The 112,782-nt window shown below is 69.1% G+C and carries 107 protein-coding genes and 4 pseudogenes (2 of these 111 running past the window's edge); 54 read left to right on the top strand and 57 right to left on the bottom strand.

Features of this window, described 5'->3' with window-relative positions:
* Positions 1-1,262 carry the 3' portion of a TIGR01777 family oxidoreductase gene (locus G6N48_RS11930; protein ID WP_085267967.1) on the top strand. The gene continues 91 nt to the left of window position 1, outside the view, so 1,262 of the gene's 1,353 nt are visible here — the last part of the coding sequence; the start codon falls outside the window, past its left edge; its stop codon occupies positions 1,260-1,262.
* 105 nt (positions 1,263-1,367) lie between these two features.
* Here the strand turns inward: G6N48_RS11930 and G6N48_RS11935 are convergent, their stop codons facing one another.
* A complete protein-coding gene (locus G6N48_RS11935; RefSeq protein ID WP_085267966.1) occupies positions 1,368-1,862 on the bottom strand; it encodes a MarR family winged helix-turn-helix transcriptional regulator in 495 nt (164 codons plus the stop codon).
* 275 nt (positions 1,863-2,137) lie between these two features.
* On the opposite strand from G6N48_RS11935, the gene G6N48_RS11940 reads away from it, so the two are divergent.
* From G6N48_RS11940 to G6N48_RS11980, 9 genes are read left to right on the top strand one after another with little or no spacing between them, the layout of a single operon-like run.
* The gene (locus G6N48_RS11940; RefSeq protein WP_085267965.1) at positions 2,138-3,259 is read left to right on the top strand and encodes a polyprenyl synthetase family protein; all 1,122 of its coding nucleotides are present in this window, start codon (positions 2,138-2,140) and stop codon (positions 3,257-3,259) included.
* A 28-nt stretch (positions 3,260-3,287) separates the two neighbouring features.
* The gene (gene crtI / locus G6N48_RS11945) at positions 3,288-4,805 is read left to right on the top strand and encodes a phytoene desaturase family protein (RefSeq protein WP_085267964.1); all 1,518 of its coding nucleotides are present in this window, start codon (positions 3,288-3,290) and stop codon (positions 4,803-4,805) included.
* Entirely contained in the window at positions 4,802-5,749 is a 948-nt protein-coding gene (locus G6N48_RS11950) for a phytoene/squalene synthase family protein (RefSeq protein WP_085267963.1), read from the top strand. Before crtI ends, G6N48_RS11950 begins: the two co-directional genes overlap by 4 nt.
* A complete protein-coding gene (locus G6N48_RS11955; RefSeq protein ID WP_085267962.1) occupies positions 5,746-6,069 on the top strand; it encodes a lycopene cyclase domain-containing protein in 324 nt (107 codons plus the stop codon). The genes G6N48_RS11950 and G6N48_RS11955 overlap by 4 nt, the downstream gene beginning before the upstream one ends.
* Entirely contained in the window at positions 6,066-6,377 is a 312-nt protein-coding gene (locus tag G6N48_RS11960; RefSeq protein WP_085267961.1) for a lycopene cyclase domain-containing protein, read from the top strand. Before G6N48_RS11955 ends, G6N48_RS11960 begins: the two co-directional genes overlap by 4 nt.
* Positions 6,364-7,089, top strand: a complete 726-nt coding sequence (locus G6N48_RS11965) for a class I SAM-dependent methyltransferase (RefSeq protein WP_085267960.1) — start codon at positions 6,364-6,366, stop codon at positions 7,087-7,089. Before G6N48_RS11960 ends, G6N48_RS11965 begins: the two co-directional genes overlap by 14 nt.
* Positions 7,086-8,606, top strand: a complete 1,521-nt coding sequence (locus G6N48_RS11970) for an NAD(P)/FAD-dependent oxidoreductase (protein WP_085267959.1) — start codon at positions 7,086-7,088, stop codon at positions 8,604-8,606. Before G6N48_RS11965 ends, G6N48_RS11970 begins: the two co-directional genes overlap by 4 nt.
* Positions 8,603-9,622 (top strand): DUF5914 domain-containing protein, encoded by a 1,020-nt coding sequence (locus G6N48_RS11975; RefSeq protein WP_085267958.1) that lies wholly within the window; start codon positions 8,603-8,605, stop codon positions 9,620-9,622. The genes G6N48_RS11970 and G6N48_RS11975 overlap by 4 nt, the downstream gene beginning before the upstream one ends.
* A complete protein-coding gene (locus tag G6N48_RS11980; protein WP_085267957.1) occupies positions 9,619-10,005 on the top strand; it encodes a DUF2784 domain-containing protein in 387 nt (128 codons plus the stop codon). Before G6N48_RS11975 ends, G6N48_RS11980 begins: the two co-directional genes overlap by 4 nt.
* Here G6N48_RS11980 and G6N48_RS11985 read toward each other — a convergent pair.
* Together G6N48_RS11985 and G6N48_RS11990 are read right to left on the bottom strand one after the other, a co-directional pair.
* A complete protein-coding gene (locus tag G6N48_RS11985) occupies positions 9,987-10,193 on the bottom strand; it encodes a hypothetical protein (RefSeq protein ID WP_085267956.1) in 207 nt (68 codons plus the stop codon). The genes G6N48_RS11980 and G6N48_RS11985 overlap by 19 nt on opposite strands.
* Before the next feature lie 55 nt (positions 10,194-10,248).
* Complete coding sequence (locus G6N48_RS11990) at positions 10,249-11,031, bottom strand: spirocyclase AveC family protein (RefSeq protein ID WP_085267955.1); 783 nt, start codon at positions 11,029-11,031, stop codon at positions 10,249-10,251.
* Positions 11,032-11,319: 288 nt separating this feature from the next.
* Here G6N48_RS11990 and G6N48_RS11995 point away from each other — a divergent pair, with 288 nt between their 5' ends.
* Positions 11,320-12,594: a TetR/AcrR family transcriptional regulator gene (locus G6N48_RS11995; RefSeq protein WP_232066604.1), complete on the top strand. Its 1,275-nt coding sequence runs from the start codon at positions 11,320-11,322 to the stop codon at positions 12,592-12,594.
* Here the strand turns inward: G6N48_RS11995 and G6N48_RS12000 are convergent.
* Positions 12,591-13,787 (bottom strand): cytochrome P450, encoded by a 1,197-nt coding sequence (locus G6N48_RS12000; protein ID WP_085268073.1) that lies wholly within the window; start codon positions 13,785-13,787, stop codon positions 12,591-12,593. The two genes, G6N48_RS11995 and G6N48_RS12000, sit on opposite strands and share 4 nt — an antisense overlap.
* Positions 13,788-14,089: 302 nt before the next feature.
* Here G6N48_RS12000 and G6N48_RS12005 point away from each other — a divergent pair, with 302 nt between their 5' ends.
* The 4 genes from G6N48_RS12005 (at position 14,090) to G6N48_RS12020 (ending at position 17,002) form a co-directional block, all read left to right on the top strand.
* Positions 14,090-14,395: a LapA family protein gene (locus G6N48_RS12005; protein ID WP_085267953.1), complete on the top strand. Its 306-nt coding sequence runs from the start codon at positions 14,090-14,092 to the stop codon at positions 14,393-14,395.
* Between the two features lie 172 nt (positions 14,396-14,567).
* Positions 14,568-16,055 (top strand): DUF2867 domain-containing protein, encoded by a 1,488-nt coding sequence (locus G6N48_RS12010; RefSeq protein ID WP_085267952.1) that lies wholly within the window; start codon positions 14,568-14,570, stop codon positions 16,053-16,055.
* Positions 16,052-16,267: a hypervirulence associated TUDOR domain-containing protein gene (locus G6N48_RS12015; RefSeq protein ID WP_085267951.1), complete on the top strand. Its 216-nt coding sequence runs from the start codon at positions 16,052-16,054 to the stop codon at positions 16,265-16,267. Before G6N48_RS12010 ends, G6N48_RS12015 begins: the two co-directional genes overlap by 4 nt.
* A 159-nt stretch (positions 16,268-16,426) precedes the next feature.
* Entirely contained in the window at positions 16,427-17,002 is a 576-nt protein-coding gene (locus tag G6N48_RS12020; RefSeq protein ID WP_085267950.1) for a MarR family winged helix-turn-helix transcriptional regulator, read from the top strand.
* Here the strand turns inward: G6N48_RS12020 and G6N48_RS12025 are convergent.
* Entirely contained in the window at positions 16,999-18,249 is a 1,251-nt protein-coding gene (locus tag G6N48_RS12025) for a glycosyltransferase (protein WP_085267949.1), read from the bottom strand. The genes G6N48_RS12020 and G6N48_RS12025 overlap by 4 nt on opposite strands.
* Before the next feature lie 11 nt (positions 18,250-18,260).
* Positions 18,261-19,307, bottom strand: a complete 1,047-nt coding sequence (fni, locus tag G6N48_RS12030) for a type 2 isopentenyl-diphosphate Delta-isomerase (RefSeq protein ID WP_085267948.1) — start codon at positions 19,305-19,307, stop codon at positions 18,261-18,263.
* A 115-nt stretch (positions 19,308-19,422) separates the two neighbouring features.
* On the opposite strand from fni, the gene G6N48_RS12035 reads away from it, so the two are divergent.
* From G6N48_RS12035 to G6N48_RS12045, 3 genes are read left to right on the top strand one after another with little or no spacing between them, the layout of a single operon-like run.
* Complete coding sequence (locus G6N48_RS12035; protein ID WP_085267947.1) at positions 19,423-21,522, top strand: MMPL family transporter; 2,100 nt, start codon at positions 19,423-19,425, stop codon at positions 21,520-21,522.
* A complete protein-coding gene (locus G6N48_RS12040) occupies positions 21,519-21,998 on the top strand; it encodes a TspO/MBR family protein (RefSeq protein ID WP_085267946.1) in 480 nt (159 codons plus the stop codon). The genes G6N48_RS12035 and G6N48_RS12040 overlap by 4 nt, the downstream gene beginning before the upstream one ends.
* Positions 21,999-22,013: 15 nt before the next feature.
* Positions 22,014-23,348 carry a cryptochrome/photolyase family protein gene (locus tag G6N48_RS12045; protein ID WP_085267945.1) on the top strand — a complete coding sequence of 445 codons (1,335 nt, stop codon included), beginning with the start codon at positions 22,014-22,016 and terminating at the stop codon, positions 23,346-23,348.
* Here the strand turns inward: G6N48_RS12045 and G6N48_RS12050 are convergent.
* Positions 23,345-24,082, bottom strand: a complete 738-nt coding sequence (locus G6N48_RS12050; RefSeq protein WP_085267944.1) for an acyltransferase — start codon at positions 24,080-24,082, stop codon at positions 23,345-23,347. The genes G6N48_RS12045 and G6N48_RS12050 overlap by 4 nt on opposite strands.
* A gap of 68 nt (positions 24,083-24,150) precedes the next feature.
* Here G6N48_RS12050 and G6N48_RS12055 point away from each other — a divergent pair, with 68 nt between their 5' ends.
* Positions 24,151-25,473, top strand: a complete 1,323-nt coding sequence (locus G6N48_RS12055; RefSeq protein ID WP_085267943.1) for an outer membrane protein assembly factor BamB family protein — start codon at positions 24,151-24,153, stop codon at positions 25,471-25,473.
* Between the two features lie 5 nt (positions 25,474-25,478).
* On the opposite strand, the gene G6N48_RS12060 is transcribed toward G6N48_RS12055, so the two are convergent.
* From G6N48_RS12060 to ctaD, 8 genes and pseudogenes are all read right to left on the bottom strand, one after another.
* A complete protein-coding gene (locus G6N48_RS12060; protein WP_085267942.1) occupies positions 25,479-26,162 on the bottom strand; it encodes an esterase in 684 nt (227 codons plus the stop codon).
* A gap of 68 nt (positions 26,163-26,230) precedes the next feature.
* A complete protein-coding gene (locus tag G6N48_RS12065) occupies positions 26,231-27,463 on the bottom strand; it encodes a THUMP-like domain-containing protein (protein WP_372511316.1) in 1,233 nt (410 codons plus the stop codon).
* Positions 27,421-28,383: a class I SAM-dependent methyltransferase gene (locus G6N48_RS12070; protein WP_085267941.1), complete on the bottom strand. Its 963-nt coding sequence runs from the start codon at positions 28,381-28,383 to the stop codon at positions 27,421-27,423. Before G6N48_RS12070 ends, G6N48_RS12065 begins: the two co-directional genes overlap by 43 nt.
* A 22-nt stretch (positions 28,384-28,405) precedes the next feature.
* Positions 28,406-29,077, bottom strand: a pseudogene (locus G6N48_RS12075) (enoyl-CoA hydratase); the annotation flags it as partial.
* 8 nt (positions 29,078-29,085) lie between these two features.
* Complete coding sequence (locus tag G6N48_RS12080) at positions 29,086-29,916, bottom strand: NUDIX hydrolase (protein ID WP_085267940.1); 831 nt, start codon at positions 29,914-29,916, stop codon at positions 29,086-29,088.
* Positions 29,913-30,758, bottom strand: a complete 846-nt coding sequence (locus G6N48_RS12085) for an ABC transporter ATP-binding protein (protein WP_085267939.1) — start codon at positions 30,756-30,758, stop codon at positions 29,913-29,915. The genes G6N48_RS12080 and G6N48_RS12085 overlap by 4 nt, the downstream gene beginning before the upstream one ends.
* Positions 30,759-30,835: 77 nt before the next feature.
* A complete protein-coding gene (gene serB, locus G6N48_RS12090; protein WP_085267938.1) occupies positions 30,836-32,074 on the bottom strand; it encodes a phosphoserine phosphatase SerB in 1,239 nt (412 codons plus the stop codon).
* 25 nt (positions 32,075-32,099) lie between these two features.
* Positions 32,100-33,845 (bottom strand): aa3-type cytochrome oxidase subunit I, encoded by a 1,746-nt coding sequence (gene ctaD / locus G6N48_RS12095; protein ID WP_085268070.1) that lies wholly within the window; start codon positions 33,843-33,845, stop codon positions 32,100-32,102.
* Positions 33,846-34,068: 223 nt separating this feature from the next.
* Between ctaD and G6N48_RS12100 the strand changes: the two genes are divergently transcribed.
* Positions 34,069-35,136 (top strand): ABC transporter substrate-binding protein, encoded by a 1,068-nt coding sequence (locus tag G6N48_RS12100; RefSeq protein WP_139825667.1) that lies wholly within the window; start codon positions 34,069-34,071, stop codon positions 35,134-35,136.
* An 86-nt stretch (positions 35,137-35,222) separates the two neighbouring features.
* Positions 35,223-36,263 (top strand): NAD(P)-dependent alcohol dehydrogenase, encoded by a 1,041-nt coding sequence (locus G6N48_RS12105; RefSeq protein ID WP_085267936.1) that lies wholly within the window; start codon positions 35,223-35,225, stop codon positions 36,261-36,263.
* Here the strand turns inward: G6N48_RS12105 and G6N48_RS12110 are convergent.
* Together G6N48_RS12110 and G6N48_RS12115 are read right to left on the bottom strand one after the other, a co-directional pair.
* Positions 36,258-36,680 carry a DUF3349 domain-containing protein gene (locus tag G6N48_RS12110; RefSeq protein ID WP_085267935.1) on the bottom strand — a complete coding sequence of 141 codons (423 nt, stop codon included), beginning with the start codon at positions 36,678-36,680 and terminating at the stop codon, positions 36,258-36,260. The genes G6N48_RS12105 and G6N48_RS12110 overlap by 6 nt on opposite strands.
* 62 nt (positions 36,681-36,742) lie before the next feature.
* Positions 36,743-37,132 carry a DUF732 domain-containing protein gene (locus tag G6N48_RS12115; protein WP_085267934.1) on the bottom strand — a complete coding sequence of 130 codons (390 nt, stop codon included), beginning with the start codon at positions 37,130-37,132 and terminating at the stop codon, positions 36,743-36,745.
* A 107-nt stretch (positions 37,133-37,239) separates the two neighbouring features.
* Between G6N48_RS12115 and G6N48_RS12120 the strand changes: the two genes are divergently transcribed.
* Positions 37,240-38,649, top strand: a complete 1,410-nt coding sequence (locus G6N48_RS12120) for an adenylate/guanylate cyclase domain-containing protein (RefSeq protein ID WP_085267933.1) — start codon at positions 37,240-37,242, stop codon at positions 38,647-38,649.
* Positions 38,650-38,653: 4 nt separating this feature from the next.
* On the opposite strand, the gene nrdF is transcribed toward G6N48_RS12120, so the two are convergent.
* The 3 genes from nrdF to G6N48_RS12135 all read right to left on the bottom strand — a co-directional run bounded on the left by nrdF (position 38,654) and on the right by G6N48_RS12135 (position 40,975).
* Positions 38,654-39,616 (bottom strand): class 1b ribonucleoside-diphosphate reductase subunit beta, encoded by a 963-nt coding sequence (gene nrdF / locus G6N48_RS12125; protein WP_085267932.1) that lies wholly within the window; start codon positions 39,614-39,616, stop codon positions 38,654-38,656.
* A gap of 144 nt (positions 39,617-39,760) precedes the next feature.
* Complete coding sequence (locus G6N48_RS12130) at positions 39,761-40,405, bottom strand: TIGR03085 family metal-binding protein (RefSeq protein WP_085267931.1); 645 nt, start codon at positions 40,403-40,405, stop codon at positions 39,761-39,763.
* A 3-nt stretch (positions 40,406-40,408) separates the two neighbouring features.
* The gene (locus tag G6N48_RS12135) at positions 40,409-40,975 is read right to left on the bottom strand and encodes a TetR/AcrR family transcriptional regulator (protein ID WP_085267930.1); all 567 of its coding nucleotides are present in this window, start codon (positions 40,973-40,975) and stop codon (positions 40,409-40,411) included.
* A 141-nt stretch (positions 40,976-41,116) separates the two neighbouring features.
* Here G6N48_RS12135 and G6N48_RS12140 point away from each other — a divergent pair, with 141 nt between their 5' ends.
* The 3 genes from G6N48_RS12140 to G6N48_RS12150 are packed head-to-tail and all read left to right on the top strand — an operon-like array spanning position 41,117 to position 43,723.
* Positions 41,117-42,691 carry a phytoene desaturase family protein gene (locus G6N48_RS12140; protein WP_139825650.1) on the top strand — a complete coding sequence of 525 codons (1,575 nt, stop codon included), beginning with the start codon at positions 41,117-41,119 and terminating at the stop codon, positions 42,689-42,691.
* Between the two features lie 41 nt (positions 42,692-42,732).
* Entirely contained in the window at positions 42,733-43,179 is a 447-nt protein-coding gene (locus G6N48_RS12145; protein WP_085267928.1) for an SRPBCC family protein, read from the top strand.
* The gene (locus G6N48_RS12150) at positions 43,163-43,723 is read left to right on the top strand and encodes a TetR/AcrR family transcriptional regulator (protein ID WP_085267927.1); all 561 of its coding nucleotides are present in this window, start codon (positions 43,163-43,165) and stop codon (positions 43,721-43,723) included. Before G6N48_RS12145 ends, G6N48_RS12150 begins: the two co-directional genes overlap by 17 nt.
* A gap of 30 nt (positions 43,724-43,753) precedes the next feature.
* Here the strand turns inward: G6N48_RS12150 and G6N48_RS12155 are convergent, their stop codons facing one another.
* From G6N48_RS12155 to G6N48_RS12185, 7 genes are all read right to left on the bottom strand, one after another.
* Entirely contained in the window at positions 43,754-44,212 is a 459-nt protein-coding gene (locus G6N48_RS12155) for a universal stress protein (RefSeq protein ID WP_085267926.1), read from the bottom strand.
* Positions 44,213-44,264: 52 nt separating this feature from the next.
* The gene (locus G6N48_RS12160; RefSeq protein WP_139825649.1) at positions 44,265-45,800 is read right to left on the bottom strand and encodes a flavin-containing monooxygenase; all 1,536 of its coding nucleotides are present in this window, start codon (positions 45,798-45,800) and stop codon (positions 44,265-44,267) included.
* Between the two features lie 117 nt (positions 45,801-45,917).
* Complete coding sequence (locus G6N48_RS12165) at positions 45,918-46,649, bottom strand: TetR/AcrR family transcriptional regulator (protein ID WP_139825648.1); 732 nt, start codon at positions 46,647-46,649, stop codon at positions 45,918-45,920.
* A gap of 144 nt (positions 46,650-46,793) precedes the next feature.
* A complete protein-coding gene (gene nrdE, locus G6N48_RS12170; RefSeq protein WP_085267924.1) occupies positions 46,794-48,959 on the bottom strand; it encodes a class 1b ribonucleoside-diphosphate reductase subunit alpha in 2,166 nt (721 codons plus the stop codon).
* Positions 48,929-49,393: a class Ib ribonucleoside-diphosphate reductase assembly flavoprotein NrdI gene (gene nrdI, locus G6N48_RS12175; RefSeq protein WP_085267923.1), complete on the bottom strand. Its 465-nt coding sequence runs from the start codon at positions 49,391-49,393 to the stop codon at positions 48,929-48,931. The genes nrdE and nrdI overlap by 31 nt, the downstream gene beginning before the upstream one ends.
* A gap of 44 nt (positions 49,394-49,437) precedes the next feature.
* Positions 49,438-49,677, bottom strand: coding sequence for a redoxin NrdH (locus G6N48_RS12180; protein WP_085267922.1), 240 nt, complete (start codon positions 49,675-49,677; stop codon positions 49,438-49,440).
* 499 nt (positions 49,678-50,176) lie between these two features.
* A complete protein-coding gene (locus tag G6N48_RS12185; RefSeq protein ID WP_085267921.1) occupies positions 50,177-50,731 on the bottom strand; it encodes an NAD(P)H-dependent oxidoreductase in 555 nt (184 codons plus the stop codon).
* A gap of 91 nt (positions 50,732-50,822) precedes the next feature.
* On the opposite strand from G6N48_RS12185, the gene G6N48_RS12190 reads away from it, so the two are divergent.
* Positions 50,823-51,431: a TetR/AcrR family transcriptional regulator gene (locus tag G6N48_RS12190; protein ID WP_085267920.1), complete on the top strand. Its 609-nt coding sequence runs from the start codon at positions 50,823-50,825 to the stop codon at positions 51,429-51,431.
* Positions 51,431-52,480, top strand: coding sequence for a DNA polymerase IV (locus G6N48_RS12195; RefSeq protein WP_085267919.1), 1,050 nt, complete (start codon positions 51,431-51,433; stop codon positions 52,478-52,480). The genes G6N48_RS12190 and G6N48_RS12195 overlap by 1 nt, the downstream gene beginning before the upstream one ends.
* 158 nt (positions 52,481-52,638) lie before the next feature.
* Here the strand turns inward: G6N48_RS12195 and G6N48_RS12200 are convergent, their stop codons facing one another.
* Positions 52,639-53,547, bottom strand: a complete 909-nt coding sequence (locus G6N48_RS12200; RefSeq protein ID WP_085268068.1) for an SDR family oxidoreductase — start codon at positions 53,545-53,547, stop codon at positions 52,639-52,641.
* A gap of 20 nt (positions 53,548-53,567) precedes the next feature.
* A complete protein-coding gene (locus G6N48_RS12205) occupies positions 53,568-54,212 on the bottom strand; it encodes a TetR/AcrR family transcriptional regulator (RefSeq protein ID WP_085267918.1) in 645 nt (214 codons plus the stop codon).
* 115 nt (positions 54,213-54,327) lie between these two features.
* Here G6N48_RS12205 and G6N48_RS12210 point away from each other — a divergent pair, with 115 nt between their 5' ends.
* A complete protein-coding gene (locus tag G6N48_RS12210; RefSeq protein WP_085267917.1) occupies positions 54,328-55,809 on the top strand; it encodes a cytochrome P450 in 1,482 nt (493 codons plus the stop codon).
* 5 nt (positions 55,810-55,814) lie between these two features.
* On the opposite strand, the gene G6N48_RS12215 is transcribed toward G6N48_RS12210, so the two are convergent.
* Complete coding sequence (locus G6N48_RS12215; RefSeq protein ID WP_085267916.1) at positions 55,815-56,330, bottom strand: 2-isopropylmalate synthase; 516 nt, start codon at positions 56,328-56,330, stop codon at positions 55,815-55,817.
* Between the two features lie 274 nt (positions 56,331-56,604).
* Between G6N48_RS12215 and G6N48_RS12220 the strand changes: the two genes are divergently transcribed.
* The gene (locus G6N48_RS12220; RefSeq protein ID WP_161494179.1) at positions 56,605-56,754 is read left to right on the top strand and encodes a hypothetical protein; all 150 of its coding nucleotides are present in this window, start codon (positions 56,605-56,607) and stop codon (positions 56,752-56,754) included.
* Between the two features lie 10 nt (positions 56,755-56,764).
* Here the strand turns inward: G6N48_RS12220 and G6N48_RS12225 are convergent, their stop codons facing one another.
* The 3 genes from G6N48_RS12225 to G6N48_RS12235 form a co-directional block, all read right to left on the bottom strand.
* Positions 56,765-57,757 carry a sensor histidine kinase gene (locus tag G6N48_RS12225; protein WP_139825647.1) on the bottom strand — a complete coding sequence of 331 codons (993 nt, stop codon included), beginning with the start codon at positions 57,755-57,757 and terminating at the stop codon, positions 56,765-56,767.
* 95 nt (positions 57,758-57,852) lie between these two features.
* Positions 57,853-59,298 (bottom strand): FadR/GntR family transcriptional regulator, encoded by a 1,446-nt coding sequence (locus tag G6N48_RS12230; protein WP_085267914.1) that lies wholly within the window; start codon positions 59,296-59,298, stop codon positions 57,853-57,855.
* A 22-nt stretch (positions 59,299-59,320) separates the two neighbouring features.
* Entirely contained in the window at positions 59,321-60,514 is a 1,194-nt protein-coding gene (locus G6N48_RS12235) for a thiolase family protein (RefSeq protein ID WP_085267913.1), read from the bottom strand.
* 51 nt (positions 60,515-60,565) lie between these two features.
* On the opposite strand from G6N48_RS12235, the gene G6N48_RS12240 reads away from it, so the two are divergent.
* On the top strand, positions 60,566-60,901 hold the full coding sequence (locus G6N48_RS12240; protein WP_085267912.1) for a Zn-ribbon domain-containing OB-fold protein: 336 nt from the start codon (positions 60,566-60,568) through the stop codon (positions 60,899-60,901).
* Here G6N48_RS12240 and G6N48_RS12245 read toward each other — a convergent pair.
* A complete protein-coding gene (locus tag G6N48_RS12245) occupies positions 60,898-63,075 on the bottom strand; it encodes an acyl-CoA dehydrogenase (protein WP_085267911.1) in 2,178 nt (725 codons plus the stop codon). The two genes, G6N48_RS12240 and G6N48_RS12245, sit on opposite strands and share 4 nt — an antisense overlap.
* A gap of 113 nt (positions 63,076-63,188) precedes the next feature.
* Positions 63,189-63,947 (bottom strand): SDR family NAD(P)-dependent oxidoreductase, encoded by a 759-nt coding sequence (locus G6N48_RS12250; protein WP_085267910.1) that lies wholly within the window; start codon positions 63,945-63,947, stop codon positions 63,189-63,191.
* 110 nt (positions 63,948-64,057) lie between these two features.
* On the opposite strand from G6N48_RS12250, the gene G6N48_RS12255 reads away from it, so the two are divergent.
* From G6N48_RS12255 to G6N48_RS12270, 4 genes are all read left to right on the top strand, one after another.
* Complete coding sequence (locus tag G6N48_RS12255; protein ID WP_085267909.1) at positions 64,058-65,587, top strand: ATP-dependent DNA ligase; 1,530 nt, start codon at positions 64,058-64,060, stop codon at positions 65,585-65,587.
* A gap of 84 nt (positions 65,588-65,671) precedes the next feature.
* Complete coding sequence (locus tag G6N48_RS12260; RefSeq protein ID WP_085267908.1) at positions 65,672-67,924, top strand: carbon starvation CstA family protein; 2,253 nt, start codon at positions 65,672-65,674, stop codon at positions 67,922-67,924.
* 374 nt (positions 67,925-68,298) lie between these two features.
* Positions 68,299-69,822, top strand: coding sequence for an Hsp70 family protein (locus G6N48_RS12265; RefSeq protein ID WP_085267907.1), 1,524 nt, complete (start codon positions 68,299-68,301; stop codon positions 69,820-69,822).
* A 9-nt stretch (positions 69,823-69,831) separates the two neighbouring features.
* On the top strand, positions 69,832-70,497 hold the full coding sequence (locus G6N48_RS12270; protein ID WP_085267906.1) for a nitroreductase family protein: 666 nt from the start codon (positions 69,832-69,834) through the stop codon (positions 70,495-70,497).
* Between the two features lie 45 nt (positions 70,498-70,542).
* Here G6N48_RS12270 and G6N48_RS28790 read toward each other — a convergent pair.
* The 5 genes and pseudogenes from G6N48_RS28790 to G6N48_RS12295 form a co-directional block, all read right to left on the bottom strand.
* A pseudogene (locus G6N48_RS28790) lies at positions 70,543-70,703 on the bottom strand (LLM class F420-dependent oxidoreductase); the annotation flags it as partial.
* A gap of 8 nt (positions 70,704-70,711) precedes the next feature.
* Complete coding sequence (locus G6N48_RS12280; RefSeq protein WP_139825646.1) at positions 70,712-72,751, bottom strand: FAD-dependent oxidoreductase; 2,040 nt, start codon at positions 72,749-72,751, stop codon at positions 70,712-70,714.
* Complete coding sequence (locus tag G6N48_RS12285; protein WP_085267905.1) at positions 72,748-75,945, bottom strand: ATP-binding protein; 3,198 nt, start codon at positions 75,943-75,945, stop codon at positions 72,748-72,750. Before G6N48_RS12285 ends, G6N48_RS12280 begins: the two co-directional genes overlap by 4 nt.
* Positions 75,942-76,475 (bottom strand): hypothetical protein, encoded by a 534-nt coding sequence (locus G6N48_RS12290; protein ID WP_085267904.1) that lies wholly within the window; start codon positions 76,473-76,475, stop codon positions 75,942-75,944. Before G6N48_RS12290 ends, G6N48_RS12285 begins: the two co-directional genes overlap by 4 nt.
* Positions 76,472-77,962 (bottom strand): hypothetical protein, encoded by a 1,491-nt coding sequence (locus G6N48_RS12295; protein ID WP_139825645.1) that lies wholly within the window; start codon positions 77,960-77,962, stop codon positions 76,472-76,474. The genes G6N48_RS12290 and G6N48_RS12295 overlap by 4 nt, the downstream gene beginning before the upstream one ends.
* Before the next feature lie 81 nt (positions 77,963-78,043).
* Here G6N48_RS12295 and G6N48_RS12300 point away from each other — a divergent pair, with 81 nt between their 5' ends.
* The 6 genes from G6N48_RS12300 to G6N48_RS12325 all read left to right on the top strand — a co-directional run bounded on the left by G6N48_RS12300 (position 78,044) and on the right by G6N48_RS12325 (position 84,310).
* Positions 78,044-78,721, top strand: coding sequence for a hypothetical protein (locus tag G6N48_RS12300; RefSeq protein ID WP_085267902.1), 678 nt, complete (start codon positions 78,044-78,046; stop codon positions 78,719-78,721).
* The gene (locus tag G6N48_RS12305) at positions 78,679-79,770 is read left to right on the top strand and encodes a polyprenyl synthetase family protein (protein WP_232066606.1); all 1,092 of its coding nucleotides are present in this window, start codon (positions 78,679-78,681) and stop codon (positions 79,768-79,770) included. Before G6N48_RS12300 ends, G6N48_RS12305 begins: the two co-directional genes overlap by 43 nt.
* Positions 79,771-79,884: 114 nt before the next feature.
* On the top strand, positions 79,885-81,093 hold the full coding sequence (locus G6N48_RS12310) for an acetyl-CoA C-acetyltransferase (RefSeq protein WP_264050431.1): 1,209 nt from the start codon (positions 79,885-79,887) through the stop codon (positions 81,091-81,093).
* Entirely contained in the window at positions 81,090-81,872 is a 783-nt protein-coding gene (locus tag G6N48_RS12315; protein ID WP_085267900.1) for an enoyl-CoA hydratase/isomerase family protein, read from the top strand. Before G6N48_RS12310 ends, G6N48_RS12315 begins: the two co-directional genes overlap by 4 nt.
* Positions 81,869-83,011, top strand: coding sequence for a CaiB/BaiF CoA transferase family protein (locus G6N48_RS12320; RefSeq protein ID WP_085268066.1), 1,143 nt, complete (start codon positions 81,869-81,871; stop codon positions 83,009-83,011). The genes G6N48_RS12315 and G6N48_RS12320 overlap by 4 nt, the downstream gene beginning before the upstream one ends.
* Positions 83,012-83,014: 3 nt before the next feature.
* A complete protein-coding gene (locus tag G6N48_RS12325) occupies positions 83,015-84,310 on the top strand; it encodes an acyl-CoA dehydrogenase family protein (RefSeq protein ID WP_085267899.1) in 1,296 nt (431 codons plus the stop codon).
* A gap of 82 nt (positions 84,311-84,392) precedes the next feature.
* Here G6N48_RS12325 and G6N48_RS12330 read toward each other — a convergent pair whose 3' ends face one another.
* Genes G6N48_RS12330 through G6N48_RS12340 form a run of 3 tightly spaced genes read right to left on the bottom strand, consistent with a single transcriptional unit; the run spans position 84,393 to position 86,618 of the window.
* A complete protein-coding gene (locus G6N48_RS12330; RefSeq protein WP_085267898.1) occupies positions 84,393-85,340 on the bottom strand; it encodes a phosphotransferase family protein in 948 nt (315 codons plus the stop codon).
* Positions 85,341-86,141, bottom strand: a complete 801-nt coding sequence (locus G6N48_RS12335) for an SDR family NAD(P)-dependent oxidoreductase (protein ID WP_085267897.1) — start codon at positions 86,139-86,141, stop codon at positions 85,341-85,343.
* A gap of 51 nt (positions 86,142-86,192) precedes the next feature.
* A complete protein-coding gene (locus G6N48_RS12340; protein WP_139825644.1) occupies positions 86,193-86,618 on the bottom strand; it encodes a DoxX family protein in 426 nt (141 codons plus the stop codon).
* A gap of 207 nt (positions 86,619-86,825) precedes the next feature.
* Between G6N48_RS12340 and G6N48_RS12345 the strand changes: the two genes are divergently transcribed.
* Positions 86,826-87,149, top strand: coding sequence for a DMT family transporter (locus G6N48_RS12345; RefSeq protein ID WP_085267896.1), 324 nt, complete (start codon positions 86,826-86,828; stop codon positions 87,147-87,149).
* 36 nt (positions 87,150-87,185) lie between these two features.
* Positions 87,186-87,878 carry a cysteine peptidase family C39 domain-containing protein gene (locus G6N48_RS12350; protein ID WP_372511315.1) on the top strand — a complete coding sequence of 231 codons (693 nt, stop codon included), beginning with the start codon at positions 87,186-87,188 and terminating at the stop codon, positions 87,876-87,878.
* Here the strand turns inward: G6N48_RS12350 and G6N48_RS12355 are convergent.
* Together G6N48_RS12355 and G6N48_RS12360 are read right to left on the bottom strand one after the other, a co-directional pair.
* Positions 87,868-88,443 (bottom strand): TetR/AcrR family transcriptional regulator, encoded by a 576-nt coding sequence (locus G6N48_RS12355; RefSeq protein WP_085267894.1) that lies wholly within the window; start codon positions 88,441-88,443, stop codon positions 87,868-87,870. The genes G6N48_RS12350 and G6N48_RS12355 overlap by 11 nt on opposite strands.
* The gene (locus G6N48_RS12360) at positions 88,443-89,006 is read right to left on the bottom strand and encodes a TetR/AcrR family transcriptional regulator (protein WP_085267893.1); all 564 of its coding nucleotides are present in this window, start codon (positions 89,004-89,006) and stop codon (positions 88,443-88,445) included. The genes G6N48_RS12355 and G6N48_RS12360 overlap by 1 nt, the downstream gene beginning before the upstream one ends.
* A gap of 178 nt (positions 89,007-89,184) precedes the next feature.
* Between G6N48_RS12360 and G6N48_RS12365 the strand changes: the two genes are divergently transcribed.
* The 6 genes from G6N48_RS12365 (at position 89,185) to G6N48_RS12390 (ending at position 95,173) form a co-directional block, all read left to right on the top strand.
* Positions 89,185-89,502: a hypothetical protein gene (locus G6N48_RS12365; protein ID WP_139825643.1), complete on the top strand. Its 318-nt coding sequence runs from the start codon at positions 89,185-89,187 to the stop codon at positions 89,500-89,502.
* Between the two features lie 5 nt (positions 89,503-89,507).
* Positions 89,508-90,602 carry a type III polyketide synthase gene (locus tag G6N48_RS12370; protein ID WP_085267891.1) on the top strand — a complete coding sequence of 365 codons (1,095 nt, stop codon included), beginning with the start codon at positions 89,508-89,510 and terminating at the stop codon, positions 90,600-90,602.
* 7 nt (positions 90,603-90,609) lie between these two features.
* Entirely contained in the window at positions 90,610-91,119 is a 510-nt protein-coding gene (locus G6N48_RS12375; RefSeq protein ID WP_085267890.1) for an isoprenylcysteine carboxyl methyltransferase family protein, read from the top strand.
* Complete coding sequence (locus G6N48_RS12380) at positions 91,116-92,132, top strand: NAD(P)/FAD-dependent oxidoreductase (protein ID WP_085267889.1); 1,017 nt, start codon at positions 91,116-91,118, stop codon at positions 92,130-92,132. Before G6N48_RS12375 ends, G6N48_RS12380 begins: the two co-directional genes overlap by 4 nt.
* Positions 92,133-92,343: 211 nt before the next feature.
* Positions 92,344-94,833 carry a glycogen/starch/alpha-glucan phosphorylase gene (locus G6N48_RS12385; RefSeq protein ID WP_085268063.1) on the top strand — a complete coding sequence of 830 codons (2,490 nt, stop codon included), beginning with the start codon at positions 92,344-92,346 and terminating at the stop codon, positions 94,831-94,833.
* 70 nt (positions 94,834-94,903) lie between these two features.
* Positions 94,904-95,173: a hypothetical protein gene (locus G6N48_RS12390; RefSeq protein ID WP_085267888.1), complete on the top strand. Its 270-nt coding sequence runs from the start codon at positions 94,904-94,906 to the stop codon at positions 95,171-95,173.
* A 19-nt stretch (positions 95,174-95,192) separates the two neighbouring features.
* Here G6N48_RS12390 and G6N48_RS12395 read toward each other — a convergent pair whose 3' ends face one another.
* The 3 genes from G6N48_RS12395 to G6N48_RS12405 all read right to left on the bottom strand — a co-directional run bounded on the left by G6N48_RS12395 (position 95,193) and on the right by G6N48_RS12405 (position 96,716).
* Positions 95,193-95,399, bottom strand: coding sequence for a long chain fatty acid-CoA synthetase Faa4p (locus G6N48_RS12395; RefSeq protein ID WP_085268062.1), 207 nt, complete (start codon positions 95,397-95,399; stop codon positions 95,193-95,195).
* Positions 95,400-95,696: 297 nt separating this feature from the next.
* Positions 95,697-96,437, bottom strand: a complete 741-nt coding sequence (locus G6N48_RS12400) for an SDR family NAD(P)-dependent oxidoreductase (protein ID WP_085267887.1) — start codon at positions 96,435-96,437, stop codon at positions 95,697-95,699.
* 9 nt (positions 96,438-96,446) lie between these two features.
* Positions 96,447-96,716 carry a hypothetical protein gene (locus G6N48_RS12405; protein WP_085267886.1) on the bottom strand — a complete coding sequence of 90 codons (270 nt, stop codon included), beginning with the start codon at positions 96,714-96,716 and terminating at the stop codon, positions 96,447-96,449.
* A 140-nt stretch (positions 96,717-96,856) separates the two neighbouring features.
* Here G6N48_RS12405 and G6N48_RS12410 point away from each other — a divergent pair, with 140 nt between their 5' ends.
* Together G6N48_RS12410 and G6N48_RS12415 are read left to right on the top strand one after the other, a co-directional pair.
* The gene (locus tag G6N48_RS12410) at positions 96,857-97,255 is read left to right on the top strand and encodes a Zn-ribbon domain-containing OB-fold protein (protein WP_085267885.1); all 399 of its coding nucleotides are present in this window, start codon (positions 96,857-96,859) and stop codon (positions 97,253-97,255) included.
* 26 nt (positions 97,256-97,281) lie between these two features.
* A complete protein-coding gene (locus G6N48_RS12415; RefSeq protein WP_085267884.1) occupies positions 97,282-98,493 on the top strand; it encodes a thiolase family protein in 1,212 nt (403 codons plus the stop codon).
* A gap of 34 nt (positions 98,494-98,527) precedes the next feature.
* Here G6N48_RS12415 and G6N48_RS12420 read toward each other — a convergent pair whose 3' ends face one another.
* Positions 98,528-99,586, bottom strand: coding sequence for a GGDEF domain-containing protein (locus G6N48_RS12420; protein WP_085267883.1), 1,059 nt, complete (start codon positions 99,584-99,586; stop codon positions 98,528-98,530).
* Positions 99,587-99,735: 149 nt separating this feature from the next.
* On the opposite strand from G6N48_RS12420, the gene G6N48_RS12425 reads away from it, so the two are divergent.
* Positions 99,736-100,740, top strand: coding sequence for a patatin-like phospholipase family protein (locus G6N48_RS12425; RefSeq protein WP_085267882.1), 1,005 nt, complete (start codon positions 99,736-99,738; stop codon positions 100,738-100,740).
* Between the two features lie 28 nt (positions 100,741-100,768).
* On the opposite strand, the gene G6N48_RS12430 is transcribed toward G6N48_RS12425, so the two are convergent.
* The 6 genes from G6N48_RS12430 to G6N48_RS12455 form a co-directional block, all read right to left on the bottom strand.
* The gene (locus tag G6N48_RS12430) at positions 100,769-103,666 is read right to left on the bottom strand and encodes an AAA family ATPase (protein ID WP_139825642.1); all 2,898 of its coding nucleotides are present in this window, start codon (positions 103,664-103,666) and stop codon (positions 100,769-100,771) included.
* Complete coding sequence (locus tag G6N48_RS12435) at positions 103,623-105,062, bottom strand: flavin monoamine oxidase family protein (RefSeq protein ID WP_163670826.1); 1,440 nt, start codon at positions 105,060-105,062, stop codon at positions 103,623-103,625. Before G6N48_RS12435 ends, G6N48_RS12430 begins: the two co-directional genes overlap by 44 nt.
* Positions 105,063-105,168: 106 nt before the next feature.
* A complete protein-coding gene (locus tag G6N48_RS12440) occupies positions 105,169-105,864 on the bottom strand; it encodes a GNAT family N-acetyltransferase (RefSeq protein WP_161494177.1) in 696 nt (231 codons plus the stop codon).
* 19 nt (positions 105,865-105,883) lie between these two features.
* Entirely contained in the window at positions 105,884-108,427 is a 2,544-nt protein-coding gene (locus tag G6N48_RS12445; RefSeq protein ID WP_085267878.1) for a hypothetical protein, read from the bottom strand.
* A complete protein-coding gene (locus G6N48_RS12450) occupies positions 108,424-109,806 on the bottom strand; it encodes a flavin monoamine oxidase family protein (protein ID WP_085267877.1) in 1,383 nt (460 codons plus the stop codon). Before G6N48_RS12450 ends, G6N48_RS12445 begins: the two co-directional genes overlap by 4 nt.
* Before the next feature lie 252 nt (positions 109,807-110,058).
* Positions 110,059-110,325 carry a hypothetical protein gene (locus tag G6N48_RS12455; protein ID WP_085267876.1) on the bottom strand — a complete coding sequence of 89 codons (267 nt, stop codon included), beginning with the start codon at positions 110,323-110,325 and terminating at the stop codon, positions 110,059-110,061.
* 279 nt (positions 110,326-110,604) lie between these two features.
* Here G6N48_RS12455 and G6N48_RS28215 point away from each other — a divergent pair.
* Positions 110,605-110,728: pseudogene (locus tag G6N48_RS28215) on the top strand (DUF2510 domain-containing protein); the annotation flags it as partial.
* Between the two features lie 271 nt (positions 110,729-110,999).
* On the opposite strand, the gene G6N48_RS28220 reads toward G6N48_RS28215, so the two are convergent.
* The gene (locus G6N48_RS28220; protein ID WP_211282025.1) at positions 111,000-111,221 is read right to left on the bottom strand and encodes a hypothetical protein; all 222 of its coding nucleotides are present in this window, start codon (positions 111,219-111,221) and stop codon (positions 111,000-111,002) included.
* Between the two features lie 157 nt (positions 111,222-111,378).
* Here G6N48_RS28220 and G6N48_RS28225 point away from each other — a divergent pair.
* Positions 111,379-111,756, top strand: a pseudogene (locus G6N48_RS28225) (DUF4352 domain-containing protein); the annotation flags it as partial.
* Here the strand turns inward: G6N48_RS28225 and G6N48_RS12465 are convergent.
* Positions 111,753-112,097 (bottom strand): antibiotic biosynthesis monooxygenase family protein, encoded by a 345-nt coding sequence (locus G6N48_RS12465; protein ID WP_085267875.1) that lies wholly within the window; start codon positions 112,095-112,097, stop codon positions 111,753-111,755. The pseudogene G6N48_RS28225 and the gene G6N48_RS12465 overlap by 4 nt on opposite strands.
* Before the next feature lie 305 nt (positions 112,098-112,402).
* Between G6N48_RS12465 and G6N48_RS28655 the strand changes: the two genes are divergently transcribed.
* Positions 112,403-112,782: the beginning of a PPE family protein, SVP subgroup gene (locus G6N48_RS28655; protein WP_085267874.1), read on the top strand. It continues 1,021 nt past the right edge of the window; the window shows 380 of its 1,401 coding nt (coding positions 1-380); the start codon lies at positions 112,403-112,405; the stop codon falls past the right edge of the window.

Genomic DNA, 112,782 nt, shown 5'->3' on the forward strand with positions numbered 1-112,782 from the left:
CGCCCTGGCAGCCCATGCACCTGGTGTCCGAGGCGACCTCGCTGCGCGATGGGCGCGCCACGCTCGCGCTGCCCGGCGGCCTGCGTTGGGTCGCCGTGCACCAGCCCGACGGCTACGACCCGCCCCGGCGCTTCGTCGACGCCGTCGGCCGCGACGGGCCGGCCTCGTTGCCCGCACGGATCGCCATGCGGTGGACGCACGTTCACGACTTCGAGGACGCCGGCGACAACCGGACCAGGGTGATCGACCGGGTCGACACGCCGGTGCCCGGCTCGCTGTTGCGGCCCATGTTCGTCTACCGGCACCGCCAGCTCGCCGACGACCTTGCCGGCCACCGACTGGCGGCCGAGCATGGATTGACGCCCAGGACGATCGCCGTGACGGGCTCGTCGGGGCTGGTGGGTTCGGCGCTGGCCGCGTTCCTGAGTACCGGCGGCCATCGGGTGATCCACCTGGTCCGCCGCGCGGCGCAAGGCGACGACGAACGGCAGTGGGACCCGGGGGCCCCCGACCCCGAATTGCTGGCCGGCGTCGACGCGGTGATCCACCTGGCCGGCGCCTCGATCGCGGGCCGGTTCACGCGGGCCCATCGGGATGCCTTGCGCGACAGCAGGATCGGGCCGACGCGCCGGCTGGCCGAGCTGCTGGCCCGCGGGCCGCGGCCGGCCGTCCTGATCTCGGCTTCGGCGATCGGGTTCTACGGTTACGACCGCGGCGACGAGGTCCTCATCGAGGACAGCGACCGCGGCGACGGTTTCCTGGCCGAGGTCGTCGCCGACTGGGAGGCCGCCACCGCACCGGCCGAGCAGGCCGGCGTGCGGGTGGTGCGGGTGCGCACCGGCATCGTGCAGTCGCCGGCCGGGGGCACCCTGAAATTAATGCGGCCGCTTTTCAGTGCCGGGCTGGGCGGTCGCCTCGGCGACGGCCGGCAGTGGTTGTCCTGGGTGGGGATCGACGACCTGGTCGACATCTACCACCGCGCGCTGTGGGACACCGAGCTGTCGGGGCCGGTGAATGCCGTTGCACCGCAACCTGTCCGCAACAGCGACTACACGCACACGCTGGCCCGGGTGGTGCACCGGCCCGCGGTGTTGCCGGTGCCGTCGCTGGGCCCCCGGCTGCTGCTCGGCAAGCAGGGTGCCCGCGAGCTGGCGTTCGCCAATCAGCGCGTGCTGCCCCAAAAGCTCACGGCGGCCGGCCACCGGTTTCGTCAACCCGCCCTCGATGAGGCGCTGCGCCACGTGCTCGGCCGGTCGGAGTAGCCGCTACGGCGCCCGTCCGTGGCGGCAGCGCGCGTAGGCGCGGGCCCGCAGATCGGCGGGCCGGCGCGCGACCAAACCCGTGGGCGCTCGATCAAGCGCTTGCGGTCATGGCGTCAGGCTGCCGCGATCGGCCTGGAAGTGCCGCATGGCGGCGATCAGTGCGGCGAGCACGCGGTGCGCCGAAGTGAGCTCGGCGTCGGAGATGTGCGACAGGGCTAGCCTGGTCTGCGCGCCGAGCGGACCGAAGAACGACCGGGCGGATGCGAGGCCCGATTCGTCGTGGCGCAGTATGACTTTTCGCCGGTCCGCCGGGTGTGAGTCGCGGCGAATGTGCCCGGCGTGGATCAACCTGTCCACCAGGTAGGTGATGGCCGAGCCCGAGAGGCCCATGCGCTGACTGAGGTCACCCGAGGTCATGGGCTGGCCCGCGGTTTCGGCGATCATGATGTGCTGCAATGCGCGAAAGTCGTTGGCACGCAAGCTGTGTGAGATCGCAAACAGCCGGCCGATCTGGTCGGACTCGGTTGAAATCTCCCGAAGATCGGCCGAGATCAGCGACTCCAGCTCTTCCCGGCCGGAGGACCGCTCGTCTGCGTCCATAACACAGCGAGCATATCGTGCGAGTGAGATTAATTTCAGTTCGTTAACGTTTAATCTACTGAAGATGCCGCGGAAATGGCCGGACTGTCGATCACCCTTGGCGCCTGCACTGGCGTAACGCGATCACTTTCACTAAATTAATGTTTAAGATATTGAAACTAGGTTGGCGACGCGGGCAGGAGTTTCGGCCCGCGTCACAGCCGGGTAAGTCCGCGTGTGCCTGAACCGTTCGCGCCTGCGGCTGCCAAGTCGTTGGGGAGGAGCCCTTGGGCACGATGCGCGCTTTGCCGTTCACGCCGGCGTGCGGCACACCGACGGCGTTGGATTCCCCGCGCGCCGAAGAGTTCGGTGTCTGGCGATCGACCGTGCGCGACGCGATGCTCGCCGACGTCGCGGAGTTCGTCGCCGCCCGGTGCGCCGACCAACTCGACGGCACGGGAATCGACGTGACCGGCGAGATCCTCCTCGAATTCGTCTCGGGCGGTAAGTGTCTGCGGTCCACCTTCGCGTACCTGGGCTGGCTGTGCGGGTCGGCGCCAAGCGGGGCGGCGGTGCGCGCCGCCGCCAGTTTCGAACTGCTGCACGCCTTCGCGCTGCTGCAGGACGACGTCATGGATTCCTCGACCGAACGGCGCGGCCGGCCGGCGGCCCACCTGCAGTTCGCCCGCTGGCACCGCGCGCGCGGGTTGTCCGGCTCCGCGGGCCGGTTCGGCGAATCGTCCGCCATTCTGCTCGGCGACCTCTGCCTGATCTGGGCCGAGCAGATGCTGCGCGAGAGCGGCCTCGACGCCCGCCGCCTGTGGCGAGCGTGGCCGCGCTACGACGAGATGCGCATCGAGCTGGCGATAGGTCAGTTCGCCGACCTGACAAGCGATGTCCGGCGCATGCCGACCCTGGAAGCGGTGCTGGACGTGGCGCGTCGCAAGTCGGGCAATTACACCGTGCGCCGGCCGCTCGAGATCGGCGCGGCGATGTCGGATTGTGACGACCGGACGCTGTGCCGCCTCGGCCGCTACGGCGCCGAGGTCGGCGAGGCATTCCAGCTGCGCGACGACATGCTCGGCGTGTTCGGTTCACCGGCGACGACGGGCAAACCCTGCGCCAACGACCTGCGCGAACGCAAGGCGACCAGCGTCGTGGTGGCCGCCTGCCAGCTGGCCGACGCACCCACCAGAAAAGAGCTCACCGCCCTTCTGACCGGCGACGAACTCGACGACGGCGGGCTCGAGCGGTGCAAGTCGCTGATCGTCGCGACAGGGGCGGTGGAGCTGATCGAGGAGATGATCGGCGACCGCGTCGTATCGGCCTGCCGGCAGTTGGCCGATCTGGCGGTGCCCGACGCCGTGCGCACGGCGCTGGCCGACATGGCGGCCGTTTGCACGAACCGCGCCGAATGACCGACACAGATCTGGGAGCCTATTGAGTATGCGAACCATTGTGGGCCGCACCGATCACGTGGTGGTCGTCGGTGCCGGGCTGGCGGGCCTTGCCGCGGCGCTGCATCTGGCCGGGCGGGGACGGGCGGTCACGGTGGTCGAGCGCCACCCGTGGCCCGGGGGCCGGACCGGCCGGCTCGACGTCGACGGCTACCGCATAGACACCGGACCGACCGTGATCACCATGCCGGAGATCATCGACGAGACCTTGGCGGCCGTGGGCAAGACCCGCGCGGGCCGCCTGGAGCTGCTGCCGGTCGACCCGGCCTACCGGGCAGTCTTCGCCGATGGCAGCGCACTCGACGTGCACAGCGACCCCGACGAGATGGCCGCGGCCGTCGAACGATTTGCCGGCCCCGCGCAGGCGGCCGGCTACCGGCGGCTGCGGGAATGGCTGCAGCAGCTGTACCGCACCGAGTTCGACGGCTTCATCGGTGCCAACTTCGACTCTCCGCTCTCGCTGCTCACACCCCAGCTGGCGCGGTTGGCCGCGCTGGGCGGGTTCCGCAAGTGGGACCGCGTGATCGAGCGCTACATCAGTGACCCGCGGCTGCGGCGCGTGTTCACCTTCCAGTCGCTCTATGCCGGCGTGGCACCCAAGGACGCCCTGGCGGTGTACGCGGTCATCGCTTACATGGACACCATCGCCGGTGTGGTCTTCCCCCGTGGGGGCGTGCGGGCGCTGCCCGACGCGCTGGCCGGCGCGGCGGCCGAGGCCGGCGTCCGGTTCTGCTACGGCCAGACGGTCACGGCGCTGGAGCGAAGCGGCGACCGGGTCAGCGCCGTGCGCACGGACCACTCCGAGCGGATCGGGTGCGACGCGGTGGTCCTGACCACCGAGCTGCCCCAGACCTACGCGCTGCTGGGCCGCACACCGCGGCGCATCCTGCCGCTGCGGGCCTCCCCTTCGGCGGTGGTGGCGCACATCGGGTGCCCGGCGGTGGCGCCCGAGACGGCGCACCACACCATACTGTTCGGGGAGGCCTGGAATCAGACCTTCACCGACATCATCCGCGACGGGCGAGTCATGCGAGATCCGTCATTGTTGGTCACCCGGCCCACCGCCGGTGATCCGTCGCTGGCTCCCGCCGGGCGGGACCTGCTCTACGTGCTCGCGCCTGCGCCGAACCTCGACCGCGGCACCGTCGACTGGGACGGCGACGGCCGGGCCTACGTGGACCGGATGATCGACGACGTCACGAAACGGCTGCTGCCCGGCCTGCGCGAGGACGCGACGGTGCTCGGCGTCGTCACCCCCGCCGACTGGGCGCGCCAGGGCATGGCCGGCGGCAGCCCGTTCGCGCTCGCCCACACCTTCGCCCAGACCGGGCCGTTCCGGCCCGCGAACATGGTGCGAGGCATCGGCAACGCCGTGCTCGCGGGCTCGTCCACCGTGCCGGGCGTCGGGGTGCCGACCGCGCTGATCTCCGGGCGACTGGCCGCCGACCGCATCACCGGCGCCGTGCCATCGACGGTGCGTCCCGACACGAAAGCGCAGTTGCCATGATCCGCAGCGAGTTGGACGCGGCCGGAATCGACGATCCCCGGCTGCGTGGCTCCTACCGGCGTTGCCGCGAACTCAATGCGGCGCATGGCCGCACGTTCTTCCTGGCGACCCGGCTGCTGGCGCCGGACCAGCGGCCGGCGGTGCACGCGCTGTACGGCTTCGCGCGCTATGCCGACGACATCCTCGACGACCTCGACGCGCAGGAAGGCATCGAGTCCCGGGCGCGGCGCCTGCAGGAACTGTCGGACCGGTTCTTCGCCGGCGAGCACCTCGGCGACCCGGTGCTCGCCGCGGTCCTGCACACCGCGCAGCGGTACGCGATCGCCACCGAGCTGTTCGACGACTTCCTGGCGTCGATGCGGATGGACCTCACGATCACCGACTATCCCGACCGCGAGTCGCTCAACTCCTACATGCGCGGCTCCGCGGAGGCGATCGGGCTGCAGGTGCTCCCGGTCCTGGGCACCGTGACCGCCGTCGAGGACGCCGCACCCTACGCGGCGGCGCTGGGCAGGGCGTTTCAGCTCACCAATTTCCTGCGCGACGTCGACGAGGACCTGCTGCGCGGGCGGGTCTACCTGCCGGCCGACGAATTGGCCGCCCACGGTGTCGATCGCGACCTGCTGACGTGGTGCCACACGAAGCGCCGGATCGTGCCGCGGGTGCGCGAAGCGCTGGCCGAGCAGCACGAGATCACCAGGCAGACATACCGATTCGCCGCCGCGGGCATCGACATGCTGGCGCCGCGGTCACGCCCGTGCGTCGCGGCGGCCGCCGCGCTGTACTCGGAGATACTCGACCGCATCGAGGCCGGCGACTTCGAGGTCTTCTCCCACCGCGCCACCGTCGGCCGGGCCCGACGACTCCAGGTCGCCGGGCTGGGGTTGATACGGTCGTGGCGCGCGCGCAACGGTGGCTCTGATACCCGGTCGGGGGCCGCATGAGCGATCGCTGGCAGTATCTCCTGGTGCTCGCCGCGTGCCTGCTGATCACCGCGCCCCTGGAGACGTTCGGCGCCGGCGTCTACCGCCGCTGGCGGCGGCTCGCCAAGTCCGTTCTTCCGGTGGCAGCGGTTTTCCTGGTCTGGGACGAGGTCGCGGTGGCCGGGCACGTGTGGACCTACAACCGCGCCTACGTCACCGGATGGCAGATCCCGTTCGAGGTGCCGATCGAGGAACTCCTGTTCTTCATCGTCATCCCGATCTGCGCGCTGCTGACCTACAACGCCGTGGGCACCATCCTCGAGCGGGTCAACCGCCGATGACCGGCCTGGGCTACACCGTGCCGGCCGTGGTCGCCGTATTCGCCGTTTGGGCAATGGAATTGGCGCTGTTGCGGACCGGACTGTTCCGCCGGCCGGCGTATTGGCTGTCGATGCTGATCGTGCTGGGCTTCCAGATTCCGGTCGACGGGTGGCTGACCAAGCGCAGCTCCCCCATCGTCATCTACGACGACCGCCAGACCACGGGCCTTCGCTTCCCGTTCGACATCCCGGTCGAGGACTTCCTGTTCGGTTTCGCCCTGGCCACCGCCGTGCTGCTGCTGTGGGAATTCCAACGTGCGCGGCGGTGACCTGCGGCCCGCGCCCGCCGAGCTGTCGGCGGCGTTCGACGCCGGCGCCGCGGCCTACGACAGGCTGGTGGGCTCCAGCCCCGGCTACCACGCGCACCTGCTGCTGTCCGCCCGCCGGATGCGAATCCCCAACCGCGGCAGGGGCTTGAGGCTGCTGGACGCCGGGTGCGGCACCGGCGCGTCGACGGCGGCGCTGCTGAGCGTCGCGCCCGAAGCCGAGATCGTCGCGATCGACGCGTCGCGCGGCATGCTCGACGCGGCGGCCGGCAAGGGCTGGCCCCCCTCGGTGCGATTCGTGCACACGCCCGTCGAGCAGTTGGCCGAGCACGGCATCACCGGTCCGTTCGACGGCATCCTGGCCGCCTACCTGATTCGCAACCTCGCCGAACCCGACGGCCAGCTGCACACCTTCCGCACGCTGCTGCGCCCCGGCGCCACCCTGGCGGTGCACGAGTACTCGGTGCGCGACTCCCGGGCCGCGACCCGGATCTGGCATGCGGTCTGCTGGGGCGTCATCATCCCCTCCGGGTGGTTGCGGACCCGCGACACCGCGCTGTACCGGTACCTGTGGCGCAGCGTGCTGGCGTTCGACGGGGCGGCGCAATTCCGGGCGCGCCTGGCCGACGCCGGCTTCACCGCCGTGCACAGCGAGACGATGCCCGGCTGGGAGGCCAACATCGTGCACACGTTCCTGGCGGACGCGCCGCTATGACGGGCGACCGCCGACGCCGAACATTCCCCGCCGCGCCGGGATTGCCCCATGCCGCCGCGCTGGAAGCCCGTCCCCGGGTGGTCGTGGTGGGCGGCGGCATCGCGGGTCTGACCGCCGCCACCGGCCTGGCCGAGCGCGGCGTCGACGTCGAGGTTGTCGAACGCGAGCGCTACCTGGGCGGCCGGGTGGGCGGTTGGACCGAGCAGCACGACGGCACCGACCTGGCGATGAACCGCGGATTCCACGCGTTCTTCCGGCAGTACTACAACCTGCGGGCCCTGCTGCGGCGCGTCGACCCGCAACTGCGCATGCTCACCGCCGTCGAGGACTATCCGCTGATCGACGCCGACGGCCGGCGAGACAGCTTCCGCGGGCTGCCGCGCACCCCACCGTGGAACGCGGTGGCGTTTGCGGCGCGCAGCCCGACGTTTCGGCTGCGCGACTTCCTGCACATCGACGCTCGCGCCGCGGCGCCCCTGGCCGCGGTGTCGGTACCGGACATCTACCGGCGCCTCGACCACACCGACGCCGCGACCTTCCTCAAAGACATCCGTTTCCCGCCGGCCGCAAGGCATCTGGCCTTCGAGGTGTTCTCCCGCAGCTTCTTCGCCGACCCGGCGCAGCTGTCCGCCGCCGAGCTGGCCACCATGTTCCACATCTACTTCCTGGGGTCCAGCGAGGGACTCATCTTCGACGTCCCCACCGCGAACTACGACGTTGCGCTCTGGCAGCCGCTGCAGCACTACCTCGAGGGGCACGGCGCGCGGTTCCGGCTCGGCACCGGCGTACAGCGTGTCGACACCGCCGGTGCCGGGTTCGCGGTGCGGACCGATTCCGGCGAGGCCCTCGATGCCGACGCCGTGGTGCTGGCGACCGATGTCGCCGGCCTGCAGCGCATCGTTGCCGCCTCCGACGGCCTGGGCAGGAACGAGTGGCGCGCGCAGATCGCGCGGATGCGTATCGCGCCGCCGTTCGCCGTGCACCGGTTGTGGCTCGACAAGCCGGTCGCGGCCAGCCGCTCGGCATTCCTCGGCACCGCCGGCCACGAACCGCTGGACAACATCAGCGTGCTGGACCGCTACGAACGCGAAGCCGGCGAATGGGCCCGCAGTAACCATGGTTCGGTAGTCGAATTGCATTCCTACGCATTGGAATCCAAGCCATCTCGCTCGGCGGGGCTGCGCCGGCTGCACAAGCTGTACCCGGAAACCGCGGCAGCGCGTGTGGTGTGCGAACGGCTGCTGGAACGGGGCGACTGCCCCCTGTTCGCGCCCGGGTCATACGAGCAGCGACCCAGGGTGGTCACGCCCGCGCCCGGCCTGTTGCTGGCCGGCGACGCCATCCGCATCGACCTGCCGGTGGCGCTGATGGAACGCGCGGCAACCACCGGTTGGTGCGCCGCGAACGAATTGTTGAGACAATGGGGACTCGCCGGACACGCGTTGCACTCCGTACCCACCCAGGGCCGGTCGCCACTGTTGCGATGGCTCGCCGGCCGCGAGAGATCCACACGATGAGCAAGATCCGCGATCAGCTGCACCACCTGCGGCCCTCCGCAGGCCCCAAAGACTGGCCGCTGCAAGTCGTTGCGCGCACGTCGTGGTCGCGGCAGCGGCCCACCTATCGCGACGCGCAACCCGCCATCATCGAGGGCGCGCTGCGGCGTTCCCAGCGCAAACCCACCGGCAACTGGTACGCCTTCGCCGCCAGCCGCGAAGTGCGCCCCGGGCGGCCCTTCGGTGCCACCGTCGCGGGCGTCGAGGTGGTCGCCTGGCGCGACGAACAGGGCCGGCTGTGCGTCGGCCCGCGTACCTGCCCGCATCTGGGCGCCGACCTCGCCACCGGTGCCGTGCGCCGCGGCACGCTGATCTGCCGGTGGCACGGGCTGGCCCTCGACGGTCGCTGCCGCGAGTTCGGATGGAGCCCACTGCCCGGCCACGACGACGGCACCCTGGCGTGGGTGCGGCTCGACGACGTGGGCGGCGAGGCGCCGCTGCCCGAACCGGTGATCCCCGACCGGCCCGCCGGCGACACGCTGGCCGCCGTGGCCCGCGTGGAGGGTGTGTGCGAACCCGCCGACGTCATCGCCAACCGGCTCGATCCCTGGCACGGCGCCTGGTTTCACCCCTACTCGTTCACCCGGCTGGACGTGATCACCACGCCCACCGAGGAAGCCGATCATTTCCTGGTGGCGGTCACGTTCCGGATGGGGCGCCTGGGCGTGCCTGTGATCGCGGAGTTCTCTTGCCCGCAGGCCCGCACCATCGTGATGCGGATCGTCGACGGCGAGGGTACCGGCAGCGTCGTCGAGACCCACGCCACCCCAGTCGGTTCCGGCGCCGACGGCCGTCCCCGCACCGCGGTCTTGGAGGCCACCGTCGCCCACTCGGACCGTCCCGGTTTCCAGCGGGCCACGCGGGTGGCGCCGCTGATCGCACCGCTGATGCGCCACGCGGCCGCCCGGCTCTGGCGCGACGACATCGCCTACGCCGAGCGCCGCTACCAGCTGCGCGCCGGCGGCGCCCGACCGTGAGGCGACCCTACTCCGGCGTGGTCGCCGCGGTCGCGGGGCTGCACTTCGCGTACCTGTGCTACGTGCCGGCGGGGGGATTCGTCGCGCTGCGCTGGCCGCGGACCATCGTTCTGCATGTTCCCGCTGTCGCGTGGGGTGTGGCCGTCGTGGGTTTCAACCTGCGGTGCCCACTGACGGCGCTGGAATCGTGGGCCCGCGGGCGCGCGGAGATGGAGCCCTTACCCGCAGCGGGATTCGTCGACCGCTACGTCGAAGGGCGTCTCATCCCGCGCGGGCGTACCGGCGGCGCCCAGGCACTGGCGTTCATCGCGGCGGCGCTCTCGTGGATTATACTGGCGCAGAGGCGTTTTCGCGTCCGGCCGGGTCAGTCCGACGCCGGCTGATACGACGGGAGCGGGCTTGCCGCACGCGACCTGCGCCGCCACGCGGCCCAGGCAGCGGCCGAGGCCACGACGCCGATCAGGACGACGCCCGGCCAGAAGGCCAGCTGCGCCAACCACAACCGTCGCTGCAGCCGAAGCACCTCGCGCTGCCCGCGCCGAACCCGTCGGGCCGTATCCTCGATGGTCATTCCGGGAGCATTTACCCTGAGTCGATTTCTCAAACCAGCGCCCGTGCCGGGAAAGCTATCGGGGCTGATTGGGCACACCGTCGAACAGCTCGCCGGCGGGGGCGACGGTCACCAGGCCGGCCAGCTTGGTCACCAGGTGCGGCGCGAAGACGGCACCGTACACGACGTGCCCGACGACCACGGCGGCGGCGATCGACAGCAACGCGGACTGCACGCGCCCGGCGGAGTGCGAGTCAGCCCACACGTCGATGACGGTGCGTCCCTGCGCGTCCGTACGCCCGAGGAGGTAGGCGAACACCATCACCAGCACCCCCATCGCCAGCGCATCGTAGAGCGGATACTGGTGTTTTGTGCCCTCCCGGATAGCCAGCCCGCTGATCACGCGGCCGTAGTAGAAGACACCGAGCTCGGCCCCGACGAAGCCGTTGAACAGCAGCGCCCACAGGAATCCGATCGTCAGACCCGCGCCCAGCAGGGTCTGCGGGCGGCGCCAGCCCAACCTCGCGCTCACCCGGCGTCCGGCGGACGCCGCAATGACCGCGGGCAGCACGAAGTAGGAGATGTATCCGGGCGGGACCGGGGCGGGCAACCCGCCCCAGGTCATGTTCATGGGCCACCACGGCGGCATGCGCGGCAGGGCCGGGGGGAACTGGGCGTACATCGCCCAGTCGTACGGCGCCTCGATCCAGGAGAACGAGATCGCCGAAATGCACACCAGTAGGAGCGGATCCACACGGCCCCTACGAAGGCTGCGGTAGACGCCGAACGCCACGAACGCCAACCCGCCGAGGTAGGCGAACGCGATGCCCAGCTTCATCACCGGCGTCAGCCCGGTCATGACTCACCGCCGCGCGCCGGCTCACGGGCCTCGGGGTCGAATCGCCACACCAGGGCGGCGACGATCGCGATCAGGCCGAACAGCGTCCCCAGCATGATTGCAATTGCCATGAGTCGAGGGTCGCCTCCATAAACCTAACGTTTGGTCTAACGTAGTGAGCATTGGCCGCCCCTGTCAATGTCGTTGGGCACCAATGGGGTGGATGCGCGCCGGGTTCTGCTAGCGTTTGACCGAACGCTGGTTCAATCGCGCGTCAGGAGCGGCCTCGGTGTTGTGGAGCGTCCCCCGGTGACCCCGCGGGCGCGGACGACGTCGGAGAACGCTTCCATCGATTCCACTCGGCGCTCGGCGGTTCTCGAGACCGCCGCCTCGCTGATCGCAACGTCGGGGCTGCGCACCTCGATGCACGAGATCGCCGACGCGGCCGGCATCCAGCCGGGCAGCCTCTATCACCACTTCGACTCCAAGGAAGCGCTCCTGGTGGAGCTGCTCCGGCGCTACCACCGCGACCTGGACCGCATCGCCGAGCAAGCGCTGGCGGCGCTCGACGACCCCGACGCCCGCCCCGGGGTCGGGCAGATCACCGCGCTGGGGGCGGCGGTGGCCCGGTGCGCCGTCGCCAATCGCGCCGCAATCCAGATCTCGATGTATGAAACCCCCAGCGCCAACGCCGAACTCATCGAGTGGACCCGCCGGCGTCCGACGGCGGTGCTCGACGCCGTGTACCAGACGCTGCGGGCGGCGCGATGGGCGGGATCGATCGGATCGGAGATCGACCTGCGCGTGCTGGCGGACCGCATCTGCCAGAGCATGCTGCAGGTCGGCCTCGACGTCGTCCGGCACAACGCACCGGCCGAGGATGTCGCGACGCTGTTCTGCCGGATCATCTTCGAAGGGCTCGCCGCCGGCCGGCCCTCCGACGCCGATCTCGACCGGTCCGCCGCGTTCCTGGCCGCCAACGACGCCATCGCCGGCTGGACCGACGACACCGAACCCGACGACCGGGTCGCCCACATCCGCGCGGTGGCACGCAGCGAGTTCGGGCGCCGGGGATACGAGGGCACGACGATCCGCGACATCGCGGCCGCGGCGGGAATGGGCCACGGCACCGTCTTTCGTCACATCGGCTCCAAGGAGGAGCTGCTGGCCTCGATCATGGGCGGCTTCGGGGAGAAGGTGGAGGCCTGTGCGAAACGCGTCCTGCGCGCGCAGTCGACGCCGGTCGAAAAGCTCGACGCGCTCGGCTGGGTCAACATCAACGCGCTGCAACGCTTCGGCGACGAGTTCCGCATCCAGCTCGCGTGGATGCGCCAGATCCCCCCGGACGCCGCAAACCCCAGTGTCGAGTTCCCCACCCGGCTCAAGCAGACCAAAGCCCTTCTCGCTCAAGGCATCAAGTCGGGTGAGATAAAGATCGACGACGCCCCCCGGGAGATGCTCGCGCGCTGCATCATCAGCCTGCAATGGATGCCGGAGAACATCGTGGCCGATATCGGCGCCACGGCCGCGCAGGTGCATCTTCGCGACACGCTGCTGCGCGGCGTCGCCTCGGCGTCGGGTTAGCCCAGGACCACAGGCAGCCTGCCCCACCCCCGCACGCTGGCGGTGTGCGCCTTCGCGGCGTGAGAATAGTCGACCTCCCAGTCCGGCCACCGCCTGATGACCTCCTCGAAAACCACGCGCGCCTGCATGCGCGCGAGCGCGGAGCCCATGCAGAAGTGCAGGCCCTGCCCGAAGCTGAGATGCCCGCCGCCGCGGTGGATGTCGAAGCGCTCGCCGTCGGGGAACCGGCTCTCGTCGCGATTGGCCGAGCCATTGAGCAGCAGCATGATCGAGCCCTCGGCGATCGGCTGGCCCCGGCATTCGGTGTCGTGGGCGACGTAGCGCGCCTGCACGGGCGAGGGCGCCTCGTAACGCAGCACCTCTTCGATGGCGCCCGGCAGCAGCGAGCGATCCGCGACGAGCTCCCGGCGCTGGTCGGGATGGTCGGCCAGCAGTTGCGCGGTGAACCCGATCAGCCGCGTGGTGGTCTCGTTGCCGGCCCCGGCGATCATGCTCGTGTAGGTGAGCACCTCGGTGCGGGTCAGCCGCCGGACCCCGCCGCCGTCCTCGATCTCGGCGTTGAGCAGCTGCGTCATCAGGTCATCGGAGGGGTGTTCGGCCCGCCAGTCGATGTAGTCGGCGAACACCTGGTAGGCCTGTTCGAACGCGTCGTCGGACACAACGTAGGAAGCCTCGTCCTCCTTGAGGCCGATCGCGTGATCGGTGTTGTCGCGGATCGACGCCTGGTTCTGCTCGGGAATGCCGAGCAGGTAACCGATGGTCCGCATCGGGATCAAGGCGCCGAGGTCCGCGATGAAGTCGAAGCGCTCCGGGTCGACCGCCTCGAGCGCGCGCTCGCAGAACTGCCGGGTCAGCGGCTCGATCGCTTCCATCCGCCGCGGTGTGAAGACCCGTGACAGCAGGCGGCGGTGCAGGTCGTGCAGCGGCGGATCCTCGAAGAGGATCACCCCCGGAGGCACCTCGAGCCCGCTCCTGATGACATCCATGGTCGTGCCGCGGCCCGATCGGTAGGTCTGCCAGTTGGGCAGCTCCCGGGCGACGTCGTCGTAGCGGCTCAGCGCGTAGAAGCCGAACTTCTCGTTGTAATAGAGCGGGGCTTCCTCCCGCATCCTCTTGAACACCGGGTAGGGGTTGTCGTCGATGTCGAAGTCGAAGGGGTCGTAGTAGAGGTCGACGGCCTGGGCGCCGGTCATGGTGGGGTCCTCACTTGTCTCGGTGTCCACGGATCAACCAAATATTTGTGCCGGATACGCTAACACGATGCGTCGGGCCTCGGACCGGCCGCACCGGTCCGGCGGGGTTGCGGTGCAACATCGGCGGAACTGCTCCCCGAGGTTGCCGGGCGGACCATCCGGAGGTCCGCCGCACAACATCACCTAATATTTGTTCTTCCGGTGTCCTCACCCGTGGCGCAACCGAGCCTCACATCGGGTTTGGGCGCCCGCGATGCGGGCAAAACGGGTTTGGGCGCCCGCAATGCGGGCAAGACCTCATCATGAGCACTCACTCGTCCGGGCGGCGCGCCCTTTCGCGTTCCGCGCCCCCTTCCCCGTTCACCCGGCTCGCGGCCGCCTGGTGGGCACTCGTCGTCGGCTCGATCATCCTGGTCGTGCTGCTCGTCTTCGTCGCGCAGAACACCGACACCGTCGCCCTGCACTTTTTGGTCTTCGATTGGACCCTGCCGGTCGGGGTCGGATACCTGCTGTCCGCGGTTGCCGGCGCGACCATCGCCGTGCTGGTCGGCGCCGCGCGGATGATTCAGGTGAGGCGCGCGGCCAAGAGGGACGTCAGACACGACTGACCTCGCCGCCAGCCCTGGCGATCGCCCGGTCTGGGCATTAGCTTAACTATTAAGAAATTTAACCTCCGAAGTGGCCGCAGCGAGGTTCGGGGCGCCCCGCGGCGGGAATGCACAGCACACAGGCACGCATAACAGGGCGGGGAGAAGCCATGAGGCACAGGACAGTGATTTGATGCGCTGCGTGGTGTTCGGTGCCACGGGTTACCTCGGCACGCGCCTGGCCCCGGAATTGCTGGCGGCCGGTCACCAGGTCCGGGTGATGGCGCGCGATCCCAAGAAGCTCGACAACGTCGCGTGGCGCGACCAGGTGGAGATCGTGCAGGGCGACGTCATCGACGCAAGCGCCGTCTCCGCGGCGCTCGAGGGCCAGGATGTCCTGTACTACCTGGTGCATTCCCTGTTGCGTTCGGACTTCGTGGACTTCGACGACCGCGCCGCCCGCATCGTCGCGGACTGCGCCGCGGGGGCGGGGGTGTCCCGCATCGTCTACGTGGGCGGCATCATCCCCGACGGCCAGAAGTTGTCCGACCACCTCGCCTCGCGGGCGCAGGTGGGCGAGCTGCTCATGGAATCCGGGGTGCCGACGGTCGAGCTGCGCGCCGCCGCGATCATCGGGGCGGGGTCGGCCAGCTTCGAGATGCTGCGCTATCTCACCGAGCGCCTGCCGCTCATCGTGGCCCCGCGCTGGCTGCGGACCCGCGTGCAGCCGATCGCGGTCCGCGACGTGCTGTACTACCTGGTCGAGTCGGCGCGGCTACCCTCCGGGGTAAACCGGCCCTTCGACATCGGCGGCCCCGACCGTTTCAGCTATACCGAGATGATCCGCAAGTATGCGGCGGTGGCCGGCCTGCCACGCCGGCCCGAGGTGCCGATACCCCTACTCACGCCGGGACTTTCGGCACCCTGGGTCGATTTGCTGACTCCCCTGCCCCGCCAGCTCGCCGTGTCGTTGATGGAGTCCCTGGAGAACGACGTGGTGTGCGCCGACCACGACATCGCCCGCTACATCCCCGATCCCGAGAACGGGCTGACCCACTACGAGGAGGCCGTCGAACTCGCGCTCGGCCACGTCCGTCACAGCGAGCTGCGCACCAAGTGGTCGCGCGCCGACACCGATGGCTCCCCCTCCCAGCCGTTGCCCACCGACCCGCAATGGTCCGGCGGGCCACTTTACGACGACGTCCGCCGCCGGCACAGCCACGTCGATCCCGCGACGCTCTGGCGGGCCATCGAAACTGCTGTGACGCAACGGAACTGGTCGGTGGTGCCGTGGGGATGGCCGTTGCGCGGGTGGGTCAACGGGCTGCTGGGCGCCGTGGGAGTGCGCCGGCGGCTCGACGGCCACCAGCCGCACGACGGCGAGGCGCTGGACTGGTGGCGGGTGGAGCACACCGACCCGCCCCGGCTGCTGCGGCTGCGTGCCGATATCCCGCTGCCGGGCCGGCTCTGGCTGGAGCTGTCCGCGGGCCCCGACGGCAACGGCGGCTCGGAATACCGGCAGCGCGCGCTGTTCCAGCCTTATGGCCTTGCGGGGCAACTGTTTTGGACCGCGTCCGCGCCATATCGTGACGCCGTATTCGGCGGCATCGCGCGTGACGTCACCGCCACCGCGCACCGGGGGCGCAGCGACCGGGCGGTCGCGGGGAAGGAGAACGCATGAGCGACAAAGAATTCCACAAGGGCGACAGGGTCACGTGGCGCAGCCACGGCGGCACCGCCGAGGGCGTGGTCGAGGCCAAGCTCACCTCAGACACCAAGGCGGCCGGCCGGACCGTGCGCGCCTCCGAAGACGATCCGCAGTACAAGGTTCGCAGCGAGAAAAGCGGCGGGGACGCCGTGCACAGGCCGGATGCGCTGAAGCGCGTGGACTGACGTCGTGCGGGGATGGCCCGTGGCGGCCGACCCCGACTAGTCCTGACCCGACACGGCCACCAGCGGCGTTGCCGTGCCGGCGCGGCGGTGCCGTAGGCTGTAGCCGCCGGCCGTCCCATCGTCGACCGGTCGGCGTGTCTCGTGAGAAGGACCGGGTAGGTGACCAAGCGCGGCGCTGCCGATCGGCAGCCAGACCGAGCCGAACTGGAAAAGATGATGTCGGCCGACATGCGGGCCGTCACCGCGCAATCTGACCGAATCGGCCGGCACTTCGCGCGTCAAAACTCGGTCAGCGGCAGCGACTTCCACGCGCTGCTGCACATCATGGTCGCCGAGACGGCCGGATCGCCACTGACCCTGGCCCAATTGCGGCAGCGCATGGACGTCTCGTCGGCCGCCATCACCTATCTCGTGGACCGGATGATCGACGCGGGTCACATCCGGCGCGAGCCCGATCCGTCGGACCGCCGCAAGTCGCATCTGCGCTACGAGAAGCCCGGCATGGAGCTGGCCCGCTCCTTCTTCACCCCCCTGGGCGCCGAACTGCACACGGCCATGGCCGATCTGCCGGACAGCGACCTGCTCGCGGCGCACCGGGTGCTCACCGCCATGATCGACGCGATGGCCACATTCGAGGCTCGACTCGCCGCGCACAAACCGTCGGACGCCGGGCCGGAGCGCACCCGGGCCCGCGGGCGCCGCGCGCTCCGCTCAGGCGCCGGCGACTCTGCCTAGCGAACCCGTCGCCGGGCCGCGGGGCCGAGCACCCGCTGCTCGATCAGGTCCGCCCCCCGGGCCACTCCCCCGGTGGCGGCGAAACCGGCGGCCACACGGCGCGCGCCGTCGGCCATCGACATCGCCTGCTGCACCTTCGCCCTCAGCCGCGCCGGGGTGAGCCGCTTGGCCGCCAGGCGGGTGCCGCAGCGGGCCACCTCCACCCGCCGGGCCACCTCTGCCTGGTCGCGGGCGAAAGGCACCGCGCAGACCGGCACGCCGCGATCGAGCGCTTTGAGCGTCGTACCCATCCCCCCGTGCGTGATCGCGCAGCTGGCCCGCTCGAGTAGCGCCGAGTGCGAGACGAACCGGCACACCGTCGCGTTGGCCGGCCGCGGCAGGCCGGGCGGAATCCCCGCCGGGAAGGTGGCCACCACGTGCACCTGCTCACCGGCGAGAGCCTGCAACGCGATCCGGCCCAGGGCGGCGTCGGGCTGCCTCAGCGAGGACGTGTTCACCAGGACCAGCGGCCGGTCGATGGCGGCGATCCAGTCCGGCGGTGCCGACGGCGCGGGCTCGAACACGCATGCTCCGATGTGATGCACCAGGTCACCCCAACCCGGATGCCGATACTCGAACGGCTCACCGCCGGTGGCCAACAGCAGGGGGGCCCGCCGCATGAGGTCGTCCACCGAGGCGACCGGCGACACGCCGAGCCGGGCGCGAATCGCGTTGACGCGCGGCAGTATCGGCCGGTCGAAGAGATGCCTGACCAGCGGCCGCACCGAGCCGTCCCGCAGCTCACCGACGACGCCCGGCAGCGGTCGCAGCCCAGGGCCGAACGGCGGCACCCCGCGCGACCGCAGATAGGGGGTGAACGGTGAGAACACCAACCACGGCAGATCCCCCGCCTCGGCCGCGGACATCGCTCCCCAGCAGTTCGCGTCGACGATGACCGCGTCGGGGCGCACCGCGTCCACCGCCCGGCGCAGATCGTCCACCTCGGGCGCCGCCCGACGGCATAGGGTGTCGATAGATATCTTCAGCACTCCCAGCGCATTTCGCGCCTGCCAGTCCCGTCCCGCGATCGCCTCGATGCCCGGGGCGACGGGCTCTGCGTGCACGCCGACCGCGCGCATCATCTCCACGCCGTCGGACATCGTGCGCAGGTGAACCTGGTGGCCGCGCCGCACGAGCTCGCAAAGCAGCGCGCCGACCGGCAGCAGATGCCCCAGCGCCGGCGAGCCGTATGCCAGGATCACCGCCACGTCGAAGGCATCTACCGGGCGGGGGTCATGTCGACGCCGCGCAAGCCGGACAGGCTGGCCGCGCCGCAGCCGTGCAGGCAGACCCGCAGTTCGTCGATGAACGGCTGCAGCCAGTCCACCACCGCCGCAGCCGATTCGATCGCTGCGGGCAGCAGCGGCCGGGCCACCGCCACGACGTCGGCGCCGAGCGCGATCGCCTTCGCGGCGTCCATCCCCGTCCGAATGCCACCGGACGCAACCAGCGGCACGTCGGGCAATGCCGCGCGCACCTCCACGATCGCCTGGGCGGTGGGGATACCCCAGTCCGCCAGGTGCGGATAGCGCAGTTCGCCGTAGCGGACGAACTGCTCGACTCGCGACCACGAGGTGCCGCCCGCACCCGCCACGTCGATGCCCGTCACCGGCAGATCGCCGTCAGCGCCGAGCAGTTCGGTGATCGCCGCGGCGCCGATGCCGTGGCCGACCTCCTTGAGCAGCACCGGGAAGCCCACCGCCCCCGCCGCCTCACGCAGCCGGTCGAGCGAGCCGGAGAAATCGGTGTCGCCGTCGTCCTGGATCGCCTCCTGCAACGGATTGGTGTGCACCGCAAGGGCATCGGCGCCCACCCGGTCAAGCGCCTTGGCGAGGTCTGCGACCGTCGACCGGGCCAGCTGCGAGAGCCCGATGTTGCCGAACAGCAGCACATCCGGGGCCAGGTCCCGGACGGTGAAGCTGGCAGCAGCGCGCTCGCCCAGCGCGCTGTCGAGCATGATCCGCTGCGATCCGAGCATCATGCCGATGCCCAGCTGCTGCGCGGCGACGGCCAGGTTCCGGTTGATCGTCCGCGACAACTCCGCGCCGCCCGTCATCGCGCCGATCAGCACCGGCGCCCGCAGCCGCGCGCCGAAGAACTCCACGGACACGTCGACGTCGCGCAGGCTGGTCTGCGTCAAGGCGTTGTAGGGCAACGCATAACGCTCCAGCCCCGTGCTCACCCCGTCGTAGCCGACCGGCTCGCTGAGGCATACGTCGATGTGGCGCCGCTTGCGATCGGTGATCCTGGCCGGTTCAGCCCTCATCAGCGACGCTCCGGCGCGACGATCTCGGGTCCATACTGTCCATACTGCCCCCTCGGGATGCCGACACTCCATAATTTCAGTTGATTAACGTTTAACAAAATGAAATGGTTGTGTCGTGTGGGATATTGTGGCGGCCGCGGTGACCGGACGCCGATCCTGGCTGATCGGGTTGACCGCCGCGGCGCTGGGCATCGCGTTCGCGGTGCTCATCGGCGGTAACGCCGCGGCCGGTCAGGCGCCGAGGTCGGTGCCCACGCGCTCGGACTCCGCGCGCGTCGACGCGCTGGCCGGCCAATTTCCCGGCGCGCACCGCGCACCCCTGCTGCTCGCGGTCGACCGCGCGGACGGCGCGGCGCTGGAGCCCGCCGACGTCGCGGCGGCGCGGTCGGCCCGCGACCAGATGGAGGCGACCGCGCAGGTCGGCGGGCCCGATCAGCCGGTGGTGGTCTCGCACGACGGCAAAGTCGCCATCGCTGTGGTCCCCGTCAGCACCGACCTGTCGGGGCTCGAGCTCACCCACGCGGTGGCCGCGCTGCGCACCGCCGCCCACGAGGGCCTGCCGTCCAACCTGCGGGCCCACGTCACCGGCGGCCCCGCTTTCGGCGCCGACATCGCCAACGCGTTCACCGGCGCCAACGTCACGCTGCTGGCCGTGACCGCGTCGGTGGTGGCGCTGCTGCTGATCGCGACCTACCGGTCGCCGGTGCTGTGGCTGGTGCCGTTGCTGGTGGTCGGGTTCGCCGACCGGGTGGCAGCGGCCGTGGGGACCGCGGTGGCGTCGCAGACCAGCCTGAGCTTCGACGGCGCCACCTCCGGCATCACCAGCGTGCTGGTCTTCGGTGCCGGCACCAACTACGCGCTGCTGCTGATCTCCCGCTACCGGCAGGAACTGCGCGGGTATCCCGAACACAGAACGGCCCTGCGGCGCGCCGTGCGGATGGCCGGACCCGCGATCCTGGCCAGCAACGCCACCGTGGTCCTGGCCCTGCTGACGCTCCTGTTCGCCGCCACCCCGAGCACGCGCAGCCTAGGTGCCCTGGCGGCGTGCGGGCTGGTCGTCGCCGCGCTGTCGGTCCTGGTGGTGCTGGGGCCCCTGCTGGCGGTGTGCGGGCGGCGGTTGTTCTGGCCGTTCATCCCCCGCCCTGGCGACGACGCGTCCGCGGAGTCCGGTGGCTGGCACCGCGTCGCGCAGTGGGTGGGCCGGCACCCCGGTCCGGTCGCGGCGGCCGCGGTTGCGGCGCTGGCGGTCCTGGCCACCGGGCTGCTGGGCACCCGGATCGGCCTGTCGCAGACCGAGCAGTTCCGGGTTCGCGCGGATTCGGTGTCCGGGTACGACATCGTCGCCGCGCACTTTCCCGCCGGGACGACCAGCCCGGTGCTGGTCGTGGCATCCACCGCGCAAGCGCCGCAGGTGCAATCGGCGATAGCGGCGAGCGCCGGCGTCGTCTCGGTCACCGAAGCCGGCCGGTCGGCGGCGGGTCTGACGAAGTGGTCGGTGGTGATCGACGCCCCCCCGGCCTCCGACCCGGCATTCACCGACGTTGCGGCGCTTCGCGATTCGACCCGGGCCGTCGATCCCACCGCGCTGGTGGGCGGCGCCGACGCGCAGGCCCTCGACGTCCGCGACGCCGCGACGCACGACCGGCGGGTCCTGATCCCGGCGATCCTGGCCGTCATCCTGGCGGTCCTCTTCGCGCTGTTACGGTCGCTGCCCGCGCCGCCGACCCTGTTGGCCGCAACGATTCTCGGCGCGCTGGCCGCACTGGGCGTCGGCGGCTGGTCCTGCCTGCACGTCTTCGGGTTCTCCGCGCTGGACAACAGCACGCCGCTGTTCGCGTTCCTGTTCTTGGCCGCCCTGGGCGTCGACTACACCATCTTCCTGGTCACCCGCGCCCGCGAGGAGGCCGCCCAGCGCGGCGCGCGCGACGGCATGGTCCGCGCCGTGTCGGCCACCGGTGGCGTCATCACCAGCGCGGGAATCGTTCTGGCAGCGGTGTTCTGCGTGCTGGGGGTGTTGCCGCTCATCGTGCTGACCCAACTCGGGATCATCGTGGGACTGGGCATCCTGCTCGACACCTTCGTCGTACGCACGCTGGTGATTCCGGCGCTGTTCGCCCTCATCGGCGACCGCATCTGGTGGCCCGCCGATCCGTCCCGTGCCAATCCTGTTGAACAGCAAGACAATTCAATTCCAGAAGAACGGAGCATACCGTGAACAGGTCGATCCTAGCCGTCACCGCGGCCGCTGTCGCCGCCGCGGCCGGCACCGGAAGCATCGCGAGCCCCAAGCGGGTGCCGATGTGGTACTCGCGGCTTGAAAAGCCGGCCTACCAGCCGCCCAGCGTCGCGTTCCCCCTCGTGTGGACCGCCCTCTACGCCGACATCGCCACCGCCTCCGCCGTGGCCATCGAGCGGTTGCGCGCCGCGGGACGGCACGACGAGGCCCGCCGCTATGCCGCCGCACTCGGCCTGAACCTGGCGATGAACGCCGGATGGAGCTGGCTGTTCTTCCGTTACCACAAACTGGGCGCCTCCGCGCTCGGCGCCGCCGCGCTGACGGCGAGCAGCGCGGATCTGGCCCGGCGGGCCGCGCGGGCCGACCGCCGCGCCGGCCTGGCGCTGGCGCCCTATCCGGCGTGGTGCGCCTTCGCGACCGTTTTGGCCACGCATGTTTGGCGCCTCAACGATTAAGGAAATCCACGAATCATGCCGACGCTGTTGTGGTTCCGTCGCGACCTGCGGTTAGCCGATCACCCGGCGCTGGCGGCCGCGGCCGCCGACGGCGACACGCTGGCCTGCTTCGTGCTCGACCCGCGGCTGGAAGCCAGCGCGGGCAACCGGCGCATGCAGTTCCTGGGTGACGCGCTGCGCGGGCTGCGCGACGACCTCGACGGCCGGCTGCTGGTGACCCGCGGCCGGCCGGACGAGCAGATCCCCCGCATCGCCAAGGAGATCGGCGCCTCCGCGGTGCACATCACGCAGGACTTTGCGCCGTTCGGGAAGCGCCGCGACGACGCGGTGCGCGCGGCGCTGGGGTCGGTGCCGCTGGTGGCCACGGGCTCGCCGTATCTCGTCTCACCCGGTCGCATCACCAAGAAGGACGGCACGCCCTACAAGGTGTTCACACCCTTCCTGTCCGCCTGGCGCCAGACCGGGTGGCGCAAGCCCGCGCGGTCGGGTCCCGGCTCCGCGCGCTGGCTGGACCCCGCGCAGGCCGGTGTCCGGCAGATCAACATCCCGGACCCCGGTGCCGGCCTCGACCTCGAAGCCGGCGAACGGGCGGCGCACCGGGCGTGGAGGGCGTTCGTCGACGACGGGCTGCGGCGCTACGCCGACGACCGCAACCGGCCCGACCTCGCGGGCACCAGCCGGATGTCGGCGCATCTGAAGTTCGGCACGATCCACCCGCGCACCCTGGTCGCCGACCTCGACCTGCGCAGCAGCGGGGCGCTGGCGTACCTGCGCGAGTTGGCCTTCCGCGACTTCTACGCCGACGTGCTGCATCACTGGCCGGCCAGCGTGTGGCGCAACTGGAACAGCGACTTCGATTCCATTGCGACCGACACCGGCGCCGAGGCGAGACGCCGCTTCGAGTCGTGGAAATCCGGCCGGACCGGCTTCCCGCTGGTCGACGCCGGGATGCGCCAACTGCACGACACCGGCTTCCTGCACAACCGGGTGCGGATGGTAGTCGCCTCGTTTCTGGTCAAGGACCTGCACCTGCCGTGGCAGTGGGGCGCCGAATGGTTCCTCGATCAGCTCGTCGACGGCGACATGGCCAACAACCAACACGGCTGGCAGTGGTGCGCCGGGTCGGGCACCGACGCGGCGCCGTACTTCCGGGTGTTCAATCCGATCACGCAGGGCGCCAAGTTCGATCCGCAGGGGGATTACATCCGGCGCTGGGTTCCCGAGCTGCGGGAGGCCGACGATGCGCATCTGCGCAAAGGCGACCGGCCGAAGGGTTACCCGCAAGCCATCGTCGACCACGGCGCCGAGCGGACCGAGGCGCTGCGCCGCTACCAGGGCATCTCCGGCTAACGCGCCGCCTTCTTGCGCTCGATATCGGCCAGGGCGGCGGCCAGTTCGGCGCGCTGCGCGGCCGAGCTCTCCCAGGACAGCTGCCGGTTCTTGACCACCTTCGCCGGCGCGCCGACCGCGATGGAGTAGTCGGGGACGACGCCGCGCACCACCGCGTGCGAGCCCAGGACGCAGCCGCGCCCGACGGAGGTGCCGCGCAGCACGGTGACCTTCACCCCGACCCAGGTGTCCGGCCCGATGCGCACCGGTGACTTGACGATGCCCTGGTCCTTGATCGGCAGGTTGATGTCGTCCATGCGGTGGTCGAAATCGCAGACGTAGCACCAGTCGGCCATCAGGACCGAGTCACCGAGCTCGATGTCGAGGTAGGTGTTGATGACGTTGTCGCGGCCGAGCACCACCTTGTCGCCGAACCGCAGCGAGCCCTCGTGCGCGCGGATGGTGTTCTTGTCGCCGATGTGCACCCAGCGACCGATCTCGAGCTGGGCGAGCTCCGGGGTCGCGTGGATCTCCACGCCCTTGCCGATGAACACCATGCCCCGGGTGATGATGTGCGGGTTGGCCAGCTTGAACTTCAGCAGGCGCCAGTACCGCACCAGGTACCAGGGCGTGTAGGCGCGGTGGGCGATCACCCACTTCAGCGAGGCCAGCGTGAGGAACTTGGCCTGGCGGGGATCCCGCAGCCGCTGCCCGCGCCAGCGGCGATGGAACGGGGCGTTCCACATGCTCGTCATGGCCGCACAGCCTATCGAAGTCGGCACCGGTTACCCTCACCCCTGTACTCGATCGCCGCCGAGCCGAAATGTGGAAAATCCAGGTGCCTGCCCGACATCTCCAGCGTCGGATTCGGCGTTGGTCGGCCGCGTCGCTTGCGGCCGTCCTCGCGATCGGGATCGCCGGCTGCGGCAACACCGACTCCTGGGTGGAGGCCTCGGCCGCGCAGGGCTGGCCCGCCCAGTACGGCGACGCCGCCAACAGCGGCTACACGGCAACCGGCGGGGCCACCGGCCTGTCGCTGCGCTGGACCCGGTCGGTGAAGGGGAGCCTGGCGGCCGGCCCGGCGCTCAGCGCGCGCGGCTACCTGGCGCTCAACGCGCAGACGCCCGGCGGCTGTTCGCTCATGGAATGGGAGAACGACGACAACGGCCGGCAGCGCTGGTGTGTCCGGCTGGTCCAGGGCGGCGGCTTCGCCGGGCCCTTGTTCGACGGCTTCGACAATCTCTACGTCGGACAACCGGGCGCGTTCGTGTCCTTCCCGGTGACCCAGTGGACGCGGTGGCGGCAACCGGTGATCGGGATGCCCACCACCCCGCGGTTTCTCGGGCACGGTCAGTTGCTGGTCGCCACCCACCTGGGCCAGGTGCTCGTCTTCGACGCCCACCGCGGGCAGGTGGTCGGCAGTCCGGTGGACCTCGTCGACGGCGTCGACCCGACCGACGCGACGCGGGGGCTGGCGGACTGCGCGCCGGCGCGGCAGGGCTGCCCCGTCGCGGCCGCCCCCGCGTTCACGGCGGCCGGTGAAACGGCGGTGCTGGGGGTGTGGCAGCCGGGCGCCCCGGCCGCGAGCCTGATCGGGCTGAGGTACCACCCTGGACAGACCCCCCAGCTCTCGCGGGAGTGGACCAGTGACGCCGTGGGCGCCGGCGTCATCGCCAGCCCGGTGCTGTCCGCCGACGGGTCGACCGTCTACGTCAACGGCCGCGACCAGCGACTGTGGGCCCTGCGCAGCGCCGACGGGACGGTGAAGTGGTCGGCTCCGCTGGGTTTTCTGGCGCAGACGCCGCCCGCGGTCACCCCGCAGGGCCTGATCGTGTCCGGTGGCGGGCCCGACACCCGGCTCGCGGCGTTCAAGGATGCCGGCGACCACGCCGACGCGGCCTGGCGCCGCGACGACGTCGTTCCCCTGTCGTCGTCGAGCCTGGCCGGCGCCCGCGTCGGCTACGTGGTCACCGACGCCGCCCCCGGGATGTCGCTGCTCGTCTTCGATCCCGGCAGCGGGCGCACGCTCAACAGCTACCCGCTGCCGGCGGCCACCGGATACCCGATCGGGGTCGCGGTGGGCAGCGATCGCCGGCTGGTGGCCACCACGAGCGACGGTCAGGTCTACGGCTTCGATCCGGCCTGAAACTGCTAGACCGCCAGCGGCGGGATGGCGTTGCGCGGCACCTGGGCCTGGGCCGGGCCGGAAAACGCCGGCAACATCTCGCCCGGGGCGAAGTAGAAGATCAGCTGGTCGTCGGTGATCGCGAAGTTCTGGTAGTGCGTCGGGTCCAGCCCGGCCGACGGCAGGATCGCGACACCCAGGGGATTTTGGCGCTCCAGGTCGCGCTGCACGATCGGGAAGATGCTGTCCAGCGCGGACGTGCCGGGGGCGAAGAGGGTGTCGAACGTGATGGGCGCCTTGGTGCCCAGGTTGTAGTTGAACGCCTTGTACCAGATGGACGGGTGCGTGCCGCCCAGGTCCTGGAAGAACTTCAGCACCACGCTGCGGGTGTTGTGCGGCGGCTGGCCCGCGCTGTGCTGGTCGGTGGTGGCCTCGAGCTGGTAGGGCTGGTCGCGCTGTCCGGAGGTCTGAGCGACGCTGACGAACCCGTCGCGATTCTGCGTGATATAGGCCGTCAGCGCCTGCTCGTCGGGGTAATCGGCGGGAAACGTCAGGTTGATCATGTAGGTCGCGGTGGACGCCAGCACGTGGCACAGCTGCCCGGCTTCGACGGTGCCGCCCACGCCGGCACACGCCGCCGGGGCGGCGCTCGCCGGCCAGCCCAACAGGACCGCGGGCGCCAGCACCGCGGCCGCTATCAGATAACGCATCGTCGGATTGTCCTCGCAGACTGGGGGGCTGGGCGCCTGAAAGGCGGACGCAGTCAGCCTACCCGGCGCTATCGCGACGGACGGCAGACGAACACCCGGGCCTGACCGGCCGCCCCGGAGCCGATCCGGGTGATGACGGCGGCCAGGGACCGGGCGCCGCGCAGCCGCAGGCGTCGGCGCAGCGCGTCGGGGTCCACCCGGACCCCGCGGATCAGCACCTCGAGCGCCCCGCAGTCCAGTGCCGCCAACGCCAGACGCAGCCGCCGCTCGTCGAACGCCAACTGCTCGAGCACCTCGAAGCCACGGACCCCCGGCGGCAACCGGTCCCCGGACAGGTAGGCGATGTCGGGATCGAGTTGCCACAACCCGTGCCGGGCGCCGTAGTGGCGCACCAGGCCGGCCCTGACCACGGCGCCGTCGGGGTCGACGATCCAGCGCCCCGCCGGCCGCACGCCGCAGTCGTCCGGTTCGGTGTCGGTGAGTTGTTCGCCGCGGTCCAGCACGCTGGCCCGCCGGCGCACACCGGGCGCCGCCAGGCCGGCCGACCACAGGCAGGCCTCCCGCACCGACCCCCGCAACGACGTCACCTCGATCTCGCCCTCGAAGCCGAGGCGCCGGACTTCGTCGAAATCGATTCCGGGAGCGCACTTTACGACAAAATCGCGGTCACGGTAGGTGACCATCAACTCCCGAAGGCCGGGCCGGTAGGCGCCGATATCGAACCGGCGGCGCCCGCCCTGTCGGCGCGCCGGGTCGGCAAGGACGGCGGTGCCGCGGGTGACCGGTCGCAGCGCGTCGGCGCGGCACAGCGCGGCCGAGGCCCCCAGGTTGTGGCGCGCCATCGCCAGGCGGACGGGGTCGATGTCGCTACCCAGCGCACAGACGCCGGCGTCGCCCAGAGCGGCCAGCTCGGTGCCGATCGAGCAGGTCGCGTCGTGGACCGCGGTCCCCACGCTCGCCAGCCGCCGCGCCCGGTGCACGGCCACCGGCGCCGCGGTGGCCTGCTGCAGCGCCTCGTCGGTGTACAGCCACTGCGCCACCCGCGGGCCCAGCCCCCCCAGCTTGTCGGCGGCGCGGCGGCGCAGCAGCGTCGTCTCCACCAACACCGCGGTCCGGTCGCCGAAACGGGCGCGCGCCGCGGCGGTGTCGGCGACCCGGGTGCGTTCAGTCAGCTCCAGTCCGGCGACCGCCGCCAGTGCCGCAACGCCGGGCTCCGACCGCAGGTAGCTGACGTCGTCGGTGCCGAAACGCAGGTTGCTCAGGAGGGTTTGACCCCGGTGACCATGACGTTGTAGAACCAGCCCTTGGGCACCGCGCGCCGCCACACGTTGGCGTCGACCCAGCTGAGCGCCTTCCAGCCGTTGAACGCGAACTTCGCCCAGCCCCAGCCCAGCCGCCCGGGCGGCACCGACGCCTCGAAGGTGCGCACCGGCCAGCCGAACATCGCGGCGGTGAACTCCTCGCTGCCGGTGCGCACCTGCACGGCGCCGGCGTTGGCCGCCATGCGCTCGAGGTCCTCGGGCGCAAAGGTGTGCAGGTCGACGATCGCTTCGAGCGCCGCGACGCGGGAGGACTCGTCGAGCTCGACCTGCGGGCGCCGCCAGCTGCCCAGACCGGGCAGCCTGGTGACGTTGGTGGCCACCCGCCAGGTCAGGGTGGACAACGACCGGGCGTATACCTCGCCGATGTTGGTCGGCTCGCCGGCGAAGACGAACCGGCCGCCCGGCTTGAGCACCCGAACCACCTCGCGCAGCGAAAGCTCGACGTCGGGAATGTGGTGCAGCACGGCGTGCCCGACCACCAGGTCGAACGTGTCGTCGTCGTACGGGATGCCCTCGGCGTCGGCGACGCGGCCGTCGATGTCGAGGCCCAGCGACTGGCCGTTGCGGGTGGCGACCTTGACCATGCCCGGCGACAGGTCGGTCACCGATCCGCGCCGAGCGACCCCGGACTGGATCAGGTTGAGCAGGAAAAATCCCGTGCCACAACCTAATTCGAGCGCCCGATCGTAGGGCAGCTCGCGGGTGACCTCTTCGGGCACGATCGCGTCGAAGCGGCCGCGGGCGTAATCGACGCAGCGCTGGTCGTAGGAGATCGACCACTTCTCGTCGTAGGTTTCGGCTTCCCAGTCGTGGTAGAGCACCTGGGCCAGCTTGCTGTCGTGCCGTGCGGCCTCGACCTGCTCGGCCGTGACGTGGGCCGCCGGGTTTACGTCGGTCATGCAGGGCAGCCTAACCGCCGCGCGGCGGCGGATCGAAAACGGCGTTGATGCCCGCCTTGGCGGCCGCGACGGCCTGCCTCGGGCCGTCGAGGAAGCGCCGCGCCCATGCCGCGGCGGCGTCGTAGACGTCGTCGGGGGCCACCATCTCGTCGATCAGGCCCAGCGCCAGCGCCTCCCCGGCGTCGACGAAGCGGCCGCTGAACACCAACTCCTTGGCCCTGCTGGCGCCGGCCGCCCGGGTCAGGCGGGCCAGGGCGCCGCCCGTCGGGACCAGGCCGGCCGGGATCTCGGTCGCCCCGACCTTGACGTTGTCGCCGCTGACGCGCCAGTCCGCGGCGAGGGCCAGCGTGAGGCCGGCGCCCAGCGCATACCCGGTGATCGCGGCCACCGTCGGCTTGGGGATGGCGGCCACGGCGTCGACGGCCTCCTGCCGCACCCTGGCGGCCGTCTCGGCTTGGCAGGCCGTCAGGTTCCGCAGCTCGGGCAGGTCGTCGCCGGCGGAGAAGATCTCGTGGCCGCCGAACAGGATCACCGCGGCCACGTCGTCGCGCCGGCCGAGTTCGCCTGCCGCGGCGACGATCTCGCGATAAACCTGGCGGGTCATCGCGTTGGCCGGCGGCCTCGACAACAGCAACATCGCCAGGCCGGCGTCCTGCGAACCGTCGCTCACCACGACGCTGACGAACTCGCTCACCTGCGCTGTCACAGGGGCCACTCCATGGATCCGCCCGACATGCGCGCCCGGTGGTAGCGGTCGGAGTCGAAGAACTCGAAAACCCAGTTGTCGCCGCGCTTCTCCAGCAGCGGTTGCACGGGCACGATCTGGCGTTCGACGGCCAGCACGTCGGCGACGGTGCGCCCGGCCAGCGAATCCAGCTGCGTCCAGGTCGGCGGCAGCAGGATGTTGCGGCCGGCCTCGAAGTCGTCGATGGCGTCCTGCGGCGACGCCCAGCCGGCGCGGTCGGATTCGGTGTTCTCCCCGTCGGCGCGCTGCCCCTCCGGCAGGGCGCCGACGAAGAAGTAGGTGTCGTAGCGTCGGGTGCGCTCGGCCTCCGGGGTGACCCAGTTGGCCCACGGCCGCAGCAGATCCGAGCGCAGCACCAGGTTCTCATTGCGCAGGAAGTCGGCGAACGACAGCGAGCGGTTGGCCAGCGCGTGGCGGGATTCGCGGTAGACGGACGCGTCGCCGACGATGCCGCCGGGTGCCGAACCGGACCGGGCGGCCGGCCCCGCGAACAGCACGCCCGACTCCTCGAAGGTTTCGCGGGCCGCCGCGCACACCAGCGCCGCGGCCAGGTCGGGGGCGATGCCGAACCGCTGGGCCCACCAGTCCGGCGGCGGCCCGGCCCAGGCGATATCGGCGTTGCGGTCGCGGTCGTCGACGCCGCCGCCGGGGAACACCATCGTGCCCGGGGCGAACTCCATCTTCGAATGGCGGCGCATCAGGAACACGTCCAAGCCGCCGGGCGCGTCGCGGACGAGCATCACGGTGGCCGCAGGCCGGGTCGGCAGCGGCTCGAGGGTGGTGTTCATTCCAGCCTCCTGCGGTGGGCGGCGCGGCTGCGGATGCGCCGCGCGAAATAACGCCCGTCGACGACTTCCAACGCGATCGACTGGCCGAACGCGGCGGACAGGTTCTCGGCCGTCAGGACGTCGGCCAGCAGCCCGGCGGCCACCACCCGGCCCTCGGAGAGCAGCATGCAATGGCTGAACCCGGGCGGGATCTCCTCGACGTGGTGGGTGACCAGCACCAGCGCCGGCGCGTCGGGGTCGGCGGCCAGGTCGGTCAGGCGCGCAACCAACTCCTCGCGGCCGCCCAGGTCGAGGCCGGCCGCGGGTTCGTCGAGCAGCAGCAGTTCCGGATCGGTCATCAGGGCGCGGGCGATCAGCACCCGTTTGCGCTCGCCTTCGGACAGCGTGCCGTAGGCGCGGTCGGCGAGGTGCTCGGCGCCCAGGCTCTCCAGCATGTCAACCGCCCGGCGGTAGTCGACCTCGTCGTAGCGCTCCCGCCACCGGCCCAGCACGGCGTAGCCCGCCGAGACGACGAGATCGCGCACCACCTCGTCGATGGGGATGCGCTGCGCCAGCGCCGACGAGCTGAGCCCGATGCGCGCCCGCAGCTCCGAGACGTCGACGCGGCCCAGCCGCTCGCCGAGCACGAAGGCGACACCGGTCGACGGGTGCTCGGCCGCCGCGGCGATGCGCAGCAGCGACGTCTTTCCGGCGCCGTTGGGGCCGATGATCACCCAGCGTTCGTCGAGTTCGACCGCCCAGTCCAGCGGCCCGACCAGCACCTGCCCGTTGCGGCGCAGCGACACGTCCCTGAACTCGATCAGCAGATCGGGGTCGGCTGGCTCGCTTCCGTTTTCGGGCACCCGACCATCGTGCCGTACGGCGGAATCCGACTTGTCGCGACCCGCTGCGCCCGGGTGCGCCGAGCACCTGACGGTCGCTACGAGTCCGACGGAATTTCGACGCGCCGCACCTCTCCGTCGATTGCGTCGGCGGCCTCGATCTCGCCGCGCGTCACACCCAGCAGGAACAACACCGTGTCCAGGTAGGGGTGGCTCAGCGAGGCGTCGGCCACCTCGCGCAGCGCCGGCTTGGCGTTGAACGCCACCCCCAGGCCCGCCGCGGCCAGCATGTCGATGTCGTTGGCGCCGTCACCGACCGCGACGGTCTGCTCCATCGGCACCCCGGCCTGCCGCGCGAATTCCCGGAGCGCCTCGGCCTTCCCGGCCCGGTCGACGATGGTCCCGACAACCCGGCCGGTCAGGGTGCCGTCGACGATCTCCAGCTCGTTTGCGGCGACGAAGTCCAGCGAAAGCTCCTCGGCCAGTGGGTCGATGATCCCGCGGAACCCGCCCGAGACCACGCCGCACCGAAAACCCAATCGCCGCAACGTCCGCAGCGTGGTGCGGGCGCCCGGCATCAGCTCGAGTTGTTCGGCCACCTCGTCGATGACGGTGGCGGGCAGGCCCGCCAGCGTCGCCACCCGCTGCCGCAGTGACTGCGCGAAATCGAGCTCCCCGCGCATCGCGGCCTCGGTGATCGCGGCCACCTGCCCCTCGGCCCCGGCCCGGGCGGCGAGCATCTCGATGACCTCGCCCTGAACCAGGGTCGAGTCGACGTCGAAGACGATGAGGCGCTTGGTGCGCCGCACCAGGCCGTAGTCCTCGACCGCGATGTCGACGCGCTCGTCGCTGGACACGCGGTTCAGGGCGGTTCGCAGCGGGCCCTCGGCGCCGGGCGGCACCGACACCCGCAGTTCCAGCCCGGTCACCGGGTAGTCGGAGACGCCGCGGATCACGTCGATGTTCACGCCGAGCGCGGCGGCTTCGCGGGCCACCGCGCCGAACGCGCTGGCGTTGATCGGCCGGCCCAGCACGAAGATGACGTGGGTCGACGGCTCGCGGATGATCGGCACGTCGTCGCTGCGTTCGATGCTGACGTCGAGCCCCAGCCCCCGGATGGCCGATTCGACGTCGCGGCGCAGGTCCTCACCGTCGGCGACGTCCGCCGGGCAGCAGACCAGCACGCCCAGTATCAGCCGGCCGCGGATCACCACCTGCTCGACGTTGAGGAGCTCGACGCCATAGTGCGACAGCACCCCGAAGAGCGCCGATGTCACCCCTGGCTGGTCCAATCCGGTGACGGTGATGAGCACCGACACCTTGGACACTGTGCTCACCCGAACTGGCCGACGAGGCGGCCCGTCAGCTGCGGACCTGGACGTCGTCGATTCTGGTGACGTCCTTGTCCGACGGGCCGTGGGCGCGGCCCACGTGCGCCTCGGCGCGCAACCGCTCGATCATGTGCGGGTAGTGCAGCTCGAAAGCCGGGCGCTCCGAACGGATCCGGGGCAGCTCGGTGAAGTTGTGCCGCGGCGGCGGGCAGCTGGTCGCCCACTCCAGCGAGTTGCCGTAACCCCATGGGTCGTCGACGGTCACGACCTCGCCGTAGCGCCAGCTCTTGAAGACGTTCCAGATGAACGGGAACACCGACACACCCAGGATGAACGCGCCCACCGTGGAGGCGACGTTGTAGGGCTGGAACCCATCGGTGGGCAGGTAGTCGGCGTAGCGGCGCGGCATGCCCAGGTCGCCCAGCCAGTGCTGGACCAGGAAGGTGACGTTGAACCCGATGAACGTCAGCCAGAAGTGCAGCTTGCCCAGGCGCTCGTCGAGCATCCGTCCGGTCATCTTCGGGAACCAGAAGTACGTCCCGGCGAAGGTGGAGAACACGATGGTGCCGAACAGCACGTAGTGGAAGTGCGCCACCACGAAGTAGCTGTCGGTCACGTGGAAGTCCAGCGGCGGGCTGGCCAGCAGCACGCCCGTCAGGCCGCCCAGCAGGAAGGTCACCAGGAAGCCGACCGTGAACAGCATCGGCGTCTCGAACGTGATCTGGCCCTTCCACATGGTCCCGATCCAGTTGAAGAACTTGATGCCCGTCGGCACCGCGATCAGGTAGGTCATGAACGAGAAGAACGGCAGCAGCACGGCGCCGGTGGCGAACATGTGGTGCGCCCACACCGCCACCGACAGCGCGGCGATCGACAGCGTCGCGTACACCAGCGTGGTGTAGCCGAAGACCGGCTTGCGCGAGAACACCGGAATGATCTCGGTCGCGATGCCGAAGAACGGCAACGCGACGATATACACCTCGGGGTGCCCGAAGAACCAGAACAGGTGCTGCCAGAGCAGCGCCCCGCCGTTGGCCGCGTCGAAGACGTGCGCGCCGAGGTGGCGGTCGGCGGCAAGCCCGAACAGCGCCGCGGTCAGGATCGGGAAGGCGATCAGGATCAGCAGCGACGTCACGAGGATGTTCCACGTGAAGATCGGCATCCGGAACATCGTCATGCCCGGCGCCCGCATGCACACCACGGTGGTGATCATGTTGACGGCGCCCAGGATGGTGCCCAGACCCGCGACGATCAGGCCCGTGATCCACAGGTCGCCGCCGGAGCCGGGCGAGTGCACGGCGTCCGAGAGCGGCGTGTAGGCCGTCCAGCCGAAGTCGGCCGCGCCGCCCGGGACGATGAAGCCCGACATCACGATCAGCCCGCCGAAGAAGAACAGCCAGAACGAGAAGGCGTTGAGCCGCGGGAACGCCACGTCGGGCGCGCCGATCTGCAGCGGCAGTACCAGGTTGGCGAAGCCGAACACGACCGGGGTCGCGTACAGCAGCAGCATGATGGTGCCGTGCATGGTGAACAGCTGGTTGTACTGCTCATTGGACAGGAACTGCAGCCCCGGGGCGGCCAGCTCGGTGCGCATCAGCAGCGCCATCAGCCCGCCCACGAAGAAGAAGACGAAGCAGGTGACGGTGTACATGATGCCGATCATCTTGTGATCGGTGGTGGTGATCAGCTTGTAGACCAGGTTCCCTTTGGGACCCGTGCGTTCGGGATAGGGACGAACGGCGTCCAGATCTCCCCGCGGGGGCGCTTCGGCTGTCAACAGCTTCTCCAAACATCCGGGTCGGACAGGGCCCAAAATCGGTAATGCCCAAAATCTTAGCGGCCGATCATGACGACGTCAGGGTTGGTCCTACAAACTGTCGTAAATGGGCCCGCGGCGCGGCGTGTCGGCTCGCCGGGCGGCCGCCGGGCCGGCCGGTGTTAGCGTCGGACGCGTGCGTTTCGGGGTGATCCGGCGGGTTTCCGCGGTGGCGGCGGCGTCGATGTGGGCCGCGGTGTGGGCCACACTGTGCGTGGGCTGCGGCGCCGACCATCCGGGCCCGGCCGGCAGCGCCCCGACGCGGTCGCTGGTCACCCCCACCACGCAGGTCGCGGGTGCCGGAGTGCTGGGCAACGACCGCCGGCCCGACGAGTCCTGCGGGCGGGACCCCGCCGCGGCCGACCCGGGACCGCCCACGCGCCAGGTCCCCAACGCGTCGGGATTCACCCCGGACGCGGTGCAGGTCCCCGCCGAGGCGCAGCGCATCGTCGTCCTCTCCGGCGACCAGCTCGACACCCTGTGCGCGCTCGGCCTGCAGTCGCGGGTGGTGGCCGCCGCCGAGCCCGACGGCGCGGGAGGGCAGCCCTCCTACCTGGGCGCCGCGGTGCGCGGCCTGGCCGGGGTGGGGACCCGCACCAACCCCGACGTCAAGGGCATCGCGGCGGCACACCCGGACCTGATCCTGGGCTCGGCCGGCCTGACCCCCAGCCTCTACCCGCAGCTCGCCGCCATCGCTCCCACGGTGTTCACCGGCGCGCCCGGTGCGGCGTGGGAGGACAACGTGCACGAGGTCGGCGCCGCCGTCGCGCGCGCGGCCGCGGCCGACGCGCTGATCGGCGGCTTCACCAGGCACGCCACCGAAACCGGCGACAGGCATGACGCACCTCACTATCAGGTGTCCGTTGTGCAATTGACCACCGGCGCACTGCGCGTCTACGGGTCCCGGAACTTCGCCGCCAGCGTGCTGGCCACGGTCGGGGTCGACCGTCCGGCGTCGCAGCGGTTCACCGACAAGCCCTACGTCGAGTTCGGTGCCTCCGACGCCGACCTGGCCAAGACGCCGGATTTCTCGGCCGCCGACGCCGACATCGTCTATGTGTCGTGCGCTTCCCCCGCGGCCGCGCAGCGGGCCGCCACCGTCCTGGACAGCGCTTCGTGGCGCAAGCTGTCCGCCAATCACGACAACAGAGTGTTCGTGGTCAACGACGAGATATGGCAGACGGGCGAGGGCCCGGTCGCGGCCGGCGGCGTCGTCGACGACCTGCGCTGGGTCAACGCCCCTATCAATTAGCCCTAAGCTGAACAGGGGCCGCCTGGCCTCAGAACATTACCTTAGCTAAGCTTTTGGCGACGCAACGACAGCGAAGAGGGATATTGATGCGCACCGTTTCCGCTTATGCCGCCACGTCGGCCACCGCACCACTGACCAAGACCACCATCGAGCGCCGGGACCCGGGCCCGCGCGACGTCGCGATCGACATCAAGTTCGCCGGCATCTGCCACTCCGACATCCACACCGCCAAGGGCGAATGGGGCACGCCGAACTACCCCGTGGTCGTGGGCCACGAGATCGCCGGCGTCGTGACCGAGGTCGGCTCCGAGGTCACCAAGCACAAGGTGGGCGACCACGTCGGGGTGGGCTGCATGGTCAACTCGTGCGGCGAGTGCAGCTCCTGCCGCGCCGGGCTCGAGCAGTACTGCAAACGCGGCGCGATTTTCACCTACAACTCGATCGACAAGGACGGGACCCCGACACAGGGCGGCTACAGCCAGGCCATCGTCGTCGACGAGAACTTCGTCCTGCGCATCCCCGACTCCATTCCGCTGGACAAGGCCGCACCGCTGCTCTGCGCGGGCATCACGCTGTTCTCCCCGCTGCGCCACTGGAAGGCCGGCGAGAACACCCGGCTGGCGATCATCGGCCTCGGCGGCCTGGGGCACATGGGGGTCAAGCTGGGCGCGGCGCTGGGCGCGCCGGTGACGGTGCTGTCGCAGTCTCTGAAGAAGATGGAGGACGGGCTGCGGCTGGGCGCCAGCAACTACTACGCGACCTCGGACCCCGACACCTTCAAGAAGCTGCGCTCAAGCTTCGACCTCATCCTGAACACCGTGTCGGCGAACCTGCCGCTCGACGACTACATCAACCTGCTCGACGTCGACGGCACCCTGGTCGAGCTGGGCATCCCCGAGCACCCCATGAAGGTGCACGCCTTCCCGCTGGCGCTGGCGCGGCGCAGCCTGTCGGGTTCGAACATCGGCGGGATCGCCGAGACGCAGGAGATGCTGGACTTCTGCGCCGAGCACGGCGTGACGCCCGAGATCGAGCTCATCGAACCGGACTACATCAACGAGGCCTACGAGCGGATGCTGGCCAGCGACGTGCGCTACCGCTTCGTCATCGACATCTCGAAGCTATGACGCGACCCCGGAGGCCTTCGCGGGGGCCCGTGCCACAAGTTCCGCGTTCTCCGCGTCGTCGTCACCGGGAATGACCTCGCTGACGTCGATGCCGGCCAGCGGCCATCCGGCCGCGGCCAGCGTCGCGGCCACCCGGATCACGTTCTCCTTGCCGGCGTCGTAGTGAGTCATGCCGGAGATGAACTCGGCGATCTCGTCGCGATCGATCGGGTGGTCGATCGTCTCGGGGGATCCTTCGTGCGCGGTGATCTGGCGCACCACCTCGCGGATCTGCTCTTCGGTCAGCGGGGTGCTGCGCAGCAGCGCCATCAGCGGCACGCGGTCGGGTCCGGGAACACCGTCGGGATAGCCGACCTGCAGCCAGCGCACGATCGAGCAGAGAAAGTTGTGGGAGTGAGAGGAAGAGGAGTTCGTCACCCCCACAGTCTCAGGGGTCTGCCGTCACCGGCGCTACCGCGGCGTCGCGCCGTCCCGACAATTCATGCTGTGTTCACTAAGCCCTTAAGCGGGCCGATTTCGCCGCCTGCCTGCTGAAACCCCGGCTTGCCGCCCTGCTTCTTGGGGGTGCCTTGCGTGTACTGCGGGCAGTAGGCCTGGATGGCGGCGCCCGTGAAGTAGGCAGCCGCGTTCATCGGCCAGCTGGTGGCGCTGGTGACCTTCGCGATCAGGTCTGGGTTGCTGGTGTTGGGGTTGTCGTTGAGGGTGCCGCAGACGACGGTCTTCGCGACCTGGATCGCCTTGTCGGGCGCGCCGTAGTTCATGCCCGAGGTGCTGAGGTTGGCGATGAAGGCGTCGTCGGTGTTGTCGGCGTACGCCGGCGCGGCCAGACCCACCGCGGCGATCATCAGCGCTAGGACTTTGCGCACCATGACTTGCTCCTCGTCTGCTCCGGCGCGGGAACGCGCCCGGTTCCCGACCTCCTTTCTAGATCATCCGCCCCGTTCCCGCGCGGGACGATGCGAATTACGTTGGAGCCATGAGCGACACCCCGCCCCAGTTGTCGGTTCTCGAGCAAACCGCCGATCGGGCCGTCGCGCAGGCCATCGCACGGCTGATCCGAGACGGCGAGGATCACGAGCTCAACCGGATCAACGCGCTGGACTTCTCCAAGTGCACCGGCTTCGACGAAGAGAAGGCGATCTCCGGCTTCCTGCATGCCTCGAGGCTCGGGCTGTTCGATCTGACGTGGAACGTGCTCTGTCCTGGATGCAGCGGCGTCCTGGACGCGCACGACACGCTGAAATCGCTGCGAAACGACGACTACTGTTGCGGATTCTGCGCCTGTGGCTACGAACCTTCCGTCGACGAGCAGGTCGAGGTTGCCTTCACGGTCAGTCCCAAGATCAGGCGGATCGCCGCCCACGATCCCGACACGCTGCCGCTGTGGGATTACTACAGGCAGGTGTTCTGGAGTTCGGGCATCGACCTCGATGAGGAGTCCTTCGCCTCGCTGACCGCGGAACTGACGCTGGATGCGGCGGAGCTGACCGCCGGCCAGAAGGCCGTGCTGGCCATCGACCTGCCGCCGGAATTCATCATCGTTTTTGAGCCGGTGACGCATTCGGCGCATTTCATCGACGTCCAAGGCGAGCCGACCGAGGAACCTCAGCAGATCGGCCTGGTCTTCAACAAAGCGCATCCGCCGACCGAGTCGACCACCCTGCGGCCGGGTCCGTTGCGCCTCGCCGTCAACAACGAATCCGGCCGGCGGACGCTGCCCACCGTCTTTGTCGCGGGCGACACGCTGCACAATCTGTTGGGCAAGCGCAGGCCGTTCCTGACCGCCAAGCGGATGCTGTCGAACCAGACCTTCCGCGACGTGTTCAAGGCCGACAACCTCAACATCGATCAGCGTCTGAAAATCACGTCGTTGACCTTTTTGTTCACCGACCTCAAAGGGTCGACCGCGCTCTACGAGCGGGTCGGCGACCTCGCCGCGTTTGACTTGGTGCGCGCGCATTTTCGCGCTCTGCTGGAAATCATCGCGGCCGAAAAAGGCGCCGTGGTCAAGACCATCGGGGACGCTGTGATGGCGACCTTCGTCCAGCCGGACCATGCGCTGGTCGCGGGCCTGCGCATGCGGGCCGCGATGGACAAGCTCAATGCCGAGCGCGGCAAGTCCGACCTGATTGTGAAGATCGGCATTCACGAGGGGCCGTGCCTTGCGGTGATGCTGAACGAGCGGCAGGACTATTTCGGCCAGACCGTCAATATCGCGGCGCGGGTGCAGAGCCTGTCGACCTCGCAGGAGATCCACGTCACCGGATCCGTCATGGAGGCGCCCGGCGTCGCCGCCCTCCTGGCGAGCAAGGCGATCCGGCCCATTCGCAAGGAGGCCGCCCTGCGGGGCATCGCCGACAAGATGGTGGTTTACGAGATCCCGTAGTCGGTCAGAAGTCCCAGTCCTCGTCCTCGGTGACGACGGCCTTGCCGATCACGTACGACGAGCCGGAGCCGGAGAAGAAGTCGTGGTTCTCGTCGGCGTTGGGCGACAGGGCCGAGAGGATGGCCGGGTTGACGTCGGTCTCGTCGCGCGGGAAAAGCGCCTCGTAACCGAGGTTCATCAGCGCCTTGTTGGCGTTGTAGCGCAGGAACTTCTTGACGTCCTCGGTGAGCCCGACCTCGTCGTAGAGGTCCTGGGTGTATTCCACCTCGTTGTCGTAGAGCTCGAACAGCAGCTCGTAGGTGTAGTCCTTCAGCTCGGCGCGCTTGACGTCGTCGACCAAGGCCAGGCCGCGCTGGAACTTGTAGCCGATGTAGTAGCCGTGCACGGCTTCGTCACGGATGATCAGCCGGATCATGTCGGCGGTGTTGGTCAGCTTGGCCCGGCTCGACCAGTACATCGGCAGGTAGAAGCCCGAGTAGAACAGGAAGCTCTCCAGCAGCGTCGAGGCCACCTTGCGCTTCAGCGGCTCGTCGCCGCGGTAGTACTCCATCACGATCTCGGCCTTGCGCTGCAGGTTGACGTTCTCCTCCGACCAGCGGAAGGCGTCGTCAATCTCCGCGGTGGAGCACAGGGTGGAGAAGATCGAGCTGTAGCTCTTGGCGTGCACCGACTCCATGAACGCGATGTTGGTGTAGACGGCCTGCTCGTGCGGCGTCAGCGCGTCGGGGATCAAGCTGACGGCCCCGACGGTGCCCTGAATGGTGTCCAGCAGCGTCAACCCGGTGAACACCCGCATCGTCAGCTGCTTCTCGCCGGCGGTCAGCGTGCCCCAGGACGGTAGGTCGTTGGACACCGGCACCTTTTCGGGCAGCCAGAAATTCCCGGTCAGCCGGTCCCAGACCTCGGCGTCCTTGTCGTCCTGCAGCCGGTTCCAGTTGATCGCCGAGGTGCGGTCAATCAGCTTCATGTCTTGGCCTCCCAGAACCCACTCCACCAGGCGGTTTCGCCTTGCGTACTCAGACCACGAACACTACCCCTGGGGTCCGACAAGCAGGCGCAACACAAGTACTTGTGTTTACGTGTCGTGGCGCCCGCGTCGCGTCGTGGGCGCTCACATGCCGAAACGGGTGCGACGCACCGCCGCGACGGCCACGGGCGGGCCGCCGGCGTCGACCCGGGCCGCCGCCTGACGCCCGAACAGATACAGCAGCAGTTCGCCCGGCGCACCAAGAAGCGTGGCCACCGGCCGGCCGGGTCGCAGCGTCACCCGCTCCCCCGTCCCGGCCCACTGCGCCTCGAGCCCGCAGGGACCCAGGCGCCGGCTCAGAAAGCGGCCACCCCGACGCACGTTGCGCCACAACGCGGCGTCCATCGCAGGCGAAAGTGCGCGCGGCGCAAGCCCGTTTGCCCTGCGGACGTCCTCGTGATGAACGAAGAACTCGTTGAGGTTGGCCAGGTCGCGCACCCAACCGATCCGGAAGAAGCCGACGGGCGGGCCGGACCGGATCCGCGCCACGAGCCATGGGAACGTCGCGGCCCGGACCAGCGCGGCCCTGCGCCGCTCGGCGAAGCGCTCGAAGGGGCCCGGGAGGACCAGACAGGGGCCCGCGACCGGGTCGCGTTCGCGCAACACGAGGTGGGCGGCCAGATCGAGCGCGGTCCAGCCCGCGATCAGCGTGGGAACCGAGGGGCCGAGCCCGTCGAGCAGGGCGCAGAGCGCAAGGCGCTCTTGTGCATCGCACGGCACGTCGCTCACGCTTCAGTCCAGCCCGGCGCGCCGCAGCGTTTGGGTCAGGCCGTCCTCGAGCGCGCTCAGCGCGATGTCGGTCAGGCGGCCCAGCTCGTCGATGTCGTTGCCGCCGTTGTGTTCTGCCGAGCCCATCCAGGCTTCCAGCGCGGCGAACACCGCGGTGGCCAAACTGTGCGCGGCGATCTCGGCGACCATGGCCCCGTCGGCCGCTGGCCTGGATCGTTCGTGGATGAAGCGGCCGATCTCGTCGGCGACCTGATCGCGCATCCGGCGGATGTGGGTGGTGATGATGGCCTGGTCGAGGTCACGCGAGCGGATGGTCGCCGCCTCACGCACCATCGTGAAGTCAAACGGGAAGGCGTCCATGGCTTTTCGCACCGACAGAGTGACCGGCTCGCCGTGGGGACGCATCGCGAGCGCGCGGGCGAACCACTCGAAGCCGATGTCGTAGTCGGCGAAGATCACCGCGTGCTTGGACGGGAAGTGCCGGTAGAAGGTCCGCTCGGTCACCCCGACGTCGGCGGCGATGTCGGCGACGCTGGTCGGGTGCACGCCGTCGGCAACGAACCGTTTCATGGCCGCCTGCTGCAGCGCCCGGCGGGTGCGCTCGCTACGGGTTTCCCGGGACCTCACCCCGTCAGCACACACCAAATGTCACCGTTGACGCAAATATGTCAGATGTGACATTGTGCCTTTCAGCCGATCGAAGGAGTGGCGATGTCCGACTACGACGCGATCATCATCGGCGCCGGCCACAACGGCCTGGTGGCGGCGAACGTGCTCGCCAAGTCCGGGGCGAAAGTGCTTGTGCTGGAACGGGCCAACTTCCTCGGCGGCATGGCCGCGACCCGCGAGCTGTTCGACGGCTACAAGCACAGCGTCGGCGCCTGGGCGGTCCTGATCTGGCGCCAGGAGATGACCGAACGCCTCGAGCTCACCAAGTGGGGCTTCGAGCTGATGGAGCAGTGGACGTCGACGTGCACGTTCGGCGACGCCGAAGACACTCCGTTCGTGATGTACAACGACCTCGAGCGCATGGGCCGCCACCTCATCGAGGACCACGGACCCGACGTCGCGACCGCCCTCGGCGGCCTGTTCGCACACATCGGCCGGTACGCGCCCTACTTCGTCGACTCGGCGTTCGGGCCCCCGCCCGACATCATCGAGGTGATCGCCGCGCAGCCCACGCCCGAGGCTCGGCACGACTTCGCCCAGATGTGGTACGGCAGCACGATGGACACGGTCCGCCGCTTCCTGGCGCCCGACCAGGGCCGCTGCATCCAGGGCTCGCTGGCCGCGATGTCGATCGACGCCTTCGACGGCGGACCCTGGACGCCGGGCTCGAACGCCTCGACGCTTTATCACTACCTGATCGGCGGCGGCAGCGTCGAATACATCATGCCGCGCGGCGGCATCGGCTCGCTGAGCGCGGCGCTGTGCCGGCGCGCCGAATCGCTGGGCGCCGAGGTGCAGCTCAAACACCACGTCAAGGAGATCCTGGTCGCCGACGGGCGCGCCACGGGCGTCCAACTCCGCGACGGCACAACGATTTCCGCCGACGCCGTGCTGTCGTCGCTCGACCCGTACACCACATTCGTGAATCTGGCCGGCGCGCAGCACTTCCCACCGGACTACATCCGCAAGGTCAAGGAGATCAACTTCAACCTGGGTTACATCCAGGCCCACCTGACCATTGACCAGGCGCCGCAATGGATCGAGCGGCTGCAGCCCTTCATGCATGACAACGGACAGTGGTGTCCCACCGTGGCCTACGCGCCGTCACCGGAGTACATCAGCGACGCCTGGGAGCAGTACCGCAAGGGACAGCTTCCCGACGCCCCGCCCACCTATCTGTACATACCCAGCATGGTCGACTCGTCACTGGCCCCCGAAGGCAAGCACAGCGCGACGATCTTCACGCCCTACTTCCCCACCGGCCTGGACGCCGACGAGAACCGAAGCTGGAAGGAGCAATACGCCGACACCTGCGTGCGGATCTTCGACACCTTCGCCCCCGGGTTCGCCGAGTCGGTCACCAACCGCGTGGTGTTCTCCAACCGGTACTTCGGCAGCACCTTCAGCGCACATGCCGGCGACTACTCCCACGGCCTGCTGCAGCCCAACCAGCTGTGGACGGGCCGCGTCGTCGAGGGCGAGGACAAGTTCGCCACCCCGGTCGACGGGCTCTACCTCTGCGGCCAGTGCACCCACCCGGGTCCGGGGGTGACCGGGATCCCCGGGTGGAACGGCGCCGAGGCCGCCCTCAAGCATCTCAACGCGCGCGTCGCCTGAGGGCTGTTGTTGACCGCGAAGTTGCATGTACCATTTGGTACATGATTATCGAAGACAGCATCCGGATAGACGCGCCGCCCCAGGTCGTGTGGGATGTCTTCAGCGACGTCGAGCACTGGCCCCAGTGGACCGCGTCGGTAACCTCCCTGGCGGGCCTCGACGGATCCGCCCTCGCCGTGGGCAACCGATTCGCGATCAAGCAACCCGGCCTGCAGAGGCTGATCTGGAAGGTCGCCGAGATCGAACCCGGTACCTGCTGGACCTGGGTGCACCGCTCCCCCGGCGTGCGGGTGATCGCTCGCCATCACGTCACCGGCCTCCCCGGCGGCCGCACCCTGGTGCGCCAAGAACTCGATCAGCGGGGTCTGCTCGGCGCGCTGGTGGGGCGCTTGACGGTCAAGCGGACCAAGCGATTCCTCGCGATGGAGGCCAACGGCCTCAAGGCCCGGTCCGAGCAGGTCAGCGGCGCCAATGGCCCGCGCGCCTGACACCGAACGGCGCCGCGAACTACTGCACGCGCTGTTCGACGAGTTCGCCGCGAACGGTATCGGTGACCGCTCGCTGCGCGACGTCGCCGCCGCGGTCGGCACGAGTCACCGGATGCTGTTGCACCACTTCGGTTCCCGAGAAGACTTGTTGATCGCGATCGTCGGGGAGGCCGAGCGGCGCCAGATGGCCCTCGTTCCCGGATTGCCGGAGGATCCGGCCGACGGCTTCGCCGCGATGTGGGCCGACCTCCGTCGCCCCGAACTGCGGCAGTTCGAACGCCTCTTCTTCGAGTGCTACTCGCGCGCGGCCCAGGGCGAAAAGCCGTTCACGCGAATGGTTCCCGCCGCCGTCGACGGCTGGCTCGGCGAGGTCGAGTCGGCCGCCGGTGCCGCATACGATGGCCCGATGGCCAGGCTCGGGCTGGCGGTCACCCGTGGACTGCTGCTGGACCTGGTCGCCACCGACGACGAGGCCGGCGTGGATGCGGCCGCGGGCGCGTTCATCCGGCTGCTGCGCGGACACGGCCCGACGCCTGGCGCGTGACGACAGCGCCGAACCATCCTCAACGATGCCTCAGTCTGTGGTGTGGACGATCAGCACGTCGGTCTTGGCCCTGCGGGAGACTTCGGATGGGACTGAGCCCAGCAGCCGCCCGGCGACGCTGCTGAGCCCGACATTGCCGACGACGAGCAGGTCGGCGGCGACCTCCTCGGCAAGCTGCACCAGCGCATTGATGGGGGCACCGACGATCGGCTTCTCCTCCACGTTCTTGGCCCCGGCCTGGTGCGCCCGCTCCCTGGCGTTCTGCAGGATCGCGTAGAAGGGGGCCTCGCCCACCGTCCGGTAGTCCTGACCGTGGTCGCTCCCCGGCGGGATGGCGTAGCGGCCCTTTTCCACCGAGACCGGGGAATGCGCGGTCGCAACGATCAATTTCGCGCCGTGCTCCGCGGCGATCGCGGCTGCGCGGTCCACCGCACGCAGCGACGAATCCGAACCATCGGTGCCGACCACGACGGTCTGATAGGCGCTCATTTCCCTCCCAGTGTAAATCCCGATGGCTCTGGGAAACGTGAACTCGTTACGCCTACCCGGTGGGGCTCAGGTCCTTGTGACGGCGGCGTACCCCGAAGAACCGGTACTCGTCGCGCTTGACCCCGCGGGTGGCCCGCCAGTACTGCCACGTGTAGCCGCCCCAGAGCACGGTGTTCCTGCCGTGCTCGTCGAGGTACCAGCTGCTGCAGCCGCCGCTGTTCCACACCGAGTGCGACAGTTTGCGTTGCAGTTCGTCGTTGAAGGCGTCCTGCGCTTCGCGGGTGGGCGCGAGCGCCTGTGCGCCCATCTTGTCGCAGGTCTTGATCGCGTCGGTGACGTAGTGGATCTGCGATTCGATCATGAACACCACGGAGTTGTGCCCGAGCCCGGTGTTGGGTCCCAGCAGGAAGAACAGGTTGGGCACGTCGGCGACGGTGATGCCGCGATGCGCGCCGATGCCCTCGCGGTTCCAGCGATCGACGAGGTCCTCCCCGTGTCGCCCCTTGATCTGGACGTAGGTGTAGGAGTCGGTGACGTGGAAGCCGGTGGCATAGACGACCACATCCGCCTTGCGTTCCCGGCCGTCGGCGGTGACGATCCCGTCGGGCGTGATGCGGCTGATGGGATCGGTGATCAGGTGGGTCTTGGGATCCGCGACCGCACCGTAATAGGTGGAGGAGTTCAGGATTCGCTTGCACCCGATCCGGTAATGCGGCGTCAGCTTGCGGCGCAGCTCGCGGTCCCTCACCGAGCGGCGAATGTTGTATTTGCAGTAGGCCTCGATGAACTTCAGCGCGTTCGGCCGCTTGGTCATGCCAAAGGCCAGCGCCTCCTGGGCCCAGTAGATCCCCAGGCGCGTCAGCGCGCGCAGCCCGGGGACGTTCTCCATGGCCCGGCGCAGCACCGGCGGGATATCCGGGTTGGAGCGCGGCACCACCCACGGCGGGGTGCGCTGGTAGAGCTGCAGCTCGGCGACCTGACCGACGATCTCGGGCACGATCTGAATCGCGCTGGCGCCGGTGCCGATGATCGCCACGCGCTTGCCGGTCAGGTCGACGCTGTGGTCCCACTCCGCGGAATGGAAAGCGGGACCGGCGAATTCGTCGCGACCCTCGATGTCGGGGAACGACGGGATGTGCAGCGCGCCCGCGCCGGAGATCAAAAACTGCGCGACGTATTCGCGGCCGTCGGCGGTGAACACGTGCCACCGGTTCTCGTCGTCGTCCCAGTGGGCGCGGTCGACATGCGAGTTGAACACGATGTAGCGGCGCAGCCCGTACTTGTCGGTGACGCCCTGGAGGTAATCCCAGATCTCGGGCTGGTAGGAGAACGGGTTGCGCCAGTCCGGCTTGGGCTCGAACGAAAACGAGTACAGGTGTGACGGGATGTCGCAGGCGCAGCCGGGGTAGCTGTTATCCCGCCAGGTGCCCCCGATGTCGCCGGCCTTCTCCAGGATGACGAAGTCTCGGTCGGTGAAGCCCTGCTTTTGCAGCGCGATCGCCATGCCGAGACCGGAGAAGCCGGTCCCGATGATCAGGGCCCGGGTGTGCACCGGTTCGCGCGTCTGAGTCGGCTCGACATGTGTCATGGCATCGGTCACGGTGGATCGGTCTTCCTGTTAGCTCCCCCGAATACCTAGTACCGAGGGTATCGGATGGCACGAGTGTTGACGATCGCCGGACCGATGTCAACGTGCCGAAAGTCCTCAGCTGGCGGCGGAGTTGATGGGCACGACGCTGTGGATCGGCTGGTCGGGATCCATCGAGATGCCCAGCGCCTCAGCGGTGCCGACGATCACCCCGATCATGATCGTGGTCAGGTGCGCGACGAACCGGTCGCGCGGCATCCGCCGCGGGCTGTCCGCCTCCGGGCCCAGCCACCACTCGGTGGACGACGCGGCGGACCCGAACGCCGCGTGCCCCGCCAGTTCGATCGCGGCGTGGTCGAGCTCCATCTCGCGCAGCTCGTTGTCGAACATGTCGGCCACGGCCAGGGTGATGCCGCGGCCCTCGTCGAGAATCTGGGGGCTGGCCGCGGACCGGCCTTCGATGAAGACCCGCAGCACGTTGGGGTGCTCGTCGACGAGGTTGACGTACTCCTCGACGGCGCGGTGGATCACTTCGCGCGCCGAGTCGGTCTTGAGGTCGATCGAGGAGAAGATCGCCCCCCACAGCATGTCGCGCAGCCGCTCCCCGATCGCCTGGAACAGGTCGGACTTGTCGTGGAAATGCCGGTAGATCTTCGGCTTGGCGGTGCCGGCCTCCTCGGCGATCTCGCGCACGCTGAGCTCGGGCCCGAGCCGGTCGATCGCGCGGAACGCGGCGTCGACGATCTCGCCGCGCACCTTCTTGCGGTGTTCGCGCCAGCGCTCGCTGCGCGCGTCGACCTTGACCCCGGGCTTGACGCTGGGGTGCGGCGGTCGCGGAATTCTCACCACATCAAGCACCATACCGCGCAGGACCCGCTGACCTGGGCGGACTGGCGCTCCCGCGGCGGGACCGCCTTCGCCGAGCGTGCACTGGTTGCGAAAAACAACCCCAAAATTCGCAATGAATGCACGTTCGGCGAGATGTCGAGCCGCCTACAGCATGCAGGAGACGCAGCCTTCGACCTCGGTGCCCTCCAGGGCCATCTGCCGCAGCCGGATGTAGTACAGCGTCTTGATGCCCTTGCGCCAGGCATAGATCTGCGCCTTGTTCACGTCGCGGGTGGTGGCCGTGTCCTTGAAGAACAGCGTCAGCGAGAGCCCCTGGTCCACGTGCTGGGTGGCCGCCGCGTAGGTGTCGATGATCTTCTCGTAGCCGATCTCGTAGGCGTCCTGGTAGTACTCCAGGTTGTCGTTGGTCATGTAGGGCGCCGGGTAGTAGACCCGTCCGATCTTGCCCTCCTTGCGAATCTCGATCCGGGACACGATCGGGTGGATCGACGACGTCGAATGGTTGATGTAGGAGATCGACCCGGTCGGCGGCACCGCCTGCAGGTTCTGGTTGTAGATGCCGTGCGCCTGGACCGACTCCTTGAGCCGCTTCCAGTCGTCCTGGGTCGGGATCCGGATCTCGGCGTCGGCGAAGAGCTGACGCACCTTCGGGGTCGCCGGCTCCCACACCTGGTCGGTGTACTTGTCGAAGAACTCCCCCGACGCATACTTGGACCGCTCGAAACCCTTGAAACGCGAACCGCGTTCGATGGCGATGCGATTCGAGGCGCGCAGGGCGTGGTAGAGCACCGTGTAGAAGTAGATGTTGGTGAAGTCGATGCCTTCCTCGGACCCGTAGAAGACGCCCTCGCGAGCCAGGTACCCGTGCAGGTTCATCTGCCCGAGCCCGATCGCGTGGGAGTCGTTGTTGCCCTGCTCGATTGATGGCACCGACGTGATGTGCGTCTGGTCGCTCACCGCGGTCAGCGCGCGGATGGCCACCTCGATGGTCTGGGCGAAGTCCGGCGAGTCCATGGCCTTGGCGATGTTCAGCGACCCGAGGTTGCAGGAAATGTCCTTGCCCACGTGGGCGTACGACAGGTCCTCGTTGAACCGCGACGGCGTGGACACCTGCAGGATCTCCGAGCACAGGTTCGAGTGGGTGATCTTGCCCTCGATGGGATTGGCCCGGTTCACCGTGTCCTCGTACATGATGTACGGGTAGCCGGACTCGAACTGCAGCTCGGCCAGCGTCTGGAAGAACTCGCGCGCCTTGATCTTGGTCTTGCGGATGCGCGCGTCGTCGACCATCTCGTAGTACTTCTCGGTCACCGAGATGTCGGCGAACGGAACCCCGTAGACGCGCTCGACGTCGTACGGCGAGAACAGGTACATGTCCTCGTTGCGCTTGGCCAGCTCGAAGGTGATGTCGGGGATCACGACCCCGAGGCTCAGCGTCTTGATCCGGATCTTCTCGTCGGCGTTCTCCCGCTTGGTGTCCAGGAAGCGGTAGATGTCGGGGTGGTGCGCGTGCAGGTACACCGCGCCGGCGCCCTGGCGTGCCCCGAGCTGGTTGGCGTAGGAGAAGGAGTCCTCGAGCAGCTTCATGATCGGGATGACGCCCGAGGACTGGTTCTCGATGTTCTTGATCGGGGCGCCGTGCTCGCGAATGTTGCTCAGCAGCAACGCGACCCCCCCGCCACGCTTGGACAGCTGCAGCGCCGAGTTGATGGAACGCCCGATGGACTCCATGTTGTCCTCGATGCGCAGCAGGAAGCAGGACACCGGTTCGCCGCGCTGCTTCTTTCCCGAGTTCAAGAAGGTCGGGGTGGCCGGCTGGAACCGCCCGTCGATGATCTCGTCGACGAGCTTCTCGGCAAGCACGGTGTCGCCGGCGGCCAGCGTCAGCGCGACCATCACGACGCGGTCCTCGAAACGCTCCAGGTAGCGCTTCCCGTCGAAGGTCTTCAGCGTGTAGGAGGTGTAGTACTTGAACGCGCCGAGGAACGTCGGGAACCGGAATTTCTTGGCGTAGGCGCGGTCCAGCAGCGTCTTGACGAAGTTGCGGCTGTACTGGTCGAGCACCTCACGCTCGTAGTAGTTCTCCTTGATCAGGTAGTCGAGTTTCTCGTCCTGGTTGTGGAAGAACACCGTGTTCTGGTTGACGTGCTGCAGGAAGTACTGATGAGCGGCCTCGCGGTCCTTGTCGAACTGAATCTTGCCGTCGGCGTCATACAGATTCAGCATCGCGTTGAGCGCGTGGTAGTCCGTCTCCCCCGGTAGCGCGTGGGCGCCGGACGTTACAGGCTCTGCAGTGACGGTTGGTGGCACGTCTGTTCCTTCCAGAATTCAGCCCAGAAATTTGCCAGGCCCGCGCGGACGGCTTCCACGTCGTCCGGGGTTCCCATCAGTTCGAAGCGGTACAGGTACGGAACGCCGCATTTGCGGGAGACCACGTCGCCCGCGTAGGCGAATTCCGCGCCGAAGTTGTTGTTGCCCGCGGCGATGACGCCGCGGATCAACGATCGGTTGTGCTCGTCGTTCAAAAAGGCGATCACCTGTTTGGGGACGTAGCCGCCGGCGTTGAGGTCGGGCGTGGCCCGTCCCCCGCCGTACGTCGGCAGGATCAGCACGTACGGCTGATCGACCTCGATGCGGCCGTGCAGCGGGATCCGCGTGGCGGGCAGACCCAGCTTCTCCACGAAGCGGTGGGTGTTCTCCGACACGCTGGAGAAATAGACCAGGTTGGGCCCCGTGACGTCCATGGCACCGCAACCTTCCTTGTCTATCGTCTTTCGTCCGCCGACGTTCAGGCGCTCAGCTCGGCGGCCGAGATCGCCTTGATGCGGTCCGGCCGGAAACCCGACCAGTGGCCGTCGGCCGTCACCACCACGGGGGCCTGCAGGTAGCCCAGCGCCATCACGTAGTCGCGGGCCTCGGGGTCCAGCGTGATGTCGACCTTGTCGTAGGCGATGCCCTGCTTGTCGAGGGCCTTGTAGGTGGCGCTGCACTGCACGCATGCCGGCTTGGTGTAGACGGTGACACTCATGAATGCCGCTCCTTTGCGGAAGGGGGTCTGGGGACTGGCAACTACCTGAATCTGCGTCTTTGCTATGTACAGCGGTCCGTCATGGCCCCTGATTCCCGGGGAGCGGCTCTGCGGAGCGAAGACCTGGCTTCGACATCTTCGAGCCGATTCCGGGGGGTCCTCCGAGCCGTTCTGGCTGGATCGCCCTGGGATCTGCCGGTCCCCGGAACACTACACCTAGTGGCTGACAAGAGGTAGAGATACAACATGTTCTGAATAACATTTTTGAAATTCCCTGGTCGTAAGTGCTGTCGCGGATTTCGCCCCGGCGTGTCGCACGTCACAAACGGCGCCGGGGGCACCCGTGTGCACCGGTATATCACCGGCCACCGACAACGCGGGCGGAAACGACGCCGGGGCGAGCAGCCAGCAAAGCCGCCGGCGGGCGCCGGCGGCTTTGGGTAATGCCAGGAACGAAGGTGGCTCGTCGCCACCGAGCGGCTTTTCGATACCGCCGGAGTCAGCCGACTTCGGCGGCGAGTTTGCCCACGATGTCCCGCACATTCGCCGACAGCTCGGCGTGCTCCGCGGGCGCCTTGCCTTCCAGCGTCGTGAACGGCACCGAGAGCTTCAGGTCCTCGACGACCCGCGCGCCGGCGATTCCGAAGGACTTGCGCGTGTCGTCGTGCGCCCACACGCCCCCGTACCGACCGAAGGAGCCCCCGATCACCGCCAGCGGCTTGCCCTTGAGGGCGCCGTCACCGAACGGGCGGGACAGCCAGTCGATCGCGTTCTTGACGACGGCCGGATAGCTGCCGTTGTACTCCGGGGTGACCACCAGGGCTGCGTCGGCGTCGGCCGCCGCGGCGCGCAACGCGGCCACCGGAGCCAGCGGGGGCGCGTCGGCGGTCATCACGTCGTCGATCTCCTCGTTGTAGAACGGCAGGTCGCCGAGCCCTTCGAAGATCGTGACCGTGACGCCGTCCGGAGCCACCGCCGCCGCCAACTCGGCGATCTGGCGGTTGACCGACGCCGCACGCAGGCTGCCCACGAACGTCAAAATCTTGGTTGCCACTGTCGGACTCCCCTTCGATAGTTGGTGTTGATCCTCGCACGGCCCAACCGGACTATGGTCCGTTTTATTCCGGCAGCGTTACAGTGCACTCATGAGCGAGCCCCTGGCCGCGTTGCCCGTATTCGCCCCACAGGCGTCCCAGCGCGAGCGGGGCGACGCGGCACGCAACCGCGCCCTGTTGCTGGACGCGGCGCGCCGCCTCATCGCCGAGCGCGGCGCCGACGCCGTCACCATGGACGACGTCGCCGCGGCCGCCGGGGTCGGCAAGGGCACCGTGTTCCGCCGGTTCGGCAACCGGGCCGGCCTGATGATGGTGTTGCTCGACGAGGACGAGCGGGTCAACCAGCAGGCCTTCCTGTTCGGGCCGCCGCCGCTGGGTCCCGAGGCGCCGCCGCTGGAGCGGTTGGTGGCCTTCGGCCACGCGCGGATCCGCTTCGTGCACACCCATCGTGCACTGCTGTCGGCGGCCAACCGGGACCCGCAGAGCCGGCACAACGCGCCGGCCATGGTGGCTCGCACCCACGTGCGCATGCTGCTGCAGTCCGCGGGCACCACCGGCGACCTCGACGCGCAGGCCGACGCGCTGCTGGCGCTGCTCGACGTGCACTACGTGGAGCATCAGCTCAACGAGGGCGGCCACACCCTGCAGACCCTGGGTGCCGCGTGGGAGAGCCTGGCCCGCAAATTGTGCGGAAAGTGATGGGCACCGCGTGGGTGCTGCACGTGGACCTCGACCAGTTCCTCGCGTCGGTGGAGTTGCGCCGCCATCCCGAGTTGGCCGGCCTGCCGGTCATCGTCGGCGGCAGCGGCGACCCGACGGAACCGCGCAAGGTCGTGACGTGCGCCTCCTACGAGGCACGCGAGTTCGGCGTGCACGCCGGAATGCCGCTGCGCGCCGCCGCGCGGCGCTGTCCCGGCGCGACGTTCCTGCCGTCCGATCCCGACGCCTACGACGCGGCGTCCGAGCGGGTGATGGGCGTGCTGCGCGACCTGGGGCACCCGGTCGAGGTGTGGGGCTGGGACGAGGCCTATCTGGGCGCCGAACTCGACGGCCCCACTGACGCGCTGGCCCTCGCCGAACACATCCGCGCGGTGATCTCGGCGGAAACCGGCCTGTCGTGCTCGGTCGGCTTCAGCGACAACAAGCAACGGGCCAAGGTGGCCACCGGGTTCGCCAAGCCCGCCGGCGTATTCGGCCTCACCGACGCCAACTGGATGACGTTGATGGCCGACCGCCCCGTCGACGCGCTCTGGGGCGTCGGCCCGAAGACAGCGAAAAAACTTGCCTCACTTGGTATTACAACCGTCCGGGAGCTCGCCGACAGCGACTCGGAGCTGCTCACGTCGACGTTCGGCCCGCGCACGGGCCTGTGGCTGCTGCTGCTCGCCAAAGGCGGCGGGGACGCCCGCGTCAGCGCGCAACCGTGGATCCCGCGCTCGCGCAGCCACGTCGTCACCTTTCCTCGCGACCTCACAGAACGGCACGAGATGGATTGCGCCATAACCGAGTTAGCACACCGTGCGCTGGACGACGTCACCCGCGACGGGCGGACCGTCACCCGGGTGGCGGTCACCGTGCGGACCGCGACGTTCTACACCCGCACGAAGATCCGCAAGCTCGACGCGCCCACCACCGACCGCGACGCCATCACCACCGCCGCGCTGCGCGTCCTGGACCTGTTCGAGCTCGACCGGCCCGTCCGCCTTCTCGGCGTTCGCCTCGAACTGGCCATGCCGGTCCAGTGGTGATCGCGAGCGCGGCGCAGCCGCGCGAAGCGGGTCGCCACCATCGGCGCCAGTGGTGATCGCGAGCGCGGCGCAGCCGCGCGAAGCGGGTCGCCACCATCGGCGCCAGTGGTGATCGCGAGCGCGGCGCAGCCGCGCGAAGCGGGTCGCCACCATCGGCGCTAGGGCCGATTCCCCGCCTCCTCCTCAGGCCGCTGGGCGGCCTGCATCGCCGGCGCGGGCCGCAGCACCCTGGTGAAGATCACGTTCACCTGGCGCATCGCCACGCTGTAGGGCCACCACGCCAGCCGCTTGAAGGCATAGAAGGCCCGGATGTCCTGCGACGTGTAGATGAGGTACCGGTTCTTCGCGACGCCGGCCAGGATCTTCTCGGCCGCCTTCTCCGGGGCGATGGCGTGGCCGGTGAACCGGTTCACCCAGCGGGCGACGTTCGGGTCCGACCGGTCCACACCGGCGATCTCGACCGTGTCGACCAGCGGGGTGTGCACGGCGCCGGGCACCACGACCGACACCCCGATGCGGTGGCGCGCCAGGTCGAAGCGCAGCACCTCCGACAGGCCGCGCAGGCCGAACTTGCTGGCGCTGTAGGCGGCATGCCAGGGCAGCGCGACCAGCCCCGCGGCCGACGACACGTTGACCAGGTGGCCGCCCCGCCGCGCCGCCACCATCGGCGGCACGAAGGTCTCGATCACGTGAATGGGTCCCATCAGGTTGACCGAGACCATCTTGGTCCACTGCTCGTGGGTCAGGCGGTCGACGGTGCCCCAGGCCGACACCCCGGCGATGTTCAGCACGACGTCGACGCTCGGGTGCACGTCGTGAACCTCGGCGGCGAACGCGGCCACCTCGGCGTAGTCGGCGATGTCGAGGGCCCGGTGCCGGGGCACCCGGGCGCCCAGCGCGCGGGCGTCGGCGACGGTCAGCTCGAGGCCGTCGGCATTGCGGTCGGTCAGATAAAGCTCGGCGCCCTGCGCGGCCAGCCGCAACGCGGTCGCGCGGCCGATGCCGCTGGCCGCGCCGGTGACCAGGCACCGCTTCCCCGCGAAATATCCGGATGCCTTCTGCGCCATGGCCGTGACGATACCGGCGGCTACGGGTCGGCCCGGGGTCCGCTCCACAGCGCGTGCAGCCACAACCGCTCGAGCACCCGGACGCGGCGGTCCCGATCGGTGTCGCGGCCGGCCAGGACCGGGTCGCCGGTGAGCATCAGCGCGGTCGTTCCCGCCAGGGTGCGGATCAGCGTCGGGAGGTCGTCGCTGATGGGGCTGGCCGTGCCGGCCGCCAACTCGGCTTCCACGATGGCGACGATCTGGTGCAGCACGACCTCGAACTGCCGGTCCATGATGTCGCGGATCTCGACGTCGGTGTTGCGCGCGTCGTTGCAGGCGGTCATCACCGGGTCGTTGTGCGCGAACACCGCCGCTGCGCTGCCGACCATCCGCTTGGCGAACTCCTCGGGCGTCTCGCCCGGGGAGCGGGGGGCGAAATCCTGGGTGAGTTCCTCGAGCTCTTCGGTCGCCTCGGCCATCAGCTGGGCGAGCACCGCGTATTTGGAGTCGAAATAGAAGTAGAAGCCCGACCGGGCGACCCCGGCGCGCACGCTGATCGTGCTCACCGACAACTCGGCGAACGGCTTCTCCTGCAGGAGTTCGCGCACGGCAGCCAGGATCGCTTGCCGCTGCTTGTCGCCGCGCCGGCGGGCGCCCGGCTCCGGATTTGCGGCGTGGCGGCTCACCCCCCGACCTTGCACCACGCCGCCGGAAAAGCAAACTTGACAGGCGTCAAGTTTCTGTCGAAGGATAGGGATCGGTGACTGCCGTCACCCAACCCGGGCACGCAAAGGAGCGCGTATGGCCGCCACCATCAGCACCCCGAACTACCTGCTGGACCAGGCCCGGCGCCGGTTCACCCCGTCGTTCAACAACTTTCCCGGCATGGGGATGGTCGAGCGCCGGCTGCTCAACACCAAGTTCCCGGAGCACACGCTGGCCGAGCCGCCGGCCGGCAGCGGACTCAAGCCGGTCGTCGGCGACGCGGGCCTGCCGCTGATCGGGCACATCATCGAGATGCTGCGCGGCGGCCCGGATTACCTCATGTTTCTCTACAACACCCGCGGCCCGGTCGTGTTCGGCGACTCGCCCGTGCTGCCGGGTGTCGCGGCGCTGGGCCCCGACGCCGCGCAGGTCATCTACTCCAACCGCAACAAGGACTATTCACAGCAGGGCTGGGTCCCGGTGATCGGGCCGTTCTTCCACCGCGGGCTGATGCTGCTCGACTTCGACGAGCACATGTTTCACCGCCGGATCATGCAGGAGGCGTTCGTGCGCTCCCGGCTGGTCAGCTACGTCGAGCAGATGGACAAGGTGGTGTCGCAGACGGTCGCCAACGACTGGGTGCCAAATGACGCGCGCTTCCTGCTCTATCCGGCGATGAAGGAACTGACGCTCGATATCGCCTCGATGGTGTTCATGGGCCACGAGCCGGGCACCGATCGGGAACTGGTCACCAAGGTGAACAAGGCCTTCGCGGTCACCACCCGCGCGGGCAACGCGATAATCCGGACTCCCGTCCCACCGTTCACCTGGTGGCGCGGCCTCAAGGCGCGCGAACTGCTGGAGAACTACTTCCGCGAGCGGGTGGCCGAACAACGCGGCAAGAACGGCAACGACCTGCTGTCGGTGCTCTGCCAGACCGAGGACGAGGACGGCAACAAGTTCTCCGACGAGGACATCGTCAACCACATGATCTTTCTGATGATGGCCGCGCACGACACGTCGACGTCGACCGCGACCACCATGGCCTATCAGCTGGCCGCCAACCCGGACTGGCAGGAGCGGTGCCGCGACGAGTCCGACCGGCTCGGCGACGGTCCGCTCGACATCGACTCGCTGGAGAAGCTGGAGTCGCTGGACCTCGTGATCAACGAGTCCATCCGGCTCGTGACGCCGGTGCAGTGGGCCATGCGGCAAACTGTCCGCGACACCGATCTGCTGGGCTACTTCATCCCCAAGGGCACCAACGTCATCGCCTACCCGGGGATGAATCACCGGTTGCCCGAGATCTGGACGGATCCGCTGAAGTTCGACCCCGACCGGTTCACCGAGCCGCGCAACGAGCACAAGCGGCACCGCTACGCGTTCACCCCCTTCGGTGGCGGCGCCCACAAGTGCATCGGAATGGTGTTCGGGCAGTTGGAGATCAAGACGATCCTGCACCGCTTGCTGCGCAAGTACCGGATCGAACTGCCCCGCCCGGGATACGAAGCGGAGTGGGATTACGGCGGCATGCCGGTGCCCAAGGACGGCATGCCGATCGTGCTGCGCCCGCTCTGACGGCCTCAGCCGTCGGACGCCAGCCGGTTCGCAGAGGCGATCACCGCGCGCAGCGCCGACTGCGTCGGGTCCTCCGACAGGCCCATGGCCCACCGCGCGCGGCCGTCGCTGGCGGCGCACACCAGCGTTGCCGTCGGCCCCTCGGACCGCATTTGGTGAAAGCTCATGATCTCCAAGGTGATTCCGCGCTCGTGCAGCATCGCGGTGAGCGCCGCGACCGGCCCGCCGGCGGCGGCCGTGGAGGTGGTGATGCGGTCGCCGACGGCGATCACGGCGCGGTAATTGCGGGCCTGCGGGCCGATCCGGCCCGCCGGCCGGTCGGCGTCGACGCAGGCCCAGTGCCCCAACCGCAGCGGACCGGCGGTGGGCGCGTACGTGGCCACGAAGGTCTCCCAGGACATCGCGGCGGACTGTTCTCGCAGACCGCGGGGCAGTCCGACACCGAAGTGGCGACGGAACGAGGCGCCGGCATCGGGGGCGCCGGCCGGTGCGGACGGGAAAACGGGCTTGGTGAGCGGCATTTCGGTTTTCTCTGCTCTGAAGAAGGAGAGCGACCGACGGCAGTGACGTCCGACCCGCAGCGGGGGGTCGGTCCGGATCAGACCCCGCTACGGGTGCTGGCTACTACCGCGTTGGTGAAAAGACGCACGAGCGCCGACATTAGACGCCGCGCGCGGGCAATGCAAACCCCCTGACGGCCCAGCGGGTGGGGGCGCAATGTGATCAGACGTTAGTATCTGGCGCGGAACGATTTTGGGGGTCACGGATCGTGACTCGGAGACGAAAGGCCACTCGATGACCGCGAAGAAGACCAGCATGGGCACGTCGTCGATCCGCGTCCTGGTTGCGGTGGGGGCTGCCGTGTTCGCCTTGTTCGCCGCGGGCTGCGCCGCCGGAGCACAGCCCGCACCCGTTCCCTCACCCGCGCCGACGAGCAACCGTTAGGGCTCGCGCGTCAGCTGATCGGCAGCGGCGACGGCGCCAGCCGCAGGTAGGCCTGGATCGTGGTGCCGCGGCTGGTGGTGTGCGTGCGCACCAGGTCCGCGATGGCGTTGATCAGGTACAGGCCGCGGCTGGCTGCTCCCTGGGGTCCCGGTTCGAGACGCCCGACCAGCGGGTCGTCGAAGCACCCCGAATCGCGCGCCTCGCAGACCAGATGCTCGCCGGTGCGCCAGAATGCCAGCCGGCAGCCGCCGCCGCCGTACATCAGGCTGTTGGTCGCCAGCTCGGTGGCGATCAGCTGCAGGTCCTCGATGTCGTCGGGTGACAGTCCGACCCAGCCGGCGTAGCTGAGCGCGAAGTTGCGTGCCGGCCGGAGGTCCGCCGAACTGCCGACCAGATAGGTCACCGCCCCCGGATTCGTCGGCAGCGGCCGGTTGCAGCGCCGCAGGGCGTCCTCGGGGGCGTACTCGGGGCTGTGGTCCAACGAACCGCAGCTCCACAGCATCGGGTGGGTGGCGCGGGCCTCGGCCAGCATGCCGTCGTCGAGCCGTTCGGCGTCGTAGAGACAGACACCGGTCACCGGGTAACCCTCCAGGGCCGCGTTGACCAGCGCCTCGTGCTCCACGCAGGCCTGCATCTCCTCCTCGCTGCGGCCGGGCCAGGCGATCTGGCTGACGATCCGCACCCGCCGGCCGGGGTGGTCGTCGACGAAGCATCCCTGCATCGCCATGAAGCGGGTGGGGTTGCGCGCGGCCTCGGCCACGTCGGCCAGTCGCAGGTCGTCCGGCAGCCCCCCGCCGTCACACAGCGCGTCGCGCAGGAGCGCCAGTTCGGCTCTCGGCACGGCGATCAGCACCGCCTCGTTCCTAGCGAGACCCTCGACCACGAAATGTTCGACGAAGTCCACACACTCCCGCTGGGAGTGGTAGAAAAGCGCCGAATGCACGAATTCAGGCCCTCCGCCTTCGGTGCCCGCGGTCATCCCGGCGCTCTCACTCTCGATCACTGCTGCCGCCCCCCTGCTGGACCGGCGCGTCCACTGTTCGTACTTCCATACCCGCCGAGCGCCTCGGCTATGCCGCGCAACGCGTCACACCTGGACTAGAGCCACCACGAGGCGGCGGCGTCGAGGTGACGACGGACGCGGTAGCGCGCCAGGCTGTCGTCGCCGGCTTCGATCGCGTCGAGGATCCGCAGGTGCGCGTGGTCGACGGCCACCACGTCGGCCCAGGTGGGCAGCGCCTGGCCGGTGCTGGTCCAGTGCCGGCGGAACAACTCGACGATGATGCGCAGGAACAGGTCCAGCAGCGCGTTGCCGGCCAGTTGCGCCAGTCCGACGTGAAACCGGAACTCTTCGACCGCCCCCTGGCGAACGTCGCCGCCGGTCCGCTCGGACACCGCGCGGTCGGCTGCTCGGTGCGCCGCCAGGAAGGCCCTCACCTCCGGCTCGGCGCGCCGTTTGACGACCTTGGCCACGTCGTCGATCTCGATGGCGTCGCGCACGCAGCGCAGGTCCTCACGGCTCGGGTTGCGGTACTGCAGGTACAGGGCGATGGTCTCGATGCTGGCCTGCGCCCGTGGCTGGGTGACGACGAGCCCGCCGCGGGGGCCGCGGCGCATCTGCGCGATCGAGTGGTACTCGAGCAGCCGGACCGCCTCGCGGAACACCGCGCGGCTCACCTGGTAGCGGTCCAGCAACGCCGTCTCGCTGCCGAACACCGAGCCGATCTGCCAGCCGCCCGCGGCGATGTCGTCGCCGATGGTCGCGGCCAGCGTCTCGGCGAGCTTGCCGCGGGGCACGTCCGGAGGGGGCCGGCGGGTGGGGCGCGTCGCGCGCGCACGGCTCCCGTGGCGCTGCAGCCAGGCGGTGACCGCCTCCACGTGGCGCTCGGTGAGCGTCCTGGCGCGGGCGGCGTCGCCGGCGGTGACGGCCGCGACGACCTCGGCGTGGTGCTGGTGCATGTGGTCCACCGCCTCGATCGCGGCGCTGGGCGACTCCGCACGCGACTGCAGGGCGTAGCGCGTGGTGAGCCGCATCAGGATGTCGATGAACAGCTGCAGGACCGGGTTGTGCGACTGCTCGGCGAGGGCGATGTGGAACTCGTCGCGCGGCGCCGGCGCTCCCGGGCGCCAGCGCTGCTCGGCGCTCAGGACGGCCCGCAGCCGGGCGATGCCGGCCTCGTCGATCCGATCCGCGGCGAGGGAGGCCGCGAGGGGCTCGAGCACGAGGCGCGCGGTGAGCAGGTCGGGCAGGGTCGTGCCCAGGTATTCGAGGTAGATGACCACGGCGCGGGTGGCCGGGCCCGCGTCGGGCTCACAGATCAGCAGCCCGCCGCCCGGCCCGCGGCGCATCCGGGCCACGCGGTGGTGTTCGACCAGCCGGACGGCCTCCCGCAGCACCGAACGGCTCACCCGAAAGCGTTGCTGCAGAGCCTGTTCGGAGCCCAGCGATTCGCCGACCACCCAGCCGCGACGAGCGATGTCCGCCTCGATGTCGCGGGCGGTCTTGGCTGCCAGTTTGTCCGCCTGGCCGGTCTGTGGGCTCAACTACGCGCTCGCACAGGCTCGTTCAGCAGGTGAGTAGCATGCACCCGGCGACGGGCCCACCGCCCACCGAGACGACGCCGACCTGCGGGCGGCGGGCCACCTGCCGCTCCCCCGCGTCGCCACGCAACTGCAGGCACCCCTCGTGCAGCGCCCAGTAGCCGTGCATGCGGCCGGCCGAGAGCTGGCCGCCGTACGTGTTCAGCGGCAGCTCACCGTCGCGGGCGATGCGCGCGCCGCCCTCGACGTAGGGCCCGGCCTCGCCGTCGCCGCAGATGCCCAGCGCCTCCAACCACGCCAGGGTGAGAAACGTGAACCCGTCGTACAACTCGGCGACGCCGAGGTCGGCGGGCTTGAGCTGCGTGCGCGACCACATCTGCGCGGCCGCGTCGGACATCGCCATCTTCGGGTAGTCGGCGCGGTGAAACCACCCTCCGGCGCCGTCCGACCCGCCGATCGCCTCCACCGCGACCGCGCGGTGCGGGCAGTCGACGGCGTACTCGGCGTGCGACACGACCACGGCGACGGAGCCGTCGATGGGGACGTCACAGTCCAGCAGCCCGAATGGCGTGGACACCGGCCGCGCGCCCAGGTAGTCGGCCATGGTGATCGGATCGCGATAGACCGCAAGCGGATTCAGCGCCGCGTTACGCCTGCCGTTGAGCGCCAGCCAGCCCAGCTGTTCCTTGGTTGTCCCGTACATCTGCATGTGGGCGCGGCAGTTGAGTGCCAGCCAGTTCGCCGCGGAGTAGGCGTGCGCCGCGACGAGGTCGTTGACGTCGTCCATCGCGCCGACGGCGGGCTTCGGCTCGCCCTCGGGTGTGGAGAACATGCGCGCCAGCGGCGGGACGGGCGCGTTCTCGTCCTGCTTCACGGGGACGGTGCCGCCCAGCATCTGAATCGTCCGGTACACCACCACATGGCGGGCGCGCCGCTCGGAGACCGCGCGGCACGCCGACATCACCGGGCTGAGCAGGCCGCCGGTCCCGAAGCCTGCTCCGCAGTCGGCCGCGTCGATGCGCAGCTCGGCGTTGACCTCCCCCGCCGGGGTGTCGCCGAGCGTCGCGATGCCGTCTATGTCGGACGCCGCCAGCCCGGCGTCGGCGATCGCCCCCCGAACCGCCTCCATGGTGAGCTCGAGCCCCGCAATGCCGGTGCGGCGGCCGATGCGCGAGATACCGACGCCGGACAGGATCGCGTCCTTCTCGAAATGCGTCATGTGCACCGCCCGTCCCAGCCCGCCGAAGTCTAAAAAGTGTACTGTATTGCGGTGCCCGACAGTTCCTCGCAGCTGCTCATCGAATACTGCGACGCCTGTGTGCACTGGGTGCACCCCGCCGCCGGCGAATGCCGCGACTGCGGCAGCGCGATCGAGGCGCGTCCGGTATCCGGGCGGGGCACGGTGTTCACCTACACCGTCAACCACCACCCCTACAACCCGGAGATCCCGGTTCCCTACGTCATCGCGATCGTCGAGCTCGCCGAGCAGCAGGGCCTGAGGGTGGCCGCTAACATCGTTGACTGCGACCCGGATTCGGTGACGTGCGGGATGGCCGTCGAGCTCCGGCCGGCCGGCGGCGGCGCGCCGGCGTTCGCGCCCGTCTAATTGATCAGCGGGTCGCGCGGCATGCCGAGGATCCGCTCGGCGATCTGGTTGCGGGTCACCTCGGAGGTTCCGCCGGCGATGGCCATGCCTCGGGCGCCCATGACCAGCCGGCCCGCGGCCGCGCCGGGCCCGTCGACCAGCGCGACCTCCGGCCCGGTGAGGGCCGCCATGATCGCGGCGCCCTCGACCATGTGATCGGCCAGCTTGAGCTTGGTGACGTTGCCTTCGGGGCCCGGCCCCGCGCCCTCGACGCTGCGCGCCACCCGGCGCAGGTTGAGCAGCCGCAGCGCGGTCTCGTCGGCGAGGTAGGACCCCACGCGAACCTCCGCGCCCGCCAACCGGTCCGCGTGCGCTTTGGTCAGGTCCACCAGCGCGGTGGCCAGCCCCTCGTAGAACGACCCGCTGCCGCCGATGCTCACCCGCTCGTTGCCCAGTGTCGCGCGCGCCACCGTCCAGCCCGAGTTGGGTTCGCCGACGACGTCTTCATCGGGGACGAACAGGTCGTTGAAGAACACCTCGTTGAAATCCGAGCCGCCGGTGATCTGCCGCAACGGCCGCACCTCGACCTCGGGCGCCTTCATGTCGACGATCACCGTGGTGATCCCGGCGTGCTTGGGCGCCTCGGGGTCGGTGCGCACGGTGGCCAGGCCGCGCGCGCAGTAGTGGGCGCCGCTCGTCCACACCTTCTGCCCGTTGATCTTCCAGCCGCCGTCGACCCGGGTGGCCCTGGTCTTGATGGACGCCGCGTCCGACCCCGCCTCGGGCTCGGAGAACAGCTGGCACCATATCTCGTCCTTACGCAGCGCCTTCTCGACGAATCGTTCTATCTGCCAATCGGTTCCGTGCTGGATCAGGGTCAGGATCACCCATCCGGTGATCCCGTAGTCGGGCCGCTTGATGCCGGCGGCCCGGAACTCCTCCTCGATCACCAGCTGCTCCACGGCGTCGGCGGCCAGGCCCCATGGCTTGGGCCAGTGCGGCATCACGTAGCCGGTCGCGATCAGCTTGTCGCGCTGCGCCTGCTTGTCCAGCGCCGCCAGCTCCTGGGCGTCGGCGCGGATCCGGGTGCGCAGTTGCTCGGCCTCGGGCGGCAGGTCCAGGCTGTTCTCCCGGACCGCGCCGGCGGCGGTGCGGTCGAACACATCCCGGGCCGGGGCGTCGCCGCCGAACAGCGCCGAGGTCACCAGCGCCCGCCGCAGGTGCAGGTGCGCGTCGTGCTCCCAGGTGAAGCCGATGCCGCCGTGCACCTGGATGTTGAGCTCGGCGTTGCGCGCGTAAGCGCCGAAGGCCAGCGCCGCCGCGGCGGCGGCGGCCAGCCGGAACTGCTCTTCGTCCTGCGAAGAGTCCTCCTCCGCGGCGCGCGAGGCGTCCCACACCGCGGCCAGCGCCGACTCGGCCGCCACCAGCATGTTCGCGCAATGATGTTTCACCGCTTGGAAAGTGGCGATGGTGCGGCCGAACTGCTGGCGGACCTTGGCGTAGTCGACCGCGGCGTCGACGCAGTCCGACGCCCCGCCCACCGCCTCGGCGGCCAGCAGCGTGCGGGCCCGGGCCAGGGCCGACTCGCGCGCCCCGGTCAGGACGTCGTCGGCGGTGACGCTCACGCTGCGCAGGCGCACTCGCCCGGAGCGCCGGGTGGGGTCCAGGTTCTCCGGCACCTCGACAGACACACCGGCGCGGTCGCGCTCGAGGACCAGGACGTCGTCGCCGGCGGCGATCAACAGCACCTCGGCCAGCCCGGCGCCCAGCACGATCCCGGCGTCGCCGTCGGCCGCGCCGTCGGTGACCCGCACCTGCGAGTCGAGACCGATTCCGGCCGTGACGGTGCCGTCGACGAGTCCCGGCAGCAGCCGCGACTTCTGTTCGGGGGTACCGGCTTTGGCGATCACCGCCGACGCGATCACGGTGGGCACGAAAGGCCCGGGCGCCACCGCGCGACCGAGCTCTTCGATCACGACCACCAACTCGGGCAGGCCGTAGCCCGACCCGCCGTGCTCCTCGTCGAGGTGCAGGCCGAGCCAGCCCAACTCGGCCAGGTTCTGCCAGAACCCCGGCCGGCCTTCCTCGGGTGCGTCGAGCAGCGATCGCGCCGCCCAGCGCGCCTTCTGCGAGGTGAGGAACGCGCGGGCCACCTCGGCGAGTTCGCGGTGGTCGTCGGTCAGTGCGATCGCCATGAGGCCCTCCTCGCGACTGGGGTGTGACCGCCGGCCCCGCTCCGAGGGGGAGCGGGGCGGCTGCCTAAAGAGTGTACTTAATGCGAGGAGAGCACCGGCCGCGGGGCAGCCGCCTACTTGGGCGCGAAGCGCTGCCCGGCGTCCAGTCGCAGGCACTGGCCGTTGAGCATCGGGTTGTCGATGATGGCCGCGGCCAGCTTGGCGTACTCGATCGGCCGGCCCATCCGCTTGGGGAAGGCGGCGTCCCTGGTCAGGGCCGCTGCCATCTCGTCGGGAACCATGGCCGTGATGCCGGTCAGAAACAGGCTCGGCGCGATCGCGAGTACCCGGATGCCCAGCGAACCGAGGTCGCGGGCCATCGTCAGGCACATGCCGGCGATCCCGGCTTTGGCTGCGGTATAGGCGATCTGGCCGATCTGGCCCTCGAACGCCGCGATCGACGCGGTGTTGATGATGACGCCACGCTCCTCGTCCTCGGGCTCGTTCTTGGCCATGTGCGCGGCCGCCAGCCGGCTGATGTTGAAGCTGGCGATCAGGTTGAGGTCGATGACGGATTGGAAGGATTCGAGGTCGTGGGGGCCGTCCTTGGTCAGGGTCCGCTTGGCGATCCCGCCGCCGGCCGTCGTCACCACCACGTGCAGGCCACCGAGCTTGTCGACGGCGGCCTGCAGCGTCTCCTCGGTGCCGGTGAAGTCGGTGATGTCGACCGGGTAGAACGCCCCACCCAGGCCCTCGGCGACGGTCTTGCCGTCGGACCCCTCGCGGTCGAGCACCGCGACGTCGGCGCCGCGCTCGGCCAGCAACTCGGCGGTCGCGCGGCCCATGCCCGACGCGCCGCCGATGACGACGACCTTCTTCCCGTTGATCTCCATCCGGACCTCTCCTTAGGCGTGTCAGAATTCCTGCGATCTGTAACGTTACGCAGGCACGCTAGCGTGTCGAGCCACCAGGGTTGTCACCGAGTCATGCCAAGCTGGCAACCGTGCTTCTCCACGACGTGGCGGCCACCTCCGCCGAGGTCGGCGGCACCGCGTCGCGGCTGACCAAGGTGGCGTGCATCGCCGCGCTGCTCGGCCGCGCCGCACCGGACGCGGACGCCGTCGCCATCGTCGTGTCGTGGCTCTCCGGCGAGCTGCGGCAGCGGCAGATCGGCGTGGGCTGGGCGTCGCTGCGCTCGCGGCCCCCGGCCGCGCCGCACCCGACACTGAGCGTCACCTCGGTCGACGCCATGTTTTCCCGGATCGGCGCGGTATCGGGCAAGGGCTCACAGGCCCGGCGCGCCGAACTGCTGGCCGGGTTGTTCGCCGCCGCGACCGAGACCGAACAGACCTTCCTGCTGCGCCTGCTCGGCGGCGAGCTGCGCCAGGGCGCGCTGGCCGGGATCATGGCCGACGCCGTCGCCCGGGCCGCCGAGCTTCCGGCCGCGTCAGTGCGACGGGCCGCGATGCTGGGCGGCGACCTGCCGGCCGTCGCCGCCGCAGCGCTGGCGGGCGGGCCCGCGGCCCTCGAGGCGTTCACGCTGCGGGTCGGCCGGCCCATCGGGCCGATGCTCGCCCAGACCGCGACCGGGGTTGCCGAGGCCCTCGAAAAGCACGACGGGGCAACGATATTCGAAGCCAAGCTGGACGGCGCACGCGTCCAGATCCACCGGTCCGGTGACGAGGTGACCGTCTACACCCGCAGCCTCGACGACGTCACCGCCCGGCTGCCGGAGGTGGTGGAGGCGACGCTGGCGCTGCCGGTGCGCGAGCTGATCGCCGACGGCGAGGCGATCGCGCTGCGGCCCGACAACCGCCCGCACCGCTTCCAGGTCACTGCGTCGCGGTTCGGGCGTTCGGTCGATGTGGCCAAGGCCGCTGCGGCGCAACCGCTTTCGGTGTTCTTCTTCGATGTCCTGCACCGCGACGGCGCCGACCTGCTGGATGCGCCGACCACCGAGCGGCTGGCCGCGCTGGACGCCCTGGTGCCGCCCACCCAACGCGTCGACCGCCTGCTCACCTCCGACCAGGCCGACGCCGAGGCGTTCCTGGCCGCGACGCTGGCCGCCGGACACGAAGGGGTGATGGCCAAGGCGCCAGCCGCGCCGTACCAGGCGGGACGGCGCGGCGCGGGCTGGCTCAAGGTCAAGCCGGTGCACACCCTGGATCTGGTGGTGCTGGCCGTGGAGTGGGGGTCGGGCCGCCGCCGCGGCAAGCTGTCCAACATCCACCTCGGCGCGCGCGACGCGGCCACCGGCGGCTTCGTCATGGTTGGCAAGACGTTCAAGGGGATGACCGACGCCATGCTCGACTGGCAGACCGCGCGGTTCACCGAGCTCGCGGTCGGCCCCACCGACGGGTACGTGGTCGACGTGCGCCCCGAGCAGGTCGTCGAGGTGGCCCTGGACGGCGTGCAGAAGTCGTCGCGCTACCCGGGCGGGCTGGCGCTGCGGTTCGCTCGCGTCGTGCGCTACCGCGACGACAAGGGTCCCGCCGAGGCCGACACCATCGAAGCGGTGCGGGCCATGTACTGAGGTTCGCACCTGTGCATTCCGGGGCGAGACACACCGGTCGGGCATCGGTAGATTCACACTCGCGACGGAGGATGAGGAGGGTTCATGGCCCGGGACGTCAGTTACATCCGAACCGACGACAATCTCCCACCCGTGGCGATCGTCGACCGCTCCCCCATCACCCCCCGGCACAAGGTCGTGTTCGCGGCGATCGCCGTGGCCGGGGCCATCGCCTGGGCGATCGTCGCGTTCGCCCGCGGCGAGACGGTCAACGCGGTGTGGCTGGTGGTGGCGGCGATCTGCACCTACATCATCGGGTTCCGGTTCTACGCGCGGCTGATCGAGAACAAGATCGTGCGCCCGCGCGACGACCACGCCACACCGGCCGAGCTGCTCGACGACGGCGCCGACTACGTGCCCACCGACCGGCGGGTGCTGTTCGGCCATCACTTCGCCGCCATCGCCGGGGCCGGGCCGCTCGTCGGCCCGGTGCTGGCGACCCAGATGGGCTACCTGCCGTGCACCATCTGGATCGTCGTCGGCGCGGTGTTCGCCGGCGCCGTGCAGGACTACCTGGTGCTGTGGATATCCACCCGCCGGCGGGGTCGTTCCCTGGGACAGATGGCCCGCGACGAGCTCGGGCCCACCGGGGGCGCCGCCGCCCTCGTCGGGGCCTTCGTCATCATGGTCATCATCATCGCGGTGCTCGCCCTGGTGGTGGTGCGCGGCCTCGCGCAGAGCCCCTGGGGTGTTTTCTCCATCGCCATGACCATCCCCATCGCCCTGTTCATGGGCTGCTACCTGCGGTTCTTGCGGCCGGGACGGGTGGCCGAGGTGTCGCTGATCGGCTTCACGCTGCTGTTGCTGGCCGTGGCGTCGGGCGCGTGGGTCGCCGAAACCTCTTGGGCCGCAGCGTGGTTGAACCTGTCACCGGTTACGGTCTCCTGGCTGATCGTCGGCTACGGCTTCGTGGCGTCGGTGCTGCCGGTGTGGTTGCTGCTCGCGCCGCGCGACTACCTGTCCACGTTCATGAAGGTCGGCGCCATCGCGCTGCTCGCGGTCGGGATCTTCGTGGCCCGGCCGGTGTTGCAGGCGCCGGCGATCTCGCGGTTCGCCACCGGCGGCGACGGGCCGGTGTTCCCCGGCTCGTTGTTTCCGTTCCTGTTCATCACCATCGCATGCGGCGCCCTGTCGGGTTTCCACGCGCTGATCTCGTCGGGGACGACGCCGAAGCTGCTGGAGAAGGAAAGCCAGATGCGGCTCATCGGCTACGGCGGCATGCTCACCGAGTCGTTCGTGGCCGTCATGGCGCTGATCAGCGCCGCCATCCTCGACCAGCACGTGTACTTCGCCCTCAACGCCCCGCCCGCACAGACCGGCGGCACCGCGGCCACCGCCGCGGACTACGTCAACCGGCTCGGCCTGTCCGGGCCGCCGGCGACCGCCGGACGGCTGGCCCAAGCCGCCGCCGGGGTGGGCGAGAAGTCCATCGTGTCACGCACCGGCGGGGCGCCGACGTTGGCGGTGGGGATGTCAGAAGTGCTGGAACGGGTGGTGGGCGGCGCACGCCTCAAGGCGTTCTGGTACCACTTCGCGATCATGTTCGAGGCGCTCTTCATCCTGACAGCCGTCGATGCGGGCACCCGGGTCGCGCGTTTCATGCTCTCTGACACGCTCGGCAACCTGGGCGGACCGCTGACCAAGCTGCGCAACCCGAGCTGGCGTCCCGGCGTGTGGATCTGCAGCCTCGCCGTGGCCGCGGCGTGGGGCAGCATCCTGCTGATGGGGGTGACCGATCCCCTGGGCGGCATCAACACGCTGTTTCCGCTCTTCGGTATAGCCAATCAACTGCTCGCGGCGATCGCGCTGACCGTCGTCACCGTGGTCGTCGTCAAGAAGGGCCTGCTGCGCTGGGCGTGGATTCCCGGCATTCCCCTGCTGTGGGATCTGACGGTGACGTTGACCGCGTCGTGGCAGAAGATCTTCTCCGCCGATCCTGCGGTCGGCTACTGGACCCAGCACGCCCGTTATCTGGCGGCGCTCAACGCCGGGAAGACGTCGTTCGGTTCGGCGAAGAACGCCCATCAGCTCGACGACGTCATCAGGAACACCGCCATCCAGGGCACGCTGTCGATCCTGTTCGCCGTGGCGGTCGTGATCGTGGCCGTCGCCGGAATTACGGTCGCGCTCAGGGCAATTCGCGGCAGCGGCCGGCCGCTCACCGAGGACGGCCCGGTGCCGTCGAAACGGTTCGCGCCGTCGGGCCTGCTCCCCACCGCCGACGAGCGCGAGCTGCAGAAACGCTGGGACGCGCTGGCGGCGCCCGCCGCGCGTGGCGCGGGCGGCACAGACAGGTAGCCGGCTACTCGCGCCCCCGGGCCCTTTCCCGCCGTACGGTCGTTTCCAGGCAAGACGGCAAGGGAGGCGGGCCACATGTCGCGTACGGGAAACAATCCCTTCGGCGCTGCCGCCGACCACAGCGCGCCGCGGCCGGCCACGGTCGGGGCATCGCCGGTTCTCGGCGTCCCGGGGCGACCGTGAACATCGTCGTCACGCTGACCTCCGCCGTGCTGATGGTGATCGCCGCCAGGGGGATCTACACCCTGCAATGGTGGCTCGAGCGCACCGACTACGAGCGCCACTTCGAGGACTGACCGAACCGGTCGCGGCGGCGGCGGCGCGCGGGCAAATTGGTCGTGCCGAAATCCCCGCCACGGTCCTAAGATTTTGCGATGCGAGTCGGTATCGACTTTGGCACCACCCACACCGTCGTCGCCGCCGTCGACCGGGGCAACTATCCGGTCGTCTGTTTCGACGGGCTCGACGCCTGGCCGTCGGTCATCGCCGGCAACGCGGCCGGCGAGTTGCGCTACGGCGCCGACGCGGCGGCCGTCCGCCACGAGCCGGGATGGTCGGTGCTGCGGTCCTTCAAGCGCCTCCTCAACGACGCGGGACCGCAAACCGAGGTGAACCTGGCCGGCCGCCGGCACCGGCTGACCGACCTGCTCACCGGGTTTCTCGCGGCGCTCAAGCGCGACCTCGTCGCGCGCTCCAACGCCGGCCTGCCGGTCGGTGAGACCGTCGAGGCCGCGATCAGCGTGCCGGCCAACGCCTCGAGCGCCCAGCGCCTGCTCACCCTGGATGCCTTCGTGGCGGCGGGTTTCCACGTCGTCGCGCTGCTCAACGAGCCGTCCGCGGCGAGCCTGGAGTACGCACACCGGTACCGCTCCACCATCACCGCCAAGCGCGAGTACGTCCTCGTCTACGACCTGGGCGGCGGCACCTTCGACGCCTCGCTGCTGAAGATGACCGGGCATGCCCACGAGGTCGTCGTCAGCGAGGGCATCCAGCGCCTCGGCGGCGACGATTTCGACGAGGCGATTCTGGACCTGGTGACGACCCGGTCCGGCCTGCGTGGGCTCGACACCGCCGCGCGCGACCTGCTGAGGGAGGAGTGCGCCGCGCGCAAGGAGTCGGTCGGCCCGCAGACGCGCCGCTTCCTGGTGGACCTCACCGGCGTGGACGGGGCCGACCGGCCGCCGTTCGCCTGCCCGGTCGACGACGTCTACGCGGCGTGCGCGCCGCTGGTCGACAAGACCATGCAATTGCTCGAGCGGGTCCTGCACGATCCCAGCGGCAGGGACGTGACGTGGTCGGAGGTGGCCGGCATCTATGTGGTGGGCGGCGCGGGCAGCTTCCCGCTCGTGTCGCGGATGCTTCGCACCACCTTCGGCGAGAAGCGCGTGAAGCGCTCGCCCCATCCCTTCGCGGCCACGGCGATCGGTCTGGCCGTCTTCCTCGACAGCGAGGCCGATTTCGCGCTGTCCGAACGCTTCTCGCGCAACTTCGGGGTGTTTCGCGAGGCGGAGGCCGGCGCCGGCGTCGTCTTCGACCCGATTGTGTGCAAGGACGTGTCCCTCCCCGCCGACGGGCAGACCCCCCTGGTGGTCAAGCGGACCTATCGCGCCGCGCACAACATCGGGCATTTCCGGTTCGTGGAATGCAGCCGCCTGGTCAACGGCCGGCCCGACGGCGACGTGACGCCCTACGACCCGGTCCTGTTCCCGTTCGACCCGGCCCTGCGCGACCGCGACGACCTCGGGCGCCAGCCCGTCGGCCGGTGGAAGGACGGCCCCGACGTCGAGGAGCGCTACGTCATCACCCCGAGCGGCACGGTCGAGGTGACGCTGACGACGCGGCCCGCCGGCTTCGAGCGCACCTTCCGGCTGGAACGCCGGGCCCCCGCCGGCGTGTAGAAACGAGGCATGGACCTCTACGACGTGATGCGGACGACGTTCGCGGCGCGCGAGTTCACCGGCGACCCCCTGCCCGACGAGGTGTTGTCGCGGATCTTCGACAACGCGCGCTTCGCGCCCAGCGGCGGCAACCGGCAGGGCGCACACATTACCGTGGTCCGCGACCCGGACACCCGTCGCTGCCTCGCCCAACTCGGGATCCCCGCTGCCCGGCGCTACTTCGCGCAGCGCCAGGCGGGCGAAAACCCTTGGAACGCGGTTAATCCCACCGCAGTCCCGCAGGACGTGATCGACGCCACGGAAGTACCCGACACCTTCGTCGCGCCGATCGCCAACGCGCCGGTGGTCCTGGTGGTGTCCGTCGACCTGGGTGTGGTCGCCGCCGTGGACCAGGACCTCGACCGCGTCGGCCTCGCGGGCGGCGCGTCGGTGTATCCGCTGATCTGGAATGTCCTGCTGGCCGCGCGCAACGAGGGCTACGGCGGCACCTTCACCACCATGGCCGTCGCGGCCGAGGACCAAGTGCGCCCCCTGCTCGGCATCCCCGATCAGCACGCGATCGCCGCGGTCGTGCCGCTGGGCAAGCCCGTGCGACAGCTGACCAAACTGCGCCGGCGCCCGGTCGGCGACTTCGTCACCCGTGACCGCTTCGACGGCCCCGCCTTCGCAGGGTGAGGGGCAAGGTGCCTGGCTCAGCGGCGACGGTTTTCAGCTGACGTTTCAGCCCCGCAGCTGCGGCAGCACGTCTCGCTGGTACGCCGCGAAGAAACCGTCCATGTGACGCTCTCGGCGACCTTCTCCGGCGCCACCTGCGGCATGAGTGCGCCGAAGTCTTTGGGGCGCGGCAGGATCTGCGAGCTCTGCCCGGGCAGGGCCTCGTTGGGCGCCGTCACGGCAGATAGTAGCCGCGGATGCCGTAGTGGCGGCCGCGGCCGAGCAGGACGTTGGCGGCCTGCAATCCGGAGCGCACGGCCGCCTCGATGCACCCGGCGTTCATGCCGCAGTCCGTCCAGTCGCCCGCCAGCACCAGGTTGTCGTAGCCGCTTTCGTCGGGCCTCAGCCGGTAGCGGTCCGAGCCGGGCACGGATTGCACGTAGCGGTCGGACGGGTCGATGTTCACGCTGACATGCTGGCCGGCGAGCAGGTGCCACGCAAAACCCCCGTCGCCGACCGCGTCGGGAAACCACAGTCCCACATCGCGATTCAGGAACTTGACGGCGTCGGCGCGAACCTGCTCGTCGTAGCGGCGGACGTAGCCGGCCGGGTCATCCTCGACGGGCCAGGGCGCGTCGAGACTGCCGCAGAAGTAGGCGACGGTGCGCGCCGGGTCGTCGTGGGGCCACTGCTCGGCCCACAGCGTCTGCCCCATCGACGCCCACGTCTCGAACGGCGGGAGGTAGGCGCTGGTCGTCACCGCGGGCTTGCCGCGCCAGCCCAGCGACGCCTCGTCGCACCGCAGCCAGATCTGCAACGCCTGGGTGGCGACGGTGCGCACATGGGTGGTCATGTCACGCCACTCGGGCCGGTCGTCGACGAGTTCCCGCGCGACGATGTCGAGCATTCCCAGGGAGACGGCCAGCACGACGTGGTCGAAGTCGGCGCCGCGGCGCAGCACCCTGGTCTCGGCGTCAGCCGCACCGCCCCAATGTGTTTCGAGTGCCCGCCAGTCACGGACCGGCTCGGAGACCGACAGCTGGTCGACGAGCGGGCGGGCGGGAAACACCGGAAGTCCCCGCACCTCGGTGAGCGGCTCGTAGCGTTGTGTGCCGTCGGCGAGCCGGACCTGCCGGCCCATGGTGATCGACTCGATGCCGCGGCGCTGCGCGTCCAGATGCAATCCGTCGAGGCGGTGGAAGAACTCGAACTGCACGCCGCGCTGCCGCAGGGCCTGGTAGAGCGGGGCGATGACGACGTCGCCCATGCCCGCCGTCATCTTCCAGAACACCGCACCCTTGTATTCGAACAGGACGAGGCCGGTGAGGAAGACGGCCAGGCCGGCGCCGAAAGCCGGCCGGGCCGGATCGGCGTCCTCGTAGCCGAACACCAGGTCGTAGAGGCCGCGAATCAGCGGGAATTCCAACACGTCCGGGTGCCCACCGTGGCGCAGCAGCCACGCCCCGAAGTCTTCGTCGTTGATCGCCCGGAACCCGCGGGGGTCGGTGATCAGCTTGTCGGCGACGATCCCCCGGGCCGTCGCGGTCACCAGAGACATCAGCAGCCAGGCGCGCTTGTGGGCCGGGCGCCGTTCGTAGTCGAGCGCGCCGCGGATGGCGTCGAGGACGGCGCCGAGCAGGTCGGTCGCCGCCGCGCCGGCCGGCGGCGCCTCGGTCAGGGCCAGCAGCGCGGCCAGCGCGCCGCGCCGCACGGCCTCGGCGGCATCGTTGCCGGCGGGCGGATCCGGTGAGGTGGACAAGGCGAGGCCGTCGGCGGGTACGCCGCGCAGGGACTCGGCGAAGTCGACGAGCAGGTCGAGCGCGCGCCGCAGGAATCCCACCGCCGTCATCTCACGACCGCTGCTGCCCGGCTCGCCCGGCAGCTCGTCGTTGCGGGTGAAGGTGCCCAGCCAGACCAGCCACTCGGTGCCCCAGCGCTCGGCCAGGCCGAGGTTGTCGGCGGGGATCAACGCCTGGTCCCAGGTTTGCACCGGCGCCGCCGGATCGGTTCGCGCCCTGTCTAATTCGGCGTAGCACTGGCGAAGCAACGCGAACGCGTTCTCGTAGGAGCCCAGCCAGATGTGCAGGCCGTGCTCTTCGATGCGCCCGTGGGCGCCGCGGCTCGAGGCCGCCTTGCCGCCCAGGCGCCAGCCGCGCTGGTAGACGGTGATGGACTCGAATCGCCCGCGCCAGCCCGGCTCGCTGAGCCGCCACGCCGCGGCGAGCCCGGCCATGCCGCCACCCAGGATCGCGACGCGGCCCTTGCTGCGGCTCACGCGAGCAACGCCCGCGCGCGCGCCAAGTCCGGCCATGCGCCATCGGCGGGGAAGCGGGACACGCTGTCGCGCAAAGCTTCCCGTGCCACCTCGCCGCAAAGCTCGAAATACTCTATAGCGCAGCGTATTTCGAATATCGTGGCGTGCTGCTCGCGCGCCAGTTCGATGGCCGCCCACAACTGGGCGTGCCGTTGCGCCGGGTCGCGGTGAGTGTGCGCGAGGATGCGCAACAGCTCCGCGTCATAGCAGTGCATGCCGGTGTTCTGCGCCAGCGCCAGCGCGGTGACGAGCCGCTCCCGGGCCTCGGCCGGTTGGCCGGCGGCAAGCAGCAGGCGCGCGAGCACGCCGTCGTAGAACGTGATCATCGACTGCAGGCCGATCTCCCGCCAGGCATCGACGATGCCGGTCACCGTTGCGATGTGGCCGCGCAACGCATCTCGGTCGGCGGGGCGTGCCGTCATGGCCCGCAGTGCGTCGACGACGGCTTGCTGGGCCAGGCCGAGCGCCACCCAGGAGTCGAGGCCGTGGGCCCGGGCGTCGGTGACCAGGGCGGCGGCCACGGCGGCGGCGCGGTCGAGATCGCCGGCGTCGACGCGCATCAGCACCTCCATCTGCCTTGCGTACGCCAGGCTGAACGGGCCCTGCGGCAGACCGATGGATGCGCACCGCGGCACGCATTCGGCCAACTCGTCCTCCGCACCGCGCAGATCGCCCTGGACGAAGCGCGCCAGTGCGAGATGGGTGTGCATCGATGCGATCGGATCGGTCGCCATGAACCAGGCCGCCATGACTTCCCGGCGCACGTTGCGCCGGTGCGAGGCGGCCGCTTCCAGCTTCTCCCGGGCCAGGTCGAATTCGCCTCGATACCAGGCGAGCATCCCGAATCCGGCCGTCAGGGTGGGCCATTGCGTCGACTGCCCCTTGACGATGCCCGCGTCGATCGCCTGCAGCACCTGATGCGCGTGGCGCAGGTCGGCCCGGATCACGTAATGCCCCCACAGCGCGGTCAGTATCGAGAACAGGTCGTCGGTGATCTCCGTCCCCCGCAGCTGCAGGCAACGTTTGAAGTCGGCGGCGGCATTCTGGCTCACCGCACCCTCGGCCGCATAGAACAGGAAGCCACGCCGCAGGCGCAGCGCGATCTCACGGTTGTTGCGGTCGGGACCGACGGGCAGGCATTCGATCTGCGAAATCGCCTGTCCCAGATAGGAAAGGGCTTCTGCAAGGGCACCCCTGCGGCGGGCCGCCTTCGATGCCTTCTGATAGGCCGTCGCCGCCGCTTCGTAGCGCTGCGCGCCTTCGTAGTGGCTGGCGATCAGCGGCCAGTCGGCGATCGCGTCGGACGTCGACGCCAGCAGCGCGTCGGCGACCCGTCCGTGCATCCGGCGACGCAGCGTCGGCGGCGAGAGTTCGGCGGCGATGTCGCGAAGGAGTTCGTGGCGGAATCGCCAGGCGTCCTGCCCCACCGGTTCGAGAACCCGCCCCTTGCAGAGCTCGTCGGTCGCGCAATCCAGTTCCGCGCCGTCGATTTCGACCGCCGCGGCCAGCAGACGGCGGTCGATGACGTCGCCGACCACCGCGGCGCCTTCGACCACGCGGACCGCGTGATGGGACCGCAGCCGCGCAAACAGTGCCTCGTACAGCGAGTCGGGGACGTGGGCAAAGTCCGCGGCGTCGGCGGGTTGCTCCCTGAGCTTGGCGACGACCTCCTCGATGAACAGCGGCAGCCCGTCGCAGCGCCGGCGCACCGCCCGGCGCCCCTCCTCGCCCAGTTCGGGAAAGAGCGCGGCGATCAGCTCCTCGCTCTGCGGATCCGACAGCGGCGCCAGCGCGAAGTGGGCGACACGCGGCCCGGCCGGCAGGGATTCGACTGCGCGACTGGTCATCACGACCAGGAGCCGGCCGGATTCGTCGTCGAGCAGCGCCTCGACCACCCCGGTGGTGTCCTCGTCGAACCAGTGCATGTCGTCGGCGACGAAGAGCGCGGGGCCGGCGCCGAGGCGGGCGCGCAGATATTCGAGCACCGCGCGAGTGACCCGCCGATACAGCTTGGCGCCGTCGGTTTCGGCCGCCTCGTAACCCGCGTCGGGGGAGATCCCCAACACCGGCGCCAGCAGCGGCACGATGCTCGCCGGGTCCAGGCCGCTCCCGGCGACCTCGGCGGTCAGGCGGGCGACGACCTCGGTCTGCGGTGTGTCGCGATCGATCCCGCAGCGGCGTTCGAGCAGCCGGCGCACCGGATGCAGGCCGACATCGGTGTGCAGTGGCGAACCGGCCAGCTCGATCACCACGGACCGCGACGCCTCCGCCTGTTCCACGGCCGCGGCCGCCAGCCGGCTCTTGCCTATGCCGGCCTCCCCGCTGATGGCCAGCCCCACGGCATCCAGCGTCCCCGCGCGGGCCCGCTCCCAGCAGTCCGCGAGATACGCCAGTTCGCGCTCGCGCCCCACAACCAGCCGGTGGGACGCGCGCGCTGCGTCAGCCCGCTCGCCCAGGACCTGCGAGTGCTCGACCGGTCCCGAGATACCCTTCACCAGTTGAGGTTTCAGGCGCTTGAAAGCGAAGTGCTTGCCCGTGATCCGTTCGACCGCGGACGAGACGACGACACCCCCCGGCGGGGCCAGACCCGAAACCCGCGCCGCCAGGTTGGCGGCCAGTCCGTAGACGTCGTCTTGTTGCAGGTCGAGGTAGACCACCCCGCGATGCACGCCGACGCGGACCGCGACCGTGAAGCCGAACCGGCGCTGGATCCGTTCGCTGAGGCTCGCGACGTCGCGCGCGATATCGAGGCCCGCGAGCACCGCCCGCCGCGCGTCGTCCTCGTGCGCCCTGGGGTGACCGAAGACGATCAGCAGCCCGTCGCCCTTGATCGAGGCCACGTGTCCCTCGTAGCGGTCGACGATCTGGCGAACCTGCTCCTTGTAGCGGCCGACGGCGGCGCGATAGGTCTCGGGCTCGACCCGGGTGGACAGCGCGGTGGAATCGACGAGATCGACGAACATGATGGTCAGCCGGCGGATCTCGCCATGGTCGGAGGGCGCGGAGAGCAGCCCCTCGGCGTCGGCGTTGCCGTGGTCGATGGCCAGCACCTGCTCGGCGAGGTCTCGAGCCGCGGTGCGTTCCCCCCGGCTGATGGCCTCGAACGCCCTGTCAAGCAGCTCGTCGATCGACAGCCGGGGCTGGTCGTCGCTCACAGCTCGACGGTGACCAAGCGATCGACGTAACTCGCGGGGACCAGGTTGCCGGTCAGCGTCGTCAGCCGAACCGTTCCCGTGTAGCTGGCGCCCATGTACCGGGCGTCGAGGAGGCGGACGGAGAACGACGTCGCGCCGGCCGCCAGGACGTTGGTGGGGTGGAATGCGATCTTGGAGTCGGGAATGCCGACTTGCCCACCCACCTGCGTGAACTGCTGTTGGATCGACAGCTGGCGCGAGTAGCCCGGATCGGCCGCAACGTGAATCGGGCCGCTGGGTTGCAACCCGCACGCCGCCTCCTGCGTAGGCGCCGTGGTGCCGCAGCCGTGGGCCACCGCGGTCCGGAAGTGGCTGGCCGAACCGCGCGCGACGATGTCGAAGAACTTGACCATCGACCGGCCCCAGGCCTCGCACCCGAACGTGCCGGCGTCGATCTGCGCTACCGCGTCGTCGGCGAGGAGCCGAGCCTGCGCGACGGCCGCGTTCGTGGTCGCGGTGAATTGCCGTACCGTATCGGGTGATTCGCTCATGTGTCGCCTCCGCCCTGGACGGGGCCCGCGCCCGGCGCGGTCGCGGGCAACTGGGCAAGCCTCGCCAGGAACCGCCACGGTTCGCTGGCCATCCGCGCGCCGAATTTGGCGCTGAACGTGACGAGATCGTCGACGGTGAGGTCCTTGTCGGCGAACTTCGCCGCGAGCGCGGCGCTCTGGTTGGCGGTTTCCGCGAGGTATTCCGACATCATGCTGACCGCCAGTCCGGCCGCCGTCTTCGGGACGGCGCCGCCCGAGGCACCGGCGGTGGCCGCGGCAGGCTTCGCGGCCTCCTCCTTTCGGGCCGCTGGGGGCGGCAGCACCGCCTCGGCGCCGCCCTGGGGCGCCGAGAAAAAGCTCTGCATCGCCTGGTTGTTCGTCAGCGGCGCGGGCGGATCGGCCCACGCGACCAGGTTCGGCGGCGGATTCTTGGCGTGGCCCAGCAGCATTTCCGCCGCGGCCTGCCCGTACCCCATGACGCAGACGAAGATCTTCTGGGCGATCGGCCACAGCGTCTTGATGTGCACGACTTTCCTGGTGGTGACGGTCACGCCGGCGCTCGGGTTCGCCGCCGTCCCCGTGACGACCTTGAGCCAGCCCTTGTCGACAGTGACCTGACCGTCGCCCCCGTTGGGGTTCGCGCCGCTGAGGTCGTATTGCACGACGGCCCCGTCGGAGTACTGCGCCTTGAAGAACCGCAGGTCGGTCCTCAGCTCCGGCATTCCCGAACCGCACCAGGCGCCCACCGTCTCGAGAACATGTCCCCAGTTCTCATAAGGGATGGCCGGCGCCGGATCCGGGGGGCTGGTGAGACCGTCCATGCTGCAGAAGAACTCACCGGCCGTCTTGTCCCAGTTGCGCGGATCGAGGATCGCTTCCACCTGGCCTACGGTCAGCGAATCGTCGTCGAACGTTGTGTCGACGACGACGCACTCGACGCCGTCCTGGGTCGTCAGACACGCGTTGCAGAGCGGCACGCGGGCAACCATGGGATCGAGGCATCCGAGCTCCAGCGCGTAGGCGATGGCTTTGTTCCAGTCCCGTCCGGCATGGAAGTGCGCCAGCAGCACATCGAACAGTTGGCGCGCCGGGTCGGGCTGTTGTCTCACGTAGCCGGGGATCGTCTCTGTTTGCGGGACGGCCAGGCCGAGCCCTTGCACGTACTGGTCCGGCCCGATTCCGACCAGGCCCGGCACGTGCATGAGCGCTCCGAGAATGTACACCAGCCGCGACACCTGTGGCACGCTCAGCGGCGCCGCGTCCGTGAGGGCAAGCAACGCATCATCGACAGGCGGGAACTGGCGCTGAAGAAAGTCCTCGAGATTGCCCGACCAGCCCCGCTGGCCTTCTCCGGTGCTGCCGGGGAGATAGCCCTCGACGATCGGCGCGACGTGCGGATTCGAGGATGCCGTTACGGCCTTGTCGAGCGCGGCGTAAAGGGCGAGCAGGTTGTACAACCGTCCGGGAGATCGTGCCGGTTCCGTCATCAGGCCTCCAGCCCCCCGTTTGCGCAGCTAGCATACCCTGTTGCGGGTGTGTATGGCGTGCCGGTGCGGAGGAAAATTCACGTGAACGACGGCGTCACCAACGACGGTACGATCAGCGACTTACCCTGGGTGAGCGTGTTCGATCCGGTCGCCAATGCCCGTGCATTGACCGCCATCCAGGCAAGGGGTTTCTCGGCGGCGACACAACTCGTCGACCGATTCGTCCGGATCGCCGAATCGGCGGCCACCGGCGGGGCTGCGGAGTCCGCGGGCAGCAAAGCGGAAACGACCGCTGCGGTCGGTGCCGGCGGCGATGTGGACGCGATGCTGACCGCGTGGTGGTCGATGTTCGGCCGGCTGCTCCGGTCGATGCCCGGGGCGGCCGCCCTGCGCGGCGACGGGGCTGCGTTCGACTTCGCGGGCCGAAGCGCCGAGGGCGGTGTGCGCCTGACCGCGGACGGCAGCGGCGTGGCCGCCGCGGAGGTGTGGCTGCACAACCGCGGCGCCGAGGACATCGATTCGGTCGCGCTAAGGTGCGGTGATTTGCTCGCGCACGACGGCACCTCGGTGAGCTCCGCCGCCGTGCGGTTCTCCCCCGAGCGGCTCGCGCTGCCCGGCCGGTCGAGCCGCGGCGTGACAATCGAGGTCGAAGTGGCGCCCTGCGCGGCGCCGGGCTGTTACCGCGGAACCCTGCTCGCCGAGGGATATCCCGATCTGTGGCTGCCGGTGACGCTGACGCTGCGGGCCCCGGCCGGATGACCACCGCCGCCGACGCGACGGAACTTGCCGCGGCCGTGGAGGACCGGTTGCGCGAGGTCGCGCGCAGCGTGCGCCGGTCGATGCTCGACGCCATGCCCGACGGCGAGCCCGTTGCCTGGCTCTACGGTCCGATGCGCGATTACCCGTCGCGGCCCGGCAAGGCGTTGCGGCCCGCGCTGTGCCTGTCGGCCGGCCGCGCGTTCGGGGGGAACCCCGACGACCTACTGGGCATAGCCGTCGCAATCGAGTTGTTGCACAACGCTTTCCTGGTGCACGACGACATCGCCGACGGCAGCGAGATGCGCCGCGGGCGCCCCACCCTGGCGGCCGCACACGGTCTGGCGGTGGCCCTCAACGCCGGGGACGGCCTGGCGATCGTGGCGAACCAGGTGCTGCGCCGGGCGGCCCGTCGCCTCGACCGCGACCTCGCCGACCTCGTGCTGGCGGAGTTCGACACGATGGCCATGCGCACTCTCGAAGGCCAGGCCACCGAGGCCGGCTGGCAGGCCGACGATGTCGAGAGCCTGGGCCCGGAGGATTACCTCGAGCTGATCATGCACAAAACCTGCTGGTACACCACGATTCACCCGCTGCGGGTGGGGGCGATGGTGGGTTCGGGCGGCACCGCCGACCTGGATCCCCTGGTCCGCTTCGGCTTCCACTTCGGGGCGGCATTCCAGATCCGCGACGACCTGCTGAACCTGATCGGCGACGAGCGGGTGTACGGCAAAGAGATCCTCGGCGACCTCTACGAGGGGAAGCGGACGCTGGCCCTGGTGCACCTGGCCGCGACCGCACGGGGCGAGGACCGCACCGTGCTGAAGGATTATTTGCGCAGGACGCGGGTCCAGCGTTCGGAAGTACTCGTTCGGACCATTCGAGCGTTGATGGACGACTACGGCAGCATCGCTTTCACCCGCGAGTACGCCGAGGGCATCCTGCTGGTCGCCGAGCAGTGTTTCGAGCGGGCCTTCGCGCAGGCGCGACCGGGACCTGATCTGGATTTCCTGCGCGCGCTGGTGCCCTACGTCTGGGCGCGCTGGCGCTGATCCGCCGCGAGGCGATTGAAGAGAATACCTTTGCTTTTTTAGAGAAGGTTATTCTCCTAAGTCGAGAGACGCTTTACGATCGGTGTGATCGAAGGAGCAGACATCGACGCCTGGATTGTCGACGCGGTCCGCACGCCCCGGGGGCGCGGCCGCCCCGACGGAGCCCTGCACGGGGTCCATCCGCAAGCGCTGTTCGCCCGGTGCCTGACCGCGCTCGCCGACCGCACCGGGTTCGACCCCGGGGACGTCGACGACGTCATCGCCGGCAACGGCATCCTGTCCGGCGACCACGCCGACGACATCGCGCGCCTGTCTGTCCTGCTGGCCGGCTGGCCCGAGACCGTTCCGGGCATGACGCTCAACCGCTTCTGCGGGTCGGGCCAGCAGGCCGTCACGGTGGCGGCGTCGGCGGTCGCCGCCGGCGGCGAGCACCTGGTGATCGCCGGGGGCGTCGAGTCGATGTCCCGCTGGGGCGTCACGGTCGGGGTGCCGACCATAGACGGCGACAACCCGGACCTTCGCGCCCGCTACCCGACTGTGCCGCAGGGCGTCTCGGCCGACCTCATCGCCACGCTCGAGGGCTTCACCCGCGAGACGGTCGACGCCTACGCCGCGCAGAGCCAGGGCCGGGCCGCCGCTGCCATCGACGAGGGTCGGTTCGACCGCTCGCTGGTCGAGGTGGCCACGCCGGGCGGCGCCGTCACGACCGACGAGCATCCCCGCCCCGGCACCTCGGCCGAGGCGCTGGGGCGGCTCAGGCCCGCCTTCGCCGCCATGGGCGCCGCCCGGGCCGACGGCGAGCGCAAGACGTTCGACGAGATCTGCCTCGAGCGCTACCCGGGCATCGACCTCATCGACCATGTTCACCACGCCGGCAACTCGTCGGGCGTCGTCGACGGGGCCGCCGCCGTGACGGTCGCCTCCTCCGAATGGCTGCGGGCCCACAAGGTCTCGCCGCGCGCGCAGATTCGTGCCGCCGCGGCCGTCGGCAGCGAACCGGTCATTATGCTCACCGCGCCCGGACCCGCGGCCCACCGCTGCCTGCAACGCGCCGGCATGGACGTCGCCGACATCGACCTGTGGGAGGTCAACGAGGCCTTCGCCGCCGTTGTGCTCAAGACGATCCGCGACCTCGGCATCGACCCGGGCCGGGTCAACGTCAACGGCGGAGCGATCGCGCTGGGCCACCCCATCGGCGCCACCGGCGCGATGCTGATCGGCACGGTTCTCGACGAGCTCGAACGCCGCGACCTGACAACGGGATTGGTGACCATGTGCACCGGCGGCGGGATGGGCACCGCGACCATCGTCGAACGGCTGTGACGGTGCCGGGCACCCTGGAGGTGGACCGCCCGCACGACGGAGTCGTCGTCGTGCGGCTGAACCGCCCGAAATCCCTCAACGCCATCAACGAGGCGATGCAGACCGAATTGCTCCAGCGGCTGGCCGAATTGGCGGTCGACCGCTGCACGCGCGCCGTCGTGCTGACCGGCGCCGGGCGCGGCTTCTGCGCGGGCATCGACATGCGCGACTTCGGGCCCGGCGTGCCCGGACCCGACGCGCCCGCGCTGGACCGGATGCGCTTCCAGGAGAAGATGGCGGCCCTCGCGGAGGCCGTACGCGCGCTGCCGCAACCCGTGATCGCGGCGGTCAACGGCCCGTGTGTCGGCGCGGGTTTCGCGTTGTGCCTGGCATCCGACCTCCGGATCTGTTCGGCGACGGCATCGTTCGGCAACGCCGCCATCCTGCTCGGGCTGTCCGGCGCCGAGATGGGCATGAGCTACCACCTGCCGCGTATCGTCGGCACCAGCGTGGCCGCCGACTGGATGCTCACCGGGCGCACCGTGTCGGCCGCCGAGGCGGACCGGCGCGGCCTGGTCAGTGAGGTCGTCGAGCCGGACCGGCTGGCCGGCCGCGCCGTGGAGCTGGCCCGGCTGATCGCGGGACACGCGCCGCTGGCCACCGAGCTGACCAAGCGGGCCCTGCAGGTCAACACCGACGCCGCCGGCCTGTCCCCGGCGCTGGAACTGGAGAACCGCAATCAGGTGATCAGCCACGCCACCGAGGAGGCGGCGCGACGCCGCGCGAAGTGGTCCTCGTGACGGGCCCGCTGCGCGGCGTGCGCGTCGTCATGATGGGCGGCCTGGGGCCGGCGCCGTTCTGCGGGATGCTGCTGGGAGACCTGGGCGCCGACGTCGTGCGCGTCGACAGCCTCGCGGGTGTGGACGGCGGGCTGCCCATCGACTACACCGTTCGCCGCGGTGAGCGGTCCCTGGCCGCCGACCTGAAGGATCCCCGGGGCGCAGACCTGGTGCGCCGGTTGGCCGCCGGCGCCGACGCGTTCGTCGACGTGTACCGGCCCGGCGTGGCCGAGCGGCTCGGCATCGGCCCGGACGCGCTGCGCGGGCAGAACCCTCGCCTCGTGTACGCCCGGATGACGGGCTACGGGCAGGACGGCCCGCTGGCCGGGCACGCCGGCCACGACATCAACTACCTTGCGGTGACCGGCGCCCTGCACGGCATCGGGCCCGCGGAGGCGCCGGTGCCACCGCTGAACCTGGTCGCCGACTATGGTGGCGGCGCAATGCTGTTGGCCGTCGGGCTGTTGAGCGCGATCCTCGAGGCCCGCGAGTCCGGCACCGGGCAGGTGCTCGACGTCGCGATGGTCGACGGCGTCGCGACGCTGCTGGCACCGTATTTCGGCATGCTGCGGGCCGGCACGTGGCGAGACCGGCGGCAGGACAACCTGCTCGACGGCGGCGCCCACTTCTACGGCGTGTACACCACCGCCGACGGCGGCCACATGGCCGTCGGCGCGATGGAGCCGAAGTTCTACGCCGAACTGTGCGCCCGGCTCGGCGTCGACGTGCCGCAGGACGACGACCAGCCCGAGACCTGGGCGGCGCACCGCGCCGTCCTGGCCGCACGCTTCGCCGAGCGGACCCGCGACGAGTGGCAGCGGCTGCTGGACTCGCCGGGATGCTGTGCCACACCGGTCTTTTCGCTTATCGAGGCCATGCGGCATCCGCACCTCGTCGCCAGGCAGACCTTCGTCGACGTGGACGGCATCACCCAGCCGGCGCCGGCGCCCCGCTTCTCGCGCACACCGGCGGCGGCGCCGTCGTCGCCGTCACTGCCCGGCGACCACACGCGTGAGCTGTTGCGCGAGATGGGTTTCGACGCCGACGCAATTGCCGGGTTGACCGACGCCGGCGTCGTCGCACAGAGCAGGAAGGGTTAACAGATGTCGTGGGACTTCTCCACCGACCCGGAGTGGGCGGCACAGCTGAAGTGGGTCGAGGACTTCGTGCGCGAGGAGTGCGAACCGATCGACCTGATCGTCAAGGAGTCGCATGACCTGAACGACCCGGTGCGCCAGGCGCTGATCCCGCCGCTGCAGGAAATGGTGAAGGAGCGCGGGTTGTGGGCCACTCACCTCGGTCCGCATCTGGGCGGTCCGGGCTACGGGCAGGTGAAGCTGGCGCTGCTCAACGAGATCCTGGGCCGCTCGGAGTGCGCGCCGATCGTGTTCGGCTCGCAGGCCCCCGATTCGGGCAACAGCGAGATCCTGGCGCACTACGGCACACCGGAGCTCAAGGCCCGCTACCTCGAGCCGCTGCTGGACAACCGGATCGTCTCGTGCTTCTCGATGACCGAGCCGCAGGGCGGCGCGGACCCCAAGGTGTTCCGCACCACCGCGGTGCCCGACGGGGATCACTGGGTCATCAACGGGGAGAAGTGGTTTTCGTCGTTCGCGTCGATGGCGTCGTTCCTCATCGTGATGGCGATGACCGATCCGGAGGCGCCGCCCTATCAGCGTTACTCGATGTTCGTCGTCCCCGGCGACACCCCCGGCATCAACGTGCTGCGCGACGTCGGGCTGGGGTACCAGCCGCTCGGCGGCGGGCGTGAGGGATACGTGCGGTACGAGAACGTGCGCGTGCCCGCCGATCACATGCTGGGCCCGCGCGGCGGGGCCTTCGTCGTTGCGCAGACCCGCCTGGGCGGCGGGCGGATTCACCACGCCATGCGCACGGTGGGCCTGGTCCGGCGCATCTTCGACATGATCTGCGAGCGCGCGGTGTCGCGCTACACCCAGGGCGAGGTGCTGGCCAACAAGCAGCTCGTCCAGGAGATGGTCGCCGACTCGTGGATGGAGATCGAGGCCTTCCGCCTGCTGACCCTGCAAACCGCTTGGAAGATCGACCAATTCAACGACTACAAGGCTGTGCGGGCCGACATCTCGGCGGTCAAGGCGATGATGCAGAAGGTGCTGCACGACGTGTCGTCGCGGGCGCTGCAGCTGCACGGGTCGCTGGGCACCACCCACGAGATGCCGTTCGTGCAGTACCTGGTGGAATCGTTCGTGCTCGGGCTCGCCGACGGCCCGACGGAGGTGCACAAGGTGACGCTGGCGCGCATGCTGCTCAAGGATCGCGCGCCGTCGCCCGACCTGTTTCCCTCCGAGCATCTGCTGCGGCTGCGCGCGGCGGCGGAGGCGAAGTTTGCCGACAAGCTGGCGGGCATCCCCCGCGGCTAGCGCCCCCTTCCACCGCGAGTGCGCGTGTCTGTACGCGACACGCCGTTTGAACGTGGCATTATGCGTCCACTCGTCACTGGGCTCAGCGGCCCAGCATCGTCGCGGCTCGGGTCAGCAATCGCGGCAGCGCCCCCGCCATGGCCTCCAGTTCGGCTCGCGGCGAAGGCCTTCGGCGGTTGTGCTTGACGATCAGCGACCAGGTCGCGGCCGACTTGTAACACGCCAGCGCGCAAAACCACGCCAGGTCGGCCACGTCGCAGCCCAGCTCGCGCTCGTAGATCCGGGCCAGCTCCGCGACCGGCGGGGCGACATCGTCGTGCGAAACACGTTGGTAGGTCTGCGGATCGGAGTTGATCAGAAACCAGCCGGCGTCGATGCGCGGGTCCCCCACCGACCAGATCTCCCAATCGATCACGGCTAGGATGCGCGTCCCGACGGCCAGCAGGTTTCCCAGCCGGAAGTCGCCGTGCACCACGGCGGGCCCCATCGGGGCCGGCAGCCAACCCAGTAGCGCGTCGCGCACGTCCTGCCAGCCGGGCACCAGCGTGGCGTCGACGGTCCGCAGCGTGTCCGACCAGCGACGCACCTCGGCGGCCGCATCGGTAACCGGCTCACCGCCCAGCCCGAGGCCGCCCGGCGAGACCAGGTGCAGCGCGGCCATGGCCCGCGACGCGTTGCGGTAACGCTCGGCCAGGCCGGGTGCGGGCACGCAGCCGTCGAACAGTGGTTCCAGGCATTCGCCTTCTACGTGCGACATCACGAACAGCGGCGGGTCATCTACGTCCTCCCACAACACCTCCGGGACCGGAACCGGGCCAGCGGCAAGCGCTTTCATGATGCGGGCCTGGCGCAGGACGTCACGATGGCCGACGGGTGCGACGCCCGGCGGGGCGACCTTGATCACCACCGCCCGCCCGTCGCGCATACCCCGGAAGGTGAGGCTGGACGCGCCCCCGTCGACCCCGGCGACGTCGGTGACGCCGGCGGCGGCGAGTCGCCGTCGCAGCTCGGTGAGATCGAGTTCGGGCATTCAGCCGGCGGGCTGGAACCCGCCGACTTCGGCGAGGAACTTCTGCGTGTGCGCGATGCGCCCGGTGAGGGTCTTCGGGTCGCCGGTGCACAACCGGAAGGCGGTCTCGGTGATCAGTTCGATGTCCTCGGTGTCGGTCTTGGCCAGGTCGAGCGTGCCCGCCCCCGGGGTGGCCACCGGATTGGAGGGAGCCGCGGCGTTGACGGCGATGCCGTCGTCGTACAGCTCGGCGGCAAGGCTTTTCGTCAAACGGTTCAGCGCGGCCTTGGCCGTCCCGTAGACGCCGAAGCCCGCGGTCCGGTCGAACTCCGAGAACGGCGGCCCGGGCGGCAGGTCGCCGCCCACCGAGGTCAGGTTCAGGATCCAGCCCCGCCCGCGCTCGCGCATCGCGGGGATCGCCAGCTGCGCCAGGTGCAGCGGCCCCAGGACGTGCATCTCGATCATCAGCCGCGCCCGCCGGTCCGGGAACGTGTCCAGGGGCCGCAGAAACGTCACCGCGGCGTTGTTCACCAGAATGTCGGGGGCGCCGACCGTGTCCACGACCTCCGCGTACAGCCGCTCGCGCTCGTCGGCCCGCGACAGGTCCGCCTGCACCGCCACGGCCCGCCCGCCGGCGGCGACAATCTCGTCGCGGGTCTGGTGCAGCGAGCCCTGGTATTTGGGGTCGGGGTCCATGGTGCGGGCGGTCAACGCCACAGTTGCGCCGCGGGCCGCGAGCCGCCCGGCGATCGCCTTTCCCAGCCCCCGGCTGCTGCCGGTGACCAGCGCCACCATCCCGTCACAGCATCGGTCAGCGGTCATCGTCGACCTCCTCGGTCCCCAGCGGAAACCCCTTCTCCTATTCAGAGAATGTCATTGCCGCCGCTTGCTGCCGAGTATAGGCAGGGCATCGAACGAATATCTGCCCCCGCCCAGGAAAACAAGCAGGAAGAACCCGAAGCAGAAGAGGATGGACAGGCTGCCGCCGTTGCCCGCCGGCGGGTCGGCGACGGGCCACAGGGCCCGCGGCTGGTGCTGCCAGAAGTAGGCGACCGCCATCTGCCCCGAGGCGACGAAAGCCGCAGCGCGGGTGAACAGCCCGCCGGCGATGAGCAGCCCCGCGACGATCTCGATCACACCGGCGTACCAGCCGGGCCAGGAACCGAATTCGACGCGAACCGGCGACCGGACCGGCCAGTCGAAGATGGTCCTCGTGCCGTACGCGGCGAACAGCAGGCCGTAGACCAACCGGAACAGGCTCAGCACGGCCGGTGCGCAGCGGGCCAGAGCGTTCGTCACACCGCCGAGGTTACGGCGGAAACCCAGCCGAGCACGACGCCGCCACAACCGCTGCCGGCTCGATGCCGTGTGGTGGCACGACGCCGCCAACGATGCCGGCTCCCCGAGCACGTCGCTGACGTCCAACCGCAACGGCTGCGCACCACGCGGCCATGGATTGCCAAAGTACCCCGTACTCTCGGTCTGCTCCCCGATGAAGGAGACGCTGTGACGTATCTGTTCCTGCTCTGCGCGATCTTCGCGGAAGTGGCCGCGACCAGCCTGCTCAAGAGCACCGAGGGTTTCAGCCGGCCGTGGCCGACCGTCGCCTGTCTGGCCGGCTACGCGGTCTCCTTCCTGCTGCTCGCGCTGTCGATCTCCCGGGGCATGCAGACCGACGTCGCCTACGCGCTGTGGTCGGCGATCGGCACGGCGACCATCGTGGCAATCGCCGTCGTGTTTCTCGGCTCCCCGGTGTCGGTCGCCAAGGTCGTCGGCGTCGGCCTCATCATCGCCGGGGTGGTCACGCTGAACCTGACCGGCGCGCACTGACGTAACGGACGCGCGCTCTTTTCGGACATGCATACCGTGACCAGGGTCCGCATCGCGGCGGCGTGCACCGCCGCTGCCGCCGCGCTGGCGCTGACGGCCGGGACGGCCCACGCGGCGCCCGACGCGCCGACCGGCATCGGCACCCTCTACGGCGACCCCGCCGCCGCCGCGAAGTTCTGGCGCTACCAGCAGTACGACGACGACTGCGTCGAGATGGCCGTCGCCGACGTGGTCGGCGAATTGACCGGTGCGGCACCCGCCGAGCAGGCCGTGATCAAGGTGGCGCAGTCGACCCGCAGCACCGCGCATTCCGGTCCCGTCTACGTCAAGCCCAGGAAGCACAAGTCCGGTGACGGCACGTCCTTCGACGACGAGCCGGCCCTGCTGGCGCACTACGGCTTCCACGCGGTCAGCACCGACAAACCGCGCGCGGCGACGACCGGCGTCCCGACGGGCATGCGGGCGCTCGAGCAGGACCTCGCCGCGGGCCGCAAGGTGATCGCCGGGGTCAATTCCGAGGTGCTCTGGCGCGAGCCGGTCGAGGACAAGACGGCCGACGGCGAACCCGAGGCCAACCACGCCGTCGTGGTGACCGGTGTCGACACCGCGGCCGCGGTCGTGCATCTCAACGACAGCGGCAGCGAGGTGGGCCGCGACGAGCAGGTGCCGATCGACCTCTTCATGCGCTCGTGGGACACCAGCGACGAGCAGATGACCGTCACCGGTTAGGCGGCCCCGGCGCCGGCCCCGTGAGCAGCCGGCGGATCACCGGAGATGCCCAGCGGCTGAGCTCCTCGCGGCTGAGGTTGGCGATCGGCGGGTTCACCAGTACGTACCGCGTCATGGCGAGGCCGATGACGAACGAGCCCGTCAATCCGATCCGCGCGACGGGGTGGTCCGGGGTGGCGGCGATGAGTTTCGGCGCGACCTGCGCGGCGAACACCCGCCGCAGGGCGCCGGACGCGATCTCGCTCGTCATCGCCGCCCGCAGCAGCGCCACGAACGTCTCGTCCTGTTCCCAAACCGCGAAGAACCGCGGTAGCAGCAGGCCGGCGATGTCGCCGGGATCGACGCCCGACAGGTCCGGCAGGTCGATCGTGAATTCGGCTGCCGCGGCGAACAGGTTCTGTTTGCTGCCGAAGTAGCGGATCACCATCGCCGCGTCCACGCCGACGTCCGCCGCCACGGCGCGCAGGGTGGTCCGGTCGTAGCCCTCCGCAGCGAAGCGGGTGCGCGCGGCCGCGAGGATGTCGGCTCGCGTCTGGCCGGCGTTGCGGGGTCTGGTGACGGGCATTACGGCGGCGCCGGGCCGACCAGGAGCTGGCGGAACACCGGCCCGGCCCAGCGGCTGAGCTCGGCACGATCCAGCGCGGCGACGGGCGGGTTGGCGAGGACGGACCGCGTCGCGGCGAGGCCGATCACGAAGGCGTCGGTCAGCGCGACCCGTTGCGTGGGGTTGTCCGGGGTGATGGCCATCAGCGTCGGCGCGACGTGCCTGGCCAGCGTCTCATTGAGGGCGTCGGCCGCGACGCGGCTGGTCATCGCCGCGCGCAGCAGCGCGAGGAACGTGTGGTCGTCCTCCCACACCGCGAAGTAGCGCGGCAGCAGCATGTCGGCGATCTGCTCCGGCTCGGCGTGGGTCAAATCCGGTAGCTCGATGGTGAATTCGGTGGCGGTCGCGAACAGGTCCTGCTTGCTGCCGAAGTAGCGGATCACCAATGCCGCGTCCACGCCGACGTCGGCCGCGATCGCGCGCAGCGTGGTGCGTTCGAAACCTTCCGTCGCGAAACGCCGGCGCGCCGCCGCCAGGATGTCGGCGCGTGTCTGCGCGGCGTTGCGCGGCCTACCGGTAGCCATCGCCAAACTCTATGTCAGCCACCGTTGACTTCTCGCACCCCACCCGCGTAAGGTCCAAGTCACCAATTGTTGACAAAAGTCACCGGTTGTTGAATTCGGGTCTTGAGGACGGGTGGTCCCCATGGCATGCGGTATCCGGAGTTCGAGTGCCGCCATCCGCCCCGCGGCGACAGGCGAGGTGACCCGGCCGCTGAATGCCCTTGTCCGCAATGTGCTTTCGCTGACGTCGATGGACTACGAGGTGTTCGTCCTGTCCCGCAGCCGCGAATTCCGGCCGGCCGCGGGAGCGGCACAGCCGACGACGTTGAACCGGGCGCACAGCCGCGCCGTTAACGATGAGTGCGTCGCATCCGGTGTGGCGCAGGCCAGACGGGTGGTGACGAAGACGGCGCTGTTGCCGGCGTTCGTGCCCGCCCGGGCACCTGGTGCCGGTAGGCACCCCCAGGAATTCCCAGCGGCAATGGCGCCGGTCGGCCATTCACTCCAGGGAAGGTAGAAAAAATGTCGCACAAGACCTTTCAGACTCACAACGCCGGCGGCGTGATCGTGGGCGTCCAGGGCGCCCTGCCGCCCAACCGCTACACCCAGAGCGAGATCACCGACACCCTCGCGACGCTCCCGGCGTTCGGCGCCTGCGGGGACGTGCTGCGCAAGCTGCACGCCAGTTCGAAGGTGAACAGTCGCTACCTGGCGTTGCCGCTCGAGCGCTACCCCGCGCTGACCGACTTCGGCGAGGCCAACGACGTCTACATCGAGACGGCGGTCGAGCTCGGCAGCCGGGCGATCACGGACGCCCTGGACGAGGCGGGCCTGCGTCCGCAGGACGTCGACGTGATCTTCTCCACGACCGTCACCGGCATCGCGGCGCCCTCGGTGGAGGCGCGCATCGCTACGCGGATCGGCCTTCGGCCGGATGTGCGCCGCGTGCCCATGTTCGGTCTCGGATGCGTCGCCGGCGCCGCCGGGGTGGCCCGGCTGCACGACTACCTGCGCGGCGCACCCGACGACGTCGCCGTCCTGCTCTCCGTCGAATTGTGTTCGCTCACCTTCCCCGCCGCCACCGCCTCGGTCGCCGGGCTCGTCGGAACCGCCCTGTTCGGTGACGGCGCGGCCGCGGTGGTCGCCGCCGGAAGCCGTCGCGCGGAGAAGATCCACGCCGCGGGGCCGGAGATCCTCGGATCGCGCAGCCACCTGTATCCGGACTCCCAGGCCACGATGGGCTGGAACATCGGCTCCAACGGATTCGGGCTCATCCTCTCCCCCGACGTCCCGGCCATCGTCGAGCGATACCTCAATGCCGATGTGACGCAGTTCCTTTCCTCGTACGGCATCGACATCGTCGACATCGGCGCGTGGGTGAGCCACCCCGGCGGCCCGAAGGTCATCGAGTCGATCGTGGCGTCGCTCGGGCTGCCCGAGGACGCGCTGGAGCTGACGTGGCGATCGCTGAGCGAGGTCGGCAACCTTTCGTCTTCCTCGGTGCTGCACGTGTTGCGTGACACGATCGCCAAGCAGCCGGCCACCGGCAGCCCGGGCCTCATGATGGCCATGGGGCCGGGCTTCTGCTCCGAACTCGTGATGCTGCGCTGGCGATGATCGCGCGATGAGTTGGTATGCGCTGTTGATCGGCGCGGTCGCCGCGGAGCGACTCGCCGAAATGGTCGTCGCCGAACGTCACCGCACCGTGAGCCGGGCGCGCGGGGGGGTCGAGTTCGGGGCGGGCCACTACCCGGTGATGGTCGCCCTGCACGCCGGCCTGCTGGCCGGTTGCCTGGCCGAGCCCGTTGCGTTGCACCGGCCGTTCGTCGCGGCGCTGGGCTGGCCGATGCTCGCGATCGTGGTCGCCGCCCAGGCGCTGCGCTGGTGGTGCATCCGCACGCTGGACTACCGGTGGAACACCCGCGTGATCGTGATACCGGGCGACGCCCGGATCACCGGCGGGCCGTACCGATTCATGTCGCACCCGAACTACCTGGCGGTGATCGTCGAGGGGTGCGCGCTGCCGTTGGTGCACAGCGCGTACATCACCGCCCTGGTCTTCTCGGTGCTCAACGCGTCGCTCTTGAGGACGCGGCTCAACACCGAGACCGCGGCGCTGGCAAACCTGACATGATCGACCTCCTCGTCGTCGGCGGCGGCCCGGCCGGGCTGGCCACCGCCGTGCACGGCGCCCGGGCCGGGCTCGAGGTGGTGGTCGTCGAGCGGCGCAGCGGGGTGATCGACAAGGCCTGCGGTGAGGGGCTGATGCCCCACACCCTGCGGCACCTGGAACGCCTGGGGGTGCATCCGCACGGCAAACCGATCCGCGGAATCAGTTACCGGGACGGCAGCAGGCACGCCGACGCGCCGTTTCGCCACGGCGCCGGGCGCGGCGTCCGCAGGACGGTGTTGCACGGAGCGCTCCTGGACGCGGCCGCCGATGCGGGCGTACGGATCTGCCACGACGAGGCCCCTGACATCACCCAGGACGCCGGATCGATCGGTGCGGGGCGCTGGCGGGCGCGCTACCTCGCCGCGGCCGATGGCCTGCATTCCCCCATCCGCCGATCCCTGGGCCTCGAGCAGCCGAGCCCGGGTCCGCGCCGGTGGGGCATCCGCCGGCACGTGCGCGTCGCGCCGTGGTCAGACCATGTGGAAGTGCACTGGGCGCAGGGCGCCGAGGCGTACGTGACCCCGATCGCCGACGACTGCGTGGGCGTGGCGATCCTGACGTCGCGTCGCGGCGGCTTCGACCGGCACCTCGCGGAATTCCCCGGCCTAAGCGACCGGATCGCGGGGTCGCCGCACGAACCGGACCGGGCCGCGGGCCCGCTGCGGCAGAAGGTATCGAGCCGCAGGGCGGGGCGGGTCCTGCTGGTCGGCGACGCCGCGGGCTACATCGACGCGTTGACCGGCGAGGGGCTGGGCCTGGCATTCGGCGCGGCAGAGCTGCTGGTGAAATCCGTTGTCGCGGAACGGCCGGACACCTACGACCGGCAGTGGCGCCAGATGACGCGGCGCTATCGGCTGTTGACCGCCGCCCTGCTGCACGCGAGTGCGAGCACGCGCACGCGGTCGGGCATCGTGCCCGCCGCCGCCGCGATGCCGAGCGTGTTCACCGGCGTCGTCAATCTGCTGGCCCGGTAGCACAGGGCGCGCGGCGATCAGCCGCAACGCCGTTTCGTTGCCTCGTCGTGGACGCCCGTTCACGTGGCGGACGTCAGTTGCGTGCCTGATGTGCAAACACCGCTGCCAGACTGACGACCTGCGCGCCGGCGACCACGTCGGTATGGTGCTGCCAAGGCTCTAGGGAATAGGACTCGCGATGACCGATGTCGACCAGACACCCCCCGACGGAATGTCCCCCAACAGTCCCACCCGAGCCGATCTGGTCGAGCACTCCCGCACGGGCATGAGCGCACCGGCACTGCAGCGGGCGATCACCGACCACCTGCGCTACTCGATCGGCCGCCCGGCGGCGGCCCTTCGGCCCGAGCACTACTACCGGGCGCTTGCGCTGGCGGTGCGCGACCGGATGCAGGACCGCCGCGTCGCGTCGACGCAGACCTCACTTGACTTGGGCCGCAAGGTGACCTGTTACCTGTCGGCGGAATTCCTGATGGGCCCGCAGCTGGGCAACAACCTGCTGAACCTGCGCATGGAACGCGCGGCGAAGGCCGCCCTGGCGGCGATGGGCCAGGATCTCGACGAGGTACTGGCCTGCGAGGCGGAACCGGGCCTGGGCAACGGCGGCCTCGGCAGGCTCGCGGCGTGCTACCTCGACTCGCTGGCCACCCTCGAGCGCCCGGCGATCGGCTACGGAATCCGTTACGAATTCGGCATCTTCAATCAGGAGATTCACGACGGCTGGCAGGTCGAGAAGACCGACAACTGGCTGGTCAACGGAAACCCTTGGGAAATAGCCAAACCCGACGTCAACTATCTGGTCAAGTGGGGCGGCTACGCGGAGCACTACACCGATGAGGCCGGTAACGACCGCGCCCGGTGGGTGCCCGGGCGGCTGTTGAAGGGCGTCGCGTACGACACGCCCATCCAGGGCTACGGCGTGAACACCTGCAACGTGCTGACCCTGTGGAGCGCGCGGGCCGTCGAGTCCTTCGCGCTGGAGGCCTTCAACACCGGCGACTACTACAAGGCGGTCGAGGACGAGGTGACCTCGGAGACGGTCACCAAGGTGCTCTACCCCAACGACGAGCCGGAGGCCGGCAAGCGGCTGCGCCTGCTGCAGCAGTACTTCTTCGTGTCGTGCTCGCTGCAGCACGTGCTGCACATCATGGACGACCTCGCCGACGCCGGGGTCAGGGAGCTGCCCCAGCGATTCGCGTTGCAGCTCAACGACACCCACCCGTCCGTGGCGGTCGCCGAACTGATGCGGCTGCTGGTCGACGAGCGCGACCTGGGCTGGGACGAGGCGTGGGAGATCACGGTCGCGACGTTCGGCTACACCAACCACACCCTGCTGCCCGAGGCGCTCGAGACCTGGCCGCTGGAGATGTTCGCCGAATCGTTGCCCCGGCACCTCGAGATCGTCTACGAGATCAACCACCGCTTCCTCGACGAGGTGCGTGCCCGGTTCCCCGGTGACGGGAACCGGTTGCGCCGGATGTCGATCATCGGTGAGGACGGCAAGAAGAACGTCCGCATGGCTCATCTGGCGACCGTCGGCAGCCACGCCATCAACGGTGTCGCGGCGCTGCACTCCGAACTGCTGAAATCCAGTGTGCTCAAGGACTTCTACGAGATGTGGCCGGAGCGGTTCAGCAACAAGACCAACGGCGTCACGCCGCGCCGCTTCCTGGCCCTGGCCAACCCCGGCCTGCGGGAACTTTTGGACCGCACCGTCGGCGAGGGCTGGTTGACCGACCTGAGCCGCCTGCGCGGCCTCGAGGCGTTCGTGGACGACACCTCCTTCCGCGCCCAGTGGCACGACATCAAGCGCGCCAACAAAGCGCGCCTGGCCAAGTACGTCAACGCGGTGGCCGGTGTCGAGCTGAATCCGGACTGGATGTTCGACGTCCAGGTCAAACGGATCCACGAGTACAAGCGTCAGCACCTCAACGTCCTGCACATCGTCGCGCTCTACCAGCGGCTCAAGCAGAACCCGGGCCTGTCGATCCCGCAGCGCGCCTTCATCTTCGGCGGCAAGGCCGCCCCCGGTTACTTCATGGCCAAGCGGATCATCAAGCTGATCAACGCGGTCGGGGAGACCGTCAACGCCGACCCGGAGGTCAACCGGTTCCTGAAGGTGGTCTTCGTGCCGAACTTCAGCGTCAAGAACGCGCACATGATCTACCCGGCCGCCGACCTCTCCGAACAGATCTCGACCGCAGGCAAGGAAGCCTCGGGGACGGGGAACATGAAGTTCATGATCAACGGCGCCCTGACCATCGGCACGCTCGACGGGGCCAACGTCGAGATGCGCGAGGAGGTGGGACCCGAGAACTTCTTCCTGTTCGGTCTGACCGAGCAGGAGGTCGAATCGACCAAGGCACGGGGGTACTCTCCGGCAGACTGGATCGACTGCGACGACGAGCTGCGCGGGGCGCTGGACCTGATCGCGGGCGGGACGTTCTCGCACGGCGACACCGACGTGTTCCGGCCGCTGGTGGACAACCTGCGCTACGACGACCCGTTCCTGGTGTGCGCCGACTTCGCGTCCTACATCAACTGTCAGGACCGGGTGGGCGCCGCGTGGCAGGACAAGGATGCGTGGACGAAGATGTCGATCCTGAACACCGCGCGCAGCGGCAAGTTCTCCTCGGACCGCGCCATCGCCGAGTATTGCGACGACATCTGGAAGGTGTGGCCGCTGACCGTCAAGACCTGAAATCGGACGCCTCGCCCGTCCCCCGCCCACCGCGGCGGGCCTACACTGGCCGGCGCGAGGAGGAGGGCCGTTGCGCACGACGATTGCCGCCTGCGGGCTGATCGGGCTGGCTTGGCTGTTCGGCGCCGGTATCGCCCGGGCCGACGGCGACAGGGAGAAGGAGGCCTGCGCGTTGATGGACGACCCCGCGGGACCGCAATCGGGCTACTCACCGGCCGAATACGCCTTCATGATGCTGCGCGCCAAGATGTCGGCGCAGGCCGCCCGGGACCTGCTCTCAGAGGCGACGTACGACTTGTGCCCCAACCACATCACCGACCTGCCGGCCGGCTGGCGGTAGACCTGGAGCCCTCCTCGCGTCAGCCCTTCTCGCTGGCGATGTAGACGGAGACGTACCCGATCGGGATGCCGGTGCGGGTCGCGATGCAACGCCGCGCCGCCATCTCGACCGCGGCCCGGCGGCTCGCGCGGGTGAATCCGCCGATTTCGGGAATCCGGACCGTCCATCCGTCCGTGCCGCGGGTGACTTCGATGTCGAAGCACTGGCCGACGGTGAGGCGGTTCATCCGGTTGGCGACACGCTGGGTGCGGACGTTGCGCAAGACATGAGGGCGCCGCAGGGCGGGCTGACTGGGCATAGCTGCTTCCTGAATCGACGACGAACCGCGGGCAAGACTAATCCCAGTCGCGGCAAGATGCCTAATCGGGTGCAGCCGGCTTCCGTTTCGTAATGTCTCCGGCACCGCAGCGAAACCTATGGTCGGTGCTGTGAAGCCGGAGACGTCCGGGGACTCCGCCTCGAGCTCCGGTCAACGCGGGCGGCCGCGCCGGCTCAATCGCGAGCTGATCCTGTCGGCCGGGCTTCAGCCGGCGCCCTTGCCGTTGTCGACCCGGTAAACGGCGCCGTGGACGGCGGCCGCGTCATCGCCGGCCAGGAACGCGATGACGTTGGCCACGTCGGCCGGCGCCATCATGCCGCGCGGCGAGGCCGTGCGCAGGATCAGGTCGAAGTTCGGGTTCTCGGGGGCACTGAACTGTTCGATCTGCGGGGTCAGCATGCCGCCCGGACACACCGCGTTGACGCGCAACCGGTCTGCGGTGTACTCCACGGCCAGCGCGCGCGTGAGACCGATCAGCCCATGCTTGGCGGCGCAGTAGCCGGCCGAGTAGGCCTGCCCCTCGACCCCGGCGATCGAGCTGACGTTGACGATGTTGCCGCCTCGCTCCAGCAGATGCGGCAGCGCGGCCCGGCACAGGTAGAACGGCCCGTTCAGGTTGACCGCCAGGTCCTGCGCCCAGTCGTCGTCGGTCATCGACTCCGTCCGGCGCATCTGGTGTCGCCCGGCGATATTCACCAAGACGTCCAGTCCGCCCCACTCGCGAACGCACCGCTGCACCGCCTCCCCGCACGCCCGGGCCGACGCGACATCCGCCGATGCGTACGAACCGGGCTGCACGTCGGCGAAGACCTCGGCCAGACGTGCGGCATCCCGGCCTATCCCGAATACGGTTGCGCCCAGGCGGGAGAACAGCCGGGCCGTCTCGGCGCCCAGGCCCGACGAGGCTCCGGTCACCAATGCGATCTTGCCCCGTAGTACCGACATACCGCGGCCCTAGTACGACCGGGCCCGTGCGGCGCCGCCAGGCAACAGGTGCAGCGGGACAACGAGTTTGACGACGTCGGGCAGCAGCCGGCCGATCCGGGCGCTGCGCTGGACACGGCGCGCGGTCACCAGCACGAGCAGGCTGATCGCCAGCCTGCCCAGCGCGACTCGGCTGGTGCGTTTGCGCCAGGTGACCCGCGGCGTGCCGGCGCGCCGCCCGAAGTAGTAGCCCACCGCCGTTGCCGTCGCGAGCGCGGCGATTGCCGCCAGCAACATCATGCTGTTGAGCGTGCTCGGTCACCGTCGCGGTGAGGTCACGGCCACGACACACCTCGGCCAAGACCACTCCTTTTACATCCCTGAGCCGATGTGTCAATCTGGGCGGACGCGAGGATCAGACCGAGCGTGGCGGAGGTTTCATGACGGGCCAGATCCCATTCGTCGACTATCTCGTCCTCGACGACGGCGAACCGCACCTGGTCGCGCAGGAGTGCACCAGCTGCGGCGCCCGCTACTTCGACCGGCGCAACGCCTGCGCCGGGTGTTTCGCGGCCGATTTCAAGACCGTCCCGGTCGCGACCGAGGGCACGGTGCGGGCGTTCACGATCGTCACCTTCGCCGCACCCGGGGTCCCCGTGCCGTTCGTCGCCTCCGTCGTCGACTGCGACGGCACGCAGGTCCGCGCCAACATCATCAACGTCGAACCCGATCCCGAGCACATCCGCGACGGGATGAAGGTCCGCCTCGCCACCTACCCGATGGGCGCCGACACCGCAGGTACCGAGGCGATCGGCTTCGGCTTCGAGCCCGCCGGCTAACCGCCCACCGACGAAGGAGACCGACGATGAGCGCCAGCGACGAGATCTGGATCCTCGGCATCCGGATGACCAAGTTCGGCAAGCACCCGGACAAGGACACCGTCGACCTCGCGGCCGAGGCCGCGACCGCCGCGCTGGCCGACGCCGGGGTCACCATGGCCGACATCGGCGTCCTGGCGGCCGGGAACCTGATGGCCGCCAACGCCGGGATCGGCCAGCAGCTGCAGAAGCAGATCGGCCAGACCGGCATCCCGGTCTACAACGTGGCCAACGCCTGCGCCACCGGGGCGACCGCGCTGCGCACCGCCATCATGGCCGTGAAGGCCGGCGAGGTGAGGTACGGCATGGCCGTCGGCGTCGAGAAGCTCTCCGGCGCCGGGCTGCTCGGCGCCGGCGGTGCCAAGAAGGACGACGCCGACGTGTGGGCGCCGAGAGGGCGTTACGGCGCCATCGCGCCGATCGACGGACGGATCGGCACCGAAGCCATGCCCGGCGTGTTCGCCCAGATCGGTACCGAGTACGGGCACAAGTACGGCGGCACCAGCTTCGAGCTGTTCGCCAAGATCAGCGAGAAGAACCATGCCCATTCGACGCTGAATCCGCTTGCCGCGTACCAGAAGCGGTTCACACTCGAGCAGATCATGAACGACGTGATGATCGCCTACCCGAACACCCGGCCGATGTGCTCGGCCAACTGTGACGGTGCCGCGGCCGCGGTCGTCTGCAACGGCGAGACGCTCAAGTCGCTTTCGGCCGAACAGCGTCGGCGCGCGGTGAAGGTGTCGGCGTCGGTGCTGACCACCGACCCCTACGAGGCCGGCTGCCAGGTCCTGCCGAACGTCAACACCCTGACCCGCAACGCCGCTCGCACCGCCTACGAGCAGGCGGGCGTCGGCCCCGGCGATCTCGACCTGGTCGAGCTGCACGACTGCTTCGCCACCGCCGAGCTGGTTCATTACGACAACCTGATGCTGTGCGAGGAGGGCGGCGCCCCCGACTTCTTCAACTCCGGCGCACCCTGGCGCGACGGCTCGACACCGGTGAACGTGTCGGGCGGGCTGCAGTCCAAGGGTCACCCCATCGCGGCCACCGGCATCGCCAACATCTGGGAGGTCTGCCACCACCTGCGCGGTGAGGCCGGCGACCGGCAGATCGAGAACGCGAAGGTGGGGCTGGCCCACGTCATCGGTCTGGGATCGGCCTGCGGCGTACACATCCTCGAGAGGTCCGCCGCATAGTCCCGTTGGCGCCGTAGCGGTTTCACGGACGCACTCAGGCGTGCTGGACCTGGTTTCCGCCGCTGCGTTTGGCCGCATACATCGCCGCGTCGGCGATGCCGATCAGTCGCTCGACCAGCGATGCCACGCCGGCCTCGGTGAGCGAGTGCAGTTCGGCGCTGGCGGTGCCCACGCTGGCCGTGATCTGCGGCGAAAGACCGGCGATCGCGGTGCAGATCCGGACCGCCAGGGCGCGCAGATCTACGGACACCGTGGTCACCGCGACCAGGAACTCCTCACCGCCGGCGCGGCAAATGACGGCGTCATCGGGCGCGTGCTCGCGCAGCAACCGGGCCTCCGCCCGCAGCGCGTCGTCTCCGGCGAGATGACCCAGCGTGTCGTTGAGACGTTTGAAATTGTCGAGGTCGACCATGAGGACCGCCAAATGGGTCCGGGGCAGCCGAGGATTGGCGAGGCGGTTTCGGATCGCGTCCACCAGAGCGCGCCGGTTCAAAAGACCGGTCAGCGCATCCTGATCGGAGCGATCCGCGTACATCTGGATGCCCCGCGACATACCCCAGAATCCCAGCGAAACCGACACCATGACGAAATTGATCAGCCAAAAGGCCGAAGCCACCGGGAGATCGGTCTGATGCGACAGCCGCAGCACCGCCACGGCCGAGATCGCGACGGCCACCACCGAGTGCAACAGCAGCAGCCGTACGCCGTGAAAGACCGCACTGTAGCCGGCGGTCACGGAGGTCGCCGTGCACGCCAGCGCGGCGAAGGACGGGTTGGGTTCGGCCACCACCCAACCGCCGATGCAGAGCACGCCCGCCACCAGGACGACCTGCGACTGACGCCGCGTCGGCCATCGTGCCAGCCACACCATCACCATGCCGAAGGCGTACACGGCGGTGGCGGCGTTGACCCAACCCGCGGTCGTCAGCGGGTGAATCTGGTTGGACAACTCGATCAGCGCCAGCACAACGGCCGACCCGGCGACCACCACCATGATCAGGCGCGCCGCGGGCAGCATTCCGCGCTGCCGCAGAAAGGAGGTCACCCAGTCATATTGGTCCGGCTGACTCCACATCGCCTTGAACCACGACATCGGTCGGCGAACCTCCCACGGGCCTTCTCGCTCCGAACAGCACGACGGATTGCTCAATGGTCCGCGGACACGGTGATCCGCGGAAACCAAGTAGACCAAAATTCGAGGCAAGCTGAAACAATTGGACGGTCGAATGAACGGAGGTGCGTGTGGTTCCGGCGGCGAGAAGACGCGCCGACCTTGTTCTTTCGGGTGGCGGCGTCAAGGGTGTGGGCCTGGTGGGTGCGGTCGCGGCGCTGATGGACGCCGGGTATGACATCCAGCGGGTGTCGGGCACTTCGGCCGGCTCGATCGTCGGCGCGGTGGTGGCGGCCGCCTCCAAGCATGAGCGCATGACGGGAGCGCAGGTCAAGGAGATCGCTCTGAGTCTGAATTACCGTAAGTTTCTCGACTCCGGCAGCATCGAACGCGTCCCCCTTGTCGGGCCGGCGGTGGCGATCGTGCGGGGCAACGGCATCTATCGCGGCGACTACGCGCACAGTTGGGTACGCAGCGAACTGAAGAACTTGGGCGTCAACACCTTTGGCGACCTCGCCAACGGCGACACGAGCTTGCCCGAGGAGCGGCGGTACAAGCTCGTGGTCACCGTCTCGGATCTGACGCGGGGTGAGCTGGTGCGCCTGCCCTGGGACTACCAACGGATCTACGGCCGTGACCCTGACGAACAGTCGGTCGCCGATGCCGTGCGCGCGTCGATGTCGATTCCGTTCTTCTTTCGACCGGTCTCGTTGACAAGCGCTGACCGGCTGACCTCGACGCTGGTGGATGGCGGACTGCTGTCGAATTTCCCGATCGACTCCCTCGACCGCGGCGACGGGAGTAAGCCACGTTGGCCCACCTTCGGTGTGACCGTCATGCCCAGCCCGCCCGCAGCGCGCGACGTGCTGGCCCGCGCGCTGGCGGCGTTGCGCGTCGGTGCGCCTCCTCTGCTGGAACGCGTGGTGAGCACGATGCTGTTCGGCCGCGATCAGGCCTACCTCGACCAGCCGTGGGTCAGCGCGCGGACCATCCAGATCGAATCGCCCGGTCTGAGCGTGATCGACTTCGGGATCTCGCCGGACGAAATCGAAGCGGCATACATGAAAGGCTATGCGGCAGCGCACGATTTCCTGTCGAGCTGGGATTGGGACGCTTACCGCGCCCGGTTCCGGTGATGCGGATTCGTCGTGAGCCCAGGTTGACTCACCCGGTCGGCGCGGCGCCGTTGCCGATCGACTTGGCCAGTCGACGCAGTTCGTTCCCGGTCAATTCCTGCTTCTCTTCAAGCGCTGCCACGACCCTGTTGAGCAAGGGCCGGCAGCCCTGCAGGCGGCCAAGGATGCTCTCGTAGGCACTGCGGATGACGTCATCGATCTTCCCCTCCTGGGTTGGGGTAGGGACGGTCGTCCATCGCAGGAATCCATCGCCGCCGAATCCGGACTGACACACGATGAGCGTCGCGAAGCGGGTGGCCACCGCCAAATCGCAACCGCTGCTCATCCCGCCTGCGCCCGCCCCGATGTCGTCTGCGCCGAAAGCCAATTCCTCAGAGGCGCGGCCTGCCAACACGGTCTCGAGCTCTTCGAGCATGGTCCGACGGGTCATCACACGAGTGTTGTCGGGCACGGCGGCGGTGAATCCCAGTGAACCGTCAAGCCTCGGGATGATGCTCACGAAGGTGAGGTCCTCCCCTCGGGTCGAACTGATCAGCCGCGCCACCGTGTGACCGGCCTCGTGCACCGCGATCCGGTGCCTTTCGGCGGCCGCCAGTTGCGGTGCGTTCTCAGGCCGGCGGGGCCGTCGGGTGACTTCCGCCACGAGATCGTTCTGGGCAACCGGTCGGTTCTCGCGGCGCGCGCGACGCGCGGCGCCGCGAACAAAAAACTCGACGTCCGCGCCGGTGCAACCGAAAGCGAGGTCAGCAAGCGCCTTTGTGTCGATGTCGACGCCGAGCTCTCCCCCGCTCTTCTGGTAGCGCGAGAGGTAGTGATCGAAGATGCTCGCCAGGCTTTTGATGTTGGGCAGTGGAATCTCGACGACCTGGTCCAATCGCCCGGCGCGGCGAAGGGCGGGGTCGACTTTCTCGAGATAGTTGGTCGCGCCGATCACGATCACCGAGCCCGTCGACTCGATACCCTGAATTTCTTCGAGCAGCGCGTTGATGACCTCGGTCTGATACTGTTCAGCGCTTCCCTCGAGCCTTTCCCGACTGCCGATGCTGTCGAGTTCGTCGATGAACAGGATCGCGGGGGCGTAGCGGCGCGCTTCGGCGAAGCAGGTGCGCATCGCCCGCAGGTGGACGTCGAGGGCTCCCGCCGACTGCCACGCCGCCGCGCTGGCGATCACGAATTTGATGCCGCATTCTTTGGCGATCGCCTTGGCCAGCGTGGTCTTGCCGGTTCCGGGCGCCCCGGTGAGCAGGAGGCCTTTGTCGACCGCCGACCAGGGGATCCGGCCCGCCTCCGCTGCCCGGATGTCGCCGATCAGGTCCTCGGCGATCTGCCGCGCCTCGCCCATGCCGTGAAGGTCGGCCATTGTCACGTCGTCGTCCGGAGTCAGCTGAACCAGTCGGGCTTCGACCCGATCCTTGAGCACCGTCAGGGCGTCGCCGGGGCCAAGCGCGAGCCGCCGCGCCAGGTGGAAGTCGCCGGGCACCAGGAATTGCGTCCAGTCGGCGCCCCCCGCTTCCCATCCCGGGGCGGGCTTGCAATCGAACACGCCTTCAAAGATGCGCGCGAAGCGCCGCCGGTCGATGCGAGGGAATGTGACCGTGCAGTCTGCAATCCGCCGCAAGGGCTCTGGCACCTCACCCGCTTGGTTGCATCCGATCAGCACGGGCGCCTCGCTGAAAGCGAGATCGTGGGCAGCGCGCTCCGCGTCGAACAATCCGCGATAGGCATGAAACGACAGCAGATAAAGCCTCGTGTATTCGTTCACCGTGATCTCGCAGCGCAGATCGTCACCGTTGATGGCGCTGCACCGCGCGGCGCGCTCCGTCGTCTCGGAGGAAGCGACGAGTTGGGCGACGACGTCCTCGACGAAAGGGATGTCCGACTCGATGATCACGATCGCGTTGGACTCGATGAGATGGGTCAGCTGCTTGATCGGCTTACCAGCTTGCGTCTCGAGGTTGAAGCGCCGCAACAAGATATTGCCGGCCCTGGTGTCGTTATTCAGCTCGCGGATCGCGTCCTCGAGCAGGACGGTGACGACGGCTTCCGTGACCTGCCGGTCACGGGGCAGTCCGTCACCCGCTCCGCGGCCTCCTGGCGCATCGACCCGCACCTCTTCGGATGGAGGCACGCCGTCCGCCTCCAGCTCGAGAGAGGGAGCCTGCGGAACCCGCAGACCGCCGAGCGCACCGATCGGCTCGTCGTCCATCATCTCGACGACCCCGTCCGACTCGACCGCTAACGAGCAGGTGAACAGGTGCCCGCCGTACGTGACGGCGGCGTCGAGGAGCCAGCGCCCCGTGTCGTCGAGGCCGCGCGCGGACAACGGGCGCGCGGTGGCACGTGCGGCCTTCAGCGACAGCGTGTCGTCTCCGCCCTCGTCCCGCTCCTCGACATCGGCGGGGGCGTGAACTTCGTCCGCGGACTCGATCAGGACGAATGCGCCGTCATCGGCACGAAGGAAGTAGAAGAAAAATCGGACGTAATCCGCCACCGTCGATTCGGTCAATTCGAGCGATTCGGCCTCGTTGACCTCATGAATGGAATTGGACTCGCCGCTCAGCCACTCGGTGTCATGGAGACCGTGTAGCGCGTAGGCCCGCGCCATGCCGTGTTCGCGGAAGAATTGCAGCTCCATGAGGCGGTGATCGGAGTAGAAGGACAGCGCCGACCATCGACAGCTGACCAGCGTCGAGTCGGCGAAGAAGGCCGGTAGCCGGGCGGCCAGTCGGGTGAGCGCCTCGGTGCCCTCGTCGTCGGCACAGGGTGTCCAGGAGGCCCATGGTTCGGCGCTTTTTTCCGACATGGGCGAATGCTTATCACATGCCGACGATCGACAATAGGGCCTGCATGCAGCCGATTTCTGAACGGTCGACTCGAGCCAGTTAACTGGCTCCCAGCACCGCGCGAGCGGCCACGTACCCCGCACGTACAGCACCTTCGAAATAGCCGGTCCATTGGGGCGAAATTTCGCTGCCGGCCCAGTGGATCCGTCCGACGGGTTCGGCCATGGCGGGTCCATAGGTGGTGAGTGTGTTGGGGCCGAGGACCGCGTTGTACGCACCGCCGGTCCACTTCTCCCCGGGCCAGTTCATCTCGACGAACTGGGCCGGATTGGTTGCCGGGTCGCCGAAGTAAGCAACCAAATCCGTTATGACTGTGCGCTTTCGGGCGTCCTCGGATTGATCGGCCAAGCGGATGGCAGCGGGCCCGATGACGAAGCCGGTCAGGATCCCCGGTTTGCCGCTCGGTGGCGAACTGTCGGCCGTGAGGAGGACGGTGCGATCGCTTACCGTCGTGCCGCTCAACCCTTTCTCACGCCACCAGGCCGTGGGATAAATCGCGGCGTATTTGATCACCGACCCCATGGGGGCTCGTTGCGTGAATTGGTTACGACGTGCAGGCAACGGCGGGTGGTAATCGATCGCTCCGGCCAAACAGGGAGGAATTGCGACCACGACGAAGTCCGCTCGGTAGTCGCCATTGCTGGTTGTGACGGTCACCCCGCTGGCGTCCTGCTCGATCCGGACGACTGGTTGCCCGAGCAGTATTCGGTCACCGAGCTCGTCGGCCACGCGCTCTGCGACTTGACCTGCCCCTCCTTCGAAAAGCCATTGCTCGGGTTCATCTTCGTCGGGTCCGGCCGCATACGAGGCGAGCGCGAACAGCATGGATGTCGCCCCCGGGTCCGCGCCTTCTTGATTGAGCACCCAATAGCTGACACAGAAGCGGGCGAAGTCGGATCGGGTCGCGGTGGCGAGCCAACTGGCCACCGTTTGCGAGTCGAAGGCCGCCGCGTTTGTAGTGAGCCACGGGCGCTCGACATTCGTCGCCTTGGCCAAGGTCTTGAACTGCGTCCACAACCGGTTCGCTTCAGCGAGGTCGGCGGCCGACAGCGAGGGCGGGGCATTCGTCGGCGGAAATGGGCCGTCAAGCGTGGAGGCCACGCCCCCGTAGTCGAAGACGGTACGTCCGGTTGCGTAGGAGTCGAAACGCTTGATGCCCAGCGAGTCGGCGAGCGCGAGGATGTTGGCCTGCGTCGGGCCGACCCATTGCCCGCCGAGGTCGATCCAACCGCCGTCCACGACGGACTTGCGCACCATCCGACCGCCAACACGGTCACGAGCTTCCAACACCAACGTGCCTTTGCCCTGCCGGACCAACTCCCGCGCCGCGCACAGCCCGGACAGGCCGGCGCCGACCACGATCACGTCGGCCCTGTCGACAGTGTCTTGTGGTGCGCAGGCGCTCAACGTTCCCGATGCGGCAGTGAGCCCGATCCCGGCCGCTCCGGCCATCACACTTCGGCGACTGAGTGCGAACACTGCCCACCTTGCCTCTCGAATGACTTTCCGGCAGCCAAACATTGTGCCGTGTAGGGTGTTTGGCAACCCTCCACACCTCGCATACCGAGGTGGCGGATTCGACCCGTCACTGTGGGATCTCGATGTGCTCGTAGTCGCCTATCGGATGCAGTGGGACGGTGTCTCGGCTGCAATACCAGGCCACCAGGCGATTACCCTCCGCGTCGTCGGCCCGCGGAAAGTCGCTGCCCTCTCCCGAGTCCCTGAAGTAGTCGAGAATGAAGTCCTTGAGAAGCCCTGTCGCCAAGGCATTTTCGGGGCCCACTTCACCTCTGCCGCCCAACACGGTCAAGAAAAGGTGATACACCCGCTTCTTTCCCTCTCCCCCCAGCCTGGGCTGAAAGTACGGGCCGACGATCACCCTCGCCCCCCGCCGCGCGTAGAACGTCACGCGTCGCTTCGGGTCGATATCGCCGACCACGGGGTGGTGACGCGGATCTTCGATCTCCGCGACGACCACGTCGACCTGCCCGTACCAGCGTTCCTCAGCCTCCGCCAGCAACAGGCCACCGATACCCGTGCCGCGACGAGCGGGCTTCACCGTGACGTAGCCGATGAGCAGCAGGCGCGACTCGACGTAGGGATACCCCAGCACGCAACCGACTGGTGTCTCGCCGTCCACCGCACACAGTCCCCACGTCCAGCCTTCGGCCAGCCCTTCAACGAGGGTGTCCAACGTGTCGAGTTCGTCCGGCCCGAACGATGGTTCGAGGATTTCGTGATAGACCTCATCAATGAGGGTGGCGCTAGCCTTAGAACGCATATCGCAAACCCGTATTCCATCAGTCGCCATTGATGCTGCCGTCCTCCGCGAGCGTCCGGGATTTTCGAAGTCGCCTGTAGGTACGTCTCACCCAGTCGGGCCCACCGAAGAAGAAGAAAATGTAGCCTGCGAAAACGAGGAACAGGCCCAGCACCAGCCAGTCCTCCCATACTCCCTCGTGAAGCTCAATGAAGCCGAGGCTTTGGTGCATATGTGTTTCGTTGGCCAACGACAGGAATGCGGCAACTCCGAACAAGGTGAAAGCCGCGATGACACCCAACAAAAATTGGCGCCTGTCATCCGCGTTTCGACGAATTCGTTCTTCGAGCCAATCCGTCAGGCGTTCAGCAGCTTCAAGCTGGGCATCGAGCTCGCTCTGCAGCCTGTTCAGACCGCCCATCTCCAGAAGCTGATCGAGAAACCGCCGATGGGCCATCGTCGCGCACAGGTCTTCCGCCCTGATCTGCATCAGATGAAGGCGTACCCTTCGCTCAATTTGGCGCAGCGTATCTGCGGTATTTGTTATATCGGTGCGCACCTTTGTCATATTGATGTGCTTTCCCACCGCTTGAGCGCGCTTTCCCTTGGAATGATCAGGCGCAAGAGGATCCTCTTCTACGGCGTACTGCAGCCGCTTGTTCCACAGCCTCAGTAAAGGGGTCCACGAACTAACGAATTGGGCCGCCTCGACCCACGCGTCGCTTTGCCAGGAGGGGGCCGCAACGATCCCGAATACCGTCGTTTCTCCGGTATGAGCGCACCAGTCACCGGCAAGGCCCATCTCGGGTATGCCCTCGATCGGCAGCTTGAGATCTTGAGCTGATTTTTTGGGCAGTGGTGGGTATCGGACCCATTCCTCGAGGGTGGTCGCACCACGCTGGATCGACCTGAGCAGGATCTTGCCGCCGACAGCGCCGTCCAAGACGTGTGCGATCTTCTCCGGTTCGCGACCCAGCGGCTTGTCGGTCCGGACGACGACCACCTCGTGGAGATGCCCGCGCTCGAATTGGCGGGTCCGCGGGTCAGAATCAGTACCGCTTGGATCCGCGTCCGGCGGCGAAGTCTTGGCGCTTTCTCGGGAATGTCGCTTCGCCCGCCCGTCGCCGGCTCCGTGATTACTCGGGTCCAAGTACCAATACGCCAAGGCCGCAATGACATCCTGGCTGAACAAGTGCAGGTCGTCCCATGCCGCGTCGGCGTCCTCCGATGACGGCTCGGTGCCGCTGCCACGCCGTCGTAGGACGACCGTCTCGCCCAAGCTGAAAGGCGAGCCTGCCCGCACCGCGCGGTAGACCAGATGCGGAAGGGGGGCCGACAGCGGGGCGGGCTCAATGCACAGGCAATGGTTTCCGATTTCACTCAAATCAAGCCACACCCGGCAGTCCTGCAGATCGAAGCCACCGTCCACACCAGCCAGGTGGGGATCCCGGAAATTGCGGAAGCTAATGCTCTGAAGTTCCACCCGTACGCCCCCGTAGTGCCCCGGGCCCCGGGTGAAGAACTCGGTCGCGGTGAGCGGTTCGGGTTCCTTGGCGGAAATGCCCAGACACTTCAGCGCTTTGTCGAAGTCGTTCTTTACCAGCTGTTCCGGCCGGCGCGAGATCTCGTCATCTGGACCCAGCTCGCGTCCGACCGCGAACGGGTAGCAATATCGGATTTGCACACGCCTTGGAACAAAGACATCAGCACTTTCGGACTCGATGATCTCCAGGATCTCCGTCAGCAGCTGCTCCCACGGCTCGCTGCGCTCGAGGATCAAATCTCCGAGCGAGCGCCGAGCGCTGCGGAAGGCGCCGATGGCGTCGTTGACGCTGTTTAGCAATTCTCGTCGCCCCGGCGACGAGGGCAAGTTCGACGAGGCCGGACCCGGGCGGCCATCCGCCGAGCCGTGACGCGGAGCGACCGCCAGCCAGCGCTCAAATTCGATCAAAGCCTCGGCCGCGCAAGCGAGCGCCTTATAGAAAACATGGTTCTGATGCGCGGTACCGGCTATGTGATCTAGGTCCTCTTTTAGGCGCTTGGTCCTGTCGCTATCTGCCAAGCTTGGGGAGCCGAGGTCATTCAGTGCGGACTCGATGGTGGCCGTGCTCTCGACAGCCTTGGTCGCCGCTTGTTTGAGCCCCTCGGCGCTCGACAGGTTGATCTGCTTAAAGACGTCCGCATCCATGTTGATCAGACTCATGGCATCGCGCATCGCCAGCATCGCCCTGCGTTGCCATTCGTCGGCCGATTCGTGAGAGTCGACGAAGTCCTCTGCAACCTTTTGAACCACACGAAGAGTGTGATAGGCGAGTGACTCGTCCCAGAGTGCCCATGTCCTCAACCACAGGCATGTGAGTGCTTCGACTGGCGTCGATGAGTCGGACCAGTCCCGCAACTGGTGAATCAATGTCCTATGGCCGTCCTCGCGGATGGTTTTAAGGTCCCTCGTCCGGTGATACTCTCCCGGCCTGGGGTGCCACCCACCGCCGATAGCGTTTTCGCTGAATCTCTTGCAGAGGTCGTCAAGCGCCTCCCGCACATGGATTTCCAACTTTTCGGCTTGATGCACGCTCGTGGTCATCGACCGCAGCCTTCCTTGATCGCATCGGCTTCCAGCATTTCCCTTGAAACCCGGGCCCCCGACCGCAACGCCCCCTCCATATAGCCGTGCCATTCACTTGACGTTTCTGTTCCGCCCCAGTGAACGCGTGCGCACGGTGCGCGAAACGCGCTTCCGTAGGTTGTCCACGCGCCTAGGGGAAAGTGGGCTGCGTAGGCACCGCCCGTCCACTCCTCCGCGCCCCAGTCCTGGACCACGAGCCTGTCCGGTACGGCAGCATTCCGGCCGAAGAGATGGCCCAGTGATTCCAGAATTTTGCACTCTTGCCCGTGGGCATCCATAGCGCCAAGCCGGCGAGCCTCATCCGCGACCACCAGGCCCACCAGCACGCCGCGCCCGGTCCCGTCGTCCGGTGAGTTGTCATAGGTCAGTCCAACGACACCCTCGGCGGTCCACGCCTGACCGCTCAGACCCCGCTCCCGCCAGAACGGCCGCTGATAGACGGCGTGGAACTTCACCACACCGCCCATTCGAAGGCTGCGCAGCAGGCAAGCCCGGTCCTCGGGAAGGCTTGGCGTATAAGCAATTCGGCTGGCCGGCGGCGGCGGCACGCACACGGCCACCCGGCGGCAGCGCAACGTGTTGGTATCCGAATGTACGGTCACGCCGTCCGAATCTTGAGCGATGGACCGCACCGGATCGGCGAACCGAATCCGGTCGCCGACCCGCCCGGCAAGTCGCCGGGCCAACTCATGCGTCCCCTCGAGCAGTCGGAATGCCTCTGCGGTGGCAAGCTGCCGCGCCGCCCCGACCGACCGAAGGTCGAACAAGACGCCGAGCACCGACAACTCGGTGGGCTCGACCGCCAAATTCCCCCTGATGTTCATTCGGGCAAATTCACGCCCCAGCGGGCTGCGCAGATGCCGGCTTATCCAATCCTCGGCCGTGACTCGGTCCCATTGCCGCGCCTTCGACGCACGCCAGGGCTGATCCAGCGGCACGCGCTTGGACATCCACGCCACTCGCGCCCCGTTTGCAAACACCTCGGCCAGGGCGTGCCGCGGCATCGGAGGACGCGCGGCCCCGCCTTCTCTGATGTGACCCTCGATAGCCCAGATCGCGCGTCCTTGCGCGTCGGTCGGGACGAGGTGGAGCCCCAACTCCTCAACGAGCCGGAGCACCTCGGTCTGGCCGGGCCCGACCCACTGCGCGCCGAGGTCGAGCACCAGCGGCGCCGCCCCATGGTCCTTGCCCGGGGGCGCGGAGAGAACTCGCCCGCCGACCCGGTCCCGCGCTTCGAAAACCGTCACAGTCGCGCCGGCGGCGACGAGCGTTACGGCGGCGCGAAGGCCGGACAGCCCGGCGCCGACAACGGCGAAATCCGACCGGCTGTCCGCCATTCCGCTCACCCTGTGAATTTAAGCGCATCCGAGGCGGATTGTCCCCCCTCCCCGCGAGTAGGAGAACGTCGTCGATATGTACTTCGGCAAACTAGCGACCGCTCTGCAACCAGGCCCATGAACGATTCTGGACCAACTTCCAAATATTGCGGAAAGCTCGCCGCCCGCTGGTGGATGCTCGACGACTAGCCTGCCGGGATGCCCGCAAGACTCGACTCGTCTTCGACGCCGAAGCCGGCAGTCGTCCCCGAATTAGCGGCCGTCGTCGTAGGTCCGGACGATCCGGCGGACGGTCGTTCCGAAAAAATATTCCTTCACCCACGGCTTGCCGTCGGAAAGATCCATTGTGAGCTTCATCCGCGGCTCGCCGGCTTCGCCGTCGTCTTTGACCTTCGTTCGGTCGACTCGAAATACCTGCGGCGGCCCACCGGCGCCGGGGGTAGAGCGAGGGATCAACAGCATGAAACCGACTTGAACGTCTTCAATCGGAATTTCGACTGTCTCGTGCCGCCTCACCATGGCATGCATCGTAGTCTCGAGCGCCTTCGCGTGTGCTGTCCAATGATGTCCACTTATTGAGCTGTTGCCGTGTCGTCCGAACCACCTGGGTATGCACGCGATTGTTCATGCGGAACGCCGACGGGAAAGTGACTGCCGTGCCAAAAAGCGCGGAACGGCTGAATTAGCGCGATCCCGACACTGCACGCTCCCAGCACTCAAGGCGGTTTCGCTCAAGGCGCAGCAGCAAACGGTCTATTCAAGAACATCCGGACTCCGTTGAATCCGCTTTCGGCGTAACATCCGGGTGATATGACACGGCCGATCCCGGCGGGTTGGTACCCGGACCCCTCAGGTGCGCCGGGGATGCGGTATTGGGACGGTGCCGACTGGGCCGCACATGAGATCCCCTGGGCGACAGCGAACGCTTTCGACAGCGGGGCCCTGCAGCGTGTTCGACCAAAAGCGTCGAACGTGCGCGGCTTCGTTTCCGCTCATCCTGCGCTCACCACGTTCGGAACGTTGTTGATCGCCGTGACCGCGATCGCTGCAGGGTTGAAAGTGGTTCTGGCCGTTTCGCTTAGCGTCGCGATCGTCGCGGCGCCGGTCGTGCTGGTCGTGCGGTCCGTGCACCGCCGCCGGCTGGAGACGGCCGCGATCGCCGCGCGTGCCGAAGACCAACACGCCGCGCTGCTTCACGGTGATGAGCAATGGGGTGTGTTCGGCCAGAAGTCGCCAATGTCGTTGGAGGAGAACAGCGCTACGCTATCGTCGACGGCGGGAAGGCCCCGAACATGGATAATCGCCGGCTGCACCGCCGCCGCCGCGGTGATACTTTTCGCGGCTCTCGTCACCCATACTGAACCGAGCCACCGCTCGTCGGCGCCGACATCCGCGCCGGCGATCATCGGCGCCAAGCCCCCACCTGTCTCGCCACGCCATGGCGCGCCAGCGCCTGCGCCATTTGATCCGAGCCGGCTTATACCGCCGCTGCCCTTCCCTGAACTCTTCTCTCCCCCAACGACTGTCGCACCGGGGCCACCCACCGGCGTGCCGGCCGTAATTGGACAGCCGGCCGCAGACGGCCGGCTTCGCTTCGTGGTCAGCTCATTCGATCGATCCAAGACAACGGGCAACCCCGTCGTCCCGTTCATGCAGGCAACCGCCAAGGGCATATTCGTCAACGCCCACGTGACCGTCACCAACACCGATGCGCAACCAGCCGTGTTCTTCGCGGCCGAGCAGCGGTTCAGGGTCGACGGCATCGTCTACGACGTCGACGGCACGGCCTCCCTTTTCACGCTAACGACGGCGGTCGCCATCAGCCCGGGCGACAGCGTTCCGGTGACGTTGTCGTTCGACGTGCCCACGAGTACACCCAACGGAGGCACACTCGAACTCCACGATTCGTCGGCGTCCCGCGGTGTCAACGTCGCCTTGCCACCGAGCTAGACGACGGCCGCCCCGCCCAGGGTCTGCACGCGCCCGCCGGCCTGGGTGAAGTGATAGGCGCGGTGCATCTCGCTCACCGTAATCGAGTACTCGCTGAAGAATTCGGCGCGGCCACGGGCCTGGCCTTCCTGATGCTCCGGGTGGTTGCGCCAGGCGAGCAATTGTTCCTCCGTCTCGAATTCGACCAGCGTCAGCGTCTCGCCGTCCTCGGCGGCGAAGTCCTTGTAACTGACGAAACCGGGCATCGCGGAGCCCAGTTCGTACATGCGGGCACCGAGCGCCTCCAAGGCCGTCAGATCCGCGTCCGGCCGCAGCCGTGATCGAAACACCACGATGACCATCGCATCCTCCTGGGGCCATGCGATCGCTCAATGCCCTGACCGTAGCAGTCAGCACCGTCAACCGGTATGGCTAACTGGCCGTAAGTTTGCAACTTTCCTCGGCACCGGTATTGCACCCCAATGTTGCGCGGACGAGCGAATGCGGCAGAACTCATCGGCAGCCGATTCTCTCCGGCAAGATTTTTGCTCTGCCAGGCAGTTTTCGGTGCATCATTACCTTCGATGACTCCGCCACGCGGGTCACTTGCGCCTACCGAGGCCGGGGTCACCACCGCGAGTGCCCTTAGCCAGGAGGTTGCGCAGCAATGGATTTCGCGATATTTCCACCGGAAGTCAACTCGGGTCGGATGTACACGGGTCCGGGGTCAGGGCCGATGATGGCCGCCGCGGCGGCCTGGGACGGGCTGGCGGCCGAGCTGCGTTCGGCGGCGGCCTCGTACGGGTCGGTGATCTCGGGCCTGAGCGCCGGCCCCTGGCTGGGCCCCGCGTCGGCCTCGATGGCGGCCGCGGCCGGCCCCTTTGCGGCGTGGACGAGTGCCACCGCCGCGCAGGCCGAGCAAACGGCTGCCCAGGCCAGGGCGGCCGCGGCCGTCTACGAGGTGGCGTTCGCGGCGACGGTGCCACCGCCGCTGATCGCGGCCAACCGAGCTCAGCTGATGGCGTTGATCGCCACCAACATCTTCGG

It is taken from the genome of Mycobacterium parmense (assembly GCF_010730575.1).
In the GTDB taxonomy this organism is placed as follows: domain Bacteria; phylum Actinomycetota; class Actinomycetes; order Mycobacteriales; family Mycobacteriaceae; genus Mycobacterium; species Mycobacterium parmense.

Excerpts from the sequence above, each read along its gene's own strand:
- G6N48_RS11935 (WP_085267966.1), bottom strand. The coding sequence starts at position 1,862 with ATGGACGCAGACGAGCGGTCCTCCGGCCGGGAAGAGCTGGAGTCGCTG.
- G6N48_RS11940 (WP_085267965.1), top strand. The coding sequence starts at position 2,138 with ATGCGCGCTTTGCCGTTCACGCCGGCGTGCGGCACACCGACGGCGTTG.
- crtI (WP_085267964.1), top strand. The coding sequence starts at position 3,288 with ATGCGAACCATTGTGGGCCGCACCGATCACGTGGTGGTCGTCGGTGCC.
- G6N48_RS11950 (WP_085267963.1), top strand. The coding sequence starts at position 4,802 with ATGATCCGCAGCGAGTTGGACGCGGCCGGAATCGACGATCCCCGGCTG.
- G6N48_RS11955 (WP_085267962.1), top strand. The coding sequence starts at position 5,746 with ATGAGCGATCGCTGGCAGTATCTCCTGGTGCTCGCCGCGTGCCTGCTG.
- G6N48_RS11960 (WP_085267961.1), top strand. The coding sequence starts at position 6,066 with ATGACCGGCCTGGGCTACACCGTGCCGGCCGTGGTCGCCGTATTCGCC.
- G6N48_RS11970 (WP_085267959.1), top strand. The coding sequence starts at position 7,086 with ATGACGGGCGACCGCCGACGCCGAACATTCCCCGCCGCGCCGGGATTG.
- G6N48_RS11975 (WP_085267958.1), top strand. The coding sequence starts at position 8,603 with ATGAGCAAGATCCGCGATCAGCTGCACCACCTGCGGCCCTCCGCAGGC.
- G6N48_RS11985 (WP_085267956.1), bottom strand. The coding sequence starts at position 10,193 with ATGACCATCGAGGATACGGCCCGACGGGTTCGGCGCGGGCAGCGCGAG.
- G6N48_RS11990 (WP_085267955.1), bottom strand. The coding sequence starts at position 11,031 with ATGACCGGGCTGACGCCGGTGATGAAGCTGGGCATCGCGTTCGCCTAC.
- G6N48_RS12000 (WP_085268073.1), bottom strand. The coding sequence starts at position 13,787 with ATGACCGGCGCCCAGGCCGTCGACCTCTACTACGACCCCTTCGACTTC.
- G6N48_RS12005 (WP_085267953.1), top strand. The coding sequence starts at position 14,090 with ATGAGCACTCACTCGTCCGGGCGGCGCGCCCTTTCGCGTTCCGCGCCC.
- G6N48_RS12010 (WP_085267952.1), top strand. The coding sequence starts at position 14,568 with ATGCGCTGCGTGGTGTTCGGTGCCACGGGTTACCTCGGCACGCGCCTG.
- G6N48_RS12015 (WP_085267951.1), top strand. The coding sequence starts at position 16,052 with ATGAGCGACAAAGAATTCCACAAGGGCGACAGGGTCACGTGGCGCAGC.
- fni (WP_085267948.1), bottom strand. The coding sequence starts at position 19,307 with ATGAGGGCTGAACCGGCCAGGATCACCGATCGCAAGCGGCGCCACATC.
- G6N48_RS12045 (WP_085267945.1), top strand. The coding sequence starts at position 22,014 with ATGCCGACGCTGTTGTGGTTCCGTCGCGACCTGCGGTTAGCCGATCAC.
- G6N48_RS12050 (WP_085267944.1), bottom strand. The coding sequence starts at position 24,082 with ATGACGAGCATGTGGAACGCCCCGTTCCATCGCCGCTGGCGCGGGCAG.
- G6N48_RS12055 (WP_085267943.1), top strand. The coding sequence starts at position 24,151 with ATGTGGAAAATCCAGGTGCCTGCCCGACATCTCCAGCGTCGGATTCGG.
- G6N48_RS12060 (WP_085267942.1), bottom strand. The coding sequence starts at position 26,162 with ATGCGTTATCTGATAGCGGCCGCGGTGCTGGCGCCCGCGGTCCTGTTG.
- G6N48_RS12070 (WP_085267941.1), bottom strand. The coding sequence starts at position 28,383 with ATGACCGACGTAAACCCGGCGGCCCACGTCACGGCCGAGCAGGTCGAG.
- G6N48_RS12080 (WP_085267940.1), bottom strand. The coding sequence starts at position 29,916 with ATGAACACCACCCTCGAGCCGCTGCCGACCCGGCCTGCGGCCACCGTG.
- G6N48_RS12100 (WP_139825667.1), top strand. The coding sequence starts at position 34,069 with ATGTGGGCCGCGGTGTGGGCCACACTGTGCGTGGGCTGCGGCGCCGAC.
- G6N48_RS12105 (WP_085267936.1), top strand. The coding sequence starts at position 35,223 with ATGCGCACCGTTTCCGCTTATGCCGCCACGTCGGCCACCGCACCACTG.
- G6N48_RS12115 (WP_085267934.1), bottom strand. The coding sequence starts at position 37,132 with ATGGTGCGCAAAGTCCTAGCGCTGATGATCGCCGCGGTGGGTCTGGCC.
- G6N48_RS12120 (WP_085267933.1), top strand. The coding sequence starts at position 37,240 with ATGAGCGACACCCCGCCCCAGTTGTCGGTTCTCGAGCAAACCGCCGAT.
- nrdF (WP_085267932.1), bottom strand. The coding sequence starts at position 39,616 with ATGAAGCTGATTGACCGCACCTCGGCGATCAACTGGAACCGGCTGCAG.
- G6N48_RS12135 (WP_085267930.1), bottom strand. The coding sequence starts at position 40,975 with ATGAAACGGTTCGTTGCCGACGGCGTGCACCCGACCAGCGTCGCCGAC.
- G6N48_RS12140 (WP_139825650.1), top strand. The coding sequence starts at position 41,117 with ATGTCCGACTACGACGCGATCATCATCGGCGCCGGCCACAACGGCCTG.
- G6N48_RS12145 (WP_085267928.1), top strand. The coding sequence starts at position 42,733 with ATGATTATCGAAGACAGCATCCGGATAGACGCGCCGCCCCAGGTCGTG.
- G6N48_RS12150 (WP_085267927.1), top strand. The coding sequence starts at position 43,163 with ATGGCCCGCGCGCCTGACACCGAACGGCGCCGCGAACTACTGCACGCG.
- G6N48_RS12155 (WP_085267926.1), bottom strand. The coding sequence starts at position 44,212 with ATGAGCGCCTATCAGACCGTCGTGGTCGGCACCGATGGTTCGGATTCG.
- G6N48_RS12160 (WP_139825649.1), bottom strand. The coding sequence starts at position 45,800 with ATGACACATGTCGAGCCGACTCAGACGCGCGAACCGGTGCACACCCGG.
- nrdI (WP_085267923.1), bottom strand. The coding sequence starts at position 49,393 with ATGGACGTCACGGGGCCCAACCTGGTCTATTTCTCCAGCGTGTCGGAG.
- G6N48_RS12180 (WP_085267922.1), bottom strand. The coding sequence starts at position 49,677 with ATGAGTGTCACCGTCTACACCAAGCCGGCATGCGTGCAGTGCAGCGCC.
- G6N48_RS12190 (WP_085267920.1), top strand. The coding sequence starts at position 50,823 with ATGAGCGAGCCCCTGGCCGCGTTGCCCGTATTCGCCCCACAGGCGTCC.
- G6N48_RS12195 (WP_085267919.1), top strand. The coding sequence starts at position 51,431 with ATGGGCACCGCGTGGGTGCTGCACGTGGACCTCGACCAGTTCCTCGCG.
- G6N48_RS12200 (WP_085268068.1), bottom strand. The coding sequence starts at position 53,547 with ATGGCGCAGAAGGCATCCGGATATTTCGCGGGGAAGCGGTGCCTGGTC.
- G6N48_RS12210 (WP_085267917.1), top strand. The coding sequence starts at position 54,328 with ATGGCCGCCACCATCAGCACCCCGAACTACCTGCTGGACCAGGCCCGG.
- G6N48_RS12215 (WP_085267916.1), bottom strand. The coding sequence starts at position 56,330 with ATGCCGCTCACCAAGCCCGTTTTCCCGTCCGCACCGGCCGGCGCCCCC.
- G6N48_RS12220 (WP_161494179.1), top strand. The coding sequence starts at position 56,605 with ATGACCGCGAAGAAGACCAGCATGGGCACGTCGTCGATCCGCGTCCTG.
- G6N48_RS12235 (WP_085267913.1), bottom strand. The coding sequence starts at position 60,514 with ATGACGCATTTCGAGAAGGACGCGATCCTGTCCGGCGTCGGTATCTCG.
- G6N48_RS12245 (WP_085267911.1), bottom strand. The coding sequence starts at position 63,075 with ATGGCGATCGCACTGACCGACGACCACCGCGAACTCGCCGAGGTGGCC.
- G6N48_RS12250 (WP_085267910.1), bottom strand. The coding sequence starts at position 63,947 with ATGGAGATCAACGGGAAGAAGGTCGTCGTCATCGGCGGCGCGTCGGGC.
- G6N48_RS12260 (WP_085267908.1), top strand. The coding sequence starts at position 65,672 with ATGGCCCGGGACGTCAGTTACATCCGAACCGACGACAATCTCCCACCC.
- G6N48_RS12265 (WP_085267907.1), top strand. The coding sequence starts at position 68,299 with ATGCGAGTCGGTATCGACTTTGGCACCACCCACACCGTCGTCGCCGCC.
- G6N48_RS12270 (WP_085267906.1), top strand. The coding sequence starts at position 69,832 with ATGGACCTCTACGACGTGATGCGGACGACGTTCGCGGCGCGCGAGTTC.
- G6N48_RS12290 (WP_085267904.1), bottom strand. The coding sequence starts at position 76,475 with ATGAGCGAATCACCCGATACGGTACGGCAATTCACCGCGACCACGAAC.
- G6N48_RS12295 (WP_139825645.1), bottom strand. The coding sequence starts at position 77,962 with ATGACGGAACCGGCACGATCTCCCGGACGGTTGTACAACCTGCTCGCC.
- G6N48_RS12325 (WP_085267899.1), top strand. The coding sequence starts at position 83,015 with ATGTCGTGGGACTTCTCCACCGACCCGGAGTGGGCGGCACAGCTGAAG.
- G6N48_RS12330 (WP_085267898.1), bottom strand. The coding sequence starts at position 85,340 with ATGCCCGAACTCGATCTCACCGAGCTGCGACGGCGACTCGCCGCCGCC.
- G6N48_RS12335 (WP_085267897.1), bottom strand. The coding sequence starts at position 86,141 with ATGACCGCTGACCGATGCTGTGACGGGATGGTGGCGCTGGTCACCGGC.
- G6N48_RS12355 (WP_085267894.1), bottom strand. The coding sequence starts at position 88,443 with ATGCCCGTCACCAGACCCCGCAACGCCGGCCAGACGCGAGCCGACATC.
- G6N48_RS12360 (WP_085267893.1), bottom strand. The coding sequence starts at position 89,006 with ATGGCTACCGGTAGGCCGCGCAACGCCGCGCAGACACGCGCCGACATC.
- G6N48_RS12370 (WP_085267891.1), top strand. The coding sequence starts at position 89,508 with ATGTCGCACAAGACCTTTCAGACTCACAACGCCGGCGGCGTGATCGTG.
- G6N48_RS12375 (WP_085267890.1), top strand. The coding sequence starts at position 90,610 with ATGAGTTGGTATGCGCTGTTGATCGGCGCGGTCGCCGCGGAGCGACTC.
- G6N48_RS12380 (WP_085267889.1), top strand. The coding sequence starts at position 91,116 with ATGATCGACCTCCTCGTCGTCGGCGGCGGCCCGGCCGGGCTGGCCACC.
- G6N48_RS12385 (WP_085268063.1), top strand. The coding sequence starts at position 92,344 with ATGTCCCCCAACAGTCCCACCCGAGCCGATCTGGTCGAGCACTCCCGC.
- G6N48_RS12395 (WP_085268062.1), bottom strand. The coding sequence starts at position 95,399 with ATGAACCGCCTCACCGTCGGCCAGTGCTTCGACATCGAAGTCACCCGC.
- G6N48_RS12400 (WP_085267887.1), bottom strand. The coding sequence starts at position 96,437 with ATGTCGGTACTACGGGGCAAGATCGCATTGGTGACCGGAGCCTCGTCG.
- G6N48_RS12405 (WP_085267886.1), bottom strand. The coding sequence starts at position 96,716 with ATGATGTTGCTGGCGGCAATCGCCGCGCTCGCGACGGCAACGGCGGTG.
- G6N48_RS12410 (WP_085267885.1), top strand. The coding sequence starts at position 96,857 with ATGACGGGCCAGATCCCATTCGTCGACTATCTCGTCCTCGACGACGGC.
- G6N48_RS12415 (WP_085267884.1), top strand. The coding sequence starts at position 97,282 with ATGAGCGCCAGCGACGAGATCTGGATCCTCGGCATCCGGATGACCAAG.
- G6N48_RS12420 (WP_085267883.1), bottom strand. The coding sequence starts at position 99,586 with ATGTCGTGGTTCAAGGCGATGTGGAGTCAGCCGGACCAATATGACTGG.
- G6N48_RS12440 (WP_161494177.1), bottom strand. The coding sequence starts at position 105,864 with ATGCGTTCTAAGGCTAGCGCCACCCTCATTGATGAGGTCTATCACGAA.
- G6N48_RS12445 (WP_085267878.1), bottom strand. The coding sequence starts at position 108,427 with ATGACCACGAGCGTGCATCAAGCCGAAAAGTTGGAAATCCATGTGCGG.
- G6N48_RS12450 (WP_085267877.1), bottom strand. The coding sequence starts at position 109,806 with ATGGCGGACAGCCGGTCGGATTTCGCCGTTGTCGGCGCCGGGCTGTCC.
- G6N48_RS12455 (WP_085267876.1), bottom strand. The coding sequence starts at position 110,325 with ATGGTGAGGCGGCACGAGACAGTCGAAATTCCGATTGAAGACGTTCAA.
- G6N48_RS12465 (WP_085267875.1), bottom strand. The coding sequence starts at position 112,097 with ATGGTCATCGTGGTGTTTCGATCACGGCTGCGGCCGGACGCGGATCTG.